General features: G+C 59.4%; 102 protein-coding genes, 5 pseudogenes and 1 riboswitch (2 of these 108 running past the window's edge). Of the genes and pseudogenes, 56 read left to right on the top strand and 51 right to left on the bottom strand.

Features of this window, described 5'->3' with window-relative positions; genetic code table 11:
* Positions 1–173: the 3' portion of a malonate transporter subunit MadM gene (madM, locus tag ACA058_RS29005; protein ID WP_497636969.1), read on the top strand. Its footprint begins 592 nt before the window's first position; only the last 173 of its 765 coding nucleotides appear in the window; its start codon lies beyond the left edge, outside the window; the stop codon is at positions 171–173.
* Positions 174–286: 113 nt separating this feature from the next.
* Here the strand turns inward: madM and ACA058_RS29000 are convergent, their stop codons facing one another.
* Positions 287–1,207: a LysR family transcriptional regulator gene (locus ACA058_RS29000; protein WP_497636968.1), complete on the bottom strand. Its 921-nt coding sequence runs from the start codon at positions 1,205–1,207 to the stop codon at positions 287–289.
* 99 nt (positions 1,208–1,306) lie between these two features.
* Here ACA058_RS29000 and trhA point away from each other — a divergent pair, with 99 nt between their 5' ends.
* Positions 1,307–1,924: a PAQR family membrane homeostasis protein TrhA gene (gene trhA, locus ACA058_RS28995; RefSeq protein ID WP_497636967.1), complete on the top strand. Its 618-nt coding sequence runs from the start codon at positions 1,307–1,309 to the stop codon at positions 1,922–1,924.
* A 20-nt stretch (positions 1,925–1,944) separates the two neighbouring features.
* Here the strand turns inward: trhA and ACA058_RS28990 are convergent, their stop codons facing one another.
* On the bottom strand, positions 1,945–2,856 hold the full coding sequence (locus ACA058_RS28990) for a LysR family transcriptional regulator (protein ID WP_497636966.1): 912 nt from the start codon (positions 2,854–2,856) through the stop codon (positions 1,945–1,947).
* 109 nt (positions 2,857–2,965) lie between these two features.
* Between ACA058_RS28990 and ACA058_RS28985 the strand changes: the two genes are divergently transcribed.
* The 3 genes from ACA058_RS28985 to ACA058_RS28975 are packed head-to-tail and all read left to right on the top strand — an operon-like array spanning position 2,966 to position 5,515.
* Positions 2,966–4,207 (top strand): D-amino acid dehydrogenase, encoded by a 1,242-nt coding sequence (locus ACA058_RS28985; RefSeq protein WP_497636965.1) that lies wholly within the window; start codon positions 2,966–2,968, stop codon positions 4,205–4,207.
* Between the two features lie 26 nt (positions 4,208–4,233).
* Complete coding sequence (locus ACA058_RS28980) at positions 4,234–4,584, top strand: RidA family protein (RefSeq protein WP_497636964.1); 351 nt, start codon at positions 4,234–4,236, stop codon at positions 4,582–4,584.
* A gap of 28 nt (positions 4,585–4,612) precedes the next feature.
* Positions 4,613–5,515 carry a transporter substrate-binding domain-containing protein gene (locus ACA058_RS28975; RefSeq protein WP_497636963.1) on the top strand — a complete coding sequence of 301 codons (903 nt, stop codon included), beginning with the start codon at positions 4,613–4,615 and terminating at the stop codon, positions 5,513–5,515.
* A 107-nt stretch (positions 5,516–5,622) separates the two neighbouring features.
* On the opposite strand, the gene ACA058_RS28970 is transcribed toward ACA058_RS28975, so the two are convergent.
* Positions 5,623–6,342 (bottom strand): 16S rRNA (uracil(1498)-N(3))-methyltransferase, encoded by a 720-nt coding sequence (locus ACA058_RS28970; RefSeq protein WP_497636962.1) that lies wholly within the window; start codon positions 6,340–6,342, stop codon positions 5,623–5,625.
* A gap of 145 nt (positions 6,343–6,487) precedes the next feature.
* The gene (locus ACA058_RS28965; RefSeq protein WP_497636961.1) at positions 6,488–7,894 is read right to left on the bottom strand and encodes an adenosylmethionine--8-amino-7-oxononanoate transaminase; all 1,407 of its coding nucleotides are present in this window, start codon (positions 7,892–7,894) and stop codon (positions 6,488–6,490) included.
* A 220-nt stretch (positions 7,895–8,114) separates the two neighbouring features.
* Between ACA058_RS28965 and ACA058_RS28960 the strand changes: the two genes are divergently transcribed.
* The 3 genes from ACA058_RS28960 to ACA058_RS28950 all read left to right on the top strand — a co-directional run bounded on the left by ACA058_RS28960 (position 8,115) and on the right by ACA058_RS28950 (position 11,697).
* Entirely contained in the window at positions 8,115–9,872 is a 1,758-nt protein-coding gene (locus ACA058_RS28960; protein WP_497636960.1) for a flavin monoamine oxidase family protein, read from the top strand.
* Positions 9,873–10,525: 653 nt separating this feature from the next.
* Positions 10,526–11,077 carry a cytochrome b gene (locus ACA058_RS28955; RefSeq protein WP_497636959.1) on the top strand — a complete coding sequence of 184 codons (552 nt, stop codon included), beginning with the start codon at positions 10,526–10,528 and terminating at the stop codon, positions 11,075–11,077.
* A 32-nt stretch (positions 11,078–11,109) separates the two neighbouring features.
* Positions 11,110–11,697 (top strand): YceI family protein, encoded by a 588-nt coding sequence (locus ACA058_RS28950; protein WP_046818303.1) that lies wholly within the window; start codon positions 11,110–11,112, stop codon positions 11,695–11,697.
* Positions 11,698–11,918: 221 nt separating this feature from the next.
* On the opposite strand, the gene rhlE2 is transcribed toward ACA058_RS28950, so the two are convergent.
* The 4 genes from rhlE2 to ahcY form a co-directional block, all read right to left on the bottom strand.
* Positions 11,919–13,790, bottom strand: coding sequence for an RNA helicase RhlE2 (rhlE2, locus tag ACA058_RS28945; RefSeq protein ID WP_497636958.1), 1,872 nt, complete (start codon positions 13,788–13,790; stop codon positions 11,919–11,921).
* Positions 13,791–14,015: 225 nt separating this feature from the next.
* On the bottom strand, positions 14,016–14,831 hold the full coding sequence (locus tag ACA058_RS28940; RefSeq protein ID WP_497636957.1) for a substrate-binding periplasmic protein: 816 nt from the start codon (positions 14,829–14,831) through the stop codon (positions 14,016–14,018).
* A 189-nt stretch (positions 14,832–15,020) separates the two neighbouring features.
* Complete coding sequence (gene metF / locus ACA058_RS28935; protein WP_497636956.1) at positions 15,021–15,866, bottom strand: methylenetetrahydrofolate reductase [NAD(P)H]; 846 nt, start codon at positions 15,864–15,866, stop codon at positions 15,021–15,023.
* A gap of 157 nt (positions 15,867–16,023) precedes the next feature.
* On the bottom strand, positions 16,024–17,433 hold the full coding sequence (gene ahcY / locus ACA058_RS28930; protein ID WP_497636955.1) for an adenosylhomocysteinase: 1,410 nt from the start codon (positions 17,431–17,433) through the stop codon (positions 16,024–16,026).
* 23 nt (positions 17,434–17,456) lie between these two features.
* Positions 17,457–17,559, bottom strand: a riboswitch (S-adenosyl-L-homocysteine riboswitch).
* Between the two features lie 169 nt (positions 17,560–17,728).
* Here ahcY and ACA058_RS28925 point away from each other — a divergent pair.
* Together ACA058_RS28925 and ACA058_RS28920 are read left to right on the top strand one after the other, a co-directional pair.
* On the top strand, positions 17,729–18,133 hold the full coding sequence (locus tag ACA058_RS28925; protein WP_497636954.1) for an acyl-CoA thioesterase: 405 nt from the start codon (positions 17,729–17,731) through the stop codon (positions 18,131–18,133).
* Positions 18,134–18,205: 72 nt separating this feature from the next.
* Positions 18,206–19,093 (top strand): formate/nitrite transporter family protein, encoded by an 888-nt coding sequence (locus ACA058_RS28920; RefSeq protein WP_497636953.1) that lies wholly within the window; start codon positions 18,206–18,208, stop codon positions 19,091–19,093.
* Here ACA058_RS28920 and ACA058_RS28915 read toward each other — a convergent pair whose 3' ends face one another.
* Entirely contained in the window at positions 19,094–20,263 is a 1,170-nt protein-coding gene (locus ACA058_RS28915; RefSeq protein ID WP_497636952.1) for an MFS transporter, read from the bottom strand.
* A 294-nt stretch (positions 20,264–20,557) separates the two neighbouring features.
* Between ACA058_RS28915 and ACA058_RS28910 the strand changes: the two genes are divergently transcribed.
* Both ACA058_RS28910 and ACA058_RS28905 read left to right on the top strand, forming a co-directional pair.
* Positions 20,558–21,391, top strand: coding sequence for an EamA family transporter (locus ACA058_RS28910; protein WP_497636951.1), 834 nt, complete (start codon positions 20,558–20,560; stop codon positions 21,389–21,391).
* A gap of 30 nt (positions 21,392–21,421) precedes the next feature.
* Positions 21,422–21,805 (top strand): MAPEG family protein, encoded by a 384-nt coding sequence (locus tag ACA058_RS28905; protein ID WP_497636950.1) that lies wholly within the window; start codon positions 21,422–21,424, stop codon positions 21,803–21,805.
* Positions 21,806–22,095: 290 nt separating this feature from the next.
* On the opposite strand, the pseudogene ACA058_RS28900 reads toward ACA058_RS28905, so the two are convergent.
* Both ACA058_RS28900 and mltA read right to left on the bottom strand, forming a co-directional pair.
* A pseudogene (locus ACA058_RS28900) lies at positions 22,096–23,153 on the bottom strand (IS110 family RNA-guided transposase).
* A 172-nt stretch (positions 23,154–23,325) separates the two neighbouring features.
* Positions 23,326–24,498 (bottom strand): murein transglycosylase A, encoded by a 1,173-nt coding sequence (mltA, locus tag ACA058_RS28895; protein ID WP_497636949.1) that lies wholly within the window; start codon positions 24,496–24,498, stop codon positions 23,326–23,328.
* Positions 24,499–24,626: 128 nt separating this feature from the next.
* Between mltA and ACA058_RS28890 the strand changes: the two genes are divergently transcribed.
* Entirely contained in the window at positions 24,627–25,076 is a 450-nt protein-coding gene (locus tag ACA058_RS28890; RefSeq protein WP_497636948.1) for a c-type cytochrome, read from the top strand.
* An 82-nt stretch (positions 25,077–25,158) separates the two neighbouring features.
* Here ACA058_RS28890 and ACA058_RS28885 read toward each other — a convergent pair whose 3' ends face one another.
* The 5 genes from ACA058_RS28885 to ACA058_RS28865 all read right to left on the bottom strand — a co-directional run bounded on the left by ACA058_RS28885 (position 25,159) and on the right by ACA058_RS28865 (position 29,917).
* Positions 25,159–25,557, bottom strand: a complete 399-nt coding sequence (locus tag ACA058_RS28885; RefSeq protein WP_497636947.1) for a DUF1090 domain-containing protein — start codon at positions 25,555–25,557, stop codon at positions 25,159–25,161.
* A gap of 104 nt (positions 25,558–25,661) precedes the next feature.
* Positions 25,662–27,335: an NAD-dependent DNA ligase LigB gene (gene ligB, locus ACA058_RS28880; protein ID WP_497636946.1), complete on the bottom strand. Its 1,674-nt coding sequence runs from the start codon at positions 27,333–27,335 to the stop codon at positions 25,662–25,664.
* A 144-nt stretch (positions 27,336–27,479) separates the two neighbouring features.
* Positions 27,480–28,670 (bottom strand): methionine adenosyltransferase, encoded by a 1,191-nt coding sequence (metK, locus tag ACA058_RS28875; RefSeq protein WP_497636945.1) that lies wholly within the window; start codon positions 28,668–28,670, stop codon positions 27,480–27,482.
* Between the two features lie 18 nt (positions 28,671–28,688).
* Positions 28,689–29,684: an ArsR/SmtB family transcription factor gene (locus ACA058_RS28870; protein ID WP_497636944.1), complete on the bottom strand. Its 996-nt coding sequence runs from the start codon at positions 29,682–29,684 to the stop codon at positions 28,689–28,691.
* Positions 29,685–29,695: 11 nt separating this feature from the next.
* Positions 29,696–29,917 carry a hypothetical protein gene (locus ACA058_RS28865; RefSeq protein WP_497636943.1) on the bottom strand — a complete coding sequence of 74 codons (222 nt, stop codon included), beginning with the start codon at positions 29,915–29,917 and terminating at the stop codon, positions 29,696–29,698.
* A gap of 39 nt (positions 29,918–29,956) precedes the next feature.
* Here ACA058_RS28865 and tkt point away from each other — a divergent pair, with 39 nt between their 5' ends.
* The 8 genes from tkt (at position 29,957) to ACA058_RS28825 (ending at position 37,355) form a co-directional block, all read left to right on the top strand.
* Positions 29,957–31,954, top strand: coding sequence for a transketolase (gene tkt / locus ACA058_RS28860; RefSeq protein ID WP_497636942.1), 1,998 nt, complete (start codon positions 29,957–29,959; stop codon positions 31,952–31,954).
* Between the two features lie 190 nt (positions 31,955–32,144).
* The gene (gene epd / locus ACA058_RS28855; RefSeq protein WP_497636941.1) at positions 32,145–33,200 is read left to right on the top strand and encodes an erythrose-4-phosphate dehydrogenase; all 1,056 of its coding nucleotides are present in this window, start codon (positions 32,145–32,147) and stop codon (positions 33,198–33,200) included.
* 26 nt (positions 33,201–33,226) lie between these two features.
* The gene (locus tag ACA058_RS28850; protein ID WP_497636940.1) at positions 33,227–34,390 is read left to right on the top strand and encodes a phosphoglycerate kinase; all 1,164 of its coding nucleotides are present in this window, start codon (positions 33,227–33,229) and stop codon (positions 34,388–34,390) included.
* A gap of 35 nt (positions 34,391–34,425) precedes the next feature.
* Positions 34,426–34,647 (top strand): hypothetical protein, encoded by a 222-nt coding sequence (locus ACA058_RS28845; protein ID WP_497636939.1) that lies wholly within the window; start codon positions 34,426–34,428, stop codon positions 34,645–34,647.
* Positions 34,648–34,703: 56 nt separating this feature from the next.
* Positions 34,704–35,036 (top strand): MliC family protein, encoded by a 333-nt coding sequence (locus ACA058_RS28840; RefSeq protein ID WP_497636938.1) that lies wholly within the window; start codon positions 34,704–34,706, stop codon positions 35,034–35,036.
* A 254-nt stretch (positions 35,037–35,290) separates the two neighbouring features.
* Positions 35,291–36,355: a class II fructose-bisphosphate aldolase gene (gene fba / locus ACA058_RS28835; protein WP_019694035.1), complete on the top strand. Its 1,065-nt coding sequence runs from the start codon at positions 35,291–35,293 to the stop codon at positions 36,353–36,355.
* A gap of 336 nt (positions 36,356–36,691) precedes the next feature.
* Positions 36,692–36,958 carry a hypothetical protein gene (locus ACA058_RS28830; RefSeq protein WP_497636937.1) on the top strand — a complete coding sequence of 89 codons (267 nt, stop codon included), beginning with the start codon at positions 36,692–36,694 and terminating at the stop codon, positions 36,956–36,958.
* A gap of 46 nt (positions 36,959–37,004) precedes the next feature.
* Positions 37,005–37,355 (top strand): hypothetical protein, encoded by a 351-nt coding sequence (locus ACA058_RS28825; RefSeq protein ID WP_497636936.1) that lies wholly within the window; start codon positions 37,005–37,007, stop codon positions 37,353–37,355.
* Between the two features lie 81 nt (positions 37,356–37,436).
* Here the strand turns inward: ACA058_RS28825 and ACA058_RS28820 are convergent.
* A pseudogene (locus tag ACA058_RS28820) lies at positions 37,437–37,568 on the bottom strand (polysaccharide lyase family 7 protein); the annotation flags it as partial.
* Positions 37,569–37,722: 154 nt separating this feature from the next.
* The gene (locus tag ACA058_RS28815) at positions 37,723–38,103 is read right to left on the bottom strand and encodes a hypothetical protein (RefSeq protein WP_497636935.1); all 381 of its coding nucleotides are present in this window, start codon (positions 38,101–38,103) and stop codon (positions 37,723–37,725) included.
* A 346-nt stretch (positions 38,104–38,449) separates the two neighbouring features.
* On the opposite strand from ACA058_RS28815, the gene ACA058_RS28810 reads away from it, so the two are divergent.
* Entirely contained in the window at positions 38,450–38,701 is a 252-nt protein-coding gene (locus ACA058_RS28810) for a helix-turn-helix transcriptional regulator (RefSeq protein ID WP_497636934.1), read from the top strand.
* Entirely contained in the window at positions 38,694–39,977 is a 1,284-nt protein-coding gene (locus tag ACA058_RS28805; RefSeq protein WP_497636933.1) for a type II toxin-antitoxin system HipA family toxin, read from the top strand. The genes ACA058_RS28810 and ACA058_RS28805 overlap by 8 nt, the downstream gene beginning before the upstream one ends.
* A 106-nt stretch (positions 39,978–40,083) precedes the next feature.
* Here ACA058_RS28805 and ACA058_RS28800 read toward each other — a convergent pair whose 3' ends face one another.
* Entirely contained in the window at positions 40,084–40,752 is a 669-nt protein-coding gene (locus tag ACA058_RS28800; protein WP_497636932.1) for a polysaccharide lyase family 7 protein, read from the bottom strand.
* 321 nt (positions 40,753–41,073) lie between these two features.
* Between ACA058_RS28800 and ACA058_RS28795 the strand changes: the two genes are divergently transcribed.
* The 3 genes from ACA058_RS28795 to ACA058_RS28785 all read left to right on the top strand — a co-directional run bounded on the left by ACA058_RS28795 (position 41,074) and on the right by ACA058_RS28785 (position 44,134).
* Positions 41,074–43,197, top strand: coding sequence for a putative bifunctional diguanylate cyclase/phosphodiesterase (locus tag ACA058_RS28795; RefSeq protein WP_497636931.1), 2,124 nt, complete (start codon positions 41,074–41,076; stop codon positions 43,195–43,197).
* 45 nt (positions 43,198–43,242) lie between these two features.
* Complete coding sequence (locus tag ACA058_RS28790; protein WP_497640022.1) at positions 43,243–43,734, top strand: M48 metallopeptidase family protein; 492 nt, start codon at positions 43,243–43,245, stop codon at positions 43,732–43,734.
* Positions 43,735–43,837: 103 nt separating this feature from the next.
* Entirely contained in the window at positions 43,838–44,134 is a 297-nt protein-coding gene (locus ACA058_RS28785; protein ID WP_497636930.1) for a winged helix-turn-helix domain-containing protein, read from the top strand.
* 98 nt (positions 44,135–44,232) lie between these two features.
* On the opposite strand, the gene ACA058_RS28780 is transcribed toward ACA058_RS28785, so the two are convergent.
* A complete protein-coding gene (locus tag ACA058_RS28780; RefSeq protein ID WP_497636929.1) occupies positions 44,233–44,685 on the bottom strand; it encodes a GNAT family N-acetyltransferase in 453 nt (150 codons plus the stop codon).
* Between the two features lie 255 nt (positions 44,686–44,940).
* Between ACA058_RS28780 and ACA058_RS28775 the strand changes: the two genes are divergently transcribed.
* Positions 44,941–45,678 carry a substrate-binding periplasmic protein gene (locus ACA058_RS28775; protein ID WP_497636928.1) on the top strand — a complete coding sequence of 246 codons (738 nt, stop codon included), beginning with the start codon at positions 44,941–44,943 and terminating at the stop codon, positions 45,676–45,678.
* A gap of 31 nt (positions 45,679–45,709) precedes the next feature.
* On the opposite strand, the gene yccS is transcribed toward ACA058_RS28775, so the two are convergent.
* From yccS to betI, 9 genes are all read right to left on the bottom strand, one after another.
* Complete coding sequence (gene yccS, locus ACA058_RS28770; protein ID WP_497636927.1) at positions 45,710–47,893, bottom strand: YccS family putative transporter; 2,184 nt, start codon at positions 47,891–47,893, stop codon at positions 45,710–45,712.
* A 234-nt stretch (positions 47,894–48,127) separates the two neighbouring features.
* Complete coding sequence (locus tag ACA058_RS28765; RefSeq protein WP_497636926.1) at positions 48,128–49,306, bottom strand: BaiN/RdsA family NAD(P)/FAD-dependent oxidoreductase; 1,179 nt, start codon at positions 49,304–49,306, stop codon at positions 48,128–48,130.
* 151 nt (positions 49,307–49,457) lie between these two features.
* Complete coding sequence (gene dbpA, locus ACA058_RS28760; RefSeq protein ID WP_497640021.1) at positions 49,458–50,795, bottom strand: ATP-dependent RNA helicase DbpA; 1,338 nt, start codon at positions 50,793–50,795, stop codon at positions 49,458–49,460.
* 105 nt (positions 50,796–50,900) lie between these two features.
* Positions 50,901–52,328 carry a multidrug transporter subunit MdtD gene (gene mdtD, locus ACA058_RS28755; RefSeq protein WP_497636925.1) on the bottom strand — a complete coding sequence of 476 codons (1,428 nt, stop codon included), beginning with the start codon at positions 52,326–52,328 and terminating at the stop codon, positions 50,901–50,903.
* Between the two features lie 137 nt (positions 52,329–52,465).
* Positions 52,466–53,803: a TldD/PmbA family protein gene (locus ACA058_RS28750; RefSeq protein ID WP_497636924.1), complete on the bottom strand. Its 1,338-nt coding sequence runs from the start codon at positions 53,801–53,803 to the stop codon at positions 52,466–52,468.
* A complete protein-coding gene (locus ACA058_RS28745) occupies positions 53,803–55,245 on the bottom strand; it encodes a TldD/PmbA family protein (RefSeq protein ID WP_497636923.1) in 1,443 nt (480 codons plus the stop codon). The genes ACA058_RS28750 and ACA058_RS28745 overlap by 1 nt, the downstream gene beginning before the upstream one ends.
* Before the next feature lie 242 nt (positions 55,246–55,487).
* Positions 55,488–57,188: a choline dehydrogenase gene (gene betA, locus ACA058_RS28740; RefSeq protein WP_497636922.1), complete on the bottom strand. Its 1,701-nt coding sequence runs from the start codon at positions 57,186–57,188 to the stop codon at positions 55,488–55,490.
* Between the two features lie 227 nt (positions 57,189–57,415).
* Positions 57,416–58,888 (bottom strand): betaine-aldehyde dehydrogenase, encoded by a 1,473-nt coding sequence (gene betB, locus ACA058_RS28735; protein WP_497636920.1) that lies wholly within the window; start codon positions 58,886–58,888, stop codon positions 57,416–57,418.
* Between the two features lie 60 nt (positions 58,889–58,948).
* Complete coding sequence (gene betI / locus ACA058_RS28730; protein ID WP_497636918.1) at positions 58,949–59,542, bottom strand: transcriptional regulator BetI; 594 nt, start codon at positions 59,540–59,542, stop codon at positions 58,949–58,951.
* 380 nt (positions 59,543–59,922) lie between these two features.
* On the opposite strand from betI, the gene ACA058_RS28725 reads away from it, so the two are divergent.
* Positions 59,923–61,863 (top strand): BCCT family transporter, encoded by a 1,941-nt coding sequence (locus ACA058_RS28725; protein WP_497640020.1) that lies wholly within the window; start codon positions 59,923–59,925, stop codon positions 61,861–61,863.
* Between the two features lie 288 nt (positions 61,864–62,151).
* Here the strand turns inward: ACA058_RS28725 and choV are convergent, their stop codons facing one another.
* From choV to ACA058_RS28710, 3 genes are all read right to left on the bottom strand, one after another.
* Positions 62,152–63,330, bottom strand: a complete 1,179-nt coding sequence (gene choV / locus ACA058_RS28720; protein ID WP_497636916.1) for a choline ABC transporter ATP-binding protein — start codon at positions 63,328–63,330, stop codon at positions 62,152–62,154.
* Positions 63,327–64,172 carry a choline ABC transporter permease subunit gene (gene choW, locus ACA058_RS28715; RefSeq protein WP_497636914.1) on the bottom strand — a complete coding sequence of 282 codons (846 nt, stop codon included), beginning with the start codon at positions 64,170–64,172 and terminating at the stop codon, positions 63,327–63,329. The genes choV and choW overlap by 4 nt, the downstream gene beginning before the upstream one ends.
* A 77-nt stretch (positions 64,173–64,249) precedes the next feature.
* Positions 64,250–65,200, bottom strand: coding sequence for a choline ABC transporter substrate-binding protein (locus tag ACA058_RS28710; RefSeq protein ID WP_497636913.1), 951 nt, complete (start codon positions 65,198–65,200; stop codon positions 64,250–64,252).
* 438 nt (positions 65,201–65,638) lie between these two features.
* On the opposite strand from ACA058_RS28710, the gene ACA058_RS28705 reads away from it, so the two are divergent.
* Both ACA058_RS28705 and gbdR read left to right on the top strand, forming a co-directional pair.
* Positions 65,639–67,015 (top strand): L-serine ammonia-lyase, encoded by a 1,377-nt coding sequence (locus tag ACA058_RS28705; protein WP_497636912.1) that lies wholly within the window; start codon positions 65,639–65,641, stop codon positions 67,013–67,015.
* Between the two features lie 552 nt (positions 67,016–67,567).
* Positions 67,568–68,671, top strand: coding sequence for a choline metabolism transcriptional regulator GbdR (gene gbdR / locus ACA058_RS28700; RefSeq protein ID WP_497636911.1), 1,104 nt, complete (start codon positions 67,568–67,570; stop codon positions 68,669–68,671).
* Between the two features lie 83 nt (positions 68,672–68,754).
* On the opposite strand, the gene ACA058_RS28695 is transcribed toward gbdR, so the two are convergent.
* From ACA058_RS28695 to ACA058_RS28670, 6 genes are all read right to left on the bottom strand, one after another.
* Positions 68,755–69,021 (bottom strand): hypothetical protein, encoded by a 267-nt coding sequence (locus tag ACA058_RS28695; RefSeq protein WP_497636910.1) that lies wholly within the window; start codon positions 69,019–69,021, stop codon positions 68,755–68,757.
* Positions 69,022–69,400: 379 nt separating this feature from the next.
* Positions 69,401–70,564, bottom strand: coding sequence for a gamma-butyrobetaine dioxygenase (locus tag ACA058_RS28690; RefSeq protein WP_497636909.1), 1,164 nt, complete (start codon positions 70,562–70,564; stop codon positions 69,401–69,403).
* A 12-nt stretch (positions 70,565–70,576) separates the two neighbouring features.
* Entirely contained in the window at positions 70,577–71,053 is a 477-nt protein-coding gene (locus tag ACA058_RS28685) for a thioesterase family protein (protein ID WP_497636908.1), read from the bottom strand.
* A 101-nt stretch (positions 71,054–71,154) separates the two neighbouring features.
* A complete protein-coding gene (locus ACA058_RS28680) occupies positions 71,155–72,120 on the bottom strand; it encodes an L-carnitine dehydrogenase (RefSeq protein WP_497636907.1) in 966 nt (321 codons plus the stop codon).
* A gap of 227 nt (positions 72,121–72,347) precedes the next feature.
* Entirely contained in the window at positions 72,348–73,235 is an 888-nt protein-coding gene (gene cdhC, locus ACA058_RS28675; protein ID WP_497636906.1) for a 3-dehydrocarnitine:acetyl-CoA trimethylamine transferase CdhC, read from the bottom strand.
* Positions 73,236–73,309: 74 nt separating this feature from the next.
* On the bottom strand, positions 73,310–74,254 hold the full coding sequence (locus ACA058_RS28670; RefSeq protein WP_497636905.1) for a choline ABC transporter substrate-binding protein: 945 nt from the start codon (positions 74,252–74,254) through the stop codon (positions 73,310–73,312).
* Positions 74,255–74,478: 224 nt separating this feature from the next.
* Here ACA058_RS28670 and ACA058_RS28665 point away from each other — a divergent pair, with 224 nt between their 5' ends.
* Positions 74,479–75,423: a GlxA family transcriptional regulator gene (locus ACA058_RS28665; RefSeq protein WP_497636904.1), complete on the top strand. Its 945-nt coding sequence runs from the start codon at positions 74,479–74,481 to the stop codon at positions 75,421–75,423.
* A gap of 131 nt (positions 75,424–75,554) precedes the next feature.
* On the opposite strand, the gene ACA058_RS28660 is transcribed toward ACA058_RS28665, so the two are convergent.
* From ACA058_RS28660 to ACA058_RS28645, 4 genes are all read right to left on the bottom strand, one after another.
* The gene (locus ACA058_RS28660) at positions 75,555–75,971 is read right to left on the bottom strand and encodes a DUF3010 family protein (RefSeq protein WP_497636903.1); all 417 of its coding nucleotides are present in this window, start codon (positions 75,969–75,971) and stop codon (positions 75,555–75,557) included.
* 33 nt (positions 75,972–76,004) lie between these two features.
* Positions 76,005–76,328, bottom strand: a complete 324-nt coding sequence (locus ACA058_RS28655) for a helix-turn-helix domain-containing protein (protein WP_497640019.1) — start codon at positions 76,326–76,328, stop codon at positions 76,005–76,007.
* On the bottom strand, positions 76,312–76,524 hold the full coding sequence (locus ACA058_RS28650) for a type II toxin-antitoxin system RelE family toxin (protein ID WP_497636902.1): 213 nt from the start codon (positions 76,522–76,524) through the stop codon (positions 76,312–76,314). Before ACA058_RS28650 ends, ACA058_RS28655 begins: the two co-directional genes overlap by 17 nt.
* 133 nt (positions 76,525–76,657) lie before the next feature.
* Complete coding sequence (locus ACA058_RS28645) at positions 76,658–77,059, bottom strand: lysozyme inhibitor LprI family protein (protein WP_497636901.1); 402 nt, start codon at positions 77,057–77,059, stop codon at positions 76,658–76,660.
* Positions 77,060–77,294: 235 nt separating this feature from the next.
* On the opposite strand from ACA058_RS28645, the gene ACA058_RS28640 reads away from it, so the two are divergent.
* From ACA058_RS28640 to ACA058_RS28595, 10 genes and pseudogenes are all read left to right on the top strand, one after another.
* The gene (locus ACA058_RS28640) at positions 77,295–78,272 is read left to right on the top strand and encodes a dipeptidase (RefSeq protein ID WP_497636900.1); all 978 of its coding nucleotides are present in this window, start codon (positions 77,295–77,297) and stop codon (positions 78,270–78,272) included.
* Positions 78,273–78,350: 78 nt separating this feature from the next.
* Complete coding sequence (locus ACA058_RS28635) at positions 78,351–78,881, top strand: DUF5943 domain-containing protein (RefSeq protein WP_007975505.1); 531 nt, start codon at positions 78,351–78,353, stop codon at positions 78,879–78,881.
* 15 nt (positions 78,882–78,896) lie between these two features.
* Positions 78,897–80,957: a dimethylglycine demethylation protein DgcA gene (gene dgcA, locus ACA058_RS28630; protein ID WP_497636899.1), complete on the top strand. Its 2,061-nt coding sequence runs from the start codon at positions 78,897–78,899 to the stop codon at positions 80,955–80,957.
* A gap of 182 nt (positions 80,958–81,139) precedes the next feature.
* Positions 81,140–83,089: a dimethylglycine demethylation protein DgcB gene (gene dgcB / locus ACA058_RS28625; protein WP_497636897.1), complete on the top strand. Its 1,950-nt coding sequence runs from the start codon at positions 81,140–81,142 to the stop codon at positions 83,087–83,089.
* Positions 83,089–84,309 carry an electron transfer flavoprotein subunit alpha gene (gene etfA / locus ACA058_RS28620; RefSeq protein WP_497636896.1) on the top strand — a complete coding sequence of 407 codons (1,221 nt, stop codon included), beginning with the start codon at positions 83,089–83,091 and terminating at the stop codon, positions 84,307–84,309. The genes dgcB and etfA overlap by 1 nt, the downstream gene beginning before the upstream one ends.
* Before the next feature lie 15 nt (positions 84,310–84,324).
* Positions 84,325–85,095 carry an electron transfer flavoprotein subunit beta gene (gene etfB / locus ACA058_RS28615; protein WP_497636894.1) on the top strand — a complete coding sequence of 257 codons (771 nt, stop codon included), beginning with the start codon at positions 84,325–84,327 and terminating at the stop codon, positions 85,093–85,095.
* A gap of 22 nt (positions 85,096–85,117) precedes the next feature.
* Positions 85,118–85,684: a GNAT family N-acetyltransferase gene (locus ACA058_RS28610; RefSeq protein ID WP_497636893.1), complete on the top strand. Its 567-nt coding sequence runs from the start codon at positions 85,118–85,120 to the stop codon at positions 85,682–85,684.
* A 115-nt stretch (positions 85,685–85,799) separates the two neighbouring features.
* A pseudogene (locus ACA058_RS28605) lies at positions 85,800–86,216 on the top strand (hypothetical protein); the annotation flags it as partial.
* Positions 86,217–86,610: 394 nt separating this feature from the next.
* A complete protein-coding gene (locus ACA058_RS28600) occupies positions 86,611–87,441 on the top strand; it encodes a lipid II-degrading bacteriocin (RefSeq protein WP_497636892.1) in 831 nt (276 codons plus the stop codon).
* Between the two features lie 128 nt (positions 87,442–87,569).
* Complete coding sequence (locus ACA058_RS28595) at positions 87,570–87,998, top strand: hypothetical protein (protein ID WP_497636891.1); 429 nt, start codon at positions 87,570–87,572, stop codon at positions 87,996–87,998.
* 524 nt (positions 87,999–88,522) lie between these two features.
* Here ACA058_RS28595 and ACA058_RS28590 read toward each other — a convergent pair.
* Positions 88,523–88,801, bottom strand: coding sequence for a hypothetical protein (locus ACA058_RS28590; protein WP_497636890.1), 279 nt, complete (start codon positions 88,799–88,801; stop codon positions 88,523–88,525).
* Between the two features lie 276 nt (positions 88,802–89,077).
* Between ACA058_RS28590 and ACA058_RS28585 the strand changes: the two genes are divergently transcribed.
* Positions 89,078–90,073, top strand: a complete 996-nt coding sequence (locus ACA058_RS28585) for an IS110 family RNA-guided transposase (RefSeq protein ID WP_497634894.1) — start codon at positions 89,078–89,080, stop codon at positions 90,071–90,073.
* Positions 90,074–90,107: 34 nt separating this feature from the next.
* On the opposite strand, the gene gbca is transcribed toward ACA058_RS28585, so the two are convergent.
* Positions 90,108–91,403 (bottom strand): glycine betaine monooxygenase oxygenase subunit, encoded by a 1,296-nt coding sequence (gene gbca / locus ACA058_RS28580; RefSeq protein ID WP_497636889.1) that lies wholly within the window; start codon positions 91,401–91,403, stop codon positions 90,108–90,110.
* A gap of 282 nt (positions 91,404–91,685) precedes the next feature.
* On the opposite strand from gbca, the gene gbcB reads away from it, so the two are divergent.
* A complete protein-coding gene (gene gbcB / locus ACA058_RS28575; protein WP_497636888.1) occupies positions 91,686–92,786 on the top strand; it encodes a glycine betaine monooxygenase reductase subunit in 1,101 nt (366 codons plus the stop codon).
* Positions 92,787–92,952: 166 nt separating this feature from the next.
* On the opposite strand, the gene ACA058_RS28570 is transcribed toward gbcB, so the two are convergent.
* On the bottom strand, positions 92,953–93,993 hold the full coding sequence (locus ACA058_RS28570; RefSeq protein WP_497636887.1) for a threonine aldolase family protein: 1,041 nt from the start codon (positions 93,991–93,993) through the stop codon (positions 92,953–92,955).
* A 131-nt stretch (positions 93,994–94,124) separates the two neighbouring features.
* Here ACA058_RS28570 and ACA058_RS28565 point away from each other — a divergent pair, with 131 nt between their 5' ends.
* The 8 genes from ACA058_RS28565 to fdhA all read left to right on the top strand — a co-directional run bounded on the left by ACA058_RS28565 (position 94,125) and on the right by fdhA (position 104,157).
* Entirely contained in the window at positions 94,125–94,853 is a 729-nt protein-coding gene (locus ACA058_RS28565; protein WP_497640018.1) for a TraX family protein, read from the top strand.
* Positions 94,854–95,146: 293 nt separating this feature from the next.
* Positions 95,147–96,400: a serine hydroxymethyltransferase gene (glyA, locus tag ACA058_RS28560; RefSeq protein WP_497636886.1), complete on the top strand. Its 1,254-nt coding sequence runs from the start codon at positions 95,147–95,149 to the stop codon at positions 96,398–96,400.
* Positions 96,401–96,423: 23 nt separating this feature from the next.
* Positions 96,424–97,674 (top strand): sarcosine oxidase subunit beta family protein, encoded by a 1,251-nt coding sequence (locus ACA058_RS28555; RefSeq protein ID WP_180202378.1) that lies wholly within the window; start codon positions 96,424–96,426, stop codon positions 97,672–97,674.
* A gap of 14 nt (positions 97,675–97,688) precedes the next feature.
* Positions 97,689–98,018 (top strand): sarcosine oxidase subunit delta, encoded by a 330-nt coding sequence (locus tag ACA058_RS28550; RefSeq protein ID WP_438659005.1) that lies wholly within the window; start codon positions 97,689–97,691, stop codon positions 98,016–98,018.
* The gene (locus ACA058_RS28545; RefSeq protein ID WP_497636885.1) at positions 98,015–101,032 is read left to right on the top strand and encodes a sarcosine oxidase subunit alpha; all 3,018 of its coding nucleotides are present in this window, start codon (positions 98,015–98,017) and stop codon (positions 101,030–101,032) included. Before ACA058_RS28550 ends, ACA058_RS28545 begins: the two co-directional genes overlap by 4 nt.
* A gap of 130 nt (positions 101,033–101,162) precedes the next feature.
* On the top strand, positions 101,163–101,795 hold the full coding sequence (locus ACA058_RS28540; protein WP_497636884.1) for a sarcosine oxidase subunit gamma: 633 nt from the start codon (positions 101,163–101,165) through the stop codon (positions 101,793–101,795).
* Between the two features lie 189 nt (positions 101,796–101,984).
* Positions 101,985–102,842, top strand: coding sequence for a formyltetrahydrofolate deformylase (gene purU, locus ACA058_RS28535; RefSeq protein ID WP_497636883.1), 858 nt, complete (start codon positions 101,985–101,987; stop codon positions 102,840–102,842).
* Between the two features lie 115 nt (positions 102,843–102,957).
* Positions 102,958–104,157 carry a formaldehyde dehydrogenase, glutathione-independent gene (gene fdhA, locus ACA058_RS28530; protein WP_150705250.1) on the top strand — a complete coding sequence of 400 codons (1,200 nt, stop codon included), beginning with the start codon at positions 102,958–102,960 and terminating at the stop codon, positions 104,155–104,157.
* A gap of 58 nt (positions 104,158–104,215) precedes the next feature.
* Here the strand turns inward: fdhA and ACA058_RS28525 are convergent, their stop codons facing one another.
* From ACA058_RS28525 to ACA058_RS28515, 3 genes and pseudogenes are all read right to left on the bottom strand, one after another.
* The gene (locus ACA058_RS28525; RefSeq protein ID WP_497636882.1) at positions 104,216–104,590 is read right to left on the bottom strand and encodes a hypothetical protein; all 375 of its coding nucleotides are present in this window, start codon (positions 104,588–104,590) and stop codon (positions 104,216–104,218) included.
* A gap of 181 nt (positions 104,591–104,771) precedes the next feature.
* Positions 104,772–106,031: an IS256 family transposase gene (locus ACA058_RS28520; protein WP_497635083.1), complete on the bottom strand. Its 1,260-nt coding sequence runs from the start codon at positions 106,029–106,031 to the stop codon at positions 104,772–104,774.
* A gap of 54 nt (positions 106,032–106,085) precedes the next feature.
* Positions 106,086–106,613, bottom strand: a pseudogene (locus ACA058_RS28515) (RHS repeat-associated core domain-containing protein); the annotation flags it as partial.
* A gap of 225 nt (positions 106,614–106,838) precedes the next feature.
* On the opposite strand from ACA058_RS28515, the gene ACA058_RS28510 reads away from it, so the two are divergent.
* Positions 106,839–107,423, top strand: a complete 585-nt coding sequence (locus ACA058_RS28510; RefSeq protein WP_497636881.1) for a DUF2780 domain-containing protein — start codon at positions 106,839–106,841, stop codon at positions 107,421–107,423.
* Here the strand turns inward: ACA058_RS28510 and yihG are convergent.
* Positions 107,410–108,312 (bottom strand): 1-acylglycerol-3-phosphate O-acyltransferase, YihG family, encoded by a 903-nt coding sequence (gene yihG, locus ACA058_RS28505; RefSeq protein WP_497636880.1) that lies wholly within the window; start codon positions 108,310–108,312, stop codon positions 107,410–107,412. The two genes, ACA058_RS28510 and yihG, sit on opposite strands and share 14 nt — an antisense overlap.
* A gap of 165 nt (positions 108,313–108,477) precedes the next feature.
* On the opposite strand from yihG, the gene rloA2 reads away from it, so the two are divergent.
* Positions 108,478–108,984: a retropepsin-like aspartic peptidase RloA2 gene (gene rloA2, locus ACA058_RS28500; protein ID WP_110750450.1), complete on the top strand. Its 507-nt coding sequence runs from the start codon at positions 108,478–108,480 to the stop codon at positions 108,982–108,984.
* A 91-nt stretch (positions 108,985–109,075) separates the two neighbouring features.
* Here rloA2 and ACA058_RS28495 read toward each other — a convergent pair whose 3' ends face one another.
* Together ACA058_RS28495 and ACA058_RS28490 are read right to left on the bottom strand one after the other, a co-directional pair.
* On the bottom strand, positions 109,076–109,513 hold the full coding sequence (locus ACA058_RS28495; RefSeq protein ID WP_497636879.1) for a hypothetical protein: 438 nt from the start codon (positions 109,511–109,513) through the stop codon (positions 109,076–109,078).
* Positions 109,514–109,530: 17 nt separating this feature from the next.
* Positions 109,531–109,860 (bottom strand): annotated as a pseudogene (locus ACA058_RS28490) (RHS repeat-associated core domain-containing protein); the annotation flags it as partial.
* A 198-nt stretch (positions 109,861–110,058) separates the two neighbouring features.
* Between ACA058_RS28490 and creB the strand changes: the two are divergent.
* From creB to creD, 3 genes are all read left to right on the top strand, one after another.
* A complete protein-coding gene (gene creB / locus ACA058_RS28485) occupies positions 110,059–110,739 on the top strand; it encodes a two-component system response regulator CreB (RefSeq protein WP_497636878.1) in 681 nt (226 codons plus the stop codon).
* Positions 110,739–112,157, top strand: coding sequence for a two-component system sensor histidine kinase CreC (gene creC / locus ACA058_RS28480; RefSeq protein WP_497636877.1), 1,419 nt, complete (start codon positions 110,739–110,741; stop codon positions 112,155–112,157). The genes creB and creC overlap by 1 nt, the downstream gene beginning before the upstream one ends.
* A gap of 101 nt (positions 112,158–112,258) precedes the next feature.
* On the top strand, positions 112,259–113,517 hold the 5' portion of the coding sequence (gene creD, locus ACA058_RS28475; protein WP_497636876.1) for a cell envelope integrity protein CreD. 112 nt of this gene lie beyond the right edge of the window; only the first 1,259 of its 1,371 coding nucleotides appear in the window; the start codon lies at positions 112,259–112,261; the stop codon falls past the right edge of the window.

Below are 113,517 nucleotides of genomic sequence, written 5' to 3'. Positions count from 1 at the left end.
CGATGGTGTTCGGCGGCCTGGCCGGCACGGTGAGCGGTGTGACGGCGGGGCTGGCGGCGACGGATCGGCGGTTGGTGCCTTATGGCGCGTTGACGGCGACCTTCCACACCGGGCTTGGATGTTTGCTGGGGCCTTCGTTGCTGTACTTCATTGTTCGGGGGATTGTTGGTTAACTGATCGTTCCCACGCTCTGCGTGGGAATGCAGCCCGGGACGCTCCGCGTTCCATTCGAGAGCTGGAACGCGGAGCGTCCCTTGAGGCATTCCCACGCCGAGCGTGGGAACGATCACTGGGTGGTGTGGCGATTGGCATACATCCGACACTCCGCCAACAACGCCAGCAAATTCGGATCGCGCTCCTTGGCCTTCAAAAACACCACGCCAATGTGCTGTTGCAACCGATACTTCTCCTGCAACGGAATCAGCTTCACCCGGTTCTCGTACACCGCCGCAATCCTGCCCGGCAGCAACGCATAACCGACGCCCGAGCTGACCATGCTCAGCAGGGTGAAGATGTCGTTGACCTGCATCGCCACCTTCGGCTCGAACCCCGCCTGCTCGAATACCCGTTTGCCGTCCTGATGCGTGGCGAAGCCCTGGGTCAGGGTGATGAAGGTTTCGTCGCGGACCTCGGCCAGGTCGACTTCGGTGCGCTGGGCGAACCTGGAATCGGCGGGAGTGGCGAGGAAAATGTCGTCGGAGAACAGCGGGATCTGCTCGCAATCCGGGTCGTTGACAGTGTCGTCCAGGGACACCAGGATCGCGTCGACTTCCATGTTCTTGAGCTTGTACAGCAGGTCGATGTTGGAGCCTAGGATCAGGTCGATGTTGAGTTCGCTGCGGCGGATCTTCAACCCCATGATCAACTGCGGCACGGTCTTCACCGTCAGTGAATACAGCGAGCCCAATTTGAAGCGTTCGGCGGAAAACCCGGCGGCTTCGCGGGTCAAGCGCACAGTTTCCACTACATCCTGAATCAGTTTCTGCGCCCGTTCTTCCAGGACGTAGGCGCTTTCCAGTGGCGTCAGGTTGCGCCCCTCGTGCTTGAACAACGGGCAGCGCAGGGCGCTTTCCAGGGAGTGGATCGCCCGATGTACGCTAACGTTACTGGTTTGCAATTCGGCGGCGGCGCGGGCCAGGTTGCCGGTGCGCATGAAGGCCAGGAACACCTCGAGTTTTTTCAGGGTCAACTCTTCATCGATCAGCATGGGGTGGACTCTTTTTGGAATAGCCTGATTGTGCACGTATGTGGGTTTCTGTAGGAGCGCGCCATATTGCGCTTTATCGATTTTCGAGGTGGGTAAGCGATGTATCACGGGGAAAGATTGAACGCCTGGACGCACTTGGTCGGGGCAGTGGCGGCGTTTGTCGGCGGTGTGTGGCTGATCGTGGTCGCCAGCCTCGACGGCAGTCCATGGAAGATCGTCAGCACGGCGATCTATGCCTTTACCTTGCTGGTGCTGTACAGCGCATCGACCGTGTACCACAGCGTGCGCGGACGCAAGAAAGCGATCATGCAGAAGGTCGATCACTTCTCGATCTACCTGTTGATCGCCGGCAGCTACACGCCGTTCTGCCTGGTGACCCTGCGCGGGCCGTGGGGGTGGACGTTGTTCGGGATTGTCTGGGGGCTGGCGGTGATCGGCATACTGCAGGAAATCAAGCCGAGGTCGGAAGCGCGGATCCTGTCGATCGTGATCTACGCGGTGATGGGCTGGATCGTGCTGGTGGCGGTCAAGCCGTTGCTGGCGGCGCTAGGTACTACCGGATTTGCGTGGTTGGCTTCGGGCGGTGTGTTGTACACCGTGGGGATTATCTTTTTTGCCGTCGACCATCGATTGCGGCATGCCCACGGGATCTGGCATTTGTTCGTGATCGCCGGAAGTTTGCTGCATTTTGTGGCGATATTCTTTTACGTCTTGTAGGCGAAGCGGCCTTCCAGATTTCAGGGACAGGAGAGGCGATCCAATTGCTCTTGGGCTCGACGGCTGAACACCTGCAACAGATCGTTCAACGTGTGGGGCGGTGGTTCGGCGGTGCGGGTCACAGCGTACAGGGTGATGGGCAGTGGCGGCGCCAGAGGGCGAATGGTTGTGGTGGCGGGAGACGCGCCAAGGGCGGTGAACGGATCGATCACCGCCACACCCGCGCCAGATTCCACCATCGCCCGTGCCAGTGAGTAGGTCTGCACGGCGATGCGTACCCGAGGGGGTGGTTCGACGGCTTCCAGGTAGCTGTCGAGCCGTGCGGCCAGCGGATCGGCACTGGATAAACCGATCAGCGGCGCATTCGCCAGCGCCATCAGCGGTAACGGCCTGCCTGCCTCTTCCTGCGGCCAGTAACCACTCGGCGCCAGCGCCACCAGCACGCCGCACGCCAGGGCCTGGGCCTTGAGCCCTGGGTGATCCGGGCGTTGCAGGGTCAGGGCGACGTCCACTTCGCGCATCAACAGGTTCTGCACCAGTTCGCGACTGTGGGCGCTGGACAACTCGCAGACGATGTCCGGGTAGCGTCCGGTCCATTCGTGAATGGCCGGCGGCAGCAATGACAGGGCCAGTGCCGGGGTGGCGCCGATGCGCAGGCTGTGACCCGGCTCGCGACGCAGGCTCTGGGCCAGGCGTCGTACGCCTTGCAGGCTTTCGCTGACCTTATCCACTTCGCGCTCCAGCTCCAGCGCTTCCGGCGTCGCCTGCAACTTGCCGCGCACCCGCAGGAACAACGGGAAGCCCAATTGCTGCTCGGCGTGCTGCAACACCTTGCTCACCGCCGGCTGCGAGACGTGCAGCAACTGTGCGGCAGCGCTGATCGAGCCGGTCTGGCGGATGGCCTGGAAAATTTCGATATGGCGAAGACGCATGGCAAGTCCATAACCTTTGTTTATGGGTTTGACATATTTATGCATTGTTCAACGTCTGTCACCTGGCTCTAACCTCGGCCTTGTCTTCACAACGGTTTTAAGGACGGACATGGCTAAGCGTGTGTGCATCATCGGCGGCGGCGTGATTGGCCTGGCTACAGCCTATGCGCTGGTGCGCGACGGCTTCGAGGTAACGGTGGTCGAGGCTCGGGATTCATTGGGCAGCGGAACCAGCTTCGCCAATGGCGGCCAGTTGTCCTATCGCTATGTCGCACCCCTGGCCGACGCCGGTGTGCCGTTACAGGCCATCGGCTGGATGTTGCGCGGCGATTCACCGCTGAAGCTGCGCCCGCGCTTCGACCTGGCCCAATGGCGCTGGATGGCATCGTTCCTCGGCGCCTGCCGCCGCTCGGTCAACCGCGCGAATGCCGCCCACTTGCTGCGCCTGGCGCTGTTCAGCCAGGACACCTTGAAGTCCTGGCGCGAGGAAGATGGACTGGCGGGTTTCCAGTGGCGGCGCAATGGCAAACTGGTGACTTTCCGCCAGAACAGCAGTTTCGAACATGCTCGCCAGGGTCTGGCTGACCCGCAACAACAGCAGGTGTTGTCGCCGGCCGAATGCGCGCAGCTGGAGCCGGCACTGATCGATGCACCCTTCGTTGGGGCAATCTACACCCCGGACGAAGAGGTCGGCGATTGCCACGGTTTCTGCCAGCAACTGGCCGCCCGGCTGCAAGCGTCCGGCCGTTGCGAGTTTCGTCTCGGGCAAGCAGTGACCGGGATTCGCCATGGCAATGGTAGCGTCAACGCCATCGAATTGGGCGAACACGTGCTGCCGGTCGAGCAACTGGTAATCGCCGCCGGCCACCGCAGTCCGCTGTTGGCGCTGCCCGGGCTGCAACTGCCGCTTTACCCGCTAAAGGGCTACAGCTTGACCGTGCCAATCGGCGCCGGCCACCGGGCGCCGGATGTGAGCATCACCGACTACGACCGCAAGATCGTCTACGCCCGCATCGGCGAGCAATTGCGGGTGGCGGCAATGGTCGACATCGTCGGTTTCGACCCTGCTGTCGATCCCGAGCGTCTGGCCCTGATCAAGCGTCAGGCCCGCGAGACCTTCCCCAATGCCGGCGACTACGAGGCCGCCGTGGAGTGGGCCGGCATGCGTCCGGCGACGCCCAGTGGTGTGCCGTTGCTGGGTGCCACGGCGTATCGCAATCTGTGGCTCAATCTCGGCCATGGCGCGTTGGGTTTCACCCTGGCGTGCGGTAGCGGGCGGTTGCTCAGCGAGCTGATCGGCCAGCGCCAACCTTCCATCGACCTGCACGGCTTCAATCACCGGGCCGCGTGAATTCCATTTTGAAGAGGACACTGCAAATGAGCATTACCCGACTGCACAGCAACCCGCGCCTGTCTGGCGCCGTGACCTTTGGCGACCTGGTGTTTCTCTCCGGGCAGGTACCGGGCGATGCCCTGGATGCCGGCGGCCAGACCCGCGAAGTGCTGGCGAAAATCGACGCCTTGCTGGCCGAGGCCGGCAGTGACAAGGATCATCTGCTCAGCGCGACCATTTACCTGAAAAACATCACCGAGGATTTTGCCGCGATGAACGAGGTCTGGTCGGCCTGGCTATCGCCGGGACAGGCACCGAGCCGCACCACGGTGCAGGCTGAACTGGCGCGACCGCAGATACGGGTGGAAATCACCGTCACCGCCGCTCGAATCTGAAAAACACCACCCACAACGGAGAATAACAATGCAAAAAATCACGTTGCTCGGCTGCACGCTCGGTCTGTTGCTCGGCGGTCAGGTCCAGGCCAATGAAGCACCGCTGACTGGCACTCTGAGTAAAATCGCCAGTGCCAAGACCATCACCCTGGGTTATCGCGATGCGTCGGTGCCGTTCTCTTATGTGGGCGATCACACCGGCAAACCAATGGGTTATTCGGTGGATCTGGCGAGCAAGATTGTCGAGCGCATCCAGCAGCAACTGGCACTGCCGGATCTCAAGGTGAATTACAACCTGGTGACCTCGCAAACCCGCATTCCGCTGGTGCAGAACGGCACCGTGGACCTGGAGTGCGGCTCCACCGGCGTGACCGCAGAGCGGCAGAAGCAGGTGGCGTTCTCCTACGGTTTTATCTACGTCAAAGGCCAGTTGCTCACCGCCAGGGACAGTGGCATCAAAAGCTTCGCCGACCTGCGCGGCAAGAACGTGGTGACGACTGCAGGCACCACCAACGAGCGCTTTCTGAAGAGCTACAACGTCGACAACAAAATCGATATGTTCGTGATCAGCGCCAAGGATCACGGCGAAGCTTTCCAGATGCTGCAATCGGGTCGCGCCGCAGCGTTTTACATGGACGACGCGCTGCTCTACGGCGAGCGCGCCAAGGCCCATGATCCGCACAAGTGGGTGGTGGTCGGGGAGGAGCAGTCGCGGGAAATCTACAGCTGCATGGTGCGCAAGGACGACCCGCAATTCCTGGCGCTGGTGAACGGTGTGTTGGGCGATCTATACAGCTCGGGCGAGATCAACGGTATCTACCAGCGCTGGTTCGAACAGCCGATTCCACCGAAAGGTTTGAATCTTGAATTCCCGATGACCAGCGAGCTCAAGGCGATCATTGCCAAACCGGTGAGTGATCCAGTGCAGTAAGGATCCAGCGATCATCCTTTGGACAGTGTCGTGGCCATTCGCGAGCAGGCTCGCTCCCACATTGGAATGCGTTCCACCGTGGGAGCGAGCCTGCTCGCGAAGGGGTCCTAGAAGTCGCCCCAAAGTTGTTGGGCCACCGAGAGTGCGACCACCGGCGCGGTTTCGGTGCGCAACACCCGCGGGCCGAGGCGGGCGGCGTGAAAACCACCGGCCTTGGCCTGCTCGACTTCGGCATCCGACAACCCACCTTCCGGGCCGATCATGAAGGCCAGGGTCGAAGGTTTGGCATGACTGACCAACGGCTCAGCCACTGGATGCAACACCAGCTTCAGTTCCGCCTCAGTCTGTTTCAGCCATTCAGCCAACAGCACCGGCGGATGAATCACCGGCACCCGTGAGCGTCCGCATTGCTCGCAGGCGCTGATCGCCACCTGGCGCCAGTGCAGCAGGCGTTTGTCGGCGCGTTCGTCCTTGAGCCGAACTTCGCAGCGTTCACTGAAGATCGGCGTGATTTCCGTGACACCCAATTCGGTAGCTTTCTGGATCGCCCAGTCCATGCGCTCGCCGCGGGACAAGCCTTGGCCGAGGTGGATCTGCAAAGGCGATTCCACCTGGCCGGCGAACTGTTCATTGATCTGTACCACTACGCGTTTTTTGCCGACTTCCACCAGCGTGCCGCGAAATTCATGGCCGGAACCGTCGAACAGTTGCAACGCATCGCCCTCGGCCATGCGCAGTACGCGACCGATGTAATGGGCCTGGGCCTCGGGCAACTCGTGCTCGCCGGTGCTCAGGGGGGCGTCGATAAAGAAGCGGGACAGTCTCATGCTGGGTCTCTGAAAAATTGGATCGGAACTGCGTTTGTGGCGAGGGGATTTATCCCCGCTGGACTGCGCAGCAGTCCCATCTTTTGGGGCCGCTACGCAGCCCAACGGGGATAAATCCCCTCGCCACAGGGTTACTTAGTGACAGTTAGCCCGGATCACGGAATCCGGGATGAAAGTCCTTCGGCACCGCCACGCTGACGCTTTCGCGGGTGGCAATGTCGATCCCTTCACTGGCGACTTCGGCGAGGAAGTCGATCTGCTCCGGGGTGATCACGTATGGCGGCAGGAAATACACCACGCTGCCCAACGGCCGCAGCAAGGCACCGCGCTCCAGTGCATGCTGGAACACCTTCAGGCCACGGCGTTCCTGCCATGGGTAGGCCTCTTTGCTCGCCTTGTCCTTGACCATCTCGATGGCCAGCACCATGCCGGTCTGGCGCACTTCGCTGACGTTCGGATGATCGACCAGATGCGCGGTGGATGAAGCCATGCGTTGCGCCAGGGCCTTGTTGTTCTCGATGACGTTGTCTTCTTCGAAGATATCCAGCGTCGCCAGGGCTGCCGCGCACGCCAGCGGGTTGCCAGTGTAGCTGTGGGAATGCAGGAAGGCGCGCAGGGTCGGGTAATCATCGTAGAAGGCGCTGTAGACCTCATCGGTGGTCAGGCACGCCGCCAGTGGCAGGTAGCCACCGGTCAGGGCCTTGGACAGGCAGAGGAAGTCCGGACGGATGCCGGCCTGTTCACAGGCGAACATCGTCCCGGTGCGACCGAAACCAACGGCGATTTCGTCGTGGATCAGATGCACGCCATAGCGGTCGCAGGCTTCGCGCAACAGCTTGAGGTACACCGGGTGGTACATGCGCATGCCACCGGCGCCCTGGATCAGCGGCTCGACGATCACCGCCGCAACGGTGTCGTGATGCTCGGCCAGGGTCTGTTCCATGGCGGCGAACATGTTGCGCGAGTGTTCTTCCCAGCTCATGCCCTCAGGGCGCAGGTAGCAATCAGGGCTCGGCACCTTGATGGTGTCGAGCAGCAGGGCCTTGTAGGTTTCGGTGAACAGCGGCACGTCACCCACCGACATCGCCGCCATGGTTTCGCCGTGGTAGCTGTTGGTCAGGGTGACAAAGCGCTTCTTGTTCGGCTGGCCGCGGTTGAGCCAGTAGTGAAAACTCATTTTCAGCGCGACTTCGATGCAGGACGAACCGTTATCGGCGTAGAAACACCGGGTCAGGCCTTCCGGTGTCATTTTTACCAGGCGCTCGGACAACTCGATCACCGGCTGATGGCTGAAGCCGGCGAGGATCACGTGTTCCAGCTGATCGACCTGGTCCTTGATGCGCTGGTTGATGCGCGGGTTGGCATGACCGAACACGTTCACCCACCACGAGCTCACCGCGTCGAGGTAGCGTTTGCCTTCAAAATCTTCCAGCCACACGCCTTCACCGCGCTTGATCGGGATCAGCGGCAGTTGTTCGTGATCTTTCATCTGGGTGCAGGGATGCCACAACACCGCGAGATCGCGTTGCATCCACTGATTATTCAGGCCCATGTTCAGTCTCCTCGAGGCGGTCCGTGACACGCGCGGACATACAATCGCGCAAGCCTATGCAATGCGTGCCCCTGGAACAACCCATTGTGTCGAATGAGCTACCTTATATAGGGCAGTAGACGTTGCTGGCGGGCGTCTGACGGCTGACGTATCCTTCGCGGTTCTGGAGCCGCCTGGCTCGCAAAACCGCTATTTTTCCTGTATTTCCGGAGTTCGCTGAATGTCTGTCGGTTGGCTGCGCGCCTGTGCGCTGGTGATGTTGGGGCTGTTCAGCGTGTCTGCGCTGGCCAAGGATAAAACCGCAATCGTGATCGGCGGTGGGGTCGCGGGCCTTACGGCTGCTTATGAACTGCAGAACAAAGGCTGGCAGGTCACGCTGCTGGAAGCCAAGCCGAGCCTGGGCGGCCGTTCCGGCATGGCCACCAGCGAGTGGATCGGCAACGACAAGACCCAGCCGGTCCTGAACAAGTACGTCTCGACGTTCAACCTCAGCACCACACCAGCGCCCGAATTCGTGCGCACACCGAGCTACCTGATCGACGGCGTGTATTACACCGCTGCCGATCTGGCCACCAAGGATCCAACCACTGCCGAAGCGCTCAAGCGCTACGAAAAGACCGTGGATGACCTGGCGCGCTCGATCGAAGACCCGCAGAATCCGTCGGCCAACAATACGCTGCACGCCCTGGACCAGATCAACGTGTCCAACTGGCTTGATCGCTTGACCTTGCCGCCCACTGCCCGTCAGTTGGTGAACCAGCAGATTCGTACCCGCTATGACGAACCTTCGCGTATCTCGCTGCTCTACTTCGCTCAGCAGAGCCGCGTTTACCGTGGCGTTTCCGACCGTGACCTGCGCGCATCGCGCCTGGTCGGTGGCAGCCCGGTGCTGGCCCAGGCTTTCGTCAAGCAGCTGAAAACCATCAAGACCAGCTCCCCGGTCTCGGCCATTACCCAAGACAAGGACGGTGTCACCGTCAAGGTCGGCAGCGTTGGCTATCAGGCTGACTACGTCGTACTGGCCGTGCCATTGCGCGCCCTGAACAAGATCCAGATGACCCCGGCGCTGGACGCCCAGCACCAGGCCGCGATCAAGGGCACCAACTACGGCTGGCGCGACCAGATCATGCTGAAGTTCAAGACGCCGGTGTGGGAAAGCAAGGCGCGCATGTCCGGCGAGATCTACAGCAACACCGGTCTGGGCATGTTGTGGGTCGAGCCGGCGCTGAAGGGCGGCGCTAACGTAGTGATCAACCTGTCCGGCGATAACGCACGGGTGATGCAGGCGTTCGGCGACAAGCAGATGGTCGATCAGGTGTTGATCCGCCTGCACGCGTTTTATCCACAGGCGCGCGGTTCGTTTACCGGTTATGAAATCCGTCGCTACAGCACCGACCCTTCGATGGGCGGCGCTTACCTGGCGTTCGGCCCAGGTCAGATCAGCAAGTTCTGGCGCCTGTGGGAACGTCCGATTCAGCGCGTAGCCTTTGCCGGCGAACACACCGATACCTTGTACCCGGGTACCCTGGAAGGTGCATTGCGTACTGGTCAGCGTGCGGCCAGTCAGGTTGAAGACCTGGCGGCGGGCAAGTCGTTTGAACCGGCGAAGGTTGGTCCGGTAGCGACTGCCGCTGCTGTGGCAGGTGCTGGCGTGGTGGCGGCGAAGAAGGGCAACTTCTTCAGCAATCTGTTTGGTGGTTCGGACGACGAAAAGAAGCCGGAGCCGGTCAAGGCACCTGAGCCGGTCGCTCCAGCTCCTGCACCAGCCCCAACGCTAGCACCAGCACCAGCACCGGTCGAGGCACCGAAGCCTGTTGCACCGGTGAAGGCTGAGCCAGCCAAGAAAGCGCAGGCCAAAGCCCCGGCGAAGAAACCGGCAGCCAAGACCGAGGCAAAAAAAGCCCCGGCCAAGGCTCCGGCGAAAAAGGCTGAACCGGCGAAGAAGCCAGTGGCGACCACTGTTACCAAGGCCCAGTAACGTTCGGGCGTAAAAAAAGCGCGGCTCAAGGGCCGCGCTTTTTTTCATCTATCAATCCACGATCCCGGTCCTACACGCCTCAGCGATTTATCAGATGCGTCCCACAAAATAACCGGAAACGCATGATGGGTAACGCCTGAACTGGAAATCTATGCTCTTCAAAAAACTGGAGGGCGTATGAAAGCACTAGTGGCGATAATGATATTGATAACACTGAGTAGTTGTGAAAATGGCCATTGGTTTCGTAAAGGACCTGGCCATGAGCTGGCCTACAGATGTCAGATTAATCCCTACGATCCTGATTGCCTGGATCCGCCTCCAGTCTTCAAAAGCTACTAGGAATCGCCCAGGTCATTAATCGTGGCTAGGGAGGACCTATTGAGAAACTCCATTCAGGCGTAAAAAAGCGCGGCTCAAGGGACGCGCTTTTTTACGCCTGAAGAAAAACCGAAAGCCGAAATCGAATAAATCTTTTGATACAGGTGTTCTCTGGTTTGTATTCACTTTTTTTCACAATTTCGACTTTAATCTTTCCTTAACCCGCGTGATTCAGACTCTTGATCGCATTTCTCGATATTTCAAAGCGAAATTTTCGGCTTTAATTCGATAGATAAATCGATAGTCTTGGGCCAGCACTTACAGGGATCTAGGCAATGCAGCTACGAAATTCCAATTCCCGTTACGGCTGGGTCAGCATTTTCATGCACTGGGGTGTTGCGCTGGCGGTCTTCGGCCTGTTCGCGTTGGGGCTGTGGATGGTCGGGCTCGACTACTACAGCACCTGGCGCAAAGACGCGCCGGACCTGCACAAGAGCATCGGCCTGGTGTTGCTGTGCGTGATGGTGCTGCGGGTGTTGTGGCGCTTTGTCAGTCCGCCGCCACCGACCCTGTCCAGCTACAGCCGCATGACGCGCCTGGGCGCTCATTTCGGCCATGGCTTTCTGTATCTCAGTCTGTTCGCTGTGATGATTGCCGGTTACCTGATTTCCACCGCAGAAGGTGTCGGTATCCCGGTGTTCGGCTTGTTTGAAGTGCCTGCGCTGGTGTCCGGACTACCGGACCAGGCAGATACCGCCGGTGTGATTCACCTCTGGCTGGCGTGGGTGCTGGTAATTTTTTCCGGCCTCCATGCGTTGGCAGCATTGAAGCACCACTTTATCGACCGTGATGTGACCCTCAAGCGAATGCTGGGTCGCAAAGCCTAAAGTTCAACCTCGACTCCAAAGGAAAACAAAGTATGTTGAAAAAGACTCTGGCCGCTCTGGCAATCGGTTCCGCCCTGTTGTCCGCCGGTAGCGTCATGGCCGCTGACTACGTCGTCGACAAAGAAGGCCAGCACGCCTTCGTTGACTTCAAGATCAGCCACTTGGGCTACAGCTTCATCACCGGTACTTTCAAGGACATCGACGGCAAGTTCAGCTTTGACGCTGCCAAGCCTGAAGACAGCAAGATCGAATTCAACGTGAACACCGCCAGCGTGTTTACTAACAACGCCGAGCGCGACAAGCACATCTCCAGCAAAGACTTCCTGAACGGGAGCAAAGCCACCTTTGTTTCCACCAGCGTCAAACCTACCGGCAAAAACGCTGCTGGCAAGGACACTGCTGACGTGGCTGGCGATCTGACTATCCTCGGTGTGACCAAGCCAATCGTGGTCAAGGCGACCTTCCTGGGTGAAGGCAAGGATCCATGGGGCGGCTACCGTGCGGGCTTCGAGGGTACCTTCAGCCTCAAGCGTTCCGATTTCGGCAAGCAGAAAGACCTGGGTCCATCGTCCGATGCAGTTGAAATGTACGTAACCTTTGAAGGTGTCAAAGCGAAATAATTTTCGCGCCTAAAAAAACGCCCGCTGCTCTCACGAGCGCGGGCGTTTTTTTATACGCATAACCCTGTAGGAGCAAAGCTTGCTCGCGATGGATACACCTCGGTTTCAGATGTGTACCGAAAGACGCCATCGCGGGCAAGCCATGCTCCTACAGGGTTCGGTATGCCAAAAAAATGCCCCGGACCTTTCGGTGCGGGGCATTTTTTTATTGCAGCGATAACTCAGCGATTGCGCGTCAGCAACGCCGGTTTTTCGCCACGAGGACGGCTTGGCAGTTGATCCAGCTGCTCAGGTGTCGGGAAGCGATCGGCCTTCGACTCCTTGTGCATGATCTTCGGCGCGGGACCACGCGGGTTCTGCACGGCGGGTTCCGAACGCGGTTGCTCGTCACGGGCCGGGCGACGGGTTCGTGAGTCTTCACGACGGGCCTGGCCATCACGTGGTGCGCCGCTGCGTGGACCGCTGCGCTTGGCTGGCGGGGTGCCGGTGCTGGCGCCATCGCTGTTGCGCGGACCGTTCTGGCGACCACCCTGTGGCTTGCCGCCACGCGGAGCGCCTGCGCCTGCGGCTGTACCTTGTGCCGGAGCACCTGGACGACGACCGCGGCCCTGGGCAGGTTTCTGCTGGGGAACGTAGTCGACGCGGTTACCGAAGTTATCGACATCGTCGTCCAGGAACTCATCCGGGGCACGATCAGCAGCGGCACGCGGCTGGCTTGGCTGACGCTGTTCGCGGGCCGGGGTGCCTTCGCGGGGCTTTTGCTGACGGGCCGGACGTTCACCGCGCTCACTCGCCGGTTTTTCCTTGCCCTTGTCCTTGCCTTTGTCCTTGCGACCGCCACCACCACCGCCGCCATTCGGACCATCACCGCGTGGGCCACGTGGATTGCGCGGATTGCGCATGTCCGGACGCTCGCGTGCTTCGGGTTTCTCGGCTTCCACGGCGCTGGCATCGAAGCCCATCAGGTCGCCGTCGGCGATTTTCTGCCTGGTCATGCGTTCGATGCTTTTCAGCAGTTTTTCTTCGTCCGGGGCCACCAGCGAGATCGCCTCGCCCGAACGACCGGCACGGCCAGTACGGCCGATCCGGTGCACGTAGTCTTCATCGACGTTAGGCAGTTCGAAGTTGACCACGTGTGGCAACTGGTCGATGTCCAGGCCGCGAGCGGCGATGTCGGTGGCAACCAGGATGCGCACGGTACCGGCCTTGAAGTCGGCCAGGGCTTTGGTGCGAGCGTTCTGGCTCTTGTTGCCGTGGATCGCGACGGCGCTCAGGCCGTGTTTGTCCAGGTACTCGGCCAGGCGGTTGGCGCCGTGCTTGGTGCGGGTGAACACGAGTACCTGTTCCCAGGCACCGGCGGTGATCAGGTGCGCCAGCAACGAACGTTTGTGGCTGGCCGGCAGACGGAATACGCGCTGTTCGATGCGCTCGACCGTGGTGTTCGGCGGCGTGACTTCGATGCGTTCCGGGTTGTGCAGCAGCTTGCCGGCGAGGTCGGTGATGTCCTTGGAGAAGGTCGCCGAGAACAGCAGGTTCTGGCGCTTGGCCGGCAGACGGGCCAGGACCTTCTTCACGTCATGGACAAAGCCCATGTCGAGCATGCGGTCGGCTTCGTCCAGCACGAGGATTTCCACGTGGGACAGGTCGACACTGCCTTGGCCGGCGAGGTCGAGCAGGCGGCCAGGGCAGGCTACCAGCACGTCTACGCCACGGGACATGGCCTGGACCTGCGGGTTCATGCCGACGCCACCGAAAATGCAGGCGCTGACGAACTTCAGGTCACGGGCATAGACCTTGAAGCTTTCGTGCACTTGCGCTGCGAGTTCGCGAGTAGGGGTCAGGACCAGTACGCGCGGTTGGCGCGGGCCGTGACGCTGGGATTTGTCCGGGTGACCGTTGGGGAACAACCGCTCCAGGATCGGAAGGGCGAAACCGCCGGTTTTACCAGTACCTGTCTGTGCCGCGACCATCAAGTCGCGACCTTGCAACACGGCGGGAATGGCCCGCTGTTGCACCGGAGTAGGCTCGGTATAGCCCGCTGCCTCGATGGCGCGGACTAAAGCCTCGGAGAGACCGAGGGAAGCAAAGGACATGAGTAATCCTGTTCTAAGTTAGGGCTTGGCCCAATGGGAGTCTTGCCTGGCGCGAATGGCGTTTATGAGGAACGCAATCCCGTCCGGTCCTGCTTCGGTCACGAAGGCTCGTCTGGAACACTCGCGCGGGCTGAAAAGCTGCGCTGTAGCGGGGTCGAGATGCCTTGAACGGTTCCGAGCGTCCGGGCGTGAGCCTGGCGGGAAGGCCGGAGTATAACAGAGCAATCACTGCGCGCCGCTTTCCTGCTGCTCAACGGTTTTTTCCGTGTTGGCCGTGGTCCGTGCGGCGTTGACGGTATTGGACGGGGCGGCGCCATATCGCGCGCTGAGCTCGGCGTAGGCTGGTTCGCGCTTGAAACGTTTGAGTTCAGCGCCGAAGCGCTGCACCAGCAAGTCCATGCCGGCATTGCGTCGCACCGCCAGAAACTGGCTCTGCTGACTGATGACTGTGGGGTTTTCGGTGATCTGGTTGCGGATGCTCAGTTCGTTGAGCAAGTGCTGGCCCACCCTGCGGTCGGTGATCAGCAGGTCGATCCGACCACGCACCAGTTTGCCGAAGTTCGCTTCATGGCTCGGTGCCGGTTCCCGGGTGAACAGGGTCGAGTCCCTGAAGTCCTGGCTATACAGGTAGCCAGGAGAGATACCGATGGTCAGGCCGCGCAGTTCGTCGAGGGTGCGAAACGGATGGGGCCTGGCGTTGGCGTAGAACATCACGAACTGGACTTCCGAGAGCGGTTCGCTGGGGTAGAGCAGGGTCGCATCGCGCTCATCGCTATGGAAAATGTCCAGCGCGCCGTCCGCCTGACCTGTTTCAAGCATCGACAGGCAACGTTTCCATGGCAGGAATTGCCATTCCACTTCGATGCCCAGGCGCTTGAAGACGATGGCCGTGGTTTCGTAGTCCAGCCCCAGGGCTTTGCCGTTTTCCTCATACACGTAAGGTGCCCAGGGTTCGGTGACAATGCGCAACTTCTCGCCCCTAGCGGCAAAGCTAAGGCAAGTAAAAACAAGCAGGGCGATGAACTGCGTGATCAAAGGCATGGGCTTGAGATTACGACGAGAAACGCGAAAGAGCCAGAAATGGGAACGAGAAGCTCTATCTCCGTGTGTTGCATCACAGTAAAAGCGCGTTGAAAGCAAAAGATCGCAGCCTGCGATAGCTCCTGCATTGGAATGTGTATTCCCTGTAGGAGCTGTGCCACCGGCTGCGATTTTTTGATCTTGCTTTGCTTAACGCGGCAACTTCAGGTTGTTCCACACCGCCAGGCTCGCTTCAGCCTGGTTCAGCGTGTAGAAGTGCAGCCCTGGCGCGCCGCCCTGCAGCAGGCGTTCGCACATCTCGGTGATGACTTGCTCGCCGAAACGCTGGATGCTCTGGGTATCGTCACCATAGGCTTCCAGTTGCTTGCGGATCCAGCGCGGGATTTCCGCACCGCAGGCATCGGAGAAGCGTGCCAGCTTGCTGTAGTTGGTGATCGGCATGATCCCCGGCACGATCGGGATGTTCACGCCCTTGGCCCGCACACGCTCGACGAAGTAGAAGTAGCTGTCGGCGTTGAAGAAGTACTGGGTGATCGCACTGTCGGCGCCAGCGTTGGCTTTGCGCACGAAGTTGTTGAGATCGTCTTCGAAGTTGCGTGCCTGCGGATGCATTTCCGGGTAGGCGGCGACTTCAATGTGGAAATGATCGCCGGTCTCTTCACGGATGAATTCAACCAGGTCGTTGGCGTGGCGCATTTCACCGCTGGCCATGCCCATGCCCGAAGGCAGGTCACCGCGCAAGGCGACGATGCGCTGGATACCGGCGGCCTTGTACTGGCTCAGCAGGCCGCGCAGGTCCGCCTTGCTGTCGCCGACGCACGACAGGTGCGGTGCGGCCGGGATTTTGACTTCGCTCTCGAGCTGCAACACGGTGTTGAGCGTGCGATCACGGGTCGAACCACCCGCACCGTAGGTGCAGGAGAAGAAATCGGGGTTGTACGTGGCCAGCTGACGGGCAGTGGCGAGCAGCTTTTCATGCCCAGCGTCGGTCTTGGTAGGGAAGAACTCGAAGCTGTAGCGACGATCTTGGGACATGGTCATATCCTTGGAAACACGTAAGGCGGACGCTGACCCTTGTAGGAGCGAGCATGCTCGCGATGGACGTCAACGATAACGCGTGCTTACAGGTTAAACGCGTTGTCGTGACGTTTTTCGCGAGCATGCTCGCTCCTACAGAGGAAGAGCCGGGCTATCAGTAGCGGTAAGCGTGCGGCTTGAACGGACCTTCGACGGTCACTCCGATGTAGTCGGCCTGGGTCTTGGTCAGTTGAGTCACGACGCCGCCGAAACCGCGGACCATTTCCAGGGCCACTTCTTCGTCGAGTTTCTTCGGCAGTACTTCAACGGTCAGGCGCTCGGCTTTCTGGGCTGGCGACAGATCGGCGTACTTCTGGCCGAACAGGAAGATCTGCGCCAGCACCTGGTTGGCGAACGAACCGTCCATGATGCGGCTTGGGTGGCCAGTGGCGTTGCCCAGGTTAACCAGACGGCCTTCAGCCAGCAGGATCAGGTAGTCGTCGTTCTGGGCGTCGAACGCGCCAGCGCCGGTACGGTGGATCTTGTGAACCTGCGGCTTCACTTCTTCCCATGCCCAGTTCTTGCGCATGAAAGCGGTGTCGATTTCGTTGTCGAAGTGGCCGATGTTGCAGACAACAGCGCGCTTCTTCAGGGCTTTGAGCATGTTCGCATCGCAAACATTGACGTTACCGGTGGTGGTCACGATCAGGTCGATCTTGCCCAGCAGTGCCTTGTCGATGCTTTCTTCGGTACCGGTGTTGATACCGTCGATGAACGGCGAAACCAGTTCGAAACCGTCCATGCAGGCTTGCATGGCGCAGATCGGGTCGACTTCGGAAACCTTGACGATCATGCCTTCCTGGCGCAGGGACTGGGCCGAGCCCTTGCCCACGTCACCGTAACCGATGACCAGCGCTTGCTTGCCGGAAAGCAGGTGGTCGGTACCGCGCTTGATCGCATCGTTCAGGCTGTGACGGCAGCCGTACTTGTTGTCGTTCTTGCTCTTGGTCACCGAGTCGTTGACGTTGATGGCCGGGATTTTCAGCTCGCCCTTGGCCAGCATGTCCAGCAGGCGGTGAACGCCGGTGGTGGTTTCTTCGGTCACGCCGTGAACGCGATCCAATACCTGTGGGTACTTCTTGTGCAGCAGTTCGGTCAGGTCGCCGCCGTCGTCGAGGATCATGTTGGCATCCCAAGGCGCGCCATCTTTCAGGATGGTTTGCTCCAGGCACCACTCGTATTCTTGCTCGGTTTCACCTTTCCAGGCGAAAACCGGGATGCCGGCAGCGGCGATAGACGCAGCAGCCTGGTCTTGAGTCGAGAAAATGTTGCAGGACGACCAGCGTACTTCGGCACCCAGGGCAACCAGGGTTTCGATCAGCACGGCGGTCTGAATGGTCATGTGGATGCAGCCGAGGATCTTCGCGCCCTTGAGCGGTTGCTCTTCGGAGTACTTGCGGCGCAGACCCATCAGGGCCGGCATTTCCGATTCGGCGATGATGGTTTCGCGACGGCCCCAGGCAGCCAGGGACATATCGGCGACTTTGTAATCGGTAAAATCTGCAGGCGTGATAACAGCGCTCATGAAGAGCCTCCATTCGTAATGTATGCGAATGGGCGCCGTTGTGCGTTTAGTGTCTGGCCGGTGACGACCAAGCAACGCCCCATCCGAGCCTGACAGGTCTAGCCTGCTGCAGCGCCCCTCGGACAGGTGGCGGGAAAACGGTAGCAAGGGAAGATGACCGTTTCGAAACGGGGGCGATTATAGCTTTCTTTGAGCGGCAAGTGGCAAGTGGCAAGCTGCAAGCTACAAGCGGCAATCTGAGTGCTCTTTCTTGCCGCTTGTAGCTTGCAGCTCGAAACTGCCTTTAGGAGTGAACATGAATTTCCACACCCGCAAATGGGTTAAACCCGAAGACCTCAATCCCAATGGGACGCTGTTCGGCGGCAGCCTGCTGCGTTGGCTCGACGAAGAGGCGGCGATCTACGCCATCGTCCAGCTGGGCAACCAGCGCGTGGTCACCAAGTACATTTCCGAGATCAACTTCGTGAGCGCCTCGCGCCAGGGCGACATCATCGAGCTGGGTATCACCGCCACCGAGTTCGGTCGCACCTCGATCACCCTCAAGTGCGAAGTGCGCAACAAGATCACCCGCAAAAGCATCCTGACGGTGGAGAAGATTGTCTTCGTCAACCTGGGTGAAGATGGACTGCCTGCGCCACACGGGCGGACCGAGATCAAGTACGTCAAGGACCAGTTCAAGGATGAGGGCAACGTCGAATAATTTGAGGATGACGAACGGAATCTGAACCGCGCGGGTCGTAACTACATCGCACCCCAACGGTTCAGGAGTCCCATGGACACTAAAAAAGCCGGCAAGACCCCCGACCTCTCGGCAAAAGAAAAGCATGAGGTCGAAAAAAACCAGCCACCACGCGCGGCGGTCCTGCACGAAATCATCCGTACTCAGGGTGATCAGGAACTGGAGCGCACTGTTGCCGCACTGTGGTGGTCGGCGTTGGCCGCCGGCCTGACCATGGGCCTGTCGTTGATGGGCATGGGCTTGCTCAACTCCCGACTGCCGGACGGCGAAGGTTTCAAGGTGATTGCCAGTTTCGGTTATTGCGCCGGTTTTCTCGCGGTGATTCTTGCCCGCCAGCAACTCTTCACCGAAAACACCCTGACCGCCGTGCTGCCGATCATGAGCAAGCCTACGCTGGGGAACTTCGGCCGATTGCTGCGGCTGTGGGGAGTGGTGCTGGTGGGCAACCTCTGCGGCACTTTGCTGGTGGCTTACGTCATGCTGGAGCTGCCGATTTTCGACAGCAAGACCGACGTGGCCTTTCTCGATATCGGCCGCAAGGTCATGGAGAACGACGTCAGTCAGATGTTCGCCAAGGGCATCATCTCGGGCTGGATGATCGCCACCATGGTCTGGATGATCCCGTCCATGGAGAGCGCCAAGATGTGGATCATCATCCTCATCACCTACCTCATGGCGCTGGGGGATTTCACGCACATCGTGGTCGGGTCGCTGGAGGTCTCTTACCTGGTGTTTGCCGGCCAATTACCGTGGAAGGATTTCTGGCTGGTGTTCGCAGGTCCCACGCTGGTGGGGAACATCATTGGTGGCAGCTTTATCTTCGCGTTGATCAGCCATGCGCAGATTCGCAGCGAGAGCGGGCCGCCAAAAAGCGCAGCGGATCAGGCTGAAGAACCCGATCCGCAGGAGATCAAAAAGTAATCAGCCCGGCACATTCACCGCAGCGGCACCGCGCCGTTGCAGGTAGATAAACAACAGCGCGGTCAGCACGGTCAAACCGCTGACCAGTGCGCCGGTCCACGGCAGGTCCGCGAGGTCTGCACCGCTGGCGACCACCAGCCCGCCGATCCAGGCACCTGCTGCGTTACCGAGATTGAATGCACTCTGGTTAAGCGTTGACCCAAGGTTGGGCGCTTCATGGGCCTGATCGATGATCAGCAGTTGCAGGATCGGGCACAGGGCGAAGGCGAAAATGCCCCACAACACCAAGGTAATCGCCGCGGGAATCACCGAGTGACTGGTCTGGCTGAACGCGGCCAAAACCACCACTACGGCCAGTGCCATGCCGACCAGTGAAGGCAGCAAGCGGCTGTCAGCCAATCGCCCGCCGAGCATGCTGCCCGCCGTCAAGCCTACGCCGAACAACAACAGCATGATGGTCACGCCATGGGGGCTAACACCGGTGATGTCCTGCAGGATCGGCGCGATGTAGGTGAATACGCTGAACAGGCTGGTCGAGGCCAGTACGCTCATGCCCAGTGCCAGCAGCACGTTGGCCTTGCCCAGCACTTTGAACTCGCTCGCCAGGTTGGCTTTATCCATCGCGATGTTCTTCGGCAACCAGATCCACTGCGCAACAGCCGCGATCACACCGATCACCGACACCGCCCAGAACGTCGAACGCCAGCCGGCGTATTGACCAAGCGCGGTGCCCAATGGCACCCCAAGCACGTTGGCCAGGGTCAGGCCGGTGAACATCATGGCAATCGCCTGAGCTCGTTTGTTTGGCGCCACCAGGCCGGCTGCAACCACCGAGCCGATGCCGAAGAACGCGCCGTGGCACAGCGCAGTGATCACCCGCGCGGCCATCAGCGTGGCGTAGTTCGGCGCCAGCGCGCAAAGCATGTTGCCGAGGATAAACATCAGTGTCATGCCCAGAAGCGTGGCTTTGCGCGGCATGTTGGCGGTGCCGACCGCGAGGATCGGCGCACCGAACACCACGCCCAGGGCGTAGCCGGTGATCAGCAATCCGGCGTGGGGAATGCTCACCGCGAGGTCGCGGGCAACGTCGGGCAGCAAGCCCATGATGACGAATTCAGTGGTGCCGATGCCGAACGCGGCAACAGCAAGGGCAAGCAAAGCGAGTGGCATGCGCAAAGTCTCTGTCGGTAGTCTTGACGCTGTGATCAGGCATACGCATGCCAAAGACCGATCTCGATGAGAGCGGGCAAGGGCATTGTTATTGGAATTAGTCTGTGCGCAACTGAGTGCGGCGTGGTTGGTTGCAGTATAAACAGCTGCTGACATATGGCGAATCAATTCTCGACCTGCTCTTTGTAGGAGCTGCCGAAGGCTGCGATCTTTTGATCTTGAGTATCAAAGTCAAAAGATCGCAGCCTTCGGCAGCTCCTACAGGGGGTGCGGGGACAACAAAAGGAGTAGGCCGTGCTTGCGACGGCGTTGGTGTTGGTGGCGGCGCTGCTGCATGCGGCGTGGAATACCCTGATCAAATTCAGTGCGGAGCGTTTGCTGGTGGTGGCCTGCATGGACAGCGTGGCGATGCTTTTCGTCGCGGTGATGCTACCGTTTGTGGAGCCGCCGCCACTGGAAATCTGGCCGTGGATTCTCGCCTCTGCAGCGTTCGAGTTGCTTTACCGCTATTTGCTGATCCAGGCCTATCGGGTCGGCGACCTTGGGCTGGTCTATCCCCTGATGCGTGGTGTGTCGCCGCTGGTGGTGTTGGCGCTGACACTGGTTTTTGCCGGGGAAGTGCTGACCCACCAGCAGATCTTCGGAATCCTGCTGATCCCGCTCGGCATGCTTTGCCTGCTCTGGCAGGGGGGAGGCGGAGCACGCTTGCCGTGGTCGATGCTACCTGTGGTCGCATTGATCGGTTTGTGCATTGGTTGCTACACCTTCATCGACGGCCAGGCCTTGCGGCGCTGGTCGCATCCACTGGATTACCTGGTCTGGGTAACGCTGCTCAGTGCCTGGCCGTTTCCGTTGCTGGCCTGGGTACGCAAGCGGCCGGCGTTCAAGTTGTTCTGGCGTGAGCAGTGGCGCCTGGGTCTGGCGGTCGGATTCTGTGTGTTGTTCAGCTACGCTCTGGTGCTGTGGGCCATGCAGTTGGGCTCGATTGCCGAGGCGGCGGCGCTGCGCGAAATCAGCGTGATATTGGTGGTGCTGTTCGGCATGCGGTACTTGAAAGAACCTTTCGGCAGGCCAAGGCTTCTGGCCTGTGGGCTGGTTCTGGTCGGCATGTTGGTAATGAAATTTTGACGGGTCTAAACGTGAGAAAGGGACTGCTTCATGAATGTTGCTCTGTGGTGCATTTTAATCGCGATCATCCTGCCGTATGTGTGTACGGGGGTGGCCAAGATCAGCGGCGGGTACGGTTTGAGACACAATCACGATCCCCGGGGGTTTCTCGATTCCCTTGAGGGCTTGGGCAAACGGGCACATGCGGCGCAACTTAACAGTTTTGAAGTAACCCCGGCGTTCGCGGCGGCGGTGCTCGTGGCGCACCTGGTTGGCAATGCGGAGCTAGTGACGCTCAATGTGCTGTCGGTGTTGTTCATCACCAGTCGACTTCTTTACATCATTTTCTATCTGGCGGACTGGGCGACTTTGCGGTCGTTGGCGTGGTTTGTGGGGATGGGGTTGATCATCAGCTTCTTTGTAGTGTCGGTTTAAAGGCAAGATCAAAAGATCGCAGCCTGCGGCAGCTCCTATGTATGGACTCGCCCCCACTGTCTACCCGCTTTTGAAAAACTGTCGCCCCGTTGCATCTATGTATCAGGCCTATTCATGGAAGCCGTCTTCGGCATCTGGCCAAAATTGGAAGAGCTCGTGGTATGCCGATTACAGTCAGGCCTCGAAGGCCAGTAGGAGCTTAGGCATCAATCCACGCCGGTCTTACCTGGGGTCAATTTTTTTCAACAAAGGGTCGGACAGTCAGTACCTCGGTGGCAGAACTCTGTCGCTCAGTGGCTCATCGTCGCTTGCTGGCCATCACCAGCGTGGCGACGATAAGTCTGATCATTCTGTAAAAGCACCCAGACGATTCGCAGGTTGCGGTTGGCTAGCCTGATCGCAGCCTCCTTACGGCCCAGCCGGCTCATCCAGCGCAACAAGCGGCGGTCATCGGGTTGCTGGGAATCAGGTCGTAGTTGTTGCAGCACCGCATGGGCTCCCTGGATCATCAGGCTGCGTAAATAGACATCACCTCGCTTGGTCATGCCCCCCAGCCGGACCGTCTGCCCGCTACTGTGCTGGTCAGGCACCATGCCAAAGTACGCGGCAAACTTGCGGGCATTGGGAAATCGCTCAGGCTTGCTTTCCTTGGCCACCAGTGCCGTGGCAATGACTGGGCCGATGCCGCGCACAGTCATCAGTCGCTTCGCCGTCATGTCGGCGTTGGCGGCCACTTCCAGGCGTCCCGTCAGCACGCTGATGCGCTCGCCCAAATGGCGCCACTCGGCCAACAGTTCGTCGATCAGTTCACGCAGCAGGCCCGGCACCGGCTGGGTAGCATCCTCCAGTACCCGCGGTATTTTCTGGCTGATCGCAACATCGCCCTGCGCCAAAGCCACGCCGTGCTCGAGCAGCAGGCCGCGCATCTGATTACTGACGGCCGTGCGTCGACGCACATAGCCCTGACGAGCGCGATGCAACGCCTGCATTGCCAGTGCCGCAACGCTTTTGACCGGTACTGCGCAGATTTTTTCATCGCGACCCGCCCGCAAAATCGCCAGTGCATCGTTGCGATCATTTTTAGGCCCGCTGCGATGGGTGGCCACCAAACCGGCTGGAAGAATCCGCGCCAGGTTGCCTTGGTCTTGCAGCTGCCGGGCCCAGGCTGAGCACCCGGACCGGTCTCCATCAAAATCACGACATGAGGCGGCAGCTGCCGGAGAAACTCATAAAACGCCTCACGCGACTTGATCCGCTGCTCGTAGCGCACTTGGCCAAGGACATCTTCACCGGCGACCTGAAAGACCTGCTTGGCCAGATCCACCGCTAAGGTTGTGCAGGCCGACAAATCGGAAGAAGACAGGGATTGATCAATCGAACTATGATTTTTCATGGACTCGCCCTCGCTGTCGTTGGCTGTTTAGACTGCCAGCGTGGCGCATTGACGCCTCGGCTGGGGCGAGTCCATCCAATTACATGGGATTTGTGTAGGAGCTGCCGCAGGCTGCGATCTTTTGATTTTAAAGCTTGTCGGCGACTTGCGGCACTTGTGGCAGCGCCGCGCCCTTGGGCCACAACATCCAGATTTGCCCTTGCTGCTTCATGTCTCCAGCCAGTTGCCCGGCCGCATCGCCGGTGCCCCAGAACAGATCCGCACGAACCTCGCCGGCAATTGCGCCGCCGGTGTCCTGGGCAGCCACTGGGCGTACCAGTGCAGTGCCGTCCGGTTTGGTGGTGGACAACCACAACAGGCTGCCCAGCGGAATCACCTTGCGATCCACCGCCGCGCTATAACCGGCCGTCAACGGCACGTTCAGCGAGCCGCGCGGCCCTTCGTTGCTATCCGGGTTCTGGGTGAAAAACACATAGCTTGGGTTGCTGCCGAGCAGTTCTGGAATGCGCGAAGGATTGGCCTTGGCCCAGCTGCTGATCGCACCCATGGTCACGTCTTCTTTCTTCAATTCGCCTTGCTCCACCAACCAACGCCCGATCGGTCGGTAGGGGTGGCCGTTCTGGTCGGCGTAAGCGATTCGCAGCTGACGACCGCTGTCGAGCTGGATACGACCCGAACCCTGGATTTGCAGGAACTGCAGGTTCATCGGATCAGTCAACCAGGCCACAACCGGAGCCTTGGCCCCATTGCTGCCGATGGTTGCGGCATCGTCGTAAGGCTTGAGCACGCGGCCTTCAAGTCGACCGCGCAGGCGTTTGCCTTTGAGTTCCGGGTAGATGCTTTCCAGCGAGACGATGATCATGTCTTCAGGCACGCCATACACCGGGATGTTCGCCGTTGCGGTTTGGGTCAGGCTGCCGGGGTAGACCGGTTCGTAGTAGCCAGTAATCAATCCGTTGGGATTGTCGTTGGCGGCGCGCAGGCCATAGACATCAAGGTTTTGCTTGAGGAAGCCGCGAATGTCGCTGGCGCTCTGCGGCACGTTGGTCGCTGCTGCGCAGGTGGTGCCCCAGACCGGGTCGGCCTTGAGTCGGGTGCAGGCGCTGCGCCAGGAGCCGAAACCGGCGACGAGGTCGGTGTCGGAGACCGCCGGCAATGCTTCCCAGGTGGCGCTGGAGTAGGTGGCCAGGGCGTGGGTCTTCGGTTGTTTGTCTTCACCGCCGGTGCAGCCCGCGAGCACGGCCACTATCGGAAGCGTCCAGGCCAGGGGGTGACACCAAGCCTTGAAACGGCTGTTCATGGGGTAATTCCTTTGTCGGTTGCCTGAGTGTCGCGTGCGCTCATGCAACCCGTATTGATAATAGGGGTGTTGGTGTTTGCCGGTGACGCGAGGATACTGGCCGACGTTTTCCGTGACCTGAAGCCACCATGACTCTTAAAAGACTTTCTGTTGTATTGCTGGCCTGCCTGACGCTTTGCGCTTGTGGCGGCGTCGACCCCAACTCGCCCCTCGGTCAGCGCAAGGCCATTTTCAAACAGATGCTCAAGACCGGCGAAGATTTGGGCGGCATGTTGCGTGGCCGTATTGCGTTCGATGGCCCCAGGTTCGCTGACGGCGCGGTGAAACTCGATGCGCTGTCCCGTGAGCCGTGGAAACATTTTCCGCAGGTGCGTGAAGAAGACCACACCAGCGCCAAGAGTGATGTCTGGGAGAAGCAGGCTCGCTTTGAGCAAATGGCTCGCTCCCTTGAAGCCGCCACCGGCGAGCTGGTGGTCGCCAGCCAGGTCCAACCCTACAAGGCCAGTAATCTGGGGCCGGCGGTGCAGAAGGTCGAAGATGCCTGCAGTGCGTGCCATAAAGAGTTTCGGGATCATTGACCTGTAGGCGCTACGGTGCGGCGATCCGACTTGCCGGCGAGGGGTCATGAGGTCGCTAAAAGCTTCGCTGGCAAGCCAGCTCCTACTTATCCAATTCATCCACCGCTTCCTGCAATTCCTTGCGGGATTCGGCGAGTTTGTCCTTGCGCGTGTTGATCTTCTCGGCGTCGCCTTTTTTCATGGCTTTATCGAGGTCGGCCTGACGCTTGCTGACTTCGTGCTTGGCGTCGAGCACCTTGTTTTCCCGTTCTTTCTTCAGCGAGGCATCGGTGCAATTTGCGCTGACTTCGCTCAAGGCTTTCTCCAGGCCGGCCTGCTGGTCGGCATTGCCGTGGGATTTGGCCAGTTCGATTTGATTGATGATGCCTTGCTTCTTGGCGGCGCAGCCGGTCAGGCCCGGGGCGTCCTCGACAGCCGCGATCAAGGAAGTGGCCATTACGCTGCAAAGGGTCAACAGGACCAGCGGTGGAAGAAATTTCATAAAAGCTCCAGGTGAAAAGGCATTCGTGTCGATGCAGCGATGGCATGTTTGAGCCCATCCGGACTTTAGGGTTCCCGGGCGCACGGGCATCACCGGAGCAAAAACTAAAAACCGCCTACGGCGGCCCGGCGCAGCGTTTCACTCAGGGCCAGGACCTGCGGATCGCGAAAAAAAGCGCTCAATTGCGCTGCACGCCCTGGTCCGATGTCGGGTTGGGCCTGCCATTGCTCGATGTCTCGTTGTGTCAGCTCCCGCCATGAATCGCCGAGGTGTGCCTGGCCGGTCGGCGGCATGCCCAGGGCTTTGAGCCAGCGGGCAAATGGGCGTTGCCGGGCACTGTTGAAACTATTCGCCAGCCGAGTAGCGCTGCGCTCGCCTAAACCGTCAATGTTAGCAAGCTCTTGAGCATCGAGGGTCAACCAATCCAACAGGCTGTTCAGGCGACCTGTTTCAAGAAGTTTTTCCCAAGTGCCGGGGCCGACATGGGGCAGAGCCAATCCGTGCTTGCCGCTGAGCCAGGTCAGGCGCGCGAGAAACTGGCTTTTACATCCTGGGGTCGGCTGCCAACAGCTCAATGGATGAAAGTCGGCAACCAGCGGTACGTTCATTTCAAGGCGTTCGGTACTGCGCAGCACAACGCCATCGAGCCTGGGAATGGTCAGCCCGGCCAGGCTGATGGCAACCTGATCGCCCGGTCGAATATCCAGCGTTTGCCAGCGTTGCAGGGAGCTCACGCTGACGCGCTTGATCTGCTGGTCATCAAGCGTCACCGGGGTCAACTCCAGCACGGGGGTGATCCGTCCTGTGCGGCCAATTTGGAAGTGCACCTTTCGCACCTGGGCCAGTGTCTGAGCGAAAGGATACTTCCAGGCAACGATCCAGTACGGCGCTTTTGCCTGCCAGCGCTCGGCAGGCGGGCGCTGCTCCTGGCGCAGGACAATCCCGTCGCTGGCAAATGGCAGGGGCGAGCGATACCAGTGATCACGCCAGCGCTCGACCTCGGCCAATGAAGTGATGACCTGGGTGTACGGTGCGGTGCCAGGAAAACCGAGTTTTTCCAGTTCCGCGATACGGGCCGGCACGCTCGACGGACCGTGTGGCCATTCCCAGGCAAATAGGCCGATCCCTTCGGCCTGCTCGACGGTCAACGTCTTGCGGGCCATCAAGCCGGCTACCGTGCCGCGGGCGTTGAGGCTCCCGGCGCTGGCTTGCACGTGGTCAGTCAAGCGCCAGTAGAGCTCACCCTGCACCACCAGGTCCCGTGGCTCTGACAGGCGTTGAGGAATGGCGCCAATCTGGCGGGCCGAGGCCGTCCAGTCCTGGCCATGCACACCGTCGCCGCGACTGATCGCCTGAGCCAGCAGGCCTTTGCGGTAGACCAGGGTCACCGCCACGCCGTCGACCTTGGGCTGGGCCCAGGCCTGCGCACGATCACGCAGCCAGTGTTCGACGGCGCCGCCGTCTGGCAGTTTTTCCAGGCCGGTATGCGGCACCGGGTGGGCCAGTGGGCCGGTGGCGGTGCGCAATGGATCGGTGGCCGTACCGAGACTGAAGCATAGGCGCCATTCGGTCAGTCGTGCGAAGGACTGATCGTAGAGTTCGTCGGCGATTAGCGAATGGCCTTCACGGTGGTAGCTGTCATCCCAGAGGTCGATTTGTTTTTGCAGCGCGGCGAGTTCTTGCGCGGCACGCTCGGGCGGCCAGGCGGGGCATTCGCCAGCAGCTGTGCCCAGGCACAGGCAGGTCAGGAGTAAGCCGGTCAGCAGGCGGGTCAGCATCGTAAGCTTCCTTGCTCGATGGAGGTGCCTGAAGGTTAGTCAGCGGCGGGCTGATGGGCTTGCAGCTGTTTTTCGGATTGTTTCTACCCATGAAAAAGCCCCGCTCGGCGAACCGTGCGGGGCTTTAGGTACCGCCGGGAAGTCTTACAGGCCGGCAGCGGTGCGCAGGTCGTCGGCGCGGTCGGTTTTTTCCCAGGTGAAGGTGGTGAAGGTGTCTTCGCCAACCGTCTTGGTCCCCGGGGTGCGACCGAAGTGGCCGTACGCAGCGGTTTCCTGGTACATCGGGTGCAGCAGGTCAAGCATGGTGGTGATTGCGTAAGGACGCAGGTCGAAAATTTCGCGGACCAGTTTGACGATCTTGTCATCGCTGATCTTGCCGGTGCCGAAGGTATTCAACGAGATCGAAGTCGGCTGGGCGACACCGATGGCGTAGGAGACCTGAATTTCGCAACGCTCCGCGAGGCCCGCAGCCACGATGTTCTTGGCCACGTAACGACCGGCATAGGCAGCCGAACGGTCAACCTTGGATGGATCTTTGCCGGAGAATGCGCCCCCGCCGTGACGGGCCATGCCGCCGTAGCTGTCGACGATGATCTTGCGGCCGGTCAGGCCACAATCGCCCACCGGGCCACCGATGATGAACTGGCCGGTCGGGTTGATATGGAACTGTGTGTCCTTGGACAGCAGCTCGGCAGGCAGGACGTGCTTGACGATCAGTTCCATCACGCCTTCGCGCAGGTCTGTGTACGACACTTCCGGGTTGTGCTGGGTCGACAGGACAACCGCGTCAATGCCGACAACCTTGCCGTTTTCGTAGCGGCAGGTCACTTGCGACTTGGCGTCCGGGCGCAGCCAAGGCAGCAGGCCGGATTTACGGGCTTCGGCCTGACGTTGCACAAGCTGGTGCGAGAAGGTGATCGGTGCAGGCATCAGCACGTCGGTTTCGTTGCTGGCGTAGCCGAACATCAGGCCCTGGTCGCCGGCGCCCTGATCTTCAGGCTTGGCACGGTCGACACCCTGGTTGATGTCAGGGGACTGCTTGCCGATGATGTTCATCACGCCGCAGGTCGCACCGTCGAAGCCGACGTTGGAGCTGGTGTAGCCGATGTTGGTGATGACGTCACGAACGATCTGCTCCAGGTCAACCCAGGCCGAGGTGGTGACTTCGCCAGCGATGATCGCCACGCCGGTTTTCACCAGAGTCTCGCACGCCACGCGGGCGAACTTGTCTTCAGCAATGATGGCGTCCAGCACCGCATCAGAAATCTGGTCGGCGATTTTGTCCGGATGCCCTTCAGACACGGACTCGGAGGTGAAAAGGGAGTATTCGCTCATCTCGATGTTTTCCTGAAATTACCGATGGTGAGTGTCGCCAGCCGACCGCTGAAAATGGCGGACCTGAATCTGGAAACCATTACGTAAGCCTACATAGAGGCTTTCTCCGGGGGCGAGCCCCGCAGCGGTGGCCCAACGGGCCAGATCGTCCTGTTCAAACCCCAGCCAGAGATCACCGCAGGCCTCCTTGGCCCAACTCTGGTTGTGGCTACATAACTCTGTCACCAGCAGGCTGCCACCTGGTTGCAGCAAATTGGCCATGTGCTTGAGCGCATCGGCCGGCGCGGCAAAGTGATGCAATACCATGTTCAGTACAACGCAATCGGCCTTGAGGCTGACGCCGTTCAGGGCATCGGCCAGTTGCAGCTTCACGTTAGTCAGCGAATCGCGTTCGCATACCTGACGCGCCAGTTCGAGCATGGCCTGGCTATTGTCCAGTGCCGTGACCTGGGTGAAACGGCGGGCCAGTTCCGGCAGGAATGCACCGTCGCCGGGGCCGACTTCGATCGCCGTGGCAGCGCTGCCGAAGCTCAGTTTGTCGAGCAGCGCCACCACGCTTTCGCGGTACTGCGCCAGGCCGGCGATCAAGTCTTGCTGGGCGCGAAATTTCTCGGCGACCCGTGAGAAAAAGTCCTGGCTGGCCGCCTCGCGTTGCTTGTGAACCTGAGTGATCCGCATCTGCACGTCGGCAGGCAAGGTCAGGTTGTCCACTTCTTCGAGCAAGGCCGCATGCAGTTTGCCTCCCCGCAACTCGGTGTGGGGCAGGGCGCGACGGTAGAAAATCGCATTGCCTTCACGGCGGGTTGCTACCAGATCGGCCTGGGCCAGCACCTTGAGGTGATGACTCATGCCCGATTGGCCGATGCCGAAGATCTGCGCCAACTCCAGTACGCCGAACGAATCGTTGGTCAGTGCGCGCAAGACATTCAGGCGCAGAGGGTCGCCGCCGGCCTTGCACAAGGCCGCCAGCTCATCACAATCGTCCTGGCGAATGGAAGGCGCGCGTAAATTCATAGGCCGGCAGTCTAGTCACGCACCGGAAGCACCGCAAGATCAATATCAAAAAGTTTTGATATTGATCGATAGATGGCACTTCTCACGATCTGGTTAACTCTACAAACCAACAGCGGAAAGGTTTCACCCGCCCAATCCGTCGTTAAGCGTTGGAAAAACGCCTTCAGATGACTTTCTGTCATTGCCCCGAGGCGTCCGTGTGAGGGAAAATGCTCGCCTTTTTTCCGTTTCATTTTTATCACTCTCGATTCAGAACCCGCAGGAGAACAGCGATGCCTAGCCGTCGTGAGCGTGCCAACGCCATTCGTGCCCTCAGCATGGATGCCGTGCAAAAAGCCAACAGCGGCCATCCCGGTGCCCCCATGGGTATGGCGGATATCGCCGAGGTGCTTTGGCGCGACTACCTCAAGCACAACCCGAGCAATCCATCGTTCGCCGACCGTGACCGCTTCGTGCTGTCCAATGGTCACGGCTCGATGTTGATCTACTCGCTGCTGCACCTGACCGGCTACGATTTGTCGATCGATGACCTGAAACAGTTCCGCCAGCTGCACAGCCGTACGCCTGGTCACCCGGAGCTCGGCTACACCCCGGGCGTCGAGACCACCACCGGTCCACTGGGCCAGGGCCTGGCCAATGCCGTGGGCTTTGCCCTGGCTGAGAAAGTCATGGCGGCACAGTTCAACCGTCCTGGCCACAATATCGTCGACCACCACACCTACGTGTTCCTGGGTGATGGCTGCATGATGGAAGGCATCTCCCACGAAGTCAGCTCCCTGGCCGGTACCCTGGGCCTGGGCAAACTGATTGCCTTCTACGACGACAACGGCATCTCCATCGACGGCGAAGTCGAAGGCTGGTTCACCGATGACACGCCAAAGCGCTTCGAATCGTACAACTGGCAAGTGATCCGCAACGTCGATGGTCATGACCCGGAAGAGATCAAGATCGCGATCGAGACGGCGCGCAAAAGCCCGCAGCCGACCCTGATCTGCTGCAAGACCACCATCGGCTTCGGTTCGCCGAACAAGCAAGGCAAGGAAGACTGCCACGGCGCCCCGCTGGGTGACGCGGAAATCGCCCTGACTCGCGCTGCGCTGAAGTGGAACCACGGCCCGTTCGAAATTCCGGCCGAAATCTATGCCCAATGGGATGCCAAGGAAGCCGGCCGCGCGGTCGAAGCCGAGTGGGACCAGCGTTTCGCTGCCTACTCCGCTGCGTTCCCGACCGAAGCCAACGAACTGGTACGTCGTCTGAGCGGCGAACTGCCGGCAGACTTCAGCGAAAAAGCCGCGGCCTACATCGCCGAAGTGGCGGCCAAGGGTGAAACCATCGCCAGCCGTAAAGCCAGCCAGAACGCCCTGAACGCGTTCGGCCCGCTGCTGCCTGAGTTCCTCGGCGGTTCGGCTGACCTGGCCGGCTCCAACCTGACCCTGTGGAAAGGCTGCAAAGGCGTCACCGCCGAAGACGCCAGCGGCAACTACATGTACTACGGCGTGCGCGAATTCGGCATGACCGCGATCATGAACGGCGTTGCCCTGCACGGCGGCCTGGTGCCTTACGGCGCGACCTTCCTGATGTTCATGGAATACGCGCGCAACGCGGTGCGCATGTCGGCCCTGATGAAGCAGCGCGTGATCCACGTCTACACCCACGACTCCATCGGTCTGGGCGAAGACGGCCCGACTCACCAGCCAATCGAGCAGTTGGCCAGCCTGCGCTGCACGCCGAACCTCGACACCTGGCGTCCGGCCGATGCCGTTGAATCGGCGGTATGCTGGAAATATGCGCTGGAGCGTAAAGACGGTCCTTCGGCCCTGATCTTCTCGCGTCAGAACCTGCAGCACCAAACCCGTGATGCCGGCCAGATTGCCGACATCAGCCGCGGTGGCTACGTGCTCAAGGACTGTGCAGGCGAGCCTGAGCTGATCCTGATCGCCACCGGTTCCGAAGTGGGCCTGGCCGTTCAGGCCTTCGACAAACTGACCGAACAGGGCCGCAAGGTGCGTGTGGTTTCCATGCCTTGCACCAGCGTGTTCGACGCCCAGGACGCCGGCTACAAGCAATCGGTTCTGCCGCTGCAGGTCAGCGCCCGTATCGCCATCGAAGCTTCCCACGCGGACTACTGGTACAAGTATGTCGGCCTGGAAGGTCGCGTGATCGGCATGACCACCTACGGCGAGTCGGCGCCTGCGCCTGCCTTGTTCGAAGAGTTCGGCTTCACCCTGGAAAACATCCTGGGTCAGGCTGAAGAGCTGCTGGAAGACTAAAGCACAGCGCGGTGGTCTCACGACCACCGCGGTCCCTTGTAGGAGCGAGCATGCTCGCGATGGTCGTTAACGATAACGCTGGGTGCCTGAATGCCCGCGTTGTCTGGGCCACCATCGCGAGCATGCTCGCTCCTACAGGGATGTGTGTTGTTAACGAGAATTCGTTTGCCTGCGTCTATCGAGAACCCCCATGCCTCAACCGCGTCCCTACAAAGTTGCACTCAACGGCTACGGCCGGATTGGTCGTTGCGTCTTGCGTGCGCTGTTTGAACGAGGCTCGACGGCTGGGTTCGAGATTGTCGCGATCAACGATCTGGCCGACATGGCCAGTATTGAGTACCTGACACGCTTCGACTCCACCCACGGGCGTTTTCCCGGTGAAGTGAAAGTCGATGGCGATTGTCTGCATATAAATGGCGACTGCGTGAAGGTCTTGCGCAGTGCCACTCCCGAAGGCATCGATTGGGCGTCGTTGGGCGTCGATCTGGTGCTGGAATGCTCCGGCGCTTACCACACTCGCGAAGACGGTCAGCGGTTTCTCGACGCCGGCGCCCCGCGCGTGCTGTTTTCCCAGCCGATGGCCAGCGAGGCGGATGTCGACGCCACCATCGTCTACGGCGTGAACCAGGATTGCCTGACTGGCGATGAGTTGCTGGTGTCCAACGCCTCCTGCACGACCAACTGCGGCGTGCCGTTGTTGCGATTGCTGGATCAGGCCATCGGTCTTGAGTACGTGTCGATTACCACCATCCATTCGGCAATGAACGACCAGCCGGTGATCGACGCCTATCATCATGAAGACCTGCGCCGCACCCGTTCGGCGTTTCAGTCGGTGATTCCGGTGTCCACTGGTCTGGCGCGAGGCATTGAACGCTTGCTGCCGGAACTTGCCGGGCGAATTCAGGCCAAAGCCGTACGTGTGCCGACGGTTAACGTGTCTTGCCTCGACATCACGATGCAGACCGTTAGCGACACCGACGCCACCGAGGTCAACCGGATCCTGCGCGAGGCTGCCACCAGTGGCCCGCTCAAAGGCCTTCTGGCCTACACCGAGTTGCCCCACGCAAGCTGTGATTTCAACCACGACCCACATTCGGCGATCGTCGATGCCAGTCAGACTCGAGTTTCCGGCCCAAGGCTGGTGAACATCCTGGCCTGGTTCGACAACGAATGGGGTTTTGCCAACCGAATGCTGGATGTTGCGGAACACTATCTGCACACAGCCTCAACAAAACCTGCTCTCTAAGAACAGCTACTCAGGAAATGCGACCCATGACCGTGTTGAAGATGTCCGACCTCGATCTGCAAGGTAAGCGCGTACTGATTCGCGAAGACCTCAACGTCCCAGTCAAGGACGGTGCTGTCACCAGCGATGCGCGAATCCTGGCTTCGCTGCCGACCATCAAGCTGGCCCTGGAAAAAGGCGCGGCCGTGATGGTTTGCTCGCACCTTGGCCGTCCGACCGAAGGCGAATTCTCGGCCGAGAACAGCCTCAAGCCAGTGGCTGACTACCTGAGCAAGGCCCTGGGCCGCGAAGTGCCTTTGGTGGCTGACTACCTGGGCGGCGTCGACGTAAAAGCCGGCGACATCGTGCTGTTTGAAAACGTGCGCTTCAACAAGGGCGAAAAGAAGAACGCTGACGACCTGGCCAAGCAATACGCGGCCCTGTGCGACGTGTTCGTGATGGACGCCTTCGGCACCGCGCACCGCGCCGAGGGTTCGACCCACGGCGTGGCCAAGTTCGCCAAGGTTGCCGCCGCGGGGCCGCTGCTCGCCGCCGAACTGGACGCGCTGGGCAAGGCCTTGGGCGCACCGGCCCAGCCGATGGCCGCCATCGTGGCCGGTTCCAAGGTATCGACCAAGCTTGACGTACTTAACAGCCTGAGCCAGATCTGCAACCAGTTGATCGTTGGCGGCGGTATCGCCAACACCTTCCTGGCGGCTGCCGGTCACCCGGTCGGCAAATCGCTGTACGAGCCGGATTTGCTGGACACCGCTCGCGCCATCGCCGCCAAAGTCAGCGTGCCGCTGCCGGTGGACGTAGTGGTTGCCAAGGAATTCGCTGAAAGCGCGACGGCCACTGTAAAGTTGATCGCCGATGTTGCCGCCGACGACATGATTCTCGACATCGGCCCGCAGACGGCGGCGAACTTCGCCGAACTGTTGAAATCGTCCAAGACTATCCTGTGGAACGGTCCGGTTGGCGTGTTTGAATTCGACCAGTTTGGTAACGGCACCAAAGTGCTGGCCCAGGCCATCGCGGATAGCGCGGCATTCTCCATTGCTGGCGGCGGCGACACCCTGGCGGCCATCGATAAATATGGCGTCGCCGAGCAAATCTCCTACATTTCTACCGGCGGCGGCGCGTTCCTGGAGTTCGTCGAAGGCAAGGTGTTGCCGGCCGTTGAAGTCCTGGAAAGCCGGGCCAAGGCCTGAGGGTCGCCCGTTTGACCAGGCAAGGGAGTGTTCAAATGGTCAAGACCTTAGCGCTGTTGATCGTCGCGGGATCGCTGGCGGCTTGCGGGAGTAACCCCAAAGCCACGCCGGAACCCGCGCCGTCAGCGCCCCGGAACGGTTGCTATCAAGCCGACTGGCAGGCGGAAACCAACCCGGTGCTCAACAAGCGTTCCGGGCCTGATGGCCTGGACAAATACGAGACACAGACCCCCGCCAAGGAACATGGTTGTCCTTGACGGGTCTGACTCTTTACTCAGGGCTGGCGGTATCTGCCGTCAGTCGAGGGACACGGATGAAAGGCTTTATCGCCATTACGGCGCTGGCATTGCTGGGCGGGTGCGCCAACTGGAACCCGTTCCAGTCGTCCGCCCCGGCGGATGACTGGACCACCTGGACCTGCGACAGCCAGGCCAAGGTGGTTTGGCGCTACACCGACGACAGCCTTGGGGAAGTCGACGTGCGCCTGGGTGGGGCCGATCAGGTCCATCGCCTGAAGCAAGAGCCGGGCGCGTCGGGTTCGCTGTACAGCGACAACATGCTGGCGTTTCACATAAAAGGTGAGGAAGGCCTGGTCTACTGGGTCGCCACCAATGATTTGATTGGCCGTGGCTGTAAGGCGCAATAAACGGACTGTGCTGTACCTGTAGGAGCGAGCATGCTCGCGATGGTCGTTAACGATAACGCTGGGCGCCTGAATGCCCGCGTTGTCTGGGCCACCATCGCGAGCATGCTCGCTCCTACAGGGGGGCCGGCGTTCAGTACTGATGCAACACCGAATTCGCAGCCCGGACCAACCCCCGATCTGCAATAACTTGAATAGCCGCCGCCGCTACGGCAGGCTGGCACGATTAACGACCCAAACCGGGAGAGACACACACAATGGCACTTATCAGCATGCGCCAGATGTTGGACCACGCAGCCGAGTTCGGCTACGGCGTTCCAGCCTTCAACGTCAACAACCTTGAGCAGATGCGCGCCATCATGGAAGCCGCTGACAAGACTGACTCCCCGGTGATCGTCCAGGCTTCGGCCGGTGCTCGCAAATACGCCGGCGCACCGTTCCTGCGTCACCTGATCCTGGCAGCCATCGAAGAATTCCCGCACATCCCGGTGTGCATGCATCAGGACCACGGCACCAGCCCTGACGTCTGCCAGCGCTCCATCCAGCTGGGCTTCAGCTCGGTGATGATGGACGGTTCCCTGGGTGAAGACGGCAAGACCCCGACCGACTACGACTACAACGTACGCGTCACCCAACAAACCGTGGCCATGGCTCACGCCTGCGGCGTATCGGTAGAAGGCGAGCTGGGTTGCCTGGGTTCGCTGGAAACCGGCATGGCCGGTGAAGAAGACGGTATCGGCGCCGAAGGCGTTCTGGATCACAGCCAGATGCTGACCGACCCGGAAGAAGCCGCCGACTTCGTCAAACGTACCCAGGTCGATGCCCTGGCCATCGCCATTGGCACCAGCCACGGCGCCTACAAGTTCACCAAACCGCCTACCGGCGACGTATTGGCGATCGACCGCATCAAGGAAATCCACAAGCGCATTCCGAACACTCACCTGGTCATGCACGGTTCGTCTTCGGTTCCGCAAGAGTGGCTGGCGATCATCAACCAGTACGGCGGCGACATCAAAGAAACCTACGGCGTACCGGTTGAAGAAATCGTCGAAGGCATCAAGCACGGCGTGCGCAAGGTCAACATCGACACCGACCTGCGTCTGGCGTCCACCGGCGCCATGCGTCGCCTGATGGCCACCAACCCGAGCGAGTTCGACCCACGTAAATTCTTCGGCGCCACCGTGACTGCCATGCGCGACGTGTGCATCGCCCGTTACGAAGCCTTCGGTACCGCAGGCAACGCTTCGAAGATCAAGCCGATCTCCCTGGAAGCGATGTTCCAGCGTTATCTGAAAGGTGAGTTGAACGCCAAGGTCAACTAAGCCTTCAGCTTGGGATCACCTTACTAGGCCGCCGGTAATTTTACTGGCGGTTGACGAAAAATGCCCTTGTCGCAAAGACAAGGGCATTTTTTTATGCGCGTGGAATGTCGTACGCAAATACCATGTTCTAATGTTGCGAGTTTGTTAATTGTAGTTATGAAATAATTATTATTATTTAGGGCTTTGAAATAACTTGTCAAAACTGATAGTGGACAAGTTTTGTTTTGGTGTTCAATATTTGAGTTCAATTAAATATATGGAGTTTATAAATTGAACTACTTAAGGTTTGATACTAATACTACTAAGAAACACTTTTGGAGCCGTGGAGTGGTTTCGTTGGGCTTTCTGAGTGTCATTGCCTTTACCGGCAATGTTAGTGCGGCTGATGAAATGTGCCCGCAAGTCAGTCAGATCATGGCACAGCCAATTACCCCGGAGCGCGGTTTCACCTACGCAGCCAACGCTATCAGAGGGGGCTGGAAAGGCGAGCACCCGGGCGCGACCGAGTCTTACCTGGATAAGGTGCAGTTTACTTCGGCAGCTATTCGGTCGCTATCGATTTCATCACTCATGGATGAGGGTTTTATTTATGTTTTCTCGTAAATATTTTAAATGTTTAAGCTCTTGTGTTCTTTCGATGTGTCTATTTATGGCTTTTACAGCTAATGCTGCGGACGGTGTGTTTACTGCGTCGATTGACAGCAAAGGGAAAGTTTTAGCGCAGTCCGCCGAGTGGATCAACAGCGTGAAGCACTATCCGCAGCCGGGATACTTTTCTGATTACGAAATAGTTTTGAAGGCAGGGGTATTTGAGCGTGATCCGGGCTTTTGTGCTGTATCTGTAACGGATCTTAGCTCTTACGACGATATTTTTTCTGCTCATGCGAAATTGGCCGGTACCCCTACGAGCAAGATTGTAAAAGTGATAACCCAGTTAATAGGTGATACTGCAAAAGAGACGGAAACATCAAAGAGTTTCATGCTGATGTGCGTTCGTTAGAAGGAAAGTGGGCGTGTTACGCAGTTTTTGTTGCGCAGGGCTTACCCCCTCGCAACAAGGTCGCGCTCAGTGGGTGAGGGGCTATTTATCGTGATCAATATCCAGCTTGCTGAACGTCACTTTCCCGCCCTCACTGGTGTACCCGGTGTTGTCCTGCACATACACCCCAGCCTTGAAGTACAACGGCTTGTCCCGCCACGTCGCGCTGATTTTGGGCAGTGCCGCTTCTAGCTCGCTGAGGTCGGCAGTGCGCAATGAAAGGCGCAGATCGTCCTACAAAACTGTCGATGGAGTGCTCGACTTTGTGTAAGTGTTCATTTGCAAGCGCCGCGCTCACTTGTCGTGATATCCGGTTTGCTGAACGTTATTAAAAAGCGAGATTTCTGACAAATTCTATATCAAGTATGTGGAGCGTCTGAGTGTGTGGGTCGCTATATACGCGTTTTCCCTTGAGTGATTCATAACGTCGGTTAATAGCTTCGAGCATAAAATATCCAGATCGTGCGTTGTGGTCACGGGTGTTTGACCCGGCAAAGTAAATGTCGGTTTGAGCACCGTTCGCATTTCTGAAGCGATAGTCCCCGACCAACACGTAATCAATCACGCCAATGCGTAAAGTACCTGTCATGGCGCCGCTTCTATCAATGCTCGAAGTGATGTTCAATTCGTAAGGAGTTCCTGCTTTATCAGTGGCGCTGTAGGCGGCAGTGATGTAGCCCAACATGTTGACGTCTTCCTTAACACTCATGGAGCCTTCTTCCTTGGTATGATCTGGAGACTAGGAGAACTATGTTTTAGGTTGCTGCCCAAGAATAATTTCGAGGTGGCGAATATTCACCTGTTATAAATGACAGGTATTTATTCGATGTTGTTATATAGGTTCGAATTTTAGGTAATAAGCCTTTAGCGTTTGAATTGCATGAAAAACTCGCCGCGAGGAGGTTTTTTTGTAATGCGCCAGGCATGGCGCGTAGGGCCGTGACTGGCGCTGTTCGGCTCATTATGGTGATTAGTCGGACGAAAGGTGATTGAAATGTCCGCTATAGAGGACATAATCTGTTTATTACGCTTAAAAGTCCGATATAGGTAACATTATGCTTATCCTGAATCCACCGGCACTTGGCGAGAGAATACGCGTGCTGCGTCGCGCCAAAGGCTTCAGTCAAGAACAGCTCGCGGACAAGGCCCACTGTAATCGCAAAACGATCATTGACCTCGAAGCCGGGGAGAACGTGGCGATCTACACCCTGTTCAGAGCTATTTCGGCACTGGGCATGGCGCTCGAAATTGTCGACAAACGAATAGATCTCAAATCTCTCTCTGATTTGGTAGAGCGTGATGAGTAAGGTCAAACTGCTCAACGTGATGACCCCACAAGGACAGTCGGGCGCGCTTTCCAGGGGGTCTCAGTTCTCGTATGCCTATACGTCTGCCGAGGCGCAGCGTGAAGTCTCTCTGGTCATGCCCTATGACCCGACACCCTCGGTCAGCAACGTTTTGCATCCGATATTCGATATGAACGTGCCTGAAGGATTTCTGGCTGACCAGATCAAGCGTCGCATGGCCAAGCACATGCAGGTGGATGAGATGCGCCTGTTGTCGGTCATAGGCGGGAATCAGATCGGACGCCTCACTTATCAAAATCCGACAGAGGCACCAGCCTCCGTCAGGGCTCAGGTAGGGCTACAAGAGATCTTGTCTTCCAATGCATCGCAAGGTGTCTTCGACTTCCTTGTTGATACTTATTTCGAGTCGGGTATTTCGGGTGTGCAGCCCAAAGTACTGGTGCCGGATCTGGACAAACTGGGTGGCGGTCGAAAAACCATGCTCAGTTCCGACCTGATCGTTAAGTCGGGAGCTAACGAGTATGCACATCTCGCTCAGAACGAATATCTCTGCCTGGAAGCCGCTCGTCTTGCCGGCCTTGAAACACCGCCATTCTGGCTTTCTGAAAGTGGTGATCTGTTTGTGATGGAGCGGTTCGACCTGACAGCGTCCGGTCGGCTTGGGTTTGAAGACATGGCAGTTTTGCTGAGTCTCAACAAGGACCCTCATGATAACTACAAGTACTCCCAAAGCTATGAGACGCTGGCGGCTGTCATTGGTCAGGTATGCCGGTACGGCGAACCGGTCCGTGAACTTGAACGGTTTTTCTCCTCAGTCTGTCTGTCGGTCATGGTTCGCAATGGCGATGCACATCTGAAGAATTTCGGCGTGATCTATACCCATCCCGACGCGCTGGAGTCCGTATGCTTGGCCCCTGTTTTTGATGTGACCACCACAACGGTTTACGAGAACTACAACCCCAAGTCCGGACAGTCATTGGTTGATCGCACCTTGGCCATCAAGATGAACAAAGTAAAAACCTACCCTGACCGGCAGCAGTTGATTGAATTTGGTCGCAAGCATTGTTCGGTTAACAGGCCGGAGTTGATCATTGAGCGGATCGCTGAAGCAATGACTGGGGCGCTGTCGACCAATCAACACCGCATAGACAGTGAGCTCTTTTCGGATATGCAGACTGAATGGGATGCGGGACGACTGATGGCGCTGAATAAGTCGATAACACCGGGACTTAGGCGCAAACCTGTTGTAGTCGACGTGAATAAGCGGGTTACATAGTCGACGTTGCCCCTGGTTTTATATTGTCCGCGAGGCTATTTAAGGGCGTCGCTTGTCCTGGGATTCATTCCCGCGTGAGCGGGAACGAACCGATCAGAAGTGCTTTTTACTTATCGTGATCAATATCCAGCTTGCTGAATGTCACCTTACCGCCCTCACTGGTGTACCCAGTGTTGTCCTGCACATACACCCCGGCCTTGAAGTACAGCGGCTTGTCGCGCCAGGTGGCACTGATGTTGGTGTCCCACTGGTAACCCGCCGCGCTGACGCCCAGTGCGCCGCCGGGGCTCAAGTGAATGAGGTAGTTGAATTCACTATTGAGCTTGATCCCGGTGGCAAGGGTGATGACCCGTCCTTCGGCGTCGTCGGGGTGCATGCGCACTTTGATGACGAGGTTGCCGGTCTCGGTTTTTGTTTTGTATTGGTATTCGAGTTTGACCATCGGCTTCTGGCTGTTATAGGCGTGGATCTGCCCGATCACGATCTTGCCCGAGCTCGGGACCTGGTTCACCGCCAAGGTGGCGTGAAGCAAGTTGTCGGCATCCGGGTAGTACCAGTTGCGCAGCGTGCCGTTGCTATAGGTTTCCCGCAGTTCAGTGCGGGGGTAGATCGCGTTCTCAGTGCGCGAGCCGGTTACTGGTGACCAGAAAAACAATGTACCCGTGTCAGAATGGAAGTATTGATCCTTGAAGCCGTCCACCAGTTTTGAGGTTTCAACAGTGTATGGCGGGCTGCCGACAGGAACACTGAGGTTCCAGGTTGCGAGGTCGATCATAGTCAAAGCTTCCGCGATTTATTGCTGCACGCACGTACCAATGGCTCTAGCACGTACCTTTGGGGTCGGTCTTTATAAGCGTAGCGGGCAATTTTGTTAACGCCCGCCGGGCAGTTAAATGGCGTCAACATCCTGTCGAAATGCCATCCTTCCCGGTTTTAGCGGGCTGCGTGGCTGACCGTTAGTCGGCTAATGACGCTTCAGTCGAATGATGGCGCTCTGACACCTTCTGCTTTCCCAGATCCCGGTCTAGAGTGAAGGCACAGTATCTGTCCGGTTTTCACGAGAAGTCGGCCTGACATCCAGACCTAGAGAAGCAGCATGGAATGCGCGCACCCAATGCCAGCTGAAGGCCATTCAACCCTGTTGATCGTCGATGATTACCCTGAAAACCTGGTCAGCATGCGCGCATTGCTGCAGCGCCAGGATTGGCAGGTCATCACCGCTGCCTCCGGTTTCGAGGCGCTCGGGCTGTTGCTTGAACACGATGTCGACCTGGTGTTGCTGGATGTGCAGATGCCAGGCATGGACGGTTTCGAAGTGGCGCGCCTGATGCGCGGCAGCCAACGGACGCGTCTGACACCAATCATTTTCCTGACCGCCAACGAACAGTCCCAGGATGCCGTGATCAAGGGTTACGCCAGTGGCGCGGTGGATTACCTGTTCAAACCCTTCGACCCGCAGATTCTCAAGCCCAAGGTCCAGGCGCTGCTGGAACATCAGCGTAATCGCCGGGCATTGCAGCGCCTGAGTCATGACCTGGAGGTCGCTCGCGCGTTCAACGCCTCGGTGCTGGACAACGCTGCCGAAGGCATCCTGGTGGTCGGCGAGGACGGTCTGATCCGTTTTGCCAACCCGGCGATGTCGCGACTGCTCAACGCTACGGTGCAGGAACTGCAGGGCAAGGAGTTCCTGGATTTTCTGCAAAAACCCCACATACCGGTCTGGGCCGATTCTGACCTGTTGACCGTTTACAAGCGCGGCGAGACCTTGCGCCTGCACGACGCATTGCTGCGTACCGCCCCCGGGCAACAGGTGCCGGTGGCACTGTCTTGCGCGCCACTGCCCTCGGACCAGCACGCGATGGTCGTGACAGTGCTGGACATGTCTGTGGTGCGCCACCTGCATCAGCAACTCGAATTCCAGGCGGTCACCGATCCGCTGACCGGGCTACTCAACCGTCGCGGCTTTTACCAGACCGTGGAAAACCTGCTGTTGCGCGGCGAACGTTCCGACAGCGCCTGGGTCCTGTTATACCTGGACCTCGACGGCTTCAAGCGGGTCAACGATTCTCTCGGTCACGATGCCGGCGATCGGGTATTGCGCTGGGTGTCCGAACAGTTGAAGGCCTGCCTGCGCCCGTTCGATATCCTGGCACGCATGGGCGGCGATGAATTCACGGCGCTGCTGGACCTGGAGTTTCCCGAGCAAGCGGCCAAAATTGCGGAAAAGCTCATCGAGAGGGTGTCGATCTGCCAGCAAATAGACGGTCTGGATATCGTCCTCGGTGCCAGTATTGGCATCGCCACGTTTCCCGATTGTGGCGCCAATCTCGACGGCTTGCTGCGCGCGTCCGACATCGCCATGTACGAAGCCAAGCGCGCCGGTCGTCAACAGTATCGGTTTTACGATCACGAAATGAACGGTCGGGCCCGTTCGCGGCTGATGCTCGAAGAAAGCGTGCGCACGGCCATCGAGAACCGTGATTTCAATCTCGTGTATCAGCCGCAGGTGTCTGTTGCCGATGGGCGGACTCGCGGGTTCGAGGCGTTGCTGCGCTGGCAGCACCCGAGCGTCGGCGACGTTCCGCCAGGATTGTTTTTGCCGCTGCTGGAAGAGGCGCGGTTGATCAGCCGCCTGGGCAGCTGGATCTACCAGCGTAGTGCCGGGCAGCGCAAAGCCTGGGAGACCTTGTTTGCCGAGGATCTGGTGGTGAGCGTCAGTTTGAGCGGTACCCAGTTTGCCATGCCCAATCTGGTCAACGAGTTGCGCCAGGTCGTGGAGCGACATGGTTTGAAGCCGCGTCACCTGGAAGTCGAGGTGACGGAAGCGGCCTTGATGCACAATCCTGAGGAAACCCGTAAACAGCTGCGTTTGCTGCGCAATCTGGGGGTTCGGGTGGCGCTGGATGATTTCGGCTCCGGCCCGTGTTCGCTGTCCCAATTGCGCGATCTGGAACTGGATACGCTCAAGCTCGACCGCCATCTGATCAGCCGTCTTCCTGAGTCCTCAAGGGACGCGGCCCTGGTGCGCAATGTGATCGACCTGTGCAAAGAGTACGGGATGCTGGTGATCGCCGAAGGGGTCGAAACCCTGGCGCAATACCAGTGGCTGCAAGCCAATGGCTGTGAATATGTGCAAGGTTTTCTGGTAGCCCGGCCGATGATGGCCGAAGACACCGAGTACTTTGTGCAGCCCTTCGACTGGGGCGCGCTGACCCGCTGAATTCGCTACACTGGCGACCTTTTCGTGATTCGTGTTGCCGCCCAGATGACCGCGTTGAAATACCTCCAGGCTTATCCGGCTACCTTGCAGGACCAGGTGCGACAGTTGATCGCCGACGGCCGGCTGGGCGATTACCTGAGCCAGCGCTACCCGCAACAGCATGCTGTGCAGAGCGACAAGGCGCTGTACACCTATGCGCTGGACCTCAAGCAGGAATACCTGCGTAACGCCCCGTCCATCGACAAAGTACTCTTCGACAACCGTCTGGACCTGACCCATCGTGCACTTGGCCTGCACACCACCATCTCCCGGGTGCAAGGCGGCAAGCTCAAGGCCAAGAAAGAAATCCGCATTGCCTCATTGTTCAAGGAGGCACCGTCGGAGTTTCTGAAAATGATCGTGGTGCATGAGTTGGCGCACTTCAAGGAGTCCGACCACAACAAGGCGTTCTACAAACTTTGCGAGCACATGTTGCCCGGGTATCACCAGGTGGAATTCGATGTGCGGGTGTACCTGACCTGGCGCGACCTGCAATGAAAAGGTCAAAAGATCGCAGCCTTCGGCAGCTCCTACAGGGTCCAGTGTAGGAGCTGCCGAAGGCTGCGATCTTTTGACCTTCCGATGAACAAGGAGCGCATGGATGGACGTAAGCAAGACCAAGAGCAGCTTCTACCGCCGCTTGTACGTGGCGTACCTGATCGACAGCGGTTTGGCCAGCAGCGTTCCGGCATTGACCGAAGTCACCGGTATGCCCCGGCGCACGGCCCAGGACACCATCGCCGCCCTGGCGGATCTGGATATCGTTTGCGAGTTCGAGCAGGAAGAGGGCGGACGAAACCATGCCGGGCGCTATCGGATTCGCGGGTGGGGGGCGATTGATCGCGGGTGGATCGAGCATAATCTTCGGCAGATCAAGGCGGTGCTGGAGTATCCCTGAGTTTCTGCGGTGATTGATCCGACGCTTTCGCGAGCAAGCCCGCTCCCACAGGGGAATGCAATTCAAATGTGGGAGCGAGCTTGCTCGCGAAGAGGCCCTTACAGACGACGCATACCTATATGTGGAATGCCATCCTCGACGTATTCCTCGCCCGCCACTTCAAAACCGTACCGCCCGTAATACCCCTGTAAATGCGCCTGGGCCGAGAGATAGACCGGCATCTCAGGCCAGCGCTTTTCAATCTGCTTCAGCGCCTGGGCCATCATCTCATGCCCCAGCCCGGTGCCTCGCGCCTGTGGCGCAATGATCACGCGCCCGATCACTACGTCACCGCCCTGTAGCTCGGGATCAAGCAAGCGCAGGTAGGCTACCAGCCGATCTTCGTCCCAGGCCATCAAATGGCAGGTGTCGCCCTCGAGGTCCTGGCCATCGATGTCCTGATAGATGCATTTCTGCTCCACGACGAACACCTCGGCGCGCAGTTGCAAAATGGCATACAGCTGCTCTTTGCCCAGATCGCTGTGGTGTTTGCAGATCCAGTTGATTGTCATGTGCCGATTCCCTGAAAACGTTCTTGTGATACTAGGCGCCTCGACGATAGATGTCTTTATGGCGTAGAACTCTGTGCCAAAGACCAAAATGCCATCATTCATTTAGCGCGACGCTGCCTTCTTTGTGTAATCTGAAATCAAGCGATGTGCAGTGCTGCAACGAGCTGACATTGAGTGCCTGGGGGTGCCGGTACGGGGTCTTGGCGTTTTGGCTGAAAACACGTCGGGCAACCCGCCCGCTAAGGATTTTCTGGCATGCCGCGATTGCGTCGAGCCTTTGCTTTGATTGGATTGCTGTTGCTGACTGAAACTGTGGCAGCAGAAAAGTTGCGGCTGGTGGCGGATGCCTGGCCACCCTTTACCGACGCCACGCTATACAACGGCGGGTTGGCCACGGATATTGTCAGTACCGCCTTGGCGCGGGCCGGCTATGCCAGTGATTTCCAGCAGGTGCCCTGGGCGCGGGCGTTGCTGGGGGTGGGCGAGGGCCGCTATGACGTTCTGGTCAATGCCTGGTTCGATGAGGAGCGCACAAGGCTCGGTCAGTTTTCGGGCGAGTACCTGGTCAATCGCGTGCGCTTTCTCAAGCGTAAGGATGCACCCATCGAATTCAGCAATTTGCAGCAGCTATACACCTATCCGATTGCGGTGGTGCGTGGTTACGCCTATTCACCCGCCTTCGATCAAGATGTGTCATTGCAGAAGATTCCGGTACACAACTTCGCCATGGCTGTGCGCATGGTCGCTGCCGACAGGGTCAAGCTGACCCTGGAAGACGAATACGTCGCTCGTTACTACCTGGCCCGCGAGTCACCCAAGGTCCGCAATGCCGTGGAGTTCTTGCCCAAGCCGCTGAGCGAGAACGGCCTGCACATCCTGGTCAGCCTGAAAAATCCGCAGCATGAGCAGATCGTCGCCGGTTTTGACCGCGCCATTGCGGCAATGAAGGCCGACGGCAGTTATGCGCGGCTGATGAAGCGACACGGTATGTAAGGTGTGGCTGATGGCCCAGACACCACCCCTCTCAATCCTCGCTCGTGTCCTTGATCAAATGCGCCGCCAGCGTGCGCAACGGCCCCAATTGCCGGCAGATCAACGCCAGTTGTGTCTGTACCAATCGCTGGCCCTCGTCGATTTCATCGGGCATCTGCTCGAGCGTGTTGGCCAGCGCTTCCTCCTCATCGCTCTGAATGGCAACGGCGGATTTACTCGCCAGGCCTTGGGCAATTTCATCGATGCTGGCGGCCAGTTTCACCCCTGCGCCTTCGATCAGATGTTCGCGTACATCCTGCGGTAGTTGGGTTTCCCGGTGTGCACCGAGCCCGGACAAATAACTGAGCAAGGTGTGAGACAGCACCAGGAAGCGGAACCCGACATCCGCTTCCTTACGGAAATGTCCCGGCTCCATCAGCATGTTGGCCAGGGTGGTCGACAGTGCCGCGTCGGCGTTGTGTGCGTTGCGCCGCGCCAGGCGATACGCCAGGTCGTCGCTTTTTCCGGCCGCGTATTGCTGCATGATCTGGCGCAGGTAAATGCTGTTACAGGTCAGGGTGTTGGCCAGTACTTTGTTCAGGCGCCGACCCTGCCAGTCCGGGAGGAACAGGAACACCGCCAGCCCGGCGATCAGGCTGCCGAGCAGGGTATCGAACAGGCGAGGCAGGAGCAGCCCGTAACCGTCGCCCACCTGGTTGAAGCAGAACAGCACCATCAGGGTGATCGCCGCCGTCGCCAACGTGTAGCGCGTGGTGCGGTTGGTAAAGAACACCACCCCGGCAGCAATCGCGAAACACGACTGGATCAGCGGGTTCGGGAACAGGTCGAACAGTGCCCAGGCCAGGGTCAGGCCGATCGCTGTGCCGATGATCCGCTGGCCGAGCTTGCGCCTTGTTGCACCGTAGTTCGGTTGGCAGACAAACAGCGTCGTGAGGATGATCCAATAACCCTGGGACGGGTGGATCAAATGCACCATGGCGTAGCCGATGCTCAAGGCCAGGGGCAAGCGCAGGGCATGGCGGAACAGCAGCGACGTCGGCGTCAGCTGCGTGCGCAAGCGTACCCAGACATCCTTTAAATTGCGCGGCGAGCGGTCGAGCAGGCTGCTGTCGGTGGCGTCGGCCAGGGTGTCGGGGTTGCTGGCATCGCTGAGCAGGCGGTCGAGTGTGCCCAGGTTGGTTGCCAGTGCCCGCAGTGAGCGCAGCAGCCCGCGCCAGGCGGGATTGCTCTGGATGCGCAGGTGTTCGAGGGAGGCGTGCAGGTCGCCGAGGGCTTCGGCGAAACTCGCGTCATAGGTGAACGGCTGGCGCATCTGGATCGATTCGGCCAGAGCGCGGCAGGCCTTGCCTTGCTGGCGCAGCAAGCGCTGACAGCGGAACAGCACGTCGCTGTGGAAGAACGCTTCGGCCAGGGCGTTGTAAGGGTAGTGCGAGGAACTGGCGCGTTCGTGGATGTCCTGGGCGAGGAAGTACAGCTTCAGGTAGCGGCTGACTTTCGAGCCGGGGCGCCCGTTGCCGACCCGGTGCAGGATGATTTCCTTGGCCGCGTTCAGTGCGGCGACGACGCGGCCGTTCTGCTGGGCCAGTTCCAGTCGACGGGCTTGCACGTCCATCTGGCGGATCGGCTCGAACAACGACGATTTCAACTTCAGGTAAAAACCCAGTTCCCGGAACAGCCGCGCCAGGCTTTGCTGCACCGGCTGGTTGGAAAACAACGCCTGCCACAGCACTGACAGCAACCCGTACCAGGCCGCACCGGCCACCAGCAGCACCGGCTCATGCCAGAAATCGGTGACCGCGCCGCCGCGCTGATCGACGCCGATCATGGTGTAGACCGAAAGAATCAGCGTCGCCGAGGCAATCGCCCCATAACGCTCGCCAAGGGCGCCGAGCATGGTCAGGCAGAAGGCGGCCAGGGCGAAGGCGATGATAAAGAGAATGGGGTAGGGGAACAGCAGTTCGACCGACAGCGCGGCGACTGCGAAACACACCAGCGTCACCGCCAGCGCGTTGAGGCGCCCCTGCCAGCTGTCATCGGTTTCGGCCAGGGCGCTGGCGATAATCCCCAGGAACAACGGGATCAGCAGCCCCATTTCATCCTGAGACCAGCACAACGCCATGGTGCCGGTCAGGGCGATGAATACCCGCACGCTGTAGCTGAATTTATCCAGCGCCCAAAGGCGGCGCAGAGACTGACGGAACGAAGTCGATGACATGAAGTGCGAGGGCCTTCCGAGGCAATGACGCTAAATTGAGCCAGTAATGACGCCGACGCAATGGCGGCGATCACATCTGACAGCAAAATCTGTTCCTTCCTGAACAAACACCATTCTTGTAGGAGCAAAGCTTGCTCGCGATGGCGGTATGACATTCACCAGTATTGTTGAATGTTAATCCCCTATCGCGAGCAAGCTTTGCTCCTACAGGGGGGCATCACGATACGCGGTGTGTCAGACGTACTGCGCGGCGGCGTAGCCGGAGGCCCAGGCCCACTGGAAGTTGAAACCGCCCAGATGCCCGGTGACATCAAGCACTTCACCGATAAAGTACAACCCAGGGCTTTTAAGCGATTCCATGGTCTTGGACGACACCTCGTTGGTATCGACGCCGCCCAGCGTCACTTCGGCCGTGCGATAGCCTTCGGTACCGGCCGGCACGACTTTCCAGCTCGCCAGTTTTTCGGCGATGTCGGCCAGCTCCGCGTGGGTGTATTGCTTCATTGGTTTGGAAACGAACCAGTTGTCCGCCAGCAGGTTGGCCATCTTCTTGGTGAAAATTTCCCCGAGCAGGGTTTTCAGTTCACTGTTGGGACGTTCAGCTTGTTGCTGTTGCAGCCAGCCAGGCACGTCGTGGTCTGGCATCAGGTTGATTTCAACCGTGTCGCCGGATTCCCAGAACGAAGAAATCTGCAAGATTGCCGGGCCGCTGAGGCCGCGGTGGGTGAACAGAATGTTCTCGCGGAAGCTCTGATCATTGCAGCTGACCAGACAATCGACCGAGGTGCCGGACAACTCGGTGCACAGCTCCTTGAGTTGATCGGTGATGGTGAACGGCACCAGCCCGGCGCGGGTAGGCAGCAGTTCATGGCCGAATTGCCTGGCCACTTGATAGCCGAAACCGGTGGCGCCCAGGGTCGGAATCGACAAACCGCCAGTGGCGATCACCAGGGATTCGCAGGTGATCTGGCCCATGGTGGTGTCCAGCAAATAGCCCTTCTCGAGCTTCTCGATGGTCTGGATCGAGGTATCCAGGTGCAGGCTGACGCCGACCTGATTGCACTCATCGAGCAACATTTCGAGGATGTCGCTGGACTTGTTATCGCAGAACAGTTGGCCAAGCTTTTTCTCGTGGTACGGCACGCCGTGCTTGGCCACCATGCCAATGAAATCCCACTGCGTGTAGCGCGCAAGAGCGGATTTGCAGAAGTGGGCGTTCTGCGAGAGGAAATTGCCAGGTTCCGTGTACATGTTGGTGAAATTGCAGCGGCCACCGCCCGACATCAGGATTTTCTTGCCGGCCTTGTTGGCGTGGTCGAGTAGCAGCACCTTGCGTCCGCGCCCGGCGGCGGTCAGTGCACACATCAACCCTGCGGCGCCAGCGCCAATGATCACGACTTCGGTAGAGCGCAAAACGGTGTCCTCTAAATGTGTCACCACAAAACAGACCTGTAGGAGCGAGCATGCTCGCGATGGTCGTCAACGATAACGCTGGCTGTCTGATGCCCAGCGTTGCTTCATCGTCCATCGCGAGCATGCTCACTCCTACAGGGTGGGCGTGTTCTTACAGGATGCGCACGCGCAACGAACGGCCTTTGATCTTGCCGTCGTTCAGGCGCTGCAAGGCCTGCTTGGCGATCCCGCGTTCCACGGCCACGAAGGCCTGGAAGTCGAAAATCGCAATCTTGCCGACCTGGGCGCCCGGGATGCCAGCGTCACCGGTCAGTGCGCCCAGAATATCGCCCGGACGAACCTTGTCTTTACGGCCGGCGCCGATGCACAGGGTGCTCATCTGCGGCAGCAGCGGACCGCCGCCCTGGGAGGTGAGGTTGTCCACCTGATCCCAGTTCAGCGGGCTCTTCTGCAATTGCTCGATGGCCTGGGCGCGGTGCGCTTCGGATGGTGCGACCAGGCTGACCGCGATGCCTTTCTCACCAGCACGACCAGTACGGCCGACGCGGTGGATGTGGATTTCCGAATCACGGGCCAGCTCGACGTTGATCACCATGTCCAGCGCGTCGATGTCCAGGCCGCGAGCGGCGACGTCGGTGGCTACCAGCACGGAGGTGCTGCGGTTGGCGAACATCGCCAGGACCTGGTCGCGGTCACGTTGTTCCAGGTCGCCGTGCAGACCGACCGCGGAGATACCTTTGGCCGTCAGGTGATCAACGGTTTCCTGGACCTGCTGCTTGGTGAAGCAGAACGCCACGCAGGACGCCGGGCGGAAGTGGCCAAGCACCTTGGTCACGGCGCTCATGCGATCGTCCGGGGAGATTTCGTAGAAACGCTGCTCGATCTGCGTATCGTCGTGGAACGCCTCGGCCTTCACTTGCTGCGGGTTGCGCATGAACTTCGACGCCAGTTGCTTGATGCCCACCGGAAAAGTGGCGGAGAACAGCAGAGTCTGGCGACGCTCAGGGCACTGGGCGATGATTTCTTCGATGGAATCGTAGAAACCCATATCGAGCATACGGTCAGCTTCGTCGAGGATCAGTGTGTTGAGGCCATGGAGCACCAGCGAACCCTTGCGCAGGTGCTGCTGAATGCGCCCCGGCGTGCCGACGATGATGTGCGCGCCGTGTTCCAGCGAAGCGATCTGCGGCCCCAAGGACACGCCGCCGCACAGGGTCAACACCTTGATGTTGTCTTCGGCACGGGCCAGACGACGGATTTCCTTGGCGACCTGGTCGGCCAGCTCACGGGTCGGGCAAATGACCAGCGCCTGGCAGCCGAAGTAGCGCGGATTGATCGGGTTCAGCAGACCGATACCGAAGGCAGCGGTCTTGCCGCTGCCGGTCTTGGCCTGGGCGATCAGGTCCATCCCCTTGAGGATCACCGGCAAGCTTTGCGCCTGGATCGGCGTCATCTGGGCATAACCGAGGGAGTCGAGGTTAGCCAGCATGGCGGCGGACAGCGGCAAAGTATTAAATTCGGTGGCGATGGTGGTCACGGGACTGGCCTGCAAAACAAAATGTCGCGCAGTGTACCAGTCCGATGGCCATACGCCCTAAGGCTCTATGTGCTCTTCCGGACGTTTGACGCGCCGTCCGTCTTCCTTTGAGAGTTGGGAAAAGATCGTTGCGGCCAGCATCGCCATGATTCCGACAGTGACAAACGTCAGTTGGAACGCGCCCAGCACGGTCTCGACACCATCGTTCCCGATCCCTGCCGTGAAACCGCCGAGCAACGCACCGGCGCAGGCCACGCCCAGGCTCAGGGACAACTGCGCCACCACCGACAGCAGGCTATTTCCGCTGCTGGCACTGGCGTCGTCGAGGTCGATCAGGGTCACGGTGTTCATCGCGGTGAACTGCAAGGAGTTGATCGCCCCCAGGACTGCCAGCAGGCACAACAGCAGCCAGTACGGCGTCTGCTCGCTGACCAGGCCCATGCTCGCCAGCATTATCCCCAGCGCCAGGGTGTTGCCGGTCAACACGATGCGGTAGCCCAGGCGTTCGATCAGCGGTCGCGCCACCCACTTGGCGATCATCGCGGCAGCCGCCAGCGGCAGCATGCTCATCCCGGCCTGGGACGGTGAGTACCCCAGCGCCACTTGTAGCAACAGCGGCACGAGGAACGGCAGGGCGCCGCTGCCGAGCCGGGCGAAGAGGTTGCCGAGAATGCCGACGGCAAAGGTCCGGGTCTTGAACAGCGACGGCGCAAACAGCGGATTATCGATGTGCCCGGCGCGCAGCCAGTAAGCCGCCAGGCAGGCCATGCCGCCGAACAGCAGCAGCATCACCCGCAGGTGCGGCAGGTGCAGTTCGCCCAGCCCTTCCATGGCGACGGTGATCAGGATCATCGCCGCGCCGAACAGCAGGAAACCCAGGCTATCGAAGCGGGTACGCTCGGAACCGCGTAGATCAGGGATGAATTTCCACACGGCGTAGCAGCCCACGAGTCCCACCGGCAGGTTGATCAGGAAGATCCAGTGCCAGGTCAGGTACTGCACCATCCAGCCGCCCATGGTGGGGCCGATCAACGGCCCGAGCAGGCCGGGAATGGTGATGAAGCCCATGATTCGCACCAGTTCCGAGCGCGGGTAGGCGCGCAGCACCACCAATCGCCCGACCGGCAACATCAACGCGCCGCCCAGGCCCTGGATCACCCGGGCGCCGATCAGCATGCTCAAGCTGCTTGATAATGCGCAGAGCAACGAGCCGAAACTGAACAGCAGGATCGCACTGAAGAAGATTTTTTTCGTGCCGAAGCGGTCGGCGATCCAGCCCGAGGCGGGGATCAGCAAGGCGACCGTGAGCATGTAGGCAATGATCACACCCTGCATGCGTAGCGGGTCTTCCGCCAGGTCGCTGGCCATGGCCGGCAGGGCGGTGTTGAGGATCGTCCCGTCGAGGGACTGCATGAAGAAGGCAATGGCGACGACCCATGGCACCCAGCGGGCGGTGACTGGATCGAGAGGCAGGCGGTTCGGCATGAGACCTCATGTCAGTGTGAATCAGGTAGACCGTGGTGGCTTCATCGCGGGCAAGCCTTGCTCCTACAGGTCTGGAGCCAGACACAATTGCGCGGAAAACCTCGATCCTGTAGGAGCAAGGCTTGCCCGCGATGCTTTTAGAGGGTCAACGTAAGTCGCCTGACAAGCGCCCCCGGCAACAACGCCGATGCCGTCGCCCGCTGGCTATAGGTGCTCGCCGACAACAGCAATTCGCGCTCCGTGGTCAGCGCTTCCAGCTGTGAACCCAGCAGACTGTAGGCGCTGTCATCGAAACGCATGGTGCTGACCGGTGCCTGGATCTTGCCATCCTCGACCCAGAAGGTCGCAAACCGCGTCATACCGGTCAGGCGTGCCGCCGGTTGATCCGAGAAATTCAGGTACCACAGGTTGCTGATGTACAAACCGGTACCGAGTTGCTTGAGGATTTGTGCCTCAGGCAAATTCCCGGCCTGCATGTTCAGGGCCGTTGGCGATTCCCCGCCGCTGGCGCCGTTGGCGGTCAATCCGTACTCGGCGGCGCTGCGTGAACCCACCAGTTGCGCACCGGCCTTGCCTTCGACAATCAAACCCAGATCGCTTCGCGGATAACCTTCGTCGGAGAACGCCGGGCTCAGCGAACCGCTGACCTTTTCGTCCAGCGAGACCAACGGGCTGAACGCATGATCGCCCCCGTAGAGCTTCTGCAACGGGCTGCTTTTGCTGGCAATCGACTGCGCCGAGAAACCGCCCCAGCACAGCATGCCCATGATTTCTTCCAGCGCGGCGGGCGCCAGGTAGGCGCGGTAGTGACCCGGGGCCAAGGTGCGCAGCGGCCGTCCCAGGTACTCAAGCTGCTCACGTGCCTGCTGGAAGCGTTTGGCGAAGCCTTCGCTGTTCCAGTCGTGCCCGGCATAGCTGGCCTTCACCGCCTGGCCGTTTTCATGGAACAGGCTGAAATCGAAGTTGAAGCTGTTGGCCTGATGCCAGCCGAAGGCGCCGGCGGAACTGGCGAAACCACGGCTGATCGGCCCGGCTGCATAGAACCCGACCAGATCCAGGCCTTCGGCGGCCTGGGTGATTTCGGCGACCACCTGCTCGGTGTCCGGCAGCGGATGCTCCTGCACGTTCTGGCTTTGCCAGCCGTTGTAGTTGAGCAGCAGGTAGGGGTCCTGGGGCAGTAGCGGCAAGGTTTCGCGCAGCTGTTGCAGACCTTCGGCCAGGCGCTGATGGTCGACTGCAGGATCGCCCGCCAGGGTGATTTGCAGGTCGGCGTGGCGGCCATCGTTGATCAGTTTCAAACCGATGCTCGCCTGCTGCACCTGCCCCGCCTGACGCACCTTGGCGTGGTTGAAACGCACGAAGGCCGACGATTCGGCGGCGTAGCTGAGGGTGAATTGTTCCGGTTCGCGTAACGCTTCGCGCAATCCCGCGACCAATGCCTTGAACGAATCGGCCTGGGCTTTCGACGTAGTCATCAGCTGTCTCCCCCAAAAACATCAACGTTGCTGAATACGCAGGCTGGCGAGGCATGGCCGACGCGTATCACTTGATTCGGTTCGCCCTTGCCACAATTGGGCGTGCCCAGCACCTTGAAGGTGCTGGCATCGCCGACCGCGCTGAGGCTCTTCCAGAACTGCGCGGAAATCGCCCGGTAATTCGGGTTCTTGACCACGCCCTTGAGTTCGCCGTTTTCGATCAATTGGCCCCATTCGCAACCGAACTGGAACTTGTTGCGCGCATCGTCGATGGACCACGAGCGGTTGGTGCTCATCAAGATGCCGTGTTCGATGTTGCCGATCAGTTGCGCAAGCGGCTGATCGCCAGGCTCGATGTTGAGGTTGGCCATGCGGTCGATCGGCGGGCGATTCCAGCCGCAGGCGCGGCTGTTGGCGACACCGTCCAGGCCGGCGCGGAACTGCGAGAGTGCACCGCCCAAGGGGCGCAGCAGCAGACCTTCGCGAATCAGGAACTGTTTGCTGGCAGCCGTGCCGTCGTCGTCATGGCCATAGCTGGCGAGCTGTTCGGGAATGTCCGGGTCGAAGGTCACATTGAGCAGTTTCGAGCCGTATTGCAGGCTGCCGAAGTCGCCGGCGGAGACGAAACTGGTGCCAGCATAATTGCGCTCGTCGCCGAGAATGCGGTCCAGTTCCAGCGGATGGCCGATGGATTCGTGGATCTGCAGCATCATCTGGTCGGGCATCAGCAGCAGGTCGCGCGGACCTTGCGGCGTGTTCGGTGCCAGCAACAATTGCAGTGCCTGATCGGCGACCAGCGGGCCGGCACCGACCAGGCCGCAGCGGCTGATCACGTCAAAGCCGCCCTGTTGGCCGAAGTTCTCGCGACCCAGGCTGCGGGTCTGGCTGTCGCTGCCGTCGTAGGCGGTGACGTCGAGACCCGGGTAGACGAAGCGCTGGGCCTGACGCAGTTCGGCGCCGGCGCTGTTGAGGTAGATCTGCTCGACGTGGGTGATGCCGAGGCTGACCTGCCAGCTCACCAGGCGCTCGTCCTTGGGCACGGCGGCGGATTCGGCCCCCAGCAGCTGGTAGCAGTCGCTCAGGGAAGGGAAGGGCTGGTCGAGGCTCGGCGAGAAATAATCGGCACGGTCGCTGGATACCGCATGTTCGCGCAGGTCCAGCAAGGCGTGAGGCTTGAGTCGGCGCGCCTGTTGTTCGGCGCGTTCGAGGGCGGCTTGCAGGCCCTGTTGCGACAAGTCATTGGTGGCCGCATAGGCTTCGACGCCGTTGACCCGCACAGTCAGCATCGCCCCTTCGTCGCGGCTCAGGCTCGGCGGTTCGGCAACATTCTTGCGCACCGACAGGTACTGGCCGGACTCGCGCACATAACGCAGGGAAAAGAATTCGGCGCCCGTGCGCAAGGCGGCAAAGCGCTGCTTGAGCTGGGGGTGGAAATCGAACATTCGGGAACCTCCTTGGTATGGAGTGACGGTACAGCGGTGCGGCGAGGGGATGAAGCGATTGCGCGGCACTAGAGTAGGCCTGCATGGGGGGAGGATCAAGTTTGGATCGCTAGAGGTGTGCTGGTTGGTAGGGCCTCATCGCGAGCAAGCTCGCTCCCACAAGGTCATGCGCCAATTTTGAAATCGCGCATATCCTGTGGGAGCGAGCTTGCTCGCGATTGGCCGTGACGCGGTGTAATGCCTTATGCAGTCTGGCTCACTTCACGCATCGGCTTGCCCTTCACCGGCGCATCGCCGGCCACGAAGTAGGCGGCCTTGCTGCGCGGCAGCGGCTGGCGACCACGTATCTTGTCGGCGATTTTCTCGGCCATCATGATCGTCGGCGCATTCAGGTTGCCGGTGGTGATGATCGGCATGATAGAGGCATCGACCACACGCAGGCCTTGCATGCCATGCACGCGACCTTCGCCATCCACCACGGCCATCTCGTCGGTGCCCATCTTGCACGAGCAGGACGGGTGGAACGCGGTTTCGGCGTGTTCGCGGATGAACTTGTCCAGCTGCTCATCGGTTTGCACGTCAATGCCCGGGCTGATTTCGCGGCCACGGAAGGCGTCCAGCGCCGGTTGCTGCATGATTTCACGGGTCAGGCGGATGCCGTCGCGGAATTCCTGCCAGTCCTGCTCGGTGGCCATGTAGTTGAACAGGATGCTCGGGTGCTGGCGTGGGTCCTTGGACTTGGCCTGGATGCGCCCACGGCTCGGCGAACGCATGGAGCCCATGTGCGCCTGGAAACCGTGCTCTTTCACACCGTTGCTGCCGTTGTAGTTAATCGCTACCGGCAAGAAGTGGTACTGGATGTTCGGCCATTCGAATTCCGGACGGGTGCGGATGAAACCGCCGGCTTCGAACTGGTTGCTGGCGCCGATACCGGTACCGTTGAACAGCCATTCGGCGCCGATGGCCGGCTGGTTGTGCAAGAGCAGCGACGGGTACAGCGAGACCGGTTGGGTGCAAGCGTATTGCAGGTACAGTTCAAGGTGATCCTGCAGGTTTTCACCGACGCCCGGCAGGTTGTGGACCACCGGAATGTCGAGCTTGTTCAGCAGTTCGGCCGGGCCGACGCCGGAGCGTTGCAGGATCTGCGGCGAAGCGATGGCGCCGGAGCACAGCAGCACTTCCTTGCGCGCCTTGGCTTCAACGCGCTCTTCAGCAGTGCCGACCAGGTAACGCACGCCGACCGCACGCTTGCCTTCGAACAGGATCTTGTCGGTCAGGGCGTGGGTGACGATGGTCAGGGTCGAGCGCTTCTTGGCCACGTCCAGGTAACCGCGGGCGGTGGAGGCGCGACGGCCTTTGGGCGTCACGGTGCGGTCCATCGGACCGAAACCTTCCTGCTGATAACCGTTGAGGTCTTCGGTGCGCGGGTAACCGGCCTGCACGCCGGCTTCAACCATGGCGTGGAACAGCGGGTTGTTGCCGGCTTTCGGCGTGGTCACGCTGACCGGGCCGTCGCCACCGTGGTAGTCGTTCGGGCCGATGTCACGGGTTTCCGCCTTGCGGAAATACGGCAGGCAGTCCAAGTACGACCAGTCCTCAAGACCTGGCAATTTTGCCCAGCCGTCGTAGTCCATGGCGTTGCCACGGATGTAGCACATGCCGTTGATCAGCGAGGAACCGCCCAGACCCTTGCCGCGACCGCATTCCATGCGACGACCGTCCATGTGCGGCTCCGGATCGGTTTCGTAGGCCCAGTTGTAGCGACGGCCTTGCAGCGGGAACGCCAGGGCGGCCGGCATCTGCGTGCGGAAGTCCATGCGGTAGTCCGGGCCGCCGGCTTCGAGCAGCAGGACGGTGACGCCTTCGTCTTCGGTCAGACGAGTCGCCAGGGTGTTACCGGCCGAGCCGGCACCGATGATGATGTAATCGAATTCTTGGGACATTGAATGCACCCTCTTTGAAGTTGGTTCAGGTCGCGGATCGCCGGGACGCCGCGCAACCTTGTGGCGAGGGGATTTATCCCCGTTCGGCTGCGCAGCAGTCGTAAAATCGGCGAACGTGGTTTGTCTGGAGGCATGCGGTGTCTGGATGGGGGGCTGCTGCGCAGCCCAGCGGGGATGAATCCCTCGCCACAGAAAAGCCCCTCACAGCACTCCAGACTTCGCGTGGGTTAGAACACCGAGGCGTAATCGCCCAGCTCGACCTGTACCGATTTGATGCGGGTGAAGTTGTTCAGCGAGCTGATCCCGTTTTCACGACCAACACCCGACTGCTTGTAGCCGCCGACTGGCATCTTCGCGTCGGACTCGCCCCAGGCGTTGATCCAGCAGATACCGGCTTCCAGTTGGTGAATCACGCGGTGGGCGCGGTTCAGGTCCTTGGTGACGATACCGGCGGCCAGGCCGAAGTCGGTGTCATTGGCACGGCGGATCACTTCTTCTTCGGTTTCGTAGCTGAGGATCGCCATCACCGGGCCGAAGATTTCTTCGCGGACGATGGTCATGTCGTCGCTGCAGTCGGTGAACACGGTCGGCGCGACGAAGGCGCCCTTGGCGAATTCGCCTTCGGTCAGACGCTCGCCGCCGCACAGCAGGCGGGCACCTTCTTCCTTGCCCTTGGCGATGTAGCCCAGCACGCTTTCCATGTGGGCGAAGCTGACCAGCGGGCCGAAGTTGGTGTTTTCGTCTTCCGGGTTGCCGACGCGGATGCGCGCAACACGTTCAACGATCTTGGCTTCGAAAGCGGCTTTCAGGTGCGCCGGTACGAACACGCGAGTGCCGTTGGTGCAGACCTGGCCGGAGCTGTAGAAGTTGGCCATCATCGCCGTGTCGGCAGCGCGGTCGAGATCGGCGTCGTCGCAGATGATCAGTGGCGACTTGCCACCCAGTTCCATGGTCACGTCTTTCAGCGAAGAGCTCGAAGCGCTGGCCATGACTTTCTTGCCGGTGTCGGTGCCGCCGGTGAACGAGACTTTCTCGATGCGCGGGTGCTCGGTCAGCCAGGTGCCGACTTCACGGCCGCTGCCGGTCAAGACGTTGAACACACCCGCTGGCAGGCCGGCTTCGGTGTAGATCTCGGCCAGTTTCAGGGTGGTCAGCGAGGTGACTTCGCTTGGCTTGAAGATCATCGCGTTACCGGCAGCCAGGGCCGGTGCGGATTTCCACAGGGCGATCTGGATCGGGTAGTTCCACGCGCCGATACCGGCCACGACGCCCAACGGCTCGCGACGGGTGTAGACGAACGAAGTGGTGCGCAGTGGGATCTGCTCGCCTTCGATGGCGGGTACCAGGCCTGCGTAGTACTCCAGCACGTCAGCGCCGGTGACGATGTCGACGTAGCGGGTTTCGGAGTACGACTTGCCGGTGTCCAGGGTTTCCAGGGCGGCCAGTTCATCGTTGCGCTCGCGCAGGATATCCACGGCACGACGCAGGATGCGCGAACGCTCCATGGCGGTCATCGCGGCCCAGATTTTCTGGCCCTTTTCGGCGCTGACCACCGCGCGCTCGACGTCTTCCTTGGTTGCACGTTGTACTTTTGCGAGGACTTCGCCGTTAGCCGGGTTGATGGCTTCGAAGGTGGCGTCGCTGCCAGCATCGGAGTAAGCGCCATCGATGTAGAGTTTTTGCAGTTCGAAACGGGCCATAAAGTCCTCGCAAGTGCATAAGTGATTGGCGCGTTCAGGGGTTGAGCGCTCTGTTGTGCTCTAACTCACCCGCTTGGCCAGTTGGAAATCCATGTATTCGTAAGCAATCTGGTGCGCCTGCCCGGTGTCGAAAGCATCTCCCGACAGCGCGCCGCGCAACCACAAGCCGTCAATGAGAGCTGCCAGGCCACGGGCTGCACTGCGCGCGTCATCGAGCGGCAGTACGCGGCGGAACTGGCAGCACAGGTTGGAATACAGACGGTGATCGTTGATCCGCTGCAACCTGTGCAAAGACGGGTGGTGCATGCTGGTGGCCCAGAAGGCCAGCCAGGTTTTCATTGCCGGGCCATTGACCTGGCTGGCGTCGAAGTTGCCTTCGATGATCACCCGCAGATGCGCCCGCGGGCTGGCATCTGTCAGCGCCTGACGGCGCGCGGTGACGTTCTCGCTGAGGACACTCATCAGGTACTGCGCCGTGGCAGCGATCAGGCCGTTCTTGTCCTGAAAGTAATGACTGATGATGCCATTCGAGACGCCGGCCAAACGGGCGATCAGCGCAATGCTGGCGTCCCCCATTCCGACCTGATCGACCGCCAGCAATGTGGCTTCGATCAACTGCTGGCGACGGATGGGTTGCATACCGACCTTGGGCATCTTGCACATCTCCTTAGGCCTTCCGGCAGACGCAGAACGTCTATCGGATTGAGGGCCAGTCTATTTTGTTTTGATTGAACGTTCAATCAACAAAGAATAAGATCTGCGACAAATCGTCGCTGCCTACAGATTTTTCCTACGCGTAACGGCGAAAAAAACGACTTCCGAAAATGCTCGAAACCCACGCGCCACGGCGTTAAAGGGGGTTCGAGCTTTGTCGGGCTGTCTTTATATCACCCGCTGGTCGGCTGCCCACTAAGCGATTGGTCGGGTAACTCGTTTGTCTTGCGTTCTTCTCTCGCACTGCCCGGAGCATCTGTGCCATGAGTTCTGCCTCGCTAATAAAGACCCCACCCGAGAAGGTGACGGTCAACGGTTGGGTGTTCTACACCTCTACCGCGTTGATTCTGTTGTTGACCGCCATTCTGATCATCGCCCCGCAAGAGGCGGGCAGACTGCTCGGTACGGCGCAAGCCTGGTTGTCCCGCAGCTTCGGCTGGTACTACATGGTGGTGATTGCCGCCTACCTGATCTTCGTGGTCGGTCTGGCGTTCTCGTCCTACGGCAAGCTCAAGCTGGGCAGCAAGGACGACACCCCGGACTTCAGCTATGGCGCCTGGGCGGGGATGCTGTTCTCGTCGGGTATTGGCATCTCGCTGCTGTACTTCGGTGCTTCCGAGCCGCTGGACCACTACTTCAACCCGCCGGAAGGCGTGGCTGGCAGCAACCTTGCCGCCCGTCAGGCCGTGCAGCTGACGTTCCTGCACTGGGGGCTGCATGGCTGGGCGATCTATGCCTTGGTCGGCCTGGCGGTAGCGTACTTTGCCTACCGGCATAACCAGCCGTTGGCGTTGCGTTCGGCGCTGTATCCGCTGGTGGGCGAGCGTTGGGTCAAAGGCGCGGCGGGTCATGCGGTAGACGGCTTCGGCATGTTCGTGACCCTGCTGGGTCTGGTGACCAACCTGGGGATTGGTTCGCTGCAGGTGTCGTCGGGCCTGGAAAACCTGTTCGGCATGGAACACAGCAACACCAACCTGCTGATCGTGATCATCGTGATGAGCACCGTGGCGACCATCGCTGCCGTGTCGGGTGTGGAAAACGGCATTCGTCGCCTGTCCAACCTCAACATCATCCTGTTCAGCGGCCTGTTGATTTTCGTCCTGCTGTTCGGTCCGACCCTGCACCTGCTCAACGGCTTTGTGCAGAACGTCGGTGACTACCTGAACGGCGTGGTGCTGAAGACCTTCGACCTTTATGTATACGAAGGCGATAGCGAGAAGTCCGACCGCTGGTTGGGCCTGTGGACCCTGTTCTATTGGGCCTGGTGGATTTCCTGGGCGCCATTCGTAGGCATGTTCATCGCGCGTATTTCCCGTGGTCGCACGGTGCGTGAACTGGTCGCTGGCGTGTTGCTGATTCCGCTGGGTTTCACCCTGGCGTGGCTGTCGATCTTCGGTAACTCGGCGCTGGACCTGGTGATGAACCACGGGGCGGTGGAACTCGGCAAGACGGCGCTGGAACAGCCGTCCATGGCGATCTACCAGTTGCTTGAGCACTACCCGGCGTCGAAAGTGGTGATCGGCGTATCGATTTTCGTCGGTTTCGTGCTGTTCCTGACCCCGGCGGATTCCGGCGCGGTGATGATGGCCAACCTGTCGTGCAAGGGCGGCAACGTCGACGAAGATGCGCCGCACTGGCTGCGAATCTTCTGGTCGGCGGTAATCACTCTGGTGACCATCGGCCTGCTGTTCGCCGGTAACTTCGAAGCCATGCAAACCATGGTGGTACTGGCCGGCCTGCCGTTCTCGGTGGTGTTGGTGTTCTTCATGTTCGGCTTGCACAAGGCCATGCGCCAGGACGTGCAGATCGAACAGGAGCAAGCGGAGTTGGCGGCACGTGGTCGTCGTGGATTCAGCGAGCGTTTGACCCAGCTGGACCTGCAACCGAGCCAGTCGGTGGTACAACGCTTCATGGATAAGCATGTGAGCCCGGCATTGCAGGATGCGACGACGCAAATGCGTGCTCAAGGCCTGGAAGTCCAGACGCTGCTGGGCAAGTCCAAGCGTTGCATGGGCGTGCGGGTCGAGATGGAAGAGGGCAACCCTTTTGTATACGAAGTCAGCCTGGATGGTTATCTGGCTACGCCCACCGAATCGGCGCAGTCCGATGAAGCACGTCAGCGCTACTACCGCGCCGAGGTGTACCTGCACAACGGCAGCCAGGACTACGACCTGATGGGCTTCACTCAGGATCAGATCACGCGTGATGTGCTCGATCAGTTTGAAAGCCATCGGCAGCTCCTTGGCCGGGTGTATAGCTAAGTTGTGAAGTGATGCGGTGCAGCGAATGCACCGCTGATCTTTTGTGGTGAAGAGATTTCTGTGGCGAGGGGATTTATCCCCGTTGGGCTGCGAAGCAGTCCTAAAACCTTTCACCGCGATCTATCTGACACACCGCGTTGTCTGGTTTTTGGGGCCGCTTCGCGACCCAACGGGGATAAATCCCCTCGCCACAGGAATCCCCTTGTCACAGTTGTCAGTGTTCCAAACGCAAAAGATGCACCAACAAAAACGCCGCGATCCTCTCGCGGCGTTTTTGTGTCTGTTGCCTTACCCCAGGTTCTTGCCGAGCAGCGCGTGGTACAGCTCGCTGTCGCCGAGAATCCCGACCACTTTGTTGTTGTCGTGCAGCACCAGTTTGTTGCCGGTCTGATAACGAATCTGCAGCGCATCGCGCATGCCGATATTGGAATCCACCAGCGTCGGCCGGCGCCCCAGGCCTTCTACCGCCTGCCCTGGAATCCAGTTCTGCAGGTCCAGGCTCGCACCGTTCTGGCGTGCGCCCTTGATGGTATTACCCTCAGCCAGGTCCAGCCACGAATCGCCGCCCGGATCGAGGCACACCGAACCGTTGATGCGCTTGCAGTTGTCCAGGGTGCGCATCAGGCTGCGCCCGCACAGTACGTTCAGCGGGTTGGTGTGGGCGACGAAGGTGCGAACGTAGTCATCCGCGGGGTTGAGGACGATTTCTTCAGGCTTGCTGTACTGGATGATCCGGCCGTCTTTCATGATTGCGATACGGCTGCCGAGCTTCAGGGCTTCGTCGAGGTCGTGACTCACGAAGACGATGGTTTTGTTCAGCTTGCGTTGCAGCTCCAGCAGTTCGTCCTGCAGGCCCTGGCGGATCAGCGGGTCGAGCGCCGAGAAGGGTTCGTCCATCAGCAGAATGTCGGCGTCCATCGCCAGCGCACGGGCCAGGCCCACACGTTGCTGCATGCCACCGGACAGCTCATCGGGTTTCTTGTTGCGCCATTGGGTCAGGCCCACCAGTTCGAGTTTTTCATCGACCAGTTTCTTGCGTTCCTTCTCCGGACGGCCCTGCATTTCCAGGCCGAAGCTGATGTTCTCGCGCACCGTCAGCCAAGGCATCAGGGCGAACTTCTGGAACACCATCGCGATGCGCTTGGTGCGCATCATTTTCAGTTCGGCGGCGGTGCAGGAGGCAATGTTGATCTGCTTGCCTTCGTGCTCGACGAACAGCTTGCCACGGCTGACGGTGTTGAGGCCGTTGATGCAACGCAGCAGACTGGATTTGCCGGAGCCGGACAGGCCCATCAGCACGCAGATTTCACCTTTTTCGATATCCAGGCTGGCCTTTTCGACACCAACGATCTGCCCGGTCTTTTTCAGGATCTCGCTGCGGGTCAAGCCCTGGTCGAGAAGTTTCAGTGCTTCGCGCGGATCTTTGGTGAAGATCACGTCGACGTCTTCGAAGCGAATTATGCTCATGCGTCACCCCCTACTTTGGCGTCGGGTTGTTTGCAGATACGGTCGAGCATGATCGCCAGCAGTACGATCGCCAGGCCCGCTTCGAAGCCCAGGGCGATATCAGCAGTGTTCAGTGCGTTGACCACCGGTTTACCCAGCCCGTCGGCGCCCACCAGTGCCGCGATCACCACCATCGACAGCGACAGCATGATGCACTGGGTGATACCGGCCGCGATGCTCGGCATGGCGTGGGGCAGTTCAATCCGTGTAAGCAGTTGGCGACGCGAGCAGCCAAAGGCCTTGCCGGCGTCCATCAGTTCTTGCGGGACATCGCGGATGCCCAGGTAGGTCAGGCGGATCGGCGCGGCAATGGCGAACACCACCGTCGAGATCAGGCCCGGGACCACACCCAGCCCGAAGAGGGTCAGGGTAGGAATGAGGTAAACGAAGGTCGGTACGGTCTGCATCAGATCGAGTACCGGACGCATTACAGTGTAGAACATCGGCTTGTGCGCGGCGACGATACCCAAGGGTACGCCGATGACCACGCAGACCAGGGTGGCGAACAACACCTGGGCCAGGGTTTCCATGGTTTCCTGCCAGTACCCCAAGTTGAGGATCAGCAGGAAGGAGGCAACGACGAAGGCGGTGAGCCCCCATTTGCGCTGGATGAAGTGGGCAAGTATTGCGATTAGGCCGATCAAGACCAGCGGGTTGAACCAGGTCAGCGCAAACGTCACGCCGTGGATCATCGTCTCCAGTGACACGGCAATTGCGTCGAAGGTGTTGGCGCCGTGTTGCGTCAACCATTCGACGAAGCCTGCGATGTACTGGCCTAGAGGTATTTTCTGATCAATCAGCATGGTAGTGAACGTCCGCATGCAAGGAAATAAACAGCCCGGACGGCATACGCCGTCCGGCATAAGCGATGCTCTCTAATTCAAGGCTGTGCGAGCTTGGCTTTAACGGCCTCCAGGCCTGGTTTACCGTCAATGGTGGTCACGCCAGCGAGCCAGGTATCGAGCACCTGGGGATTCTTTTTCAGCCAGGCCTTGGCGGCCGCGTCAGGCTTCATTTTGTCGTCCAGGATGTTGCCCATCAGTTCACTTTCCATGTCGACGGTGAACTCCAGGTTCTTCAGCAACTGACCGACGTTGCTGCATTCCGCGGCGTAACCCTTGCGGGTGTTGGTCGCCACGGTGGCGGCGCCAAAATCGGGGCCGAAGAAGTCGTCGCCGCCGGTCAGGTATTGAATTTTGAAGCGCTTGTTCATCGGGTGCGGCGCCCAGCCCAGGAACACCACGGAAGTGTCGCGTTTCTGTGCGCGGTCGACTTGGGAAAGCATGCCTGCTTCGCTGGATTCGACAACCTTGAAACCGGCGTCTTTGAGGCCGAAGGCGTTCTTGTCGATCATGCTCTGGATCAGACGGTTGCCGTCGTTTCCTGGCTCGATCCCGTAGATCTTGCCGTCGAGCTCTTTCTTGAATTTGGCGATGTCGGCGAAGTCATGCAGCCCCTTGTCGTAAAGGGCTTGAGGGACGGCCAGGGTGTATTTGGCGCCCTTGAGGTTGGTGCGTACGGTGTCCACGGTGCCGGCATCGCGATAGGGCTTGATGTCGTTTTCCATGGTCGGCATCCAGTTACCCAGGAACACGTCCATGTTCTTGCCGTCGGCCAGGGACTTGTAGGTCACGGGCACGGAAATCATGGTGGTCTTGGTCTTGTAGCCGAGGGCGTTGAGTACGACGCTGGTGGTAGCGGTAGTCGCGGTAATGTCGGTCCAGCCGACATCGGAGAAGTTTACGGTGCTGCATTGGGCCGGTTCGACGGCTTGGGCCAGAACCGGCAGACTAAGCAGGGCGGCCAACAACAACGACGGGGAACCTTTCATGGATGGACTCCTTGGTGTTTTTTTTTGGCAGTGTTTCCGACTGGAACCACCGCACTTATAGGTTGCGGTTGGATGGCGTTCTGGAGACAGCTCTACCACGGCGCCTTGCAATCGAGTCGATACGATCATGTACCAGTGAAAATCTGACGCCTACAGGGTGCGTCGTAACCAGTACAGGGATGGTCGCATCCAGTGTCGGTGACGTCGTTTACAGCTTTTTTCAGCCTCTTTTGTCCGTCTGAGCCGCAAAAAAACGGCGAAAACACGACGTGAAAGACACGCGGCGTTCGTGGACATGAGTGCGTCGGTGTGAGACGTCGAACGACAGGATAAAAGCCTGATGATGCGGCCATCCCGACGGATTGCAGCTTGAGCGTAGCAGCTCCGTCACCGGGCGCTCCTGCGCCTGGAGTTGGCACATCTAGGAGTCCGGCAGCAATGGCTATCAGTGTTTTCGACCTGTTCAAAATCGGCATCGGCCCTTCCAGTTCACACACCGTGGGGCCTATGCGGGCGGCGGCGCTGTTCGTGCAGGGCTTGCGCGAACGGGGGCAGCTTGAGCACGTTCGACGTGTCGACGTGCAGCTCTTTGGTTCGCTGTCGGCCACCGGCATCGGCCACGGCAGCGACAACGCGGTGATCATGGGGCTGATGGGCGAGTGGCCGGACGCGATCGATCCGTCGCAAATCGGCATTCGCATCGACATCCTGCGCGAAACCGGCACGTTGTTGCTCGACGGCCGCCTGCCGGTCCCGTTCATCTGGGCCAGGGACATGCGCCTGATCGATGAAAACCTGCCCTTTCACCCCAATGCCATGACCCTGATTGTCGAAGGCGATGACGGCGAGTTGCATCGCGATACCTACTATTCGGTCGGTGGCGGTTTTGTCGTCGATGAGGCGCAAGCCAGCAGCGGTGTGGTCGATATGGATCGCACCATGCTGCCGTTCGATTTTTCCAGCGCCGCCGAGCTGCTGGAGTTGTGTAAAAAGCACAACCTGCGAGTGGCCGAGCTGATGATGGCCAACGAGAAGGTCTGGCGCAGCGAAGAGGAAATTCGCAGTGGCCTGATGCACCTCTGGCGCGCCATGCAGGATTGCGTCGAGCACGGCCTCAAGCACGAGGGTATCCTGCCCGGCGGCCTGAACGTGCGCCGTCGCGCGGCCAAATTGCATCGCAGCTTGCAGGAGCTGAACAAGCCCAACGTGATCGGCTCGACGCTGAGCGCCATGGAGTGGGTCAACCTGTTCGCCCTGGCGGTCAACGAAGAGAACGCCGCCGGCGGGCGCATGGTCACGGCACCGACCAATGGGGCGGCCGGGATCATTCCGGCGGTGTTGCACTACTTCATGAAGTTCAGCGAGCACGTGACCGACGCCAATGTCGTCGACTACTTGCTCGGCGCGGCTTCGGTCGGGATTCTGTGCAAGAAGAACGCCTCGATTTCCGGTGCCGAAGTCGGTTGCCAGGGCGAAGTCGGCTCGGCCTGCGCCATGGCGGCGGCTGGATTGGCGGAAATCCTTGGCGCCACACCGGAACAACTGTGTAACGCGGCGGAAATCGGCCTGGAGCATAACCTGGGGCTCACGTGCGATCCGGTGGGCGGCCTGGTGCAGGTGCCGTGCATCGAGCGCAACGCGATTGCGGCGGTGAAGGCGATTAACGCGGCGCAAATGGCTTTGCGAGGCGATGGTCAGCACTTTATCTCCCTGGACCGAGTGATTCGCACCATGCGCGATACCGGTGCCGATATGCATGACAAATATAAAGAGACGTCGCGGGGTGGGTTGGCGGTTAGTGCGGTTGAATGCTGAGATCGAGTCGCCCTGTGGCGAGGGGATTTATCCCCGTTGGACTGCGCAGCAGTCCCATTTTTTTGGGGCCGCTTCGCAGTCCAACGGGGATAAATCCCCTCGCCACAGGAATCGTGACAGCCACAGACCAGTCAAAACTGCGCGTAAAGTGAACACCTGCTACAACACGCGCCACCTTTTGGCGCGTCGCAAACAGGTAAACGACTTTCACACGGTCAGGGATCCGCAACGCTCCTGACCATCCGTCACCCGTGCCTGCGGTGACACTCTTACAGAGCTCCCTGTAGCTCTGTTCCCACAAGTGCTACCAATTTGCTCACACGCAACGGGGCAGAGCGCTTACCGCCATTGATGGCACTTATAACCTCTACTCCCTGCTCGTCATATATAGACACATTCCGACGTCGTTTTTAGGAGTTATTGAACGCGCATTCAAATTTAGGCATGGCAATTGCTCTGTCATTACAAAGCCCGTCTCCCACGCGAGAACGATGGCAATAACAAGAGCCTCCGCCTGAGGCCATCACCCGCTTTGTGTGAGGAGATACCGCGATGACGTCGTTCAACTCCGGGGCCCAACCCCAGAACCGTGCGCCTCAATCCATCGGCTTTCTGCTGCTGGACAATTTCACGCTGATTTCCCTGGCCTCCGCAGTCGAACCGCTGCGCATGGCCAACCAGTTGTCCGGCCGCGAGCTGTATCGCTGGACCACCCTCACCGTCGATGGCGGTCAAGTCTGGGCCAGTGACGGTCTGCAGATCACACCTGACGCCTCCATGCACAAAGCGCCTCCTCTGGACACCGTGATCGTCTGCGGTGGTATCGGTATTCAACGCACTGTTACCCGTGAACACGTGTCATGGCTGCAGAGCCAGGCGCGTCAGTCCCGTCGCCTGGGTGCGGTCTGCACGGGCAGCTGGGCCTTGGCGTGCGCCGGCCTGCTGGACGGTTTCGATTGCAGCGTGCACTGGGAATGCCTGGCGTCGATGCAGGAAGCGTTTCCGCGGGTGGCCATGAGTACCCGCCTGTTCACCCTTGACCGTAACCGCTTCACCAGCTCCGGTGGCACCGCGCCGCTGGACATGATGCTGCACCTGATCAGCCGCGATCACGGTCGTGAGCTGTCGGCCGCGATCTCGGAAATGTTCGTCTACGAGCGCATCCGCAATGAGCAGGATCACCAGCGCGTGCCGCTCAAGCACATGCTCGGCACCAATCAGCCGAAGTTGCAGGAAATCGTCGCGCTGATGGAAGCCAACCTCGAAGAGCCGATCGACCTCGACGAACTGGCGGTGTACGTCGCCGTGTCCCGTCGTCAGCTGGAGCGGCTATTCCAGAAATACCTGCATTGTTCGCCGTCGCGTTACTACCTGAAACTGCGCTTGATCCGCGCGCGGCAACTGCTCAAGCAAACGCCGATGTCGATCATCGAAGTGGCATCGGTCTGTGGCTTCGTGTCCACGCCGCACTTCTCCAAGTGCTACCGCGAATACTTCGGCATTCCGCCGCGCGACGAGCGCGTAGGTTCCAACACCACGCAGCAAGTGGCGATGATGCCGCTGCCGCAGGCATTGGTGCTGTCGCCGTTGTCCGGGCCGTTGTCGGCGCTGAGTCAGGCGCGTAATGAGTCGACTTTCGCTAGCGTAAGGCTTTAAACCGCATCAATTTCATCGCGAGCAAGCTCGCTCCCACAGGTTATTCGTTGAACCTGTGGGAGCGAGCTTGCTCGCGATTCGATTTATCGGGCAACGTGGCTCTGTTGGTACTCCGCCAACGCTGGCAGCAACTGCTTGTCGATGGCCTGGCGCACAGCCGGCAGGATCGTCGCGCTGCTGGTGTACATCTGCTTGACCATGGTGCGCAGCACGATGGCCCGTTCGTTGTTCAGACCTCGCACAGCAAATTCGCAAGCCTGCTCGGCCGTGGCGCCGCTCGGCACTTGAAAGCCCAATGACTTGAGCTTGCCCAACAGGTCTTCCTGGTCTATCAAATCGGCGTGCATCATGACGCAAATCCTTCTTCTGGGAATGGTCTCGTGGCTCGATTCTGGTAGTGGCACGCAGTGGCGGCAAGGGCGATTTGTCGTAATGGCAGCATTGACTATGAACAGGTCGTTTTCGGGCTATTTACCGGCGATGAGAGTCGGCACACTGGACCCAGCTCGCTTCACGAGGGTTTGGTCACCTTCGCACGGCAGCTCCTCAACAGTACCCTCTGCCTCGATCCTGTCACGGCTTGATCGGGGCTTTTTTTGCCTGTGAATCAATGGGGAAGATGTTGTCAGGAATGACGCCATCGCGAGCAGGCTCGCTCCCACATTTGATCTGCGTCGTGCACAAATCCCCTGTGGGAGCGAGCCTGCTCGCGATGAACGATGACGCGGTCTAGCGTAGCAACACAAGAATGCGCGACAACAATTCATCCCGATCCACATAACAGCCTTGGAAATGCCGAGCCCCGGTGGCAGGGTCGAAGGCGTTGCGGGCGTGCAAGGTGCGGCGGTTGTCAAAGCACCACAACTCGCCAGGGTTGAGCCGCTGCATCAAGCGAAAGCGAGGCTCGCGAGTCATCGCGATAAAGCGGCGATAGGCACGATAGAGCTTGGGCATCTGCTCCACCGAAGCATCGAACGGCCCCCGCAAAAAGTTCGCCATGCGGATTTCCGACACTTGCCCCAAGCCATCCAGTGCGATGATCGGTGCGAGGCAACGGTAGTCGCTGTGGCGGTCTTTATTGCGGAATTCCACGGGAATCTCGCAGAGGCTCTGGAATGATTCCGGGTCTTCCCTGCGCAGCGCCTCGGCGATGGCAAAACCATCGACAAAAATGCTCTCGCCACCCTCGGCATCGTTGACCAGGCAATGCAGGAACTGCAGTCCCGGTTGTAACTCGCGAGTCGGCAGATCGCTGTGCAACGGCAGGTTGAAAGCGGTGTAGGCGTTGCTGTCGGCATCGGCCTTGGATTGCACGTTGAACAGCACGCCGAAATTGCTCTCGCGGATGAAGGAAATGCGCTGGGCGACCTGCTTCAGCGAGCCGGGCTCGGTGGGTACGCCACGGACCTGGGTCAGGCCGGTGTCGCGCACGACCAGCAGCCATTGCAACAGAGCCTGGTTGTCGTTCATCAGCGCTTGATACTCGAACACCGGCAACTGCAAGTCACTGTGCCAAAGCCTGGCTTTGGGCTTGCCTGCCAGGCGCTCGGCGCGGGATTCGTCGTCATAGGCGTGGGCTCGCAACCAGCCAGGGTCGAAGCGGCTGAGGTGGCCATCCTGCCACTGGATACTCAGGCAACCTTCAGTATCGACGCTGGTTTGGACAGGCATCAGGTTGTCCGGTACATCGACGATTTCCAGCACCTGTTCGCGAGTCACCGTGTAGACGCATTGCGGGCACGGGCAATTGTCCCGCAGCCACGGATGGTGGAAGGGACTGACGCGGTTGTCGGCCCACTTCACCAGGACACGATCCGCCAAGGCCTGCACGCCTGTCAGCGCGCTGATCAACGGATAAGTACGGAAGTCGGCAAAAGCGGCGGCGGTGTTCATGCGATCTCCTTGTTATTTTTTTGGCGGTAATGCGATCACTCGGCCGATGTAGGCGGGGGCGGGCAGGTCGGTCTGTTCGGCGACGATGGCTTGCAGTTTCCCCAGGGTCACTTCGCTGAATGGAGTGGAGCTTGGCCCAGCGAGGTCGACGTGCAGCAGCATTTGCTCGTTGCCCGCCAGCTCCTTCGCGTCGCCCACCAGATGCAGGCTGTGGTAGAGGTGCAGGCGTTTACTGTCGTGGCCGATGATCTGCGTATGCACTTCGACATCGGCGTCGAGCTTCACTTCGTGCAGGTAATTAAGGTGCAGCTCCAGGGTGAACAGTGAGTTGCCGCTGGCTTCGCGGTTGTTGCTGTCCATGCCCAGGCGGTCCATCAGTGCATCGGTGGCGTAGCTGAAGATCAGCAGGTAGAAGGCGTCGCGCAGGTGGCCGTTGTAGTCGACCCAGTCGGGGATGATTCTTGTTTGGTAGATGGTTAGTGCAGGCATGTTGTGGGATTCCAAATGTGTGGTGACTGACCTGCCGCTATCGCGAGCAAGCTCGCTTGTATGTTTAGACTTGAAGGGGCGGGGCCGCTCCTGCTGGCGCATTACTCGCTAAACGCCATCCCATGCTTCTCTTTGGTGGTTTTCACCGCCTCCAGCACCGCCAGCAGACAGTCATCACGATAGCGTTCCAGCGCCGAAATGCTGTGGGTGCCCAGTTGATCGCTGGTGCCATCGACCACATCGTCGATCAGCTTGTCGGTCAGCTCCGGCGCTGGCAAATAAGTCCACGGCAACTGCAATGCCGGGCCGAACTGCGCCATGAAGTGGCGCATGCCCGCATCGCCGCCGGCCAGAGTGTAGGTCAGGAACGTGCCCATGAACGACCAGCGCAGGCCGGCGCCAAAACGAATTGCGTCGTCGATTTCGCCAGTGGTCGCCACACCGTCGTTGACCAGGTGCAACGCCTCGCGCCACAGCGCTTCGAGCAGGCGGTCGGCGATGAATCCCGGCACTTCCTTGCGCACGTGCAGCGGGCGCATGCCGAGGGATTCGTAGACTTTCATCGCCGCTTGCACGGCTTCGGGGGCGGTGTTTTTGCCGCCGACCACCTCCACCAGTGGCAACAGGTAAACCGGGTTGAACGGGTGCCCGACCACGCAGCGTTCCGGGTGAGTCGAACTCTCGTAGAACTCACTTGGCAACAGGCCGGAGGTACTGGAGCCGATCAAGGCATTGGGCTTGGCCCCGGCGCTGATCTTGCTGTGCAGTTCCAGTTTCAGTTCAAGGCGTTCAGGGGCACTTTCCTGGATGAAATCGGCGTCGCGCACGCATTCTTCGATGGTCGCGACAAAGCGCAGGCGATCCTGCGAGGCACCGGGCGCCAGGCCTTGTTTCTCCAGCGCGCCCCAGGCATTGGCGACGCGTTGGCGCAGGGCGGCTTCGGCGCCGGGTGCAGGGTCCCATGCAACTACGTCGAGGCCGTGGGCAAGGGCGCGGGACACCCAGCCGCTGCCGATGACACCGCTGCCCAGAGCGGCGAAGGTTTTGATTTCGGTGATAAAGCTCATGGCGACTTCCTAAAAAACGGTGATTCCTTGTGGGAACAGGCTCTTGTGGCGAGGGGATTTAGCGAAACGTCGCACCGCCCCGTCCGGCTGCGAAGCAGTCGTAATCCCGGTGAATGCGGTGTAACTGAAACACCGTATTCACCGATTTAGGGCCGCTTCGCGCCCCAGCGGGGATAAATCCCCTCGCCAAAAAAGCCCACACCCACAGGGTCAAAAGGTGTGTGGGTTTATCCGCGCTGGGTCAGGCCCATTTTCTTGCGGCCTTCAGCCGGGGTCAGAACGCGGGCGCCGAGGCGGCTGAGGATTTCGCTGGCACGTTCAACCAACTGACCGTTGGTCGCCAGTACGCCCCTGTCCAGCCACAAATTGTCTTCCAGCCCGACTCTCACGTTGCCACCCAGCAGCACGGCTTGCGCGGCCATCGGCATTTGCATGCGGCCGATGCCGAAGCCGGCCCACACGGCGTCTGCAGGCAGATTGTCGACCATGGCTTTCATGGTGGTGGTGTCGGCCGGCGCGCCCCACGGGATGCCCAGGCACAGTTGGAACAGCGGATTGTCGAGCAGGCCTTCCTTGATCATCTGCTTGGCGAACCACAGGTGACCGGTGTCGAAAATCTCCAGCTCAGGCTTGACGCCCAGCTCTTGAATACGCTTGGCACCAGCACGCAGCTGCGCCGGGGTGGAGACGTAAATGGTGTCGCCATCGCCGAAGTTCAGCGTGCCGCAATCGAGGGTGCAGATTTCCGGCAGCAGTTCTTCGACGTGGGCCAGGCGGGTCAGCGGACCAACCAGGTCAGTGTTCGGGCCGAACTCCATCGGGTTCTCGCCAGCGCCGATTTCCAGGTCGCCGCCCATGCCGGCGGTGAGGTTGACGATGATGTCGACGTCGGCCTCGCGAATGCGCTCCATCACTTCGCGGTACAGCGCCACGTCGCGGCTGAACTTGCCGGTTTCAGGGTCGCGGACATGGCAGTGAACCACGGTGGCGCCGGCCTTGGCGGCTTCCACGGCGGCAGCCGCGATCTGTTTCGGGGTGACCGGCACGTGTGGGCTCCTGGCGGTCGTGTCGCCAGCACCGGTGAGTGCGCAGGTGATGATGACGTCGTGGTTCATGAGACGGTTTCCTTCAGGCGTGGTGGTCCCGTTCGCAGCCCTGTCGGGCTGCGAGGCGGTTGTTCGGTTCAGGGTTATTTGCTGGTCAGTTTCAGGTTTTCAGCAGCCGGTTTGCCATCGAAGGTGGTGACGCCCTCGAGCCAGCGTTGCTTGTCTTGTGGATGATCTTTGAGCCATTGCTTGGCCGACTCGAAGGCGTCCTTGTGATCCAGCAGCGGCTGCATCATCCGGCTCTCGTCTTCGGCGGTGAACGTCAGGTTGCTCAATAGGCGACCGATGTTCGGGCACTGTTCGGCGTATTTCGGCGCGGTGACGGTCCAGACCGTGGCCATGCCTTCGTTCGGGCCGAGGGCGTCGTCGCTGCCGGAGAGATAGGTCATCTGTACGTTGACGTTCATTGGGTGCGGCGCCCAGCCAAAGAACACCACGGCTTCATTGCGGCGCACAGCGCGATCCACCGCCGCGAGCATGCCGGCCTCGCTGGACTCGACCAGCTGGAACTTGCCGAGGCCGAACTGGTTCTTGGCAATCATCGCCTTGATCTGGGTGTTGGCGCCCGAGCCTGGCTCGATGCCGTAGATCTTGCCGCCCAGCTCTTTTTCGAACCTGGCGATGTCGGCGAAGGTTTTCAGGCCTTTGTCGGCAAGATAAGTCGGTACGGCGAGGGTAGCGCGGGCATCTTTCAAGCTTGGCGCTTCCAGCACCTTGACCTGATTGGCGTCGACGAACGGGGTGATGGTCTGGGTCATCAGCGGGTTCCAGTAACCCAGGAACAGGTCCAGGCGCTGATCGCGAATCCCGGCGAAGATGATTTGCTGGGAGGCGCTGGTTTGTTTGGTTTTGTAGCCGAGGCCATCGAGCAATACCTGGGTCATCGCACTGGTCGCGATCACGTCGGTCCAGTTCACTACACCCATGCGCACGTTCTGGCACGCGGCGGGTTCGGCGGCCATGACACTGGCGCTCAGGAAAGCGGTACCACTGAGTGCAAGAACACAGCTGCTGATCAGTCGTTTCATTCTCAGGTTCCTCGGCAGTTTCATTATTGTGGGTCCGGTCGTCTGTGCGCCGGTGATGTCACGTTACGCAGCTAATGTGGCACGAAAGCGCACTGCGGCGACCGACTCTTGCACTGCGGCGACCTGTGCTCTTGAATGCCGCTGGCAAGTGGCGTATCAACGTCCTCACGCTTCCCGTCCTCTCGTTACCCGGCTTTTCGTTACCTGCCTATCGAGTGCGCTCCATGTCCCAGGATTTCTATTTCTTGTTGATGCCGGGTTTCTCGGCCATTGGATTCATCTCGGCCATCGAGCCGTTGCGGGTCGCCAATCGCTTCCGTGGCGAGCTGTATCGCTGGCATGTATTGAGCGCCGATGGCGGGGCGGTGCTGGCCAGCAACGGCATGTCGGTCAACGCCGATGCGGCGCTGGAGCCGCTGAAAAAAGGCGCGACGCTGCTGGTGGTGGCGGGCTTCGAGCCGCTGAAATTCGCCACCCCGGCGCTGGAGCACTGGCTGCGCCGGCTGGACAACGAAGGCGTGACCCTCGGCGCCATCGACACCGGCAGCTTTATCCTCGCCGAAGCCGGCCTGCTCGACGGCCACCGCCTGACCCTGCACTGGGAAGCCATCGACGCCTTCAAGGAGTCCTATCCGCAGCTCAGCGTCACCCAGGAGCTGTTCGAAATCGACCGTCGGCGCATTACCTCTGCCGGCGGCACCGCCTCCATTGATTTAATGCTGGATCTGATCGCCCAGGCCCACGGCCCGGAACTGGCGATCCAGGTCAGCGAGCAATTCGTGCTCGGCCGCATCCGCCCGCGTAAAGACCACCAGCGTATGGAAGTCGCCACGCGTTATGGCATCAGTAACAAGAAACTGGTGCATGTAATTGGTGAGATGGAGCAGCACAGCGAACCGCCGCTGAGTACATTGGAGTTGGCGGAATCGATCAAAGTGACGCGGCGTCAGCTGGAGCGGTTATTCCGCCTGCACCTGAACGACACACCGAGCAATTTCTACCTGCGGTTGCGGTTGGAAAAGGCTCGGCAGTTGTTGCGCCAGACCGACATGAGCGTGCTGGAAGTGAGCATTGCTTGCGGGTTTGAATCGCCGTCGTATTTCACCCGGAGTTATCGGGCGAAGTTCGAGCGTTGCCCGAGGGAGGATCGGCGTACCGCGAAAGTATAGACACCTTGAAAACCTGTGGGAGCGGGCTTGCCCACGATGAGGGCGGCACATTCAACATTGATGATGACTGACACTCCGCCATCGCGGGCAAGCCCGCTCCCACAGTGAATTGGTATGGGTTGAGAGACCTGTTACTTCTTCATGAGCGCCGAGCAAGCCGCCTTGTACGCCTCATGCTGATACTTGTTCAGCGTCTCCGACGGCTCAAAACCGTGTTTCTTGGCTTGCGCATTGATCGTCTGCGGCGACAACAGCGTCACCTCACAATTTTCCAACAACTGGAAAACACCCTCGATTTTGAACGTAGTCGGCCCGCCAGCGAACTCACCTTTCTTTCCTCGTTTCTTGATGACGATCCGATCAATCGAATTCTCCCGCACGAACGACGCAACCTGAGCCGCGAACACTTTGACGTTGGCGGCTTCGTCGTCATCGTCGAGAGCGATTTTCTTGGTGGCGAGCGCGACATGGTTCAGCGCCGAGCCTTCAAGAGCGGCCACGGCAATGATCGCTTCGCTGCCTTTGATTTCGATGCCGCAAACTTTCATGTTGAATCCCTTTTCTGGCTGAAGGCGTGCAGCTTACAGCTCAAGTTGATTGGCGGTGATGCCAAACGCCGCAGCAATTTTTTCGCGGGTGGCCTTGCGCGGCTTCGCGACGTTTTCCTGCTGGGCGAAAGCTGGTTGGGAGATACCCATGCGTTTGGCCACTTCATCCTGTGTAAGGTTCAAGTGTTCGCGCCAGGCGCGAATCGGCGTCGCACCATCGACAATACGGCTGACGACTTCATGGGGAATCAGATCGGGCTCAATCCTCTGCGCGACATATTGCGCGTAGGGAATGACCACGAAAGCAGGATTTCCATCTGCGTCGTTGATGATTTGAACGTCAGTAGGTGCGTTCATCGCGTTTTTTGACCTCTTGAATACTGACAACTTTGATTGCGCCATCCCAATCGAACATGACTCGGTAGTGACCTACTCGAAGTCGATAGGCGTAGTCATGACCGACCAGTGCTTTGACGTTGCCTATATCAGGTATGTCAGTCAGCGCCGTGACGGCATCACGAACCTGGATCTGGTGAGCGGAATGCAATTTCAAAAGCTGCTTAACGGCCTATCGAGTCCAGTGAATACTGTTCATGAGAGAATATAAGTCTTTTATAAGATATGCCAATCCTTACTTATATTTCATCGTCGGCCAATGAACGAAGCATGTCGGGATGTTGCTCGGCTCACTCCTGCCCAATCAACTCCAAAAACTCCGACCGCTCATCACTCATCCGCGCCACGCAATCATTTTGCGCGATGGTGAATGCCTTGCTGCCGGCGGTGGCCGGGAAGGCTTCGATGGCGCAATCGGCGTCGCGGGTTTTCAGCCATTGCTGTTGCGCTGCCTTGATCTTGGCGGTGATGTCGGCCAATTGCGACGGATTCTTGCCATAGAGCGACTGCATGCGTTCGGCCAGGCTTTTGTAGTTCTCGCTCAGCAGATCTTCGGCGGTAGTTTTGCTGAAGGCGGAGCATTCCAGGGTCTGGACGTCGTTTTCGACTTTGTCGCAGGGGGTGTCGTCGGACTCCTCGGCGGCGTGCACGCCGGTCGCAATCAGTGCCAAAGCCAAGAAGATGAATTTCATGTGGTTGCCGCTCCCATCCAGTGAAGCATCTAGAGATGTGGCGAATTCTGGCCCAAGCAGAACGGCTTGAACAGGTCGGCAATTATGCCTTGCGACGACCCTTTGTCGCGGATTGACGCTTTCGGCAAACCCCCTGTCGTTTTTGCACCCGGCTGCCCCGTCCCTCAGGCATATGCTGGCCCCAAAGCGCCGGCAGACGATTCGGCGCATGAATCGCTAATAAGGGGACAGCCTGATGAGCCCAGCCGAATTGCACGCCGACAGCATCGTTATCGACGGGCTGATTATTGCCAAGTGGAACCGTGAGCTGTTCGAAGACATGCGCAAGGGCGGTTTGACCGCGGCCAACTGCACGGTGTCGGTGTGGGAAGGCTTCCAGGCCACCGTCAACAACATCGCCGCCAGCCAGAAGCTGATCCGCGAGAACAGCGACCTGGTGATTCCGGTACGTACCACCGCTGATATCCGCAAGGCCAAGGAACAGGGCAAGACCGGCATCCTCTTCGGCTTCCAGAATGCCCACGCCTTTGAAGACCAGATCGGCTATGTCGAGGTGTTCAAGCAGCTCGGCGTCGGTATTGTGCAGATGTGCTACAACACCCAGAACCTGGTGGGTACCGGTTGCTACGAGCGTGACGGCGGCCTGTCGGGCTTCGGTCGTGAAATCGTTGCCGAGATGAACCGTGTCGGCGTGATGTGCGATCTGTCCCACGTCGGTTCCAGGACTTCCGAAGAAGTCATCCTCGAATCGAAAAAACCGGTCTGCTACTCCCACTGCCTGCCGTCGGGTCTCAAAGAGCACCCGCGCAACAAGTCCGATGAAGAACTGAAGTTCATTGCCGACCACGGCGGTTTCGTCGGCGTGACCATGTTCGCGCCGTTCCTGGCCAAGGGCATCGATTCGACCATCGACGACTACGCCGAAGCCATCGAATACACCCTGAACATCGTCGGCGAAGACTCGATCGGCATCGGCACCGACTTCACCCAGGGTCACGGCCAGGACTTCTTTGAGTACCTGACCCACGACAAGGGCTACGCCCGCCGCCTGACCAGCTTCGGCAAGATCATCAACCCGCTGGGCATCCGCACCGTCGGCGAGTTCCCGAACCTCACCGAAACCCTGCTCAAGCGCGGCCACTCCGAGCGCGTGGTGCGCAAGATCATGGGCGAAAACTGGGTCAACGTTTTGAAAGACGTCTGGGGCGAATAAGCCGCCGCACTTCTGAATCCTTACCTGCGGCCATTCGCGCCGCAGGCAATACCAAAATTTTTCTGGAGTTAAGTTTCCATGGCCAAGATCGCCCCGCAATTGCCTATCGAAGTCGACAGCGAGACCGGTGTCTGGACGTCCGACGCCCTGCCGATGCTGTATGTGCCGCGTCATTTCTTCGTCAACAATCACATGGGCATCGAGGAAGTGCTGGGCGCCGAAGCCTATGCCGAGATTCTCTACAAGGCCGGCTACAAGTCCGCCTGGCACTGGTGTGAAAAAGAAGCCGAATGCCACGGCCTGGAAGGCGTCGCGGTGTTCGAGCACTACATGAAGCGGCTGTCGCAGCGCGGCTGGGGCCTGTTCAAGATCCAGGACATCGACCTCGATAAAGGCACCGCCAGCGTCAAGCTCGAACACTCGGCATTCGTCTACGTTTACGGCAAGGTCGGGCGCAAGGTCGACTACATGTTCACCGGCTGGTTTGCCGGCGCGATGGACCAGATCCTCGCCGCTCGCGGCAGCAAGATCCGCACCGTGGCCGAGCAAGTCTACGGTGGCTCCGAAGAGGGCCACGAAGATGGCTTGTTCATCGTCAAGCCGTTGTAAGTCGAGGAACCCGCCATGGCTTTCGAAGCAATGTTCCAGCCGATCCAGATCGGCAAACTGACCATCCGTAACCGCGTGCTCAGCACCGCGCACGCCGAGGTCTATGCGACCGACGGCGGCATGACCACCGACCGGTACGTCAAGTACTACGAAGAGAAGGCCAAGGGCGGGATCGGCCTGGCGATCTGCGGCGGTTCGTCCGTCGTGGCCATCGACAGCCCGCAGGAGTGGTGGAGTTCGGTAAACCTGTCCACCGACCGCATCATTCCTCACTTCCAGAATCTTGCCGACGCCATGCACAAGCACGGCGCCAAGATCATGATCCAGATTACCCACATGGGCCGGCGCTCGCGCTGGGACGGCTTCAACTGGCCGACGCTGATGTCGCCATCAGGCGTGCGTGAGCCGGTGCACCGTGCCACCTGCAAGACCATCGAGCCGGAAGAAATCTGGCGGGTGATCGGTAACTACGCGCAGGCAGCCCGCCGCGCCAAGGCCGGTGGCCTGGACGGTGTCGAACTGTCAGCGGTGCACCAGCACATGATCGACCAGTTCTGGAGCCCGCGGGTCAACAAGCGCACCGACGAATGGGGCGGCAGCTTCGAAGGCCGCATGAAGTTCGGCCTGGAAGTGTTGAAAGCCGTGCGCGCCGAGGTCGGTGACGATTTCTGCGTGGGCATGCGCATCTGCGGTGACGAGTTCCACCCGGATGGCCTGTCCCACGAGGACATGAAGCAGATCGCCAAATATTACGACGACACCGGCATGCTCGATTTCCTCGGCGTCGTGGGTTCGGGTTGCGACACCCACAACACCCTGGCCAACGTGATTCCGAACATGAGCTACCCGCCGGAGCCGTTCCTGCATCTGGCCGCCGGCATCAAGGAAGTGGTCAAGGTTCCGGTGCTGCACGCGCAGAACATCAAGGACCCGAACCAGGCCACGCGGATTCTGGAAGGCGGTTACGTCGACATGGTCGGCATGACCCGCGCGCACATTGCCGACCCGCACCTGATCGCCAAGATCAAGATGGGCCAGATCGACCAGATCAAACAATGCGTCGGCGCCAACTACTGCATCGACCGTCAGTATCAAGGCCTGGACGTGTTGTGCATCCAGAACGCGGCGACCTCCCGTGAATACATGGGCCTGCCGCACATCATCGAAAAAACCACCGGCGTGAAACGCAAGGTGGTGGTGGTCGGGGCCGGCCCTGCCGGTATGGAAGCTGCCCGGGTCGCCGCCGAGCGTGGCCACGACGTGACCCTGTTCGAGAAAAAGGAATTCATCGGCGGCCAAATCACCACGGCGTCGAAAGCGCCGCAGCGGGACCAGATCGCCGGTATCACCCGCTGGTACCAGCTGGAACTGGCACGCCTGAAAGTCGACCTGCGCCTGGGCACCGCGGCGGATGCGCCAACCATCATGGACCTGCGTCCGGACGTGGTGGTGCTCGCCGTCGGCGGTCATCCGTTCGTCGAGCAGAACGAACACTGGGGCGCGGCTGAAGGCCTGGTGGTCAGCAGCTGGGACATCCTCGATGGCAAGGTTGCACCTGCCAAGAACGTACTGGTCTACGACACCATTTGCGAATTCACCGGCATGTCGACCGCCGACTTCCTCGCCGACAAGGGCAGCCAGGTCGAGATCGTCACCGATGACATCAAGCCGGGCGTGGCGATTGGCGGTACGTCGTTCCCGACCTACTACCGCAGCATGTACCCGAAAGAAGTGATCATGACCGGCGACATGATGCTGGAGAAGGTCTACCGCGAAGGCGACAAGCTGGTGGCGGTGCTGGAAAACGAATACACCGGCGCCAAAGAGGAGCGGGTGGTGGACCAGGTGGTCATCGAGAACGGCGTGCGTCCGGACGAAGAAATCTATTACGCGATGAAGGAAGGCTCGCGCAACAAAGGCCAGATCGACGTCGAAGCCTTGTTCGCGATCAAGCCGCAGCCTTGCCTGGAGCAGAGCGGGGACGGCTACCTGCTGTTCCGCATCGGCGACTGTGTGGCCCAGCGCAACGTGCACGCGGCGATCTACGACGCGCTGCGGCTGTGCAAGGATTTCTAAGAGCTTGCACATAAGCCTGTGGGAGCGAGCCTGCTCGCGATGGACGTGAACGATGGCGCGGGCAGACTGATGTAACGCGACGTTCTCAGGTTTTTCGCGAGCAGGCTCGCTCCTACAGGGAATCGGGCAAGGCATCCAGGTAGTTTGGCCTGCAAGACCCTGCGGTCTTTGGGAGCTTCACCATGTTGAACACCCTTCTTCCAATCCTGTTGTTCGCTGCCTTGGGCCTCGCGGTTCTGGGCGCGTTGCGGCGGGTGTCCATGTGGCGCCGAGGTCGTGCTTCGAAAGTCGACCTGATCGGCGGCCTGTTCGCCATGCCCAAGCGCTACATGGTCGACCTGCACCACGTGGTGGCGCGGGACAAATACATCGCCAACACTCACGTCGCCACGGCCGGCGGCGCGGTGGCATCCATCGTGCTGGCGATACTGGTTCACGGTTTCGGCCTGCATAACCGTTTGCTCGGTTATGCGCTGTTGCTGATGACCGCAGTGATGTTCGTGGGGGCGATTTTCGTCTACCTGCGCCGACGCAATCCTCCGGCCCGTTTGTCCAAAGGCCCGTGGATGCGCCTGCCGAAAAGTTTGTTGGCGTTCTCGGCTTCGTTCTTTGTAATGACTCTGCCGGTCGCAGGCATCCTTCCGGAAAACTTCGGCGGCTGGATTCTGGCAGCAATTCTTTTTGTCGGTGTGTTGTGGGGCGTCTCGGAGCTGTTCTTCGGCATGACCTGGGGCGGCCCGATGAAGCACGCCTTCGCCGGTGCCCTGCACCTTGCCTGGCACCGTCGCGCCGAGCGCTTCGGTGGCGGTCGATCCACCGGTTTGAAACCGCTGGACCTGAACGACCCAAGCGCACCGCTGGGCGTGGAAAAACCCAAGGATTTCACCTGGAACCAATTGCTCGGCTTCGACGCCTGCGTGCAGTGCGGTAAATGCGAAGCGGCGTGCCCGGCATTCGCCGCCGGTCAGCCGTTGAACCCGAAGAAACTGATTCAGGACATGGTCGTCGGCCTGGCCGGCGGCACCGATGCCAAATTCGCCGGCAGCCCTTATCCCGGCAAACCGATTGGCGAACACGCCGGTAATCCGCACCAGCCGATCGTCAACGGTCTGGTGGACGCCGAAACCCTATGGTCGTGCACCACTTGCCGCGCCTGCGTCGAGGAATGTCCGATGATGATCGAGCACGTCGATGCCATCGTCGACATGCGTCGCCATCTGACCCTGGAAAAAGGCGCGACCCCGAACAAGGGCGCCGAAGTCCTGGAAAACCTGATCGCCACCGACAACCCGGGCGGCTTCGCCCCGGGCGGGCGGATGAACTGGGCGGCGGACTTGAACCTCAATCTGCTCAGCGAAAAGAAATCCACCGACGTGCTGTTCTGGGTCGGCGACGGCGCCTTCGACATGCGCAACCAGCGCACCTTGCGCGCGTTCGTCAAAGTGTTGAAAGCGGCGAAAATCGACTTCGCGGTACTCGGCCTCGAAGAGCGCGACAGCGGTGACGTGGCCCGACGCCTGGGCGACGAGGCAACCTTCCAGTTGCTGGCCAAACGCAACATCCAGACCCTGGCCAAGTACAGCTTCAACCGCATCGTCACCTGCGATCCGCACAGCTTCCATGTGCTGAAAAACGAATACGGCGCTTTCGATGGCAACTACCTGGTGCAGCACCACAGCACCTACATGGCGGAAATCATCGATGCTGGCGCGTTGAACCTCGGCCAGCACAAAGGCGACAGCGTGACCTATCACGATCCGTGCTACCTCGGCCGCTACAACGGCGAATACGAGGCGCCGCGGCAGGTCTTGCGCGCGCTCGGCATCGAGGTCAAGGAAATGCAACGCTCCGGTTTCCGTTCGCGCTGCTGCGGCGGTGGCGGCGGTGCGCCGATCACCGACATTCCGGGCAAGCAGCGTATCCCCGACATGCGCATGGAAGACATCCGCGAGACGGGCGCCGAACTGGTGGCCGTGGGCTGCCCGCAGTGCACCGCGATGCTTGAAGGCGTGGTCGAGCCGCGACCTCTGATCAAGGACATTGCCGAACTGGTGGCCGACGCGTTGCTTGAAGATCAGGCGCCGAGCAAGCCGGCCACACCGGCCCAACGTGAACCTGCGGAGGTGCACTGATGAGCGACATTATCCGCCGCGACCCCCGTGCCGAATGGATTGCCCGCAACCGCCTGCACCCGTTGCACGCGGCCATGCAACCGGCGCAACACAGCTGGATGGGGCCTAACGGCGTCATCCGCAAGAACCCCCATGGCATCGGCTTCATCGGCCCCAACGGGATCAAGCGCATTGACCGCAGCGGAGTTCAGCAAGGCGGGGCGACCAAGCGTACTGCCGCCGTTGAAGTGCAATTGCCGCTGCATCAGGTGCCTGCACCGGCGTTCTACATCAGCGTGGTGCCGGACATGGTCGGTGGCCGTTTGAGCAGCCACGACCGCGACTTGCTCGGTCTGGCTCATCAATTGGCCGGCAAGGACGGCGCGGTCCTGGCCGTGATCTTCGGCGAACATAAAGAGATCGCCTTTGCCTCGGCTGGCGTCGATCGCGTGCTGGTACTGGAAGGCGACGAGTTCAGCGGTTATGCACCGGAACAACGAGTGCAGGGCCTGCGGGCTGTGGATAACCAGTTCAGCCCGCGTCACTGGCTGCTGCCGGACAGTCGCAGCGGCGGTGGCGAATTGGGTCGGCGCTTTGCCGCTGCCCTGGGTGAACGCCCGGCCACGCGGGTCTGGCAGGTCAAGGATCAAGAGTGCATCGGTCGCGCCGGTGCCGGTTTACAAGACCTGGCGCGTCCGGTTGCACGGTTGATCCTGGCTGCCGTCGAATGCGCCGAGCCGGTCAGCGAAACCCGTCACGAAGCATTGCCGGTGGAGTTATCCACAACCGTCGCCCGCAGTCTCTCGCGCATCGAGGATCTGGGGGCGGTGGCGGTGGACCCGGCGGCGATTCCCATGGCCGAGGCCGAATTCATTTTCTCCGGCGGCAACGGGGTCAAGGATTGGGATTTGTTCCACCAGACCGCCGCAGCCCTTGGCGCCACCGAAGGCGCGTCCCGGGTGGCGGTGGACGATGGTTTCATGGCTCGCGACCGTCAGGTCGGCGCGTCCGGCACCTGGGTCACCGCGCGGGTCTACGTGGCGGTGGGGATTTCCGGGGCGATCCAGCACCTGCAGGGCATCGGCGCCTGCGACAAGGTGGTGGCGATCAACCTCGACCCAGGCTGCGACATGATCAAACGGGCAGACCTGTCGGTAATCGGCGAGAGTGCCGAGATTCTTCGTGCCTTGGTCGCGGCGGTTGAGGCCTATCGCAACGACGCCAAGCGCGATGCGGCTTAAGGAAAGGAAAGGGTTATGAGCACGAAAATCATCAGCCTGGTGTCCATCGGCGCCCACCCGACTTCCGGTCGACCACGTCGCGCGGAACAGGATGCGCGGGCGGTGGAGTTGGGCTTGCAGCTGGCTGGGGATAACTTGCAGGTGCTGCATGCCGGCGACATCGCCGAACCTGCGCTACGCGCCTATCTGGGCATGGGCCTTGAGCAACTGCACGTGCTGGAGCAACCGGAGGGCGCCGATGCGCTGCCGGCGTTGACCGCGTATTTGCGTGATGCCGGGGCGCAGGTGGTGCTGACCGGCACCCAGGCCGAAACCGGCGAGGGCTCGGGCATGTTGCCGTTCCTGCTGGCTGAAGGCCTTGGTTGGCCGCTGGTGGTGGGGCTGGCGCAGGTCGAGTCCATCGATGGCGGTTCTGCGCTGGTGTTGCAAGCCTTGCCGCGCGGTCAGCGGCGTCGCTTGAAGGTTCGTTTGCCGTTCCTCGCCACTGTGGATAACGCCGCGCCCAAGCCTCGGCAGAGCGCCTACGGGCCGGCCCGGCGTGGGGTATTGCAGGCCAATGACGTGGAAGTCGTCGACGATGAACTGCTGGCCGTCGCCACCCTGCAACCGGCCAAGCCACGGCCTAAACGCTTGAAGGTGATCAAAGCCAAAAGCGGCGCTGACCGTATGAAAGCCGCGACGGCCAAGGCCAGCGGCGGCGGTGGGCAAGTGCTCAAGGGCGTTACGGCGCAAGCGGGGGCTGAGGCGATTCTCAAGTTGCTGATAGAAGAAGGTGTGGTCCGCTAGCGGTCCGTTTGGGGGCAGGTCAATGGCAGTTGAATTTCGTTCGGCAGTGCGCGCGGATGCGCGAGAGATTGCGCGTTTGTTCCAGATTTCATCGGAGGGTGCTTCGGATTACATCTGGAGCCAGATAGCAGAACCCGGGCAGGATCTGTTGGACGTCGGAGCCCTGCGTTATGCCCGTGAAAATGTGGATTTCTCCTGGCAGAACTGCCTGATCGCCGAGGCCGAGGGTGAAGTCATCGGCATGCTGCACAGCTACGTGATGCGTCACGATCCGTTCGCGGCGCCGGTGACCGACCCGGTGCTGGCACCGTACGCCAAGATGGAAATCCCCGACACCCTTTATATTTCCAGCCTGGCGCTGCATGAAGGCTGGCGCAATCAGGGGCTGGGCAAGCAGTTCCTCGCCTACGCTTACGACCGCGCCAACCGGCTGGGCCTCAATGGCCTGAGCCTGATCGACTATGCCGCGAACACCGGTGCCCGGCGTTTCTATGAGCGCCATGGGTTCCGTATTGTCGATACCTGCCAGATCACGCCGCATCCGATGATTCGGGTCAGCGGGGAAGCCTATTTGATGTATCGGCCTTAGGGCCTGACCCTTTATAACGGTTATCCACAGCCTCCGCGTTTGCCTCTCGCGACATGCCCCCGCCTGCTACATTTTTACTGTGCGCTATTGAGGGTGCGGCAACCGGTCACGAAGGCCTGCCGTGCGATGTGACTCACCAATCGCTTTCACCCGCATGGATATCAACCAATGACTGACGATCGCTGTACGGCTTGATAACAGGGACACGCTGGCGATTGTGGACACCGGGAATGTCGATTACCTGACATCCGCTGCTCCTGGCGATCAGGTCAATGTAGTGACGTCCTTGACCCCTGGTAACTCACCGATCAACGCCGCGCACAAGCAGCGTTACCAAACCTTCAAGGGCGTTTTGAATTTGCCGGGCGGTGCTATGGCGATTACCTACAGATTTTATCCTGGCTTCACCATTGCGCCTTCGTGGGTGCTGGGACGGTATGTGCCTTCGATTTTGCTTGGCTGGCGTGCGTTCGATGATTTTGAGTTGAATCTGGATATCGAGGCGGGGCGGTCGTGTTTGAACAGGGCATAGAAGTACGGCCATTAAAGTACTTGTTGGTGAAGAGAGTGATATTTGTAAGACTTGTTTGTTTTTTTTGTAAGACTTTTCTTTGAGGCTTGTTGGTTAGTGGGGTGTTGTCAGTTGATTGCCAGTGTGGATTTAATTTTTTCAAAAATTTATCTTCTGTAAATCAATAGCTTGCTCTGGGTGGATTCTCCACTTGCGTTGGTTTGAAACAGATATGTTGCGTCCTGCATTCTGCGGTGTCAGTACTGTAAGTAAATGTTTGGTCACTTGTTGATTGGTTCTCGTTGAGTTATGTTTTTCTTTGTTGAGTCAATTTTTGAGGTTCGTCATTTCGATTGAAACGCGATGGTTCGTAGTTTTTCTACGGCCAATTAAATAACAATATAAGGAATTAAGTATGAGCAATGGAATTGTTCTTCCGCCCCTCATCACTACAGCAGTTGCGCCTGGCTACTCACCAATGCCAGCGGGTGGTCCTTGGCCAGCGCCAAATCCCGCGATGGTATCTATTGCGCAACAACAGGAGAGGAACGTCTTCTATAGCCAAGGTATGTGGCGAGAGATGATCGTCAAGATAACTAACGAACAGCAAGCCTCTATAAGAAATGGTGTGGCTTTGGGAATAGTGACATCGATGGTGCGTGACATGCAGTCGATCCCCTTTGCCGATAACTACATTTGCTTGAATCCAAATATGTCACCAGTACAAGCGCTGAATTACACTTTACGAAATTTCACGGCAGGCGCTGTGCCTGAGTCCAAAGGACTGTCTGGTGGTACGCTGACACCGGTCGCTGCATTGGGGCATTTTCTTTACGGTGAAGGTTCCGCCGCCGAAACCAGTATCAATAGTTTAGGCTTGCGGCTTTCCAGCACACCCATTCCAATGCTGGAAACCGCTTTAGCCACAGCTCCTGTGGGGCGAACTGTGATCGCCTTGGATAAGGTGCCTTACAACACATCATCAGACTCATGGATGACTGCGTCATGGCTTGGCAACATCACCCTGAAAATTGAAGGAACCATCACCAAACATGAAAATGGAAAGATAACTTTCAGCGGTGGTGCAAGAGCCTACAATGATATCTACGATGCAAATCCAAGTACATTTCGCAGTGCAGTGGGGGAGAATGCCACTAGTGTTCTTGCAGCTGTGGAGCGCTACCTGAATGCAAAGCCATATGAAATTGCTATCAAGGGAACCAACGTTATTGTCATTGAGCGATAGATTTCGTTTCGGGCTTGCTGAGGAATGCCACGGTATTGGGGCGTTTTTGATTATTTGCTCGTTCTTTTTGTTAAAGATGGTCGTGCATGCACTGGCGGCCAATCTTGCTTTGTGAGGGAGTGCTGTTCATGCGTCCGTACCAATGCCTGTTAATAGCTCTGATATTGTTTGTCGGGGCTTGGTTTTGTTTGTTTGCTGCCGGAATAGGCGTTCCGGATAATCCACAAAATCTTGCAGATACAAGGGGGTTGCCGGCGGTAAAAGTTTATACAGTCGCATTGTTAGTTATAAGTTTTTTTGCAGTAATATTGTCAGGCTTGGGGGTGCTGGTGATAGTGCTGTTTAGAGTGACCTCGTTTCGCGTTAAATTAGCTATTTTTCTGTTCTCCAACGTTCTTCTTCTACTTTCCTGTTTGTTGGGGGTTTTTGTAATTGGGTCCTATGTATGGGAAACAAAATTAGGAATTGCGGGCCTCTCCCTGTACTTCCTTGTGATTGCACTGACCGTAGCTGGCATTCCAAAGCGGATTAGCGGTCACCCATCCGGCCTCGAATGATTCTAGTGGGCCTCTCAATGTTTCTCACAGGGCAGGGATGCCTGTGGTAAATCATAAACCTTACCCACAATCCCTGTTAGCTCTTCTGTGGATAACATGTTCACCTCTCGCCACGACCCATGTAAACCGCGGCCTGCAAGCCTTAGATCAAATAATGACCAGTATAAGTTTCGGTTTTCCCAAGCTTTTTTAATAGGTGATGGCCCAAACTTGCCCCCAATCTCTGTTGGCGCTTCTGTGGATAAGATGTTCGCTTACCGCTGAGAGCCTTATAAACAGCGGCGTTCAGGCTTCTGATTAAAAATTAATCAAATCCAGGTTTTTAACTGTTATACCGTGCGCAAACCCCGAAAACTCGCGGCTTTTAGCGCTTTTCCACAGAGGCGCAATAGTTGCCCCCAAAGTCTGTTGGCGCTTCTGTGGATAAGGTGTTTACCATCCTCTGCAAGCCACATAATTCGTGCTCTTTAGAGGTTTGATTAATAAATGACCAGTCGCTGTGGAAAACCCTGATTCTGGATAAGTCACGGTTTTTTTTGGTTTAAGCGGAAAAAGTTTTCAACATTTCCACAGTTGTCCCCATTTGCTGTGGGTGGAGGTGTGGATAACTTGTTTGCGGAAGGCTGGGAGGCGCGCACTGTATAGCTCTGAACGGAATAGATCATATTTCGTACAGTGCTAAAGGAGATATGAATTGTGGGGACAAAACCCGTCCCTGTAGGAGCGAGCATGCTCGCGATGAACCTGAGAACGCCGCTGGGAATCATGTTGCCAGCGTCATCGTTGACGTCCATCGCGAGCATGCTCGCTCCTTGTATGTTGACCTTGATTCCATGAGAGAGGTTACGCTCAAGGATTCATTCAACAGCAAGTACGTTTCTGGGGGAGGCCGATCGCTCCTGAAGGCAGGATTTGCTCCTGACCTTGTCTGTAGAGAGGCCCCCCCGCCTCATTGCCCACCACGAAGAGTATCGAGAAGCCGACAAGTCGGACTTCGCATTACAAGGTTGCAGTGGCATGAAGTTCGAGGTCGGGGGAACCAGGTGCAATCTTACCTAAAGCCAAGGAAGTGAAAAGCAATGAATGCGCATGTCGGCATAGATATCAGTGCTCGCAGTTCAGCCATGGGATGGCGGCAGAACGGCAAAGCAGCAGGCAATGGAGACATTCTGCACACGCCCAAAGGTCGCAAGGCCGCTGTGGAAAAGCTGCTACGTCTCAAGCCGCTGAGCGTTGTCATGGAGGCTACCGGTATTTACTACCTGGATCTTGCGATGGAATTGCACGCCGCCGGCTTGCCGGTCTCGGTGATCAACCCCAAAAGCTTCCACAACTTTGCCAAGCTGATGTTGCAAAACAGCAAGACTGACCAGATCGATGCCCAACTGCTGGCCGAATACGGCGAGCGTATGGGGCCTAGGCTGTGGGTCCCGCCCACTGCGGAACAGATGATGCTGCGTGCGATTGGTCGCCACATCAACCGACTGATTGGCCATCGGACGCGAGCCAAGAACGAGCTGCATGCGCTACAAGCGACAGAAACGAGCATCGCACTGCTGATCGAGGATGAGAAAGACGCGATAAGCGCGTTGGACGCTCGAATCGATCGATTAAAACAGGCTGCGCGCGACGCCATCGCCAAATGCCCTGATCTGAGCCTGCAATTTCGCTGCATGATGGCGGCGCCCGGCGTTGGAGAGGCCTCGGCCATCGCCGCACTGGCTGAGCTGACGACCCTTCCAGTGACGCTTAAATCGGCACAGGTAAGCCGCTATGCAGGCCTGGATGTCAGACTGACCCAGTCAGGCACCAGCGTGAACCGGCCAGGACGAATGTCCAAGTGCGGTAATGCTTACTTGCGTGCAGCGATGTTCATGCCGGCGATGACGGCAATCCGTTGTGATGAGAATGTGAAGGCCTTCTACGAGGCACTGGTAGCGCGCGGCAAGAAGAAAATGCAGGCCATCGGCGCGGTCATGCGCAAATACCTAACCGGGTTATGGGCATGCATGCGCTCTGGAGAAGAATTTAATACGGCCAAGCTTTTTAGCAAAAAACATCTCGCGAAAGCTTGACCGTGAACAGAGTATCTACAGGGGGGCGGTGGCGTTAGCCCTGAACTGGGACGCCTTTGAGGTACGGCGCAGGCTCGGCGCCCAGGTTGTTCAGCAACCGCTCGCTGTACCAGTCCACAAAGTTCACTACGCCAAACTCGTAAGTCTTGGAGTACGGCCCAGGCTGGTAAGCCGTGGAGTTGATCCCGCGCTGATTCTCTTCGGCCAGGCGACGGTCCTGGTCGTTGGTGGCGTCCCAGACCTGGCGCATGCGCTCCACGTCGTAGTCCACGCCTTCGACGGCGTCCTTGTGGACGATCCACTTGGTGGTGACCATGGTTTCCTGAGCGCTGATCGGCCACACGGTGAACACGATGATGTGGTCGCCCATGCAGTGGTTCCAGGAGTGCGGCAGGTGCAGGATGCGCATCGAGCCCAGGTCTGGGTTCTTGATGCGGCCCATGAGTTTGGCGCAGCCCTGCTTGCCGTCGATGGTCATCGACACGGTGCCCTTGAGCAGCGGCATGCGCACGATGCGGTTACGCAGGCCGAAGCTGGCGTGGGCGTATGGGATCTTCTCGGCTTCCCAGGACGCGGCTGAGGCGGCGACGTGGTCCTTGAAGGCCTGGTCGGCGCGTGGGTCGGTGACGTCGTCCCATTCCAGCAGGGTTTTCAACAGTTCCGGGTGCGACGCGTTGCAGTGGTAGCACTCGCGGTTGTTTTCCAGCACCAGTTTCCAGTTGGCTTTTTCCATCAAGGTGGTGGTGATTGCCACCTTGGTGTTTTCCATGTCGTACGGTTCCATGTAATGGCTGAGCGTCGACAGGAAGTCATCGATGGCCGGTGGATTCTCCGACAGGCTGATGAAGATGTAGCCACCGGCAGTCTTCACGTTCACCGGCTTGAGGCCGTACTGCTTCATGTCGAAGTCGGCGCCCATCTCGGTGCCGGCGAACAGCAGACGACCGTCGAGTTCGTAAGTCCACTGGTGGTAGTGGCAGACCAGTTTGGCGACCTTGCCTTTTTCGCTGGTGCACAGGCGCGAACCACGGTGGCGGCAGACGTTATGGAAGGCATGCACCACGCCATCGGCGCCGCGAATCACGATGATCGGGTTCTTGCCCACTTGCAGGGTCAGGTAGTTGCCCTTGGTGGGGATTTCGCAGGTCATGCCGGCGATCAACCACTCTTTCTGGAAAATCTCCTGCATGTCGATATCAAACAGGCGCTCGTCAGAGTAAAACGGCTGCGGCAGCGAGAAAGTGCGCTCGCGCTCTTGCAGCATCTGGGCGGTGGCCTTGCGTGCGGGTTCCAGCGGATCGCCCAGGCTCAGGGTAGTAGTGACGTCCATCGTTTAATCCTCAAGGCCATCTGCGTGGCCGGCGAAAGTGGCTAATCAGGGTTGCTACGCAAGGTGTAAAGAAACTGTTGTCGTGTGGAGCGAGTGTGGGGCCGGCGCTGGCCAGAACCTTATCCATGGGCGACATGGTGCAATCTGTTCCCGACGCGCAAGCCCCGGTAGTTGGGGGCTGGTCGCGATAAGCATGTGAATGTCGCAGATAGGTAAATGGGTGGTTCGCGCTATACGCAGAATCGCCAACATGAAGGCCGACAGTCGGCCGTGGAGATCAGCATGTCCAACAGCTTCCTGAACCCGGTAACCACCCAGACCTGGGCCAATGGTCGGCACATCGTCCGTTGCGTCAAAGTCATCCAGGAAACCTGGGATGTGCGCACCTTCTGCTTCATGGCCGACCAGCCGATCATGTTCTTCTTCAAGCCGGGGCAGTTTGTCACCCTGGAGCTGGAAATCGAAGGCCAGCCGGTCATGCGTTCGTACACCATTTCCAGCTCGCCGTCGGTGCCGTACAGCTTTTCGGTGACCATCAAGCGGGTGCCGGGCGGCAAGGTTTCCAACTGGCTGCACGACACCCTGCACGAAGGTCAGGAGCTGGCGGTGCACGGGCCGGTCGGGCTGTTCAACGCCATGGACTTCACCGCGCCGAAGGTGCTTTACCTCAGCGGTGGCGTCGGTATCACGCCGGTCATGTCCATGGCGCGCTGGTTCTACGACACCAACGGCAATGTCGACATGGTGTTTATCCACAGCGCCCGGTCGCCGAAAGACATCATTTATCACCGCGAACTGGAACACATGGCATCGCGGATCGATAACTTCAGCCTGCACCTGATCTGCGAGAAGCATGGAATGGGCGAACCGTGGGCCGGTTATCGCGGTTACCTCAACCACAGAATGCTTGAATTGATGGCGCCGGACTTCCTTGAACGGGAAGTGTTCTGCTGCGGTCCGACCCCGTACATGAGCGCAGTCAAACGCTTGCTGGAAACCGCCGGCTTCGACATGAAGCGCTACCACGAAGAATCCTTCGGCGCGACCCCGCCAGAGGCGCGTGCCGACGCTGTGGAACATGCCGAACAAGCGGCCGACGCACCGCAAGTCGACTTGGCGGATCTGCACCAGGTGGAGTTCATCGCGTCTGGCAAGAGCATTCGTGTGGCACCAGGCGAAACCGTGCATGCGGCGGCGGCCAAGGTCGGTTTGTTGATCCCCAAAGCCTGCGGGATGGGCATCTGCGGCACCTGCAAGGTGTTGAAGCTGGGCGGCGAAGTGGAGATGGAACACAACGGCGGGATCACCGAAGAAGACGAAGCCGAAGGGTACATCCTGTCGTGCTGCAGCGTACCGAAGGGCGATGTGCGCATCGAGTTCTAGCTGGCTACCAATGATCGTTCCCACGCTCTGCGTGGGAACGCCTCTCGGGACGCTCCGCGTTCCTGCTTCGCCGCCTGTGTAGAGTCGAATATCGTTGTGACGCAGAGCGTCACGGGCTGCATTCCCACGCGGAACGTGGGAACGATCATGACGAAACGCTGGAGGGTTAGTGAGACATCACTTCCCGAATGTCCCGAGCCAATTCCCGCACGCGCTCTTCTTCGGTGTCCCACGAGCACATGAAGCGTGCGCCGCCGTTGCCGATGAAGGTGTAGAAACGCCAGCCCTTGGCTGTCAAGGCGGCGATGGCCGGTTCCGAGAGTTGCAGGAACACGCCGTTGGCTTGCACCGGGAACATCAGTTCCACACCCGCAATGTCGCTCACCAGTTCGGCCAGCAGTTGCGCGCAGTGGTTGGCGTGGCGGGCGTATTTGAGCCAGGCGCCGTTTTCCAGGATTCCGACCCAGGGTGCCGAGAGGAAGCGCATTTTCGACGCCAGTTGCCCGGCCTGTTTGCAGCGGTAGTCAAAGTCTTCAGCCAGTTTATGGTTGAAGAACAGGATTGCCTCGCCCACGGCCATGCCGTTTTTCGTGCCGCCAAAGCACAGGACGTCAACACCGGCCTTCCAGGTCAGATCCGCTGGCGTGCACCCGAGGAACGCGCAGGCGTTGGAGAAACGCGCGCCGTCCATGTGCAGGTTCAGGCCCAGCTCTTTGCAGGTGGCGCTGATGGCGCGGATTTCGTCCGGGGTGTAGACGCTGCCGACTTCGGTGGCCTGGGTCAGGGTCACGACACGGGGTTTGGGGTAGTGGATGTCCTGGCGCTTGAGCGCCACTTCGCGGATCGATTCCGGCGTCAGCTTGCCGTTTTCGGTGCGGGCAATCAGCAGCTTGGAGCCGTTGGAGAAGAATTCCGGGGCGCCGCATTCGTCGGTTTCGACGTGAGCGGTTTCCGAACAGATCACGCTGTGGTAACTCTGGCACAGCGACGACAGGGCCAACGAGTTGGCGGCGGTGCCATTGAAGGCGAAGAACACTTCACAGTCGGTTTCGAACAGTTTGCGGAAATCGTCGGACGCGCGGGCGGTCCACTCGTCGTCACCGTAAGCGCGCTGGTGGCCATGGTTGGCCTGTTCCATGGCAGCCCAGGCTTCAGGGCAAATGCCGGAATAGTTGTCGCTGGCGAATTGTTGGCTCTTATCGGTCATGGCCTGCTTCCGTGGTCGGGACGCTTATGGTGAAGCGTTCCGTGGTCAATGATGGTGTGCACTTTACCCAAGATCGTCAGGAGAGCACACGGGATGTTGCTGTCAGGAAATTACACAATCGAAGGACGATTATGCACGTGGCCATGCACTTAAAGCAGCGCGACCGTGCACTGGATCTGCTCAAGTGGCTGGCGTTGCTGAGCATGGTGCTCGATCACCTGCGATATGTCGGTTATTCCGTCAATTTGTTGTATGTGCCGGGGCGTCTGGCGTTTCCATGGTTTTGCCTGGCGATGGCGGCGAATCTGGCGCGGGCGTCGACGGTGACAACAGGCGGACAGTGGCGTTATCTAGGCTGGTTGCTGCTGTTCAGCGCTGTGAGTGAAATTCCCTACCGGCTGTACATTCCCAATCCCGACACCCTGAATGTGTTGTCCACCCTCGCGCTCGGACTGCTGGTGGTGCGAGGCTGGCAGGTTCGAACCCTGCAAGCGCGTCTACTGGCCGGCGGTGCACTCGCGCTGGCGGCGATGTTCCCGGAGCGGCTGATGTTCGGTTTTTTCGGTGTTTTACTGCCGTTGTCGACGCTGCTGGTGATCCGGCGTTCCTGGTATTTCGCGCTGCTGCCGGGGTTGGTCTGTCTGGCGGCGAACCAGTGGCAGGTGCTGTATTACTCCGTTCGATTGGGTAATGGCGTGGCGATGGCGGCTGTTGCCACTTGTCTGATTGCGCCATGGTTGGGGCTGTTCCTGTTGCGACACGCCCGTGACGTAAAACCACCACCGATGCGGCGCTGGGCCTATGCGCTGTATCCCGCGCATTTCCTGATCCTGCTAGCGTTGCGACAGGTTCTCGCATAACCCCGGGAAACCCTGTGGGAGCGAGCCTGCTCGCGAAGAGGGAGTGTCAGTTGACATCAATGTTTCTGACACATCGCCTTCGCGAGCAGGCTCGCTCCCACAGGGGATTGCGGTTGGTTCGCGAGTTGTGCTCGGCCTGCCATTTCCCGCCATGTCGTAAACGCACCTTTGCGTGGCGCGCGTAGGCATTTGACGACTCGAAGCCGGTCATACCATCGCTATCAAAGGGCACTGCCGAAAAGCCAGTGCCTCACCGAGACGAATGGCGCACCGCCGCCGCTGGGAGAGACGCGATGTTCAGCAAGCAAGACCAGATCCAGGGTTACGACGATGCACTGCTGGCGGCGATGAATGCCGAGGAGCAACGTCAGGAAGATCACATCGAGCTGATCGCGTCAGAGAACTACACCAGCAAACGCGTGATGGAAGCGCAAGGCAGCGGCCTGACCAACAAGTACGCCGAAGGTTATCCGGGCAAGCGCTACTACGGTGGCTGCGAGCACGTGGACAAGGTTGAAGCCCTGGCCATCGAACGCGCCAAGCAGCTGTTCGGCGCCGACTACGCCAACGTACAGCCGCACTCCGGTTCCTCGGCCAACAGCGCCGTGTATTTGGCGCTGATTCAACCGGGCGACACCATTCTGGGTATGAGCCTGGCCCACGGCGGTCACCTGACCCACGGCGCGAAAGTGTCGTCCTCGGGCAAGCTGTACAACGCCGTGCAGTACGGCATCGACACCAAGACCGGATTGATCGATTACGACGAAGTCGAGCGCCTGGCCGTCGAGTGCAAGCCGAAGATGATCGTCGCCGGCTTCTCGGCCTACTCCAAGACCCTCGACTTCCCGCGCTTCCGGCAGATCGCCGACAAGGTTGGAGCGCTGCTGTTCGTCGACATGGCCCACGTCGCCGGTCTGGTCGCTGCCGGTCTGTACCCGAACCCGCTGCCTTACGCCGACGTGGTCACCACCACCACCCACAAGACCCTGCGCGGTCCACGTGGCGGCCTGATCCTGTGCAAGTCCAACGAAGAAATCGAGAAGAAGCTCAACGCGGCAGTCTTCCCGGGTGCACAGGGCGGCCCGCTGATGCACGTGATCGCCGGTAAGGCGGTGTGCTTCAAGGAAGCGCTGGAGCCCGGCTTCAAGGCCTACCAGCAACAAGTGATCGACAACGCCCAGGCCATGGCCGGCGTATTTATCAAACGCGGCTACGATGTAGTGTCCGGCGGTACCGACAACCACCTGTTCCTGGTCAGCCTGATCCGTCAGGGCCTCACCGGCAAAGAGGCGGATGCAGCACTCGGTCGCGCCCACATCACCGTGAACAAGAACGCTGTCCCGAACGATCCACAGTCGCCGTTCGTGACCTCCGGCCTGCGCATCGGCACCCCGGCGGTGACCACTCGCGGCTTCAAGGTGACCCAGTGCGTTGAACTGGCCGGCTGGATCTGCGACATCCTCGACAACCTCGGCGATGCCGATGTCGAGGCCAATGTCGCCCAGCAAGTATCGGCACTGTGCGCGGACTTCCCGGTTTATCGCTGAGCGCGGTTTTGGAGTAAATGACTATGCAACGCTACTCAGGCTTCGGCCTCTTCAAACACTCCCTCAGCCACCATGAAAACTGGCAGCGCATGTGGCGCACGCCGACCCCGAAAAAGGTCTACGACGTGGTCATCGTCGGCGGTGGCGGGCATGGTCTGGCGACCGCCTACTACCTGGCCAAGGAGCACGGCATCACCAACGTGGCCGTGGTCGAGAAAGGCTGGCTGGGCGGCGGTAACACCGCGCGCAACACCACCATCGTTCGCTCCAACTACCTGTGGGACGAGTCGGCGCACCTGTACGAACACGCGATGAAACTGTGGGAAGGCCTGTCTCAGGACCTGAACTACAACGTGATGTTCTCCCAGCGCGGCGTCTACAACCTGTGCCATACCCTGCAGGACATTCGTGATTCAGAGCGCCGGGTCAGCGCCAACCGCCTCAACGGCGTGGACGGTGAGCTGCTCGATGCTAAGCAAGTGGCTGACGAGATTCCGTACCTCGACTGCTCGAAGAACACTCGCTACCCGGTGATGGGCGCAACCGTCCAGCGTCGCGGCGGCGTGGCCCGTCATGATGCCGTGGCCTGGGGCTTTGCCCGGGCCGCCGACGCCCTCGGCGTGGACTTGATCCAGCAGACCGAAGTGATCGGTTTCCGCAAGGAAAACGGCGTGTGCATCGGTGTTGAAACCAACAAGGGCTTCATCGGCGGCAAGCGCGTCGGCGTAGTGACCGCCGGTAACTCCGGGCACATGGCCAAGCTCGCCGGTTTCCGTCTGCCGATCGAATCCCACCCGCTGCAAGCGCTGGTGTCCGAGCCGATCAAGCCGATTATCGACAGCGTGATCATGTCCAACGCCGTACACGGTTACATCAGCCAGTCCGACAAGGGCGACCTGGTGATCGGTGCCGGTATCGACGGCTACAACGGCTACGGCCAGCGTGGTTCGTACCCGGTGATCGAGCACACCATCCAGGCCATCGTCGAGATGTTCCCGGTCTTGTCCCGCGTACGCATGAACCGGCAGTGGGGCGGCATCGTCGACACAACCCCGGATGCCTGCCCGATCATTTCGAAAACCCCGGTGCCGAACATGTTCTTCAACTGCGGTTGGGGCACCGGTGGCTTCAAGGCAACACCTGGTTCGGGCAACGTATTTGCCGCGAGCCTGGCCAAGGGTGAAATGCACCCATTGGCCGCACCTTTCTCCATCGACCGTTTCCACAACGGTGCGTTGATCGATGAACACGGCGCTGCTGCGGTTGCCCACTAACAGGAGAAATCCCCATGTTGCATATCTTCTGTCCTCACTGCGGCGAACTGCGCTCCGAAGAGGAATTCCACGCATCCGGCCAGGCGCACATCCCGCGTCCACTGGACCCGAACAGCTGCACCGACGAGGAGTGGGGCGACTACATGTTCTTCCGCGACAACCCTCGCGGTCTGCATCACGAGCTGTGGGATCACGTCGCCGGTTGCCGTCAGTACTTCAACGCCACCCGTGACACCGTGACCTACGAGATTCTCGAAACCTACAAGATCGGCACCAAGCCACAATTCACCGACAAGACCGATAGCCCGAAAGCGGCCACCACGGCTCTGGGAGAGAAGGTATGAGCCAGATCAATCGCCTGTCCAACGGCGGACGGATCGACCGCAACAAAGTTCTGACGTTCACCTTCAACGGCCAGAGCTACAAAGGCTTCGAGGGCGATTCGCTGGCCGCCGCATTGCTGGCCAACGGTGTCGACATCATCGGTCGCAGCTTCAAGTATTCCCGCCCGCGCGGCATCTTCGCCGCCGGTGCCGAAGAGCCGAACGCGGTGCTGCAGATCGGCGCCACCGAAGCCACGCAGATCCCCAACGTACGCGCCACGCAACAAGCGCTGTACCAGGGCCTGGTCGCCACCAGCACCAACGGCTGGCCAAACGTAAACAACGACATGATGGGGATTCTCGGCAAGGTCGGCGGCAAGCTGATGCCACCGGGTTTCTACTACAAAACCTTCATGTACCCGCAATCGTTCTGGATGACCTACGAGAAGTACATTCGTAAGGCTGCCGGCCTGGGTCGCTCGCCGACCGAGAACGATCCGGACACCTACGACTACATGAACCAGCACTGCGACGTGCTGATCGTCGGTGCCGGCCCTGCAGGCCTGGCCGCTGCACTGGCGGCTGCGCGCAGCGGTGCCCGTGTGATCCTCGCCGATGAACAGGAAGAGTTCGGCGGCAGCCTGCTCGACTCCCGCGAAAGCCTCGACGGCAAGCCTGCCGTGGAATGGGTCGCCAGCGTCATCGCCGAGCTGAAAGACACCCCGGATGTGCTGCTGTTGCCGCGCGCCACGGTCAACGGCTACCACGACCACAACTTCCTGACCATTCACGAGCGCCTCACCGATCACCTCGGCGACCGCGCGCCGATCGGCCAGGTGCGTCAGCGCATCCACCGGGTTCGCGCCAAGCGTGTAGTGCTGGCGACCGGCGCTCACGAGCGTCCACTGGTCTACGGCAACAACGACGTGCCGGGCAACATGCTGGCTGGCGCTGTCTCGACTTATGTACGCCGTTATGGCGTGGCACCGGGCAAGAAGCTGGTGCTGACCACTAACAACGACCACGCCTATCGCGTTGCGCTGGATTGGCTCGATGCCAGCCTGCAAGTCGTGGCCATCGCCGACGCCCGCAGCAACCCGCGCGGTGCGCTGGTGGAAGAAGCGCGCGCCAAGGGCATCCGCATCCTCACCGGCAGCGCCGTGATCGAGGCCCGTGGCAGCAAGCACGTGACCGCTGCCCGCGTCGCGGCCATCGATGTCAAAGGACACAAAGTCACCAGCCCGGGCGAATGGCTCGAGTGCGACATCGTCGCCAGCTCCGGCGGCTACAGCCCGGTGGTTCACCTGGCTTCGCACCTGGGCGGCAAGCCGATCTGGCGTGAAGACATCCTCGGTTTCGTACCGGGCGAAGCACCGCAGAAACGCGTGTGCGTCGGTGGTATCAACGGCGTCTACGGTCTTGGCGATTCCCTGGCCGATGGTTTTGAAGGGGGCGTGCGCGCCGCCAGCGAAGCCGGTTTCGGTCCGGTCGAAGCGACCTTGCCCAAAGCCCTGGCGCGTCTGGAAGAGCCGACTTTGGCGCTGTTCCAGGTGCCCCATGAAAAGAACACCGCACGGGCGCCGAAGCAATTCGTCGACCTGCAAAACGACGTCACTGCCGCCGCCATCGAACTGGCGACCCGCGAAGGCTTCGAGTCGGTCGAGCACGTCAAGCGCTACACCGCGCTGGGCTTCGGCACCGATCAGGGCAAGCTCGGCAACGTCAACGGCCTGGCCATCGCTGCCCGTTCGCTGAACGTGACCATCCCGCAGATGGGCACCACCATGTTCCGTCCGAACTACACGCCGGTGACCTTCGGCGCCGTGGCCGGTCGTCACTGTGGGCACATCTTCGAGCCGGTGCGTTTCACCGCACTGCATCACTGGCACCTGAAAAACGGCGCCGAGTTCGAAGACGTCGGTCAGTGGAAACGTCCTTGGTACTTCCCGAAAAGCGGTGAAGACCTGCATGCCGCCGTGAAGCGCGAATGCAAAGCCGTGCGCGACAGCGTCGGCCTGCTGGACGCGTCGACCCTCGGCAAGATCGACATTCAAGGTCCGGATGCACGTGAGTTCCTCAACCGCATCTACACCAACGCCTGGACCAAGCTCGACGTGGGCAAGGCGCGTTATGGCCTGATGTGCAAAGAAGACGGCATGGTCTTCGACGACGGCGTGACAGCCTGCCTCGCCGACAACCACTTCGTGATGACCACCACCACCGGCGGCGCTGCACGCGTGCTGCAATGGCTGGAAATCTACTCCCAGACTGAATGGCCAGAGCTGAAGGTGTACTTCACTTCCGTGACGGATCACTGGGCAACCATGACCCTGTCCGGGCCGAACAGCCGCAAGCTGCTCAGCGAAGTCACCGACGCCGACCTGAGCAACGAAGCGTTCCCGTTCATGACCTGGAAAGAAGCCTTGGTCGGTGGCGTGCCGGCGCGGATCTTCCGGATTTCGTTTACCGGCGAGCTGTCGTACGAAGTCAACGTGCAAGCCGACTACGCCATGGGCGTACTGGAAAAAATCGTCGACGCTGGCAAGAAGTACAACCTGACGCCGTACGGCACCGAAACCATGCACGTGTTGCGGGCCGAGAAGGGTTTCATCATCGTCGGTCAGGACACTGACAGCTCGATGACCCCGGACGACCTGAACATGGGCTGGTGTGTCGGTCGCACCAAACCGTTCTCGTGGATCGGCTGGCGTGGCATGAACCGCGAAGACTGTGTGCGTGATCAGCGTAAGCAGCTGGTGGGTCTGAAGCCGATCGATCCGAACAAATGGCTGCCGGAAGGTGCGCAGCTGGTGTTCAACACCAAGCAAGCGATCCCGATGACCATGGTCGGTCACGTGACCTCCAGCTACCTGCACAACTCCCTGGGCTATTCGTTTGCCATGGGCGTGGTCAAGGGCGGCCTGAACCGCATGGGCGAACGTGTGTTTGCGCCACTGGCGGACGGCAGCGTGATCGAGGCGGAAATCGTTTCTTCGGTGTTCTTCGATCCAAAGGGTGATCGCCAGAACGTCTGACACTGATCGTTCCCACGCTCTGCGTGGGAATGCATCCCGGGACGCTCCGCGTCCCAAGAGCGGACGCAGAGCGTCCATGGCGGCATTCCCACGCAGAGCGTGGGAACGATCAACATAAGAAAGGTGCTTTATGACCGCAGCCAATGTTTACCAACAACGCCCAACCTCCGGGGCCAAGGCCGAATCGTCGCTGCATCACGCCGACCTCGCCAGCCTGGTGGGCAAGGGCCGCAAGAGCGCCGGCGTGACCGTGCGCGAGAAAAAACTCCTCGGCCACCTGACCATCCGTGGCGATGGCCACGATGCCGCGTTCGCCGCAGGCGTGCACAAGGCCCTCGGCATCGAATTGCCCGGTGCGCTGACCGTCATTGTCAAAGGCGAGACCAGCTTGCAATGGATGGGGCCGGATGAATGGCTGCTGATCGTGCCGACCGGCGAAGAATTCGCCGCCGAGCAAAAACTGCGCAAAGCGCTGGGCGACCTGCACATCCAGATCGTCAACGTCAGCGGTGGCCAGCAGATCCTCGAACTGAGCGGCCCGAACGTGCGCCAGGTGCTGATGAAATCCACCAGCTACGACGTGCACCCCAACAACTTCCCGGTGGGCAAGGCCGTTGGGACGGTGTTCGCCAAGTCGCAACTGGTTATCCGTCACACCGGCGAAGACACCTGGGAACTGCTGATCCGCCGCAGCTTCTCGGATTACTGGTGGCTGTGGTTGCAGGATGCATCGGCTGAGTTCGGCCTTAGCGTTCAGGCGTAATGATCGTTCCCACCTGTGGCGAGGGGATTTATCCCCGTTGGGCTGCGAAGCGGCCCCCAAATTTGCTACCTCGGTGTATCAAGTGCACCGCATTGGATGCATTGCGACTGCTTCGCAGCCCAACGGGGATGAATCCCCTCGCCACACAGTTCTCTCCGATCACGATGTTGTAGCAGGAGTCACCGTACTATGAGCCGCGCCCCAGACACATGGATCTTGACCGCCGACTGCCCCAGCGTGCTCGGCACCGTGGACGCGGTGACGCGCTTTCTATTCGAGCAGGGCTGTTACGTTACCGAACACCACTCCTTCGATGACCGACTCTCGGGCCGTTTCTTCATTCGCGTGGAGTTTCGCCAACCGGATGGTTTCGACGAGCAGTCGTTCCGCGCAGGCCTTGCCGAACGCGGTGCAGCCTTCGGCATGATCTTCGAGCTGACTCCACCGCACCACCGGCCAAAAGTGGTGATCATGGTCTCCAAGGCCGATCACTGCCTCAACGACTTGCTCTACCGTCAGCGCATAGGCCAGCTGTCGATGGACGTGGCCGCCGTGGTCTCCAACCATCCAGACCTCAAGCCGCTGGCCGACTGGCACCAGATTCCGTACTACCACTTCCCGCTGGACCCGAACGACAAACCGTCCCAGGAGCGTCAGGTGTTGCAGGTGATCGAAGAGTCCGGCGCCGAACTGGTGATCCTTGCCCGCTACATGCAGGTCCTGTCGCCGGAACTGTGCCGCAAACTCGATGGCAAGGCGATCAACATTCACCACTCCCTGCTGCCGGGTTTCAAAGGCGCCAAGCCATACCACCAGGCCTACAACAAGGGCGTGAAACTGGTGGGCGCTACGGCGCACTACATCAACAACGATCTCGATGAAGGGCCGATCATCGCCCAGGGCGTGGAGGTGGTGGATCACAGCCATTATCCGGAAGACCTGATCGCCAAGGGCCGGGATATCGAAGGCCTGACCCTGGCGCGGGCGGTGGGTTATCACATTGAGCGACGAGTGTTTTTGAACGCCAATCGCACAGTCGTTCTTTAGGTTTTTGAGGCCCTCACAAACAACGCAAAAGACACAGGCAATAACCCGAGCAGTCAACGCGCCGCCGCTCCATGGCGACGCGACCGCTACATAAAAACAACAGCGAGGTGAAAGCATGTCTGGCAATCGTGGTGTGGTGTATCTCGGCGCTGGCAAGGTCGAAGTACAGAAAATCGACTATCCGAAAATGCAGGACCCGCGCGGCAGGAAGATCGAGCACGCCGTCATCCTGCGTGTGGTTTCCACCAACATCTGTGGTTCCGACCAGCACATGGTGCGCGGCCGTACCACCGCTCAAACCGGTCTGGTGCTGGGTCACGAGATCACCGGTGAAGTCATCGAGAAGGGCCGCGACGTCGAAAACCTGCAAATCGGCGACCTGGTGTCCGTACCGTTCAACGTGGCGTGCGGGCGCTGCCGTTCCTGCAAGGAAATGCACACTGGCGTGTGCCTGAGCGTCAACCCGGCGCGTCCTGGCGGTGCCTATGGTTACGTCGACATGGGCGACTGGACCGGTGGCCAAGCGGAATACGCGCTGGTGCCGTACGCCGACTTCAACCTGCTGAAACTGCCTGATCGCGATCGCGCGATGGAAAAAATCCGCGACTTGACCTGCCTCTCCGACATCCTGCCGACCGGTTATCACGGTGCCGTGACTGCCGGCGTAGGCCCAGGCAGCACCGTATACATCGCCGGCGCCGGCCCGGTCGGTCTGGCGGCTGCCGCTTCTGCTCGCCTGCTGGGCGCAGCGGTGGTGATCGTCGGTGACGTCAACACCGTGCGCCTGGCACACGCCAAGGCCCAGGGTTTCGAAATCGCCGACCTGTCCCTCGACACCCCGCTGCACGAACAAATCGCCGCGCTGCTGGGGGAGCCAGAAGTGGATTGCGCCATCGACGCCGTAGGCTTCGAAGCCCGCGGCCACGGCCATGACGGCGTCAAACACGAAGCCCCGGCCACCGTGCTCAACTCGCTGATGGGCGTGGTGCGCGTTGCCGGCAAAATCGGTATCCCTGGCCTCTACGTCACCGAAGATCCGGGCGCCGTCGACGCCGCCGCAAAAATGGGCAGCCTGAGCATCCGCTTCGGCCTGGGCTGGGCCAAATCCCACAGCTTCCACACCGGGCAGACTCCGGTGATGAAGTACAACCGCCAGTTGATGCAGGCGATCATGTGGGACCGTATCAACATTGCTGAAGTGGTGGGTGTGCAGGTGATTAGTCTGGATCAGGCGCCGGAAGGTTACGGCGAGTTTGATGCGGGTGTGCCGAAGAAGTTTGTGATTGATCCGCATAAGTTGTTTAGTGCGGCGTAGTGACCAATACCCGTTAGAAGGGCGGCCAGTCGGCCGCCTCTTTTCATTAAAAGCGCAGTTAATTTCGAATTTTGTTTGCCCGTCCAGAAAGGGAAGTTCCCGGTTCGATTGTTGTACTTCGCTGAGGCAGCGAGGGGTACGCTAGATCAATCTCGATCTGACTTATTGGGTTGCGAATGTTTGGTGTGTTCTGGTGGTGAAGCGATACAAAATAGCCAAGCTCATCTTTCAGTTCCTCTATGGTTTTTTGCTGTTGAGCAATTGATTGATGCATTTTCGCTATTGAGTCTTCATAGCGGGCCACAACGATTCTGCCGTCGTTTATTACTTCATGGGCGGCAGCGATAGAGTCTTGCTGCGATGCAATGGTTCGTTGTTGTGAGCTAATGGTTTTCTCCATCGATACAACAGTTTCTTCTAGTGCTGTGATCATCTGGCTCTCTTGGGGTGAAATGAGAGGAAAACTGCTGATGTTTACCGCTGGGCGCTGTGGTCTTTTCCTCATTACGCCGACGGAGCGCAGAATGCTTTTTAACCTTCTGGGGGTATGTCCGAGAGTGTCAGATTTTTTGTGTGCGGGCCGGTAACAGCCTGCCGTAAGGCAGGCCTTCATTTCACCAAGTTGGCCTGATGAATCGATCTCCGTACAAAACCGCGAACTGATTCATTGCGTTCTTCCAGTCATGGGCCGGACTGCCCCAATTGGCGGTGATATTTTGCAGTGCCAGCCAGATCAGCTTTGTCGCCGCATCATCGGTTGGAAAATGTCCTCTTGTCTTGATGATCTTGCGCAACTGAGCATTGATGCTCTCGATGGCGTTGGTGGTGTAGATCACTTTTCGTATGGCTGGCGGGAAGATGAAAAACGGGATGACTCGGTCCCAGGCACGCCTCCAGGCAGCAGCCACCGTTGGATATTGTTTACCCCAAGGTCCAGATTCGAAGGCATCTAAAGCCTGCTCGGCAACTTCAGCGTTGAGTGCTTGATAAATCGGCTTCAGGGCTTTGGCCAGTTCGCGACGTTTATCCCAGGCCGCGTAATCAAGGCTGTTACGGATCAAGTGGACGATGCAGGTCTGCAGCGTCGTCTGAGGGAACACAGCACTCAAGGCTTCTGGCATGCCTTTGAGTCCGTCAGTGACAGCGATCAAAACGTCTTCGACGCCTCGAGTCTTGAGGTCATTGAAAACCTTCATCCAGAACTTGGCACCCTCGGTCGTTTCAATCCAGATGCCCAGAATATCTCGTGTACCGTCCGGCAATACGCCCAGGGCTAAGTAAATGGCCTTGTTGCGAACCACCCCCTCGTCACGGATTTTGACCCGCAGAGCATCGAAGAAAATGACTGGGTACATGGGTTCAAGTGGTCGCTGCTGCCAAGCACTGACCTCTTCCAGAACTGCATCGGTGACTGAGCTGATGAAGTCATGGGAGACATCTGTGCCGTATTGCTCCGATAGAAATGCACGAATCTCGCGCACGCTCATGCCGCGTGCATACATGGCAATAATCTTGTCATCGAAGCCGGTAAAGCGGCGCTCGTGCTTGGGGATCAGAATCGGAGCAAAGCTGCCATCGCGGTCTCTGGGGATGTCCAGGCGAAGCGGGCCGTCATCGGTCAGCACGGTCTTGCCGCTCTTACCATTACGCTGGTTGCTCGACTCCTCAGGGCGCTGCGCGCCCTGAGGGTAGCCAAGGTGGTGGCCGAGTTCGGCTCCCAAGGCTCGTTCAATCAGCGCCTTTTTGAACGCCATCGAAGCGTCCTGAATGGCTTCGGCACTCATCGGACCGTTCACGAACTGGTCGATCAGCTCTTTTGGAATGGATGGTAGGTCACGCTGGGCCTCGCGGGCCGGTTTCTTTTTGGTCGGCATACATGCACCTCTTCAACATGTTATGCCCGAACACAAAATTTATGACAGTCCCGTATGTCCCTGAGGGTCTACCCTGTTCACCGGATCTCCCGTGCAATATGCATACGAATTCAACACACCCTCGCCAAACGGACTCCAACTGTCCGGGCTGTTGAACCGCATCAACACCGGGTTAAACGCCCGATAACCATTCCCCAGCAAATACCACCCCGTCACCGGATCCGGCCGTTCACCGTTGAAGCCAAGCAGGCTGAGCAAGCCGTTTTCGGAAGCCCGATGGCCGTAGGGTGAATAGGTGAAGGGATGGGAGTGAGTTGCGTCGAGAACGTTCAAAACCGAACGCTGTTGATCAGTGGCCAGCAAACGCGCTTCCACGACTCCGCTCTGACGCTGTTGCTGAGCCAGCAGTTGATCGTCGTGCTGCATGATCGAAAGCTGCACCGCATCTTGAATCTCGGTCGCCAGACGATCTTTCAGGTAAAAGCGTCGGGTGGGCGCCTGCGCAGAGGAAGTGCAGTCAACCAGTCGATCCAGTGGGTCGTAGTGATAGCGGCAGAGCAACTTTTCGCGATTGGGGAGCATGGCCAGGTTCCTGAATGAGTACGTCAATTCAGGGTTTTACTGTGGCGCATTTGAACAGAGCCGCCTACTAGCAGATCTGATAGTGCCGCAGCCTCCAGGGCTACTTTGTGACGAGCGGATGGGAAATGGGTGGAAACCTGAGGAACATGCCCGCGTCTGCCCGGTCAAATCGGCAGCTTTGCAACCGAAAACCGGGCGTTTTTCATGACGCAAGAGGATGTCTGAATGAAGATTTTACGCGGTTTTGTCCTGGCATCGCTCTTGACTCTGGCGATCAGCCCGGCCTTTGCCCAGTTCAGCCTGAGCGATGCGGCCAATGCCATATCCGGCATGAAGGGTGGCAATGCCGCGACCGATGCCGCGCCGACCTCGGAAACGGCGGACCTGCTGGGCGCGCTCACTCAATTGAACATCACGCCACAGCAAGCCGTCGGCGGCGCCGGCGCGATGCTCGGGTTGGCGAAGAATCAGCTGAGTTCGACCGACTATTCGGAACTGGCCAAAAGCGTGCCAGGGATCGACATTCTCTCGGGTGGAGGGGAGCTGGGGGCGCTCGCCGGTTTGCTCGGTTCGAACGGCAAGGCTGCCGGGCTGGATAACGCCCTGGGCAACGTCAAGGACACCAATGACCTGAACAACGCCTTCAGCGCATTGGGGATGGACACCGGCATGATCGGGTTGTTTACCCCGGTGATCCTGCAATACCTCGGTCAGCAGGGCGTCGGCGGTTCGCTGCTGAGCAGTCTGGGCAATATCTGGGGTACCGGTACCGGTACCGGTACCGGCACCGGCACCGTCACGGGTAGCTGATACAACGCCTCTCGGTGCGCAACATGTGGATACGCCGGTCCTTCTCGATCCAGAGCTGGTTGACCCAGTTCTGGACTTTCTCACGAAACAGCGGATCGTTTTCGTAATCGCCCTGCCACAGTGCCGGGTCGAGCTCGCGGGTCTTGATGTCGATGATGACCCTCGGCACATTGCCGCTGATCAAGTCCCAGAACCCCGGAATTTTCTGCTGTGGATACACCACAGTCACGTCCAGCACCGCATCCAGCTGTTCACCCATCGCGGCCAACACAAACGCCACGCCCCCAGCCTTGGGCTTGAGCAGGTGAGTGAACGGCGACTGCTGCTGAACGCTTTTGGCCGCGGTAAAACGGGTGCCCTCCAGATAATTGACCACCGTCACCGGCTGACGCTTGAACAGTTCGCAGGCTTGCCTGGTGATTTCCAGATCCTTGCCAGCCAGCTCCGGATGCCTGGCCAGAAACGCCTTGCTGTAGCGCTTCATGAACGGGTAATCCAGCGCCCACCACGCCAGGCCCAGGAACGGCACCCAGATCAGCTCTTTCTTGAGGAAGAATTTGAAGAACGGTGTGCGCCGGTTCAGCGTCTGGATCAGCGCCGGGATATCGTCCCAGGACTGGTGGTTGCTGATCACTAGATACGACGTATTCCGGCGCAGGTCGTCGCCGCCGCGAATATCCCATTGGGTGGGGATGCACAGGCGAAAGATCAGTTTGTCGATTTCGGACCAGGTTTCGGCAATCCCCATCACCACCCAGGAGGCGTAATCACGCAGGCGGCCGGGCAAGACCAGTTTGAGTAGGGCAAACACCATCAAGGGGCCGATCAGGACCAGGGTGTTGAGTAACAGCAGCAATGTGACGAAACAGCCGGTGAGCAGGCGGCGCATAAAGAACTCTTGGAAGCGTTTGGGCGCGCCATGATAAGCAGCTTCGGGCGACAGGCCAAATCGCTGGTGACGAAGGTTTCACCTCTGCACCGTTAACCTTGTGGGAACGATCAGCTCAACTACGGTCTAAAATTGCGCTGCCAACCCCTTAAGGACTCCCAGTACGTGAAATCCCTTCTTGCACTGCTTTCACTCATTGCCCTGCCGGTCATGGCCGCCGAGCCGACCTTGTATGGTCGCTACGAATACATCGCGCTACCGGAAATCGGCGGCGAAGTGCTCAAGGCCAAGATGGACACCGGCGCCCTGACCGCGTCGCTGTCGGCCAAGGACATCGAAACCTTCACCCGCGATGGCGAGGATTGGGTGCGTTTCCGCCTGGCCACCAAGGATGCGAGCAATAAGGTTTACGAGCACAAGGTGGCGCGGATCAGCAAGATCAAGACCCGCTCCGAAGAAGACGAGGATGACAGCGAAGTCATCGCGCCCACCAAGCGGCCGGTGGTTGATCTGGAGTTGTGCCTGGGCAATGTCAAACGCACAGTTGAGGTGAATCTCACTGACCGCAGCAGTTTCAACTATCCACTGCTGATTGGTGCCAAGGCTTTGCGCGAGTTTGGTGCCGCAGTGAATCCGGCGCGGCGGTTTACGGCGGATAAACCGGATTGTTGATAGCGGTGCCGAGTATTTCGAACAGAATTGTGCTTGGCTCGGGTGAATTATCTGTTTGGAAGTGAAAAAATTAGTTTGGATGTATGTCAGTTTATTGAGCGAACCGTATATCGATTGCCTTCTGAATGATCGCGAAATCTTGCAGAGGCTTTGATGTTGAAGGCTGGTCTTTGAGGGTATCAAGTATTGCTCTGCTGTTGTTGTAGTCAAGATGTAATTGTTCGAGTGTCGCGAATTTTTTGTAGCTTTCAGTATCTACACCATCATGGATAGAGGGGGATGGTTTGGGAGGGACGTGTTTGCCCTTATGTGGAAGATTGGTGAAGTTTTGTGGTTGGTTTTTATATCTTGAATTTAATTTAAGATTTAGTTCGGCAGGGGTGAGTCCATTGGGCTTGCGGTCTTGTGGCGAAGAAGACTCAGGGTTGGTAATTTCACCAGTTTTTTTAGGTGCTACTTCTGTTGTGCTGGATGCAACTGTGCTGACATTTTTTGAGAGGTCAGGTTTAGGCGCTTTCGTGGACTTCATCGCTTTAAATATTTTTTTAAGATAGCCATGTGCCCTGACGGATCGGTGCTGTTTGCTGGATCTCCCAAACCATATACATACGCATTCAACCCGCCCTCCCCAAACGGACTCCAACTATCCGGGCTATTAAACCGCATCAACACCGGATTGAACTGCCGATACCCTTTCCCCAAATGATAATGTCCGGTCAGCGGATCCAGCAGTTCGCCGTTAAACCCGAGCAGGCTGAGCAAGCCGTTTTCCGGTGTGCGGTGGCCATAGGGTGCGTAGGCAATGGGGTGAGGCTGATTCGCGTCGAGGGCGTTCAACACTGACTGCTGTTGATCGGTTGCCAGCAGTATCGTTTTGCGTGATTGAGTAGACATCGGCTGAGCTCCGAATATGGTCCATAAAGTCGGGCTTTAAGCATCGGTCCTTTCTCATCCTTTGCCCACTATCAGAACTGCTAGGTCCTACAGACCCCCACCGCGATTTAACTCAGTCGGATTGACGTCGATTCAGCCTTGAGTCACCGTTCGCCCACTCAACCAACAGGCTCGGACGCCATGCCTCATATCCTGATTGTCGAAGACGAAGCGGCGATTGCCGACACGCTGATTTTCGCCTTGCAGGGCGAGGGGTTCAGCACCACGTGGCTGACCCTTGGCGCGGCCGCGCTGGAGCATCAGCGCCAGACCCCGGCGGACCTGATCATCCTCGACATTGGACTGCCGGACATCAGCGGCTTCGAAACCTGCAAGCAGTTGCGGCGTTTCAGCGAAGTACCGGTGATGTTTCTCAGCGCCCGCGATGGCGAAATCGACCGTGTCGTAGGCCTGGAGATCGGTGCCGACGATTACGTGGTCAAGCCGTTCAGCCCCCGTGAAGTGGCGGCGCGGGTCCGGGCGATTCTCAAACGCATGGCGCCCAAAAACCTGACCGAAACCGCGCCAACACTGTTTCGCATCGATAACGAACGGGTACAGATCAGTTATCACGGTCAACCGCTGAGCCTGACCCGTCATGAATTCCGTTTGCTGCAATGCCTGCTGGAACAACCCGAGCGCGTGTTCAGCCGCGAGCAATTGCTCGATGCGTTGGGCGTGGCCGCCGATGCCGGCTACGAGCGCAGCATCGACAGCCACATCAAGAGCGTGCGCGCCAAGTTGCGATTGGTTAAGGCCGATGCAGAGCCGATTCAGACCCATCGCGGCCTCGGTTACAGCTACAGTCCGGGACACAGCTGATGCCGTTGGGGATACGGATTTTCCTGGTCTATGTGCTGTTCGTCGGCTTGACCGGCTATTTCGTGCTCAACACGGTGATGGAGGAAATCCGCCCCGGTGTGCGCCAGTCCACCGAAGAAACCCTGGTTGACACCGCGAACCTGATGGCGGAAATCCTGCGCGATGATTTCAAGGCCGGCACCCTCAACCAGAGCCGCTGGCCGGAACTGCTCAAGGCTTACGGCGAGCGGCAACCGGCGGCGAACATCTGGGGTTTGCCGAAAAATCAGGTCAACCACCGCATCTACGTCACCGACGCCAACGGCATTGTGGTGCTGGATTCCAGTGGCGCAGCGGTCGGTCAGGATTATTCGCGCTGGAACGACGTTTACCTGACCCTGCGCGGCGAGTATGGCGCCCGCTCGACCCGAAGTGACCCCAATGATGCGAGCTCTTCGGTGATGCACGTCGGCGCGCCGATTCGCGATAGGGGCCAGATCATCGGCGTGGTCACCGTGGCCAAGCCTAACAGCTCGTTGCAGCCTTATGTGGATCGCACTGAACGGCGATTGCTGGCTTATGGCGCCGGGCTGATCGGCCTGGGCTTGCTGTTCGGTGCGCTGTTGTCCTGGTGGTTGAGCCGGTCGCTGCGGCGGTTGACTGCTTATGCACAGGCAGTGAGCGAAGGTCGTCGGGTCGAGGTGCCGCACTATCGCGGTGGCGAGTTGGAGCAATTGGCGACGGCTGTAGAACAGATGCGCACGCAGCTCGAAGGCCGGGCCTACGTCGAGCGTTACGTGCACACATTGACCCACGAACTGAAGAGCCCGCTGGCGGCGATTCGCGGAGCGGCGGAACTGCTGCAGGGCGAGATGCCGTTGGCCCAACGGCTGCGTTTTGTCGGCAACATCGACAGTGAAAGTGCGCGCATGCAACAGTTGATCGAGCGACTGTTGAATCTGGCGCAGGTTGAACAGCGACAGGGGCTTGAGGCGCGTGTTGCAGTGCCATTGGCGGCGTTGGTGGCCGAACTGCTTGATGCTCAGTCTGCGCGGATTGAAGGCAGGCAGTTGCGCGTGTCACAGATGATTGCAGCGGACCTGATGCTGATGGGTGAGCCGTTTTTGTTGCGGCAGGCGCTGGGCAATCTGCTGGAAAATGCGCTGGATTTCACGCCTGCTCAAGGCGTGCTGCGATTCACCGCCGAGCGGAAGGGCGAGCAGATCGAGTTCAGGCTTTTCAACCAGGCCGAAGCGATTCCGGGCTATGCATTACCGCGCCTGAGCGAGCGTTTCTACTCGCTGCCACGGCCGGAAACCGGGCGAAAAAGCACCGGGCTAGGGCTCAACTTCGTCGAGGAAGTGGTGAAGTTGCATGGTGGGGTGATGAGCATTGGCAATGTTGAGGGCGGTGTCGAGGTGACATTGCACCTGCCTTAGGAGCGAGTTGCGGCCCAGTCTCCACATAATCTCCACAATCCCCCCATAAATCCCCCACACAGCCACCCCAGACTCTTCCCAACCAAAACAGGGAGAGTCCCATGAACCGAAGCCTGACCTTGAAACTCGGGGCGATTGCCCTGCTGATCCTGTTATTGCTGATCCCGCTGCTGATGATCAACGGCGTGATCGAGGACCGCCAGCAACTGCGCGACGGCGTGCTCGAAGACATCGCCCGCAGCTCCAGTTACAGCCAACAACTGAGCGGGCCGTTGATGGTGGTGCCCTATCGAAAAGTCGTGCGCACTTGGAAGACCCACGAAAAAACCAACGAGCGCTATCAGGAAATCGGTGAAGAGCGCGGTCGTTTGTACTTCCTGCCGGAGCGCTTCGAACTCGACGGCCAGGTCCAGACCGAACTGCGTTCCCGGGGCATTTACCAGGCGCGGCTGTTCCATGCCGACAACCGCATCAGCGGCCATTTTTCACTACCGGCGCAGCTGGGTATCCAGGAAGATTTCGCCGATTACCAATTCGACCAGCCATTTCTTGCGGTCGGCATCAGCGACATTCGCGGCATCGAGAATGCCTTGAAACTCGAACTGAACGACCAGAAGCTGGACTTCGTCCCAGGCAGTCAGGTCGGTTGGCTGGGCGAGGGCGTTCACGTGACGCTGCCGGCGCTGGACCCTGAGCGAAATACTGAATTGACCTTCGGTTTCGACCTGAAGTTACAAGGCACTGGCCAGCTGCAGATCCTGCCGGTAGGCAAGACCAGCAAAGTCTCGCTGGCTGCCAACTGGCCGCATCCCAGCTTCATCGGCAACTACCTGCCGACCCAGCGCGACATCACCGATCAGGGCTTCACCGCCAATTGGCGGACCTCGTTTTTCTCCACCAACCTGCAGGAAACCCTGAACAACTGCGTGTCCCGCGGCGGTTGTGAGGCGTTGTCCAGCCGCAGCTTCGGTGTGAGCTTCATCGATCCGGTGGACCAGTACCTGAAAAGCGACCGGGCGATCAAATACGCACTGTTGTTCATCGTCCTGACCTTCGCCGGTTTCTTCCTGTTCGAAGTACTGAAAAGCCTGGCGGTGCACCCGGTGCAATACGCGTTGGTGGGTGTGGCATTGGCGTTCTTTTATCTGCTGTTGCTGTCGCTGTCCGAACACATTGGCTTCGCGCTGGCGTATCTATTGTCGGCCAGCGGTTGTGTGTTGTTGATTGGGTTCTATGTCTGCCATGTGTTGCGCAGCGTGCGTCACGGCTTGAGTTTTTCGGCGGGTTTGGCGGCGTTGTATGGGCTGCTTTATGGTTTGTTGAGTGCCGAGGATTACGCACTGTTGATGGGCTCTTTGCT

This window comes from Pseudomonas sp. LBUM1649 (assembly GCF_059716155.1).
This window is presented reverse-complemented; position numbering and strand designations above follow the sequence as displayed.

Coding starts and splice junctions, on each gene's coding strand:
- ACA058_RS29000 (WP_497636968.1), bottom strand. CDS start 1,207: ATGCTGATCGATGAAGAGTTGACCCTGAAAAAACTCGAGGTGTTCCTG.
- trhA (WP_497636967.1), top strand. CDS start 1,307: ATGTATCACGGGGAAAGATTGAACGCCTGGACGCACTTGGTCGGGGCA.
- ACA058_RS28990 (WP_497636966.1), bottom strand. CDS start 2,856: ATGCGTCTTCGCCATATCGAAATTTTCCAGGCCATCCGCCAGACCGGC.
- ACA058_RS28985 (WP_497636965.1), top strand. CDS start 2,966: ATGGCTAAGCGTGTGTGCATCATCGGCGGCGGCGTGATTGGCCTGGCT.
- ACA058_RS28980 (WP_497636964.1), top strand. CDS start 4,234: ATGAGCATTACCCGACTGCACAGCAACCCGCGCCTGTCTGGCGCCGTG.
- ACA058_RS28975 (WP_497636963.1), top strand. CDS start 4,613: ATGCAAAAAATCACGTTGCTCGGCTGCACGCTCGGTCTGTTGCTCGGC.
- ACA058_RS28970 (WP_497636962.1), bottom strand. CDS start 6,342: ATGAGACTGTCCCGCTTCTTTATCGACGCCCCCCTGAGCACCGGCGAG.
- ACA058_RS28965 (WP_497636961.1), bottom strand. CDS start 7,894: ATGGGCCTGAATAATCAGTGGATGCAACGCGATCTCGCGGTGTTGTGG.
- ACA058_RS28960 (WP_497636960.1), top strand. CDS start 8,115: ATGTCTGTCGGTTGGCTGCGCGCCTGTGCGCTGGTGATGTTGGGGCTG.
- ACA058_RS28955 (WP_497636959.1), top strand. CDS start 10,526: ATGCAGCTACGAAATTCCAATTCCCGTTACGGCTGGGTCAGCATTTTC.
- ACA058_RS28950 (WP_046818303.1), top strand. CDS start 11,110: ATGTTGAAAAAGACTCTGGCCGCTCTGGCAATCGGTTCCGCCCTGTTG.
- rhlE2 (WP_497636958.1), bottom strand. CDS start 13,790: ATGTCCTTTGCTTCCCTCGGTCTCTCCGAGGCTTTAGTCCGCGCCATC.
- ACA058_RS28940 (WP_497636957.1), bottom strand. CDS start 14,831: ATGCCTTTGATCACGCAGTTCATCGCCCTGCTTGTTTTTACTTGCCTT.
- metF (WP_497636956.1), bottom strand. CDS start 15,866: ATGTCCCAAGATCGTCGCTACAGCTTCGAGTTCTTCCCTACCAAGACC.
- ahcY (WP_497636955.1), bottom strand. CDS start 17,433: ATGAGCGCTGTTATCACGCCTGCAGATTTTACCGATTACAAAGTCGCC.
- ACA058_RS28925 (WP_497636954.1), top strand. CDS start 17,729: ATGAATTTCCACACCCGCAAATGGGTTAAACCCGAAGACCTCAATCCC.
- ACA058_RS28920 (WP_497636953.1), top strand. CDS start 18,206: ATGGACACTAAAAAAGCCGGCAAGACCCCCGACCTCTCGGCAAAAGAA.
- ACA058_RS28915 (WP_497636952.1), bottom strand. CDS start 20,263: ATGCCACTCGCTTTGCTTGCCCTTGCTGTTGCCGCGTTCGGCATCGGC.
- ACA058_RS28905 (WP_497636950.1), top strand. CDS start 21,422: ATGAATGTTGCTCTGTGGTGCATTTTAATCGCGATCATCCTGCCGTAT.
- mltA (WP_497636949.1), bottom strand. CDS start 24,498: ATGAACAGCCGTTTCAAGGCTTGGTGTCACCCCCTGGCCTGGACGCTT.
- ACA058_RS28890 (WP_497636948.1), top strand. CDS start 24,627: ATGACTCTTAAAAGACTTTCTGTTGTATTGCTGGCCTGCCTGACGCTT.
- ACA058_RS28885 (WP_497636947.1), bottom strand. CDS start 25,557: ATGAAATTTCTTCCACCGCTGGTCCTGTTGACCCTTTGCAGCGTAATG.
- ligB (WP_497636946.1), bottom strand. CDS start 27,335: ATGCTGACCCGCCTGCTGACCGGCTTACTCCTGACCTGCCTGTGCCTG.
- metK (WP_497636945.1), bottom strand. CDS start 28,670: ATGAGCGAATACTCCCTTTTCACCTCCGAGTCCGTGTCTGAAGGGCAT.
- ACA058_RS28870 (WP_497636944.1), bottom strand. CDS start 29,684: ATGAATTTACGCGCGCCTTCCATTCGCCAGGACGATTGTGATGAGCTG.
- ACA058_RS28865 (WP_497636943.1), bottom strand. CDS start 29,917: ATGAAACGGAAAAAAGGCGAGCATTTTCCCTCACACGGACGCCTCGGG.
- tkt (WP_497636942.1), top strand. CDS start 29,957: ATGCCTAGCCGTCGTGAGCGTGCCAACGCCATTCGTGCCCTCAGCATG.
- epd (WP_497636941.1), top strand. CDS start 32,145: ATGCCTCAACCGCGTCCCTACAAAGTTGCACTCAACGGCTACGGCCGG.
- ACA058_RS28850 (WP_497636940.1), top strand. CDS start 33,227: ATGACCGTGTTGAAGATGTCCGACCTCGATCTGCAAGGTAAGCGCGTA.
- ACA058_RS28845 (WP_497636939.1), top strand. CDS start 34,426: ATGGTCAAGACCTTAGCGCTGTTGATCGTCGCGGGATCGCTGGCGGCT.
- ACA058_RS28840 (WP_497636938.1), top strand. CDS start 34,704: ATGAAAGGCTTTATCGCCATTACGGCGCTGGCATTGCTGGGCGGGTGC.
- fba (WP_019694035.1), top strand. CDS start 35,291: ATGGCACTTATCAGCATGCGCCAGATGTTGGACCACGCAGCCGAGTTC.
- ACA058_RS28825 (WP_497636936.1), top strand. CDS start 37,005: ATGGCTTTTACAGCTAATGCTGCGGACGGTGTGTTTACTGCGTCGATT.
- ACA058_RS28815 (WP_497636935.1), bottom strand. CDS start 38,103: ATGAGTGTTAAGGAAGACGTCAACATGTTGGGCTACATCACTGCCGCC.
- ACA058_RS28810 (WP_497636934.1), top strand. CDS start 38,450: ATGCTTATCCTGAATCCACCGGCACTTGGCGAGAGAATACGCGTGCTG.
- ACA058_RS28805 (WP_497636933.1), top strand. CDS start 38,694: ATGAGTAAGGTCAAACTGCTCAACGTGATGACCCCACAAGGACAGTCG.
- ACA058_RS28800 (WP_497636932.1), bottom strand. CDS start 40,752: ATGATCGACCTCGCAACCTGGAACCTCAGTGTTCCTGTCGGCAGCCCG.
- ACA058_RS28795 (WP_497636931.1), top strand. CDS start 41,074: ATGGAATGCGCGCACCCAATGCCAGCTGAAGGCCATTCAACCCTGTTG.
- ACA058_RS28790 (WP_497640022.1), top strand. CDS start 43,243: ATGACCGCGTTGAAATACCTCCAGGCTTATCCGGCTACCTTGCAGGAC.
- ACA058_RS28785 (WP_497636930.1), top strand. CDS start 43,838: ATGGACGTAAGCAAGACCAAGAGCAGCTTCTACCGCCGCTTGTACGTG.
- ACA058_RS28780 (WP_497636929.1), bottom strand. CDS start 44,685: ATGACAATCAACTGGATCTGCAAACACCACAGCGATCTGGGCAAAGAG.
- ACA058_RS28775 (WP_497636928.1), top strand. CDS start 44,941: ATGCCGCGATTGCGTCGAGCCTTTGCTTTGATTGGATTGCTGTTGCTG.
- yccS (WP_497636927.1), bottom strand. CDS start 47,893: ATGTCATCGACTTCGTTCCGTCAGTCTCTGCGCCGCCTTTGGGCGCTG.
- dbpA (WP_497640021.1), bottom strand. CDS start 50,795: ATGCTGGCTAACCTCGACTCCCTCGGTTATGCCCAGATGACGCCGATC.
- mdtD (WP_497636925.1), bottom strand. CDS start 52,328: ATGCCGAACCGCCTGCCTCTCGATCCAGTCACCGCCCGCTGGGTGCCA.
- ACA058_RS28750 (WP_497636924.1), bottom strand. CDS start 53,803: ATGACTACGTCGAAAGCCCAGGCCGATTCGTTCAAGGCATTGGTCGCG.
- ACA058_RS28745 (WP_497636923.1), bottom strand. CDS start 55,245: ATGTTCGATTTCCACCCCCAGCTCAAGCAGCGCTTTGCCGCCTTGCGC.
- betA (WP_497636922.1), bottom strand. CDS start 57,188: ATGTCCCAAGAATTCGATTACATCATCATCGGTGCCGGCTCGGCCGGT.
- betB (WP_497636920.1), bottom strand. CDS start 58,888: ATGGCCCGTTTCGAACTGCAAAAACTCTACATCGATGGCGCTTACTCC.
- betI (WP_497636918.1), bottom strand. CDS start 59,542: ATGCCCAAGGTCGGTATGCAACCCATCCGTCGCCAGCAGTTGATCGAA.
- choV (WP_497636916.1), bottom strand. CDS start 63,330: ATGAGCATAATTCGCTTCGAAGACGTCGACGTGATCTTCACCAAAGAT.
- choW (WP_497636914.1), bottom strand. CDS start 64,172: ATGCTGATTGATCAGAAAATACCTCTAGGCCAGTACATCGCAGGCTTC.
- ACA058_RS28710 (WP_497636913.1), bottom strand. CDS start 65,200: ATGAAAGGTTCCCCGTCGTTGTTGTTGGCCGCCCTGCTTAGTCTGCCG.
- ACA058_RS28705 (WP_497636912.1), top strand. CDS start 65,639: ATGGCTATCAGTGTTTTCGACCTGTTCAAAATCGGCATCGGCCCTTCC.
- gbdR (WP_497636911.1), top strand. CDS start 67,568: ATGACGTCGTTCAACTCCGGGGCCCAACCCCAGAACCGTGCGCCTCAA.
- ACA058_RS28695 (WP_497636910.1), bottom strand. CDS start 69,021: ATGATGCACGCCGATTTGATAGACCAGGAAGACCTGTTGGGCAAGCTC.
- ACA058_RS28690 (WP_497636909.1), bottom strand. CDS start 70,564: ATGAACACCGCCGCCGCTTTTGCCGACTTCCGTACTTATCCGTTGATC.
- ACA058_RS28685 (WP_497636908.1), bottom strand. CDS start 71,053: ATGCCTGCACTAACCATCTACCAAACAAGAATCATCCCCGACTGGGTC.
- ACA058_RS28680 (WP_497636907.1), bottom strand. CDS start 72,120: ATGAGCTTTATCACCGAAATCAAAACCTTCGCCGCTCTGGGCAGCGGT.
- cdhC (WP_497636906.1), bottom strand. CDS start 73,235: ATGAACCACGACGTCATCATCACCTGCGCACTCACCGGTGCTGGCGAC.
- ACA058_RS28670 (WP_497636905.1), bottom strand. CDS start 74,254: ATGAAACGACTGATCAGCAGCTGTGTTCTTGCACTCAGTGGTACCGCT.
- ACA058_RS28665 (WP_497636904.1), top strand. CDS start 74,479: ATGTCCCAGGATTTCTATTTCTTGTTGATGCCGGGTTTCTCGGCCATT.
- ACA058_RS28660 (WP_497636903.1), bottom strand. CDS start 75,971: ATGAAAGTTTGCGGCATCGAAATCAAAGGCAGCGAAGCGATCATTGCC.
- ACA058_RS28655 (WP_497640019.1), bottom strand. CDS start 76,328: ATGAACGCACCTACTGACGTTCAAATCATCAACGACGCAGATGGAAAT.
- ACA058_RS28645 (WP_497636901.1), bottom strand. CDS start 77,059: ATGAAATTCATCTTCTTGGCTTTGGCACTGATTGCGACCGGCGTGCAC.
- ACA058_RS28640 (WP_497636900.1), top strand. CDS start 77,295: ATGAGCCCAGCCGAATTGCACGCCGACAGCATCGTTATCGACGGGCTG.
- ACA058_RS28635 (WP_007975505.1), top strand. CDS start 78,351: ATGGCCAAGATCGCCCCGCAATTGCCTATCGAAGTCGACAGCGAGACC.
- dgcA (WP_497636899.1), top strand. CDS start 78,897: ATGGCTTTCGAAGCAATGTTCCAGCCGATCCAGATCGGCAAACTGACC.
- dgcB (WP_497636897.1), top strand. CDS start 81,140: ATGTTGAACACCCTTCTTCCAATCCTGTTGTTCGCTGCCTTGGGCCTC.
- etfA (WP_497636896.1), top strand. CDS start 83,089: ATGAGCGACATTATCCGCCGCGACCCCCGTGCCGAATGGATTGCCCGC.
- etfB (WP_497636894.1), top strand. CDS start 84,325: ATGAGCACGAAAATCATCAGCCTGGTGTCCATCGGCGCCCACCCGACT.
- ACA058_RS28610 (WP_497636893.1), top strand. CDS start 85,118: ATGGCAGTTGAATTTCGTTCGGCAGTGCGCGCGGATGCGCGAGAGATT.
- ACA058_RS28600 (WP_497636892.1), top strand. CDS start 86,611: ATGAGCAATGGAATTGTTCTTCCGCCCCTCATCACTACAGCAGTTGCG.
- ACA058_RS28595 (WP_497636891.1), top strand. CDS start 87,570: ATGCGTCCGTACCAATGCCTGTTAATAGCTCTGATATTGTTTGTCGGG.
- ACA058_RS28590 (WP_497636890.1), bottom strand. CDS start 88,801: ATGCTCGCGATGGACGTCAACGATGACGCTGGCAACATGATTCCCAGC.
- ACA058_RS28585 (WP_497634894.1), top strand. CDS start 89,078: ATGAATGCGCATGTCGGCATAGATATCAGTGCTCGCAGTTCAGCCATG.
- gbca (WP_497636889.1), bottom strand. CDS start 91,403: ATGGACGTCACTACTACCCTGAGCCTGGGCGATCCGCTGGAACCCGCA.
- gbcB (WP_497636888.1), top strand. CDS start 91,686: ATGTCCAACAGCTTCCTGAACCCGGTAACCACCCAGACCTGGGCCAAT.
- ACA058_RS28570 (WP_497636887.1), bottom strand. CDS start 93,993: ATGACCGATAAGAGCCAACAATTCGCCAGCGACAACTATTCCGGCATT.
- ACA058_RS28565 (WP_497640018.1), top strand. CDS start 94,125: ATGCACGTGGCCATGCACTTAAAGCAGCGCGACCGTGCACTGGATCTG.
- glyA (WP_497636886.1), top strand. CDS start 95,147: ATGTTCAGCAAGCAAGACCAGATCCAGGGTTACGACGATGCACTGCTG.
- ACA058_RS28555 (WP_180202378.1), top strand. CDS start 96,424: ATGCAACGCTACTCAGGCTTCGGCCTCTTCAAACACTCCCTCAGCCAC.
- ACA058_RS28550 (WP_438659005.1), top strand. CDS start 97,689: ATGTTGCATATCTTCTGTCCTCACTGCGGCGAACTGCGCTCCGAAGAG.
- ACA058_RS28545 (WP_497636885.1), top strand. CDS start 98,015: ATGAGCCAGATCAATCGCCTGTCCAACGGCGGACGGATCGACCGCAAC.
- ACA058_RS28540 (WP_497636884.1), top strand. CDS start 101,163: ATGACCGCAGCCAATGTTTACCAACAACGCCCAACCTCCGGGGCCAAG.
- purU (WP_497636883.1), top strand. CDS start 101,985: ATGAGCCGCGCCCCAGACACATGGATCTTGACCGCCGACTGCCCCAGC.
- fdhA (WP_150705250.1), top strand. CDS start 102,958: ATGTCTGGCAATCGTGGTGTGGTGTATCTCGGCGCTGGCAAGGTCGAA.
- ACA058_RS28525 (WP_497636882.1), bottom strand. CDS start 104,590: ATGATCACAGCACTAGAAGAAACTGTTGTATCGATGGAGAAAACCATT.
- ACA058_RS28520 (WP_497635083.1), bottom strand. CDS start 106,031: ATGCCGACCAAAAAGAAACCGGCCCGCGAGGCCCAGCGTGACCTACCA.
- ACA058_RS28510 (WP_497636881.1), top strand. CDS start 106,839: ATGAAGATTTTACGCGGTTTTGTCCTGGCATCGCTCTTGACTCTGGCG.
- yihG (WP_497636880.1), bottom strand. CDS start 108,312: ATGCGCCGCCTGCTCACCGGCTGTTTCGTCACATTGCTGCTGTTACTC.
- ACA058_RS28495 (WP_497636879.1), bottom strand. CDS start 109,513: ATGAAGTCCACGAAAGCGCCTAAACCTGACCTCTCAAAAAATGTCAGC.
- creB (WP_497636878.1), top strand. CDS start 110,059: ATGCCTCATATCCTGATTGTCGAAGACGAAGCGGCGATTGCCGACACG.
- creC (WP_497636877.1), top strand. CDS start 110,739: ATGCCGTTGGGGATACGGATTTTCCTGGTCTATGTGCTGTTCGTCGGC.